General features: G+C 64.1%; 109 protein-coding genes and 3 pseudogenes (1 of these 112 running past the window's edge). 57 read left to right on the forward strand and 55 right to left on the reverse strand.

From position 1 onward, the window contains the following. On the reverse strand, positions 1–142 hold a 142-nt coding region (locus tag A5636_RS27685; protein WP_216638802.1), incomplete at its 3' end, for a hypothetical protein. Between A5636_RS27685 and A5636_RS01330 the strand changes: the two genes are divergently transcribed. Then, a complete protein-coding gene (locus tag A5636_RS01330) occupies positions 88–963 on the forward strand; it encodes an NHL repeat-containing protein (protein WP_081287531.1) in 876 nt (291 codons plus the stop codon). The two genes, A5636_RS27685 and A5636_RS01330, sit on opposite strands and share 55 nt — an antisense overlap. Here A5636_RS01330 and A5636_RS26370 read toward each other — a convergent pair. Further along, entirely contained in the window at positions 936–1,136 is a 201-nt protein-coding gene (locus A5636_RS26370; protein WP_172827130.1) for a hypothetical protein, read from the reverse strand. The genes A5636_RS01330 and A5636_RS26370 overlap by 28 nt on opposite strands. A 322-nt stretch (positions 1,137–1,458) precedes the next feature. Here A5636_RS26370 and A5636_RS01340 point away from each other — a divergent pair, with 322 nt between their 5' ends. Next, positions 1,459–2,838 (forward strand): FAD-binding oxidoreductase, encoded by a 1,380-nt coding sequence (locus A5636_RS01340; protein ID WP_065156909.1) that lies wholly within the window; start codon positions 1,459–1,461, stop codon positions 2,836–2,838. Between the two features lie 45 nt (positions 2,839–2,883). Here the strand turns inward: A5636_RS01340 and A5636_RS01345 are convergent, their stop codons facing one another. Next, a complete protein-coding gene (locus A5636_RS01345) occupies positions 2,884–4,407 on the reverse strand; it encodes a serine/threonine-protein kinase (RefSeq protein ID WP_065156910.1) in 1,524 nt (507 codons plus the stop codon). Positions 4,408–4,604: 197 nt separating this feature from the next. Here A5636_RS01345 and A5636_RS01350 point away from each other — a divergent pair, with 197 nt between their 5' ends. Further along, positions 4,605–5,168 carry a TetR/AcrR family transcriptional regulator gene (locus tag A5636_RS01350; RefSeq protein WP_065156911.1) on the forward strand — a complete coding sequence of 188 codons (564 nt, stop codon included), beginning with the start codon at positions 4,605–4,607 and terminating at the stop codon, positions 5,166–5,168. Positions 5,169–5,193: 25 nt separating this feature from the next. Next, positions 5,194–6,351 (forward strand): acyl-CoA dehydrogenase, encoded by a 1,158-nt coding sequence (locus tag A5636_RS01355; protein ID WP_065156912.1) that lies wholly within the window; start codon positions 5,194–5,196, stop codon positions 6,349–6,351. Here the strand turns inward: A5636_RS01355 and A5636_RS01360 are convergent. After that, complete coding sequence (locus A5636_RS01360; protein WP_065156913.1) at positions 6,348–7,046, reverse strand: mycothiol-dependent nitroreductase Rv2466c family protein; 699 nt, start codon at positions 7,044–7,046, stop codon at positions 6,348–6,350. The genes A5636_RS01355 and A5636_RS01360 overlap by 4 nt on opposite strands. 40 nt (positions 7,047–7,086) lie before the next feature. Next, positions 7,087–7,503 (reverse strand): protease inhibitor I42 family protein, encoded by a 417-nt coding sequence (locus A5636_RS01365; protein ID WP_065156914.1) that lies wholly within the window; start codon positions 7,501–7,503, stop codon positions 7,087–7,089. Positions 7,504–7,675: 172 nt separating this feature from the next. On the opposite strand from A5636_RS01365, the gene A5636_RS01370 reads away from it, so the two are divergent. From A5636_RS01370 to A5636_RS01385, 4 genes are read left to right on the forward strand one after another with little or no spacing between them, the layout of a single operon-like run. After that, a complete protein-coding gene (locus A5636_RS01370) occupies positions 7,676–8,812 on the forward strand; it encodes a DUF5685 family protein (RefSeq protein ID WP_065156915.1) in 1,137 nt (378 codons plus the stop codon). A gap of 34 nt (positions 8,813–8,846) precedes the next feature. Further along, positions 8,847–10,439 carry a Na+/H+ antiporter gene (locus A5636_RS01375; protein WP_065156916.1) on the forward strand — a complete coding sequence of 531 codons (1,593 nt, stop codon included), beginning with the start codon at positions 8,847–8,849 and terminating at the stop codon, positions 10,437–10,439. 52 nt (positions 10,440–10,491) lie between these two features. After that, a complete protein-coding gene (locus A5636_RS01380; protein ID WP_065156917.1) occupies positions 10,492–11,118 on the forward strand; it encodes a TetR/AcrR family transcriptional regulator in 627 nt (208 codons plus the stop codon). Continuing rightward, the gene (locus tag A5636_RS01385) at positions 11,115–12,632 is read left to right on the forward strand and encodes an FAD-dependent monooxygenase (protein ID WP_065156918.1); all 1,518 of its coding nucleotides are present in this window, start codon (positions 11,115–11,117) and stop codon (positions 12,630–12,632) included. Before A5636_RS01380 ends, A5636_RS01385 begins: the two co-directional genes overlap by 4 nt. On the opposite strand, the gene A5636_RS01390 is transcribed toward A5636_RS01385, so the two are convergent. After that, entirely contained in the window at positions 12,629–13,879 is a 1,251-nt protein-coding gene (locus A5636_RS01390) for a cytochrome P450 (RefSeq protein ID WP_065156919.1), read from the reverse strand. The two genes, A5636_RS01385 and A5636_RS01390, sit on opposite strands and share 4 nt — an antisense overlap. Beyond that, complete coding sequence (locus tag A5636_RS01395; protein ID WP_065156920.1) at positions 13,876–14,424, reverse strand: TetR/AcrR family transcriptional regulator C-terminal domain-containing protein; 549 nt, start codon at positions 14,422–14,424, stop codon at positions 13,876–13,878. Before A5636_RS01395 ends, A5636_RS01390 begins: the two co-directional genes overlap by 4 nt. Positions 14,425–14,555: 131 nt before the next feature. Here A5636_RS01395 and A5636_RS01400 point away from each other — a divergent pair, with 131 nt between their 5' ends. After that, positions 14,556–15,413, forward strand: a complete 858-nt coding sequence (locus A5636_RS01400; RefSeq protein WP_065156921.1) for a sulfurtransferase — start codon at positions 14,556–14,558, stop codon at positions 15,411–15,413. Positions 15,414–15,464: 51 nt separating this feature from the next. On the opposite strand, the gene A5636_RS01410 is transcribed toward A5636_RS01400, so the two are convergent. Continuing rightward, positions 15,465–16,451, reverse strand: a complete 987-nt coding sequence (locus tag A5636_RS01410) for a phosphorylase family protein (RefSeq protein ID WP_081287552.1) — start codon at positions 16,449–16,451, stop codon at positions 15,465–15,467. Between the two features lie 264 nt (positions 16,452–16,715). Here A5636_RS01410 and A5636_RS01415 point away from each other — a divergent pair, with 264 nt between their 5' ends. Further along, positions 16,716–18,047 carry a M23 family metallopeptidase gene (locus tag A5636_RS01415; protein ID WP_065156922.1) on the forward strand — a complete coding sequence of 444 codons (1,332 nt, stop codon included), beginning with the start codon at positions 16,716–16,718 and terminating at the stop codon, positions 18,045–18,047. Positions 18,048–18,064: 17 nt separating this feature from the next. Beyond that, positions 18,065–19,054: an alpha/beta fold hydrolase gene (locus tag A5636_RS01420; protein ID WP_065156923.1), complete on the forward strand. Its 990-nt coding sequence runs from the start codon at positions 18,065–18,067 to the stop codon at positions 19,052–19,054. An 8-nt stretch (positions 19,055–19,062) separates the two neighbouring features. Here A5636_RS01420 and A5636_RS01425 read toward each other — a convergent pair whose 3' ends face one another. Together A5636_RS01425 and A5636_RS01430 are read right to left on the reverse strand one after the other, a co-directional pair. Further along, positions 19,063–20,250, reverse strand: coding sequence for a cytochrome P450 (locus tag A5636_RS01425; RefSeq protein ID WP_065156924.1), 1,188 nt, complete (start codon positions 20,248–20,250; stop codon positions 19,063–19,065). Continuing rightward, the gene (locus A5636_RS01430; protein WP_065156925.1) at positions 20,247–21,242 is read right to left on the reverse strand and encodes an LLM class flavin-dependent oxidoreductase; all 996 of its coding nucleotides are present in this window, start codon (positions 21,240–21,242) and stop codon (positions 20,247–20,249) included. The genes A5636_RS01425 and A5636_RS01430 overlap by 4 nt, the downstream gene beginning before the upstream one ends. Before the next feature lie 141 nt (positions 21,243–21,383). On the opposite strand from A5636_RS01430, the gene A5636_RS01435 reads away from it, so the two are divergent. The 3 genes and pseudogenes from A5636_RS01435 to A5636_RS25160 form a co-directional block, all read left to right on the forward strand. Next, positions 21,384–22,229, forward strand: coding sequence for an SDR family oxidoreductase (locus A5636_RS01435; protein ID WP_065156926.1), 846 nt, complete (start codon positions 21,384–21,386; stop codon positions 22,227–22,229). Between the two features lie 121 nt (positions 22,230–22,350). After that, positions 22,351–23,553, forward strand: coding sequence for a MalY/PatB family protein (locus tag A5636_RS01440; RefSeq protein ID WP_065156927.1), 1,203 nt, complete (start codon positions 22,351–22,353; stop codon positions 23,551–23,553). Between the two features lie 34 nt (positions 23,554–23,587). Continuing rightward, positions 23,588–24,013 (forward strand): annotated as a pseudogene (locus A5636_RS25160) (DUF417 family protein); the annotation flags it as partial. On the opposite strand, the gene A5636_RS01445 reads toward A5636_RS25160, so the two are convergent. Further along, positions 23,950–24,534, reverse strand: coding sequence for a PadR family transcriptional regulator (locus tag A5636_RS01445; protein ID WP_065157153.1), 585 nt, complete (start codon positions 24,532–24,534; stop codon positions 23,950–23,952). The pseudogene A5636_RS25160 and the gene A5636_RS01445 sit on opposite strands and share 64 nt — an antisense overlap. A gap of 90 nt (positions 24,535–24,624) precedes the next feature. Between A5636_RS01445 and A5636_RS01450 the strand changes: the two genes are divergently transcribed. After that, positions 24,625–25,467, forward strand: coding sequence for a hypothetical protein (locus A5636_RS01450; RefSeq protein ID WP_253900446.1), 843 nt, complete (start codon positions 24,625–24,627; stop codon positions 25,465–25,467). 51 nt (positions 25,468–25,518) lie between these two features. Here A5636_RS01450 and A5636_RS01455 read toward each other — a convergent pair whose 3' ends face one another. Beyond that, positions 25,519–26,253, reverse strand: a complete 735-nt coding sequence (locus tag A5636_RS01455; protein WP_065156928.1) for a 3'(2'),5'-bisphosphate nucleotidase CysQ — start codon at positions 26,251–26,253, stop codon at positions 25,519–25,521. 22 nt (positions 26,254–26,275) lie between these two features. Continuing rightward, on the reverse strand, positions 26,276–27,454 hold the full coding sequence (locus A5636_RS01460; protein ID WP_065156929.1) for an acyl-CoA dehydrogenase family protein: 1,179 nt from the start codon (positions 27,452–27,454) through the stop codon (positions 26,276–26,278). A 134-nt stretch (positions 27,455–27,588) separates the two neighbouring features. Here A5636_RS01460 and A5636_RS01465 point away from each other — a divergent pair, with 134 nt between their 5' ends. Beyond that, positions 27,589–28,833, forward strand: coding sequence for a serine/threonine-protein kinase (locus A5636_RS01465; RefSeq protein WP_081287533.1), 1,245 nt, complete (start codon positions 27,589–27,591; stop codon positions 28,831–28,833). On the opposite strand, the gene A5636_RS01470 is transcribed toward A5636_RS01465, so the two are convergent. Together A5636_RS01470 and A5636_RS01475 are read right to left on the reverse strand one after the other, a co-directional pair. Then, positions 28,834–29,613 (reverse strand): SDR family NAD(P)-dependent oxidoreductase, encoded by a 780-nt coding sequence (locus tag A5636_RS01470; RefSeq protein ID WP_437339784.1) that lies wholly within the window; start codon positions 29,611–29,613, stop codon positions 28,834–28,836. 2 nt (positions 29,614–29,615) lie between these two features. Next, positions 29,616–30,050: an SRPBCC family protein gene (locus A5636_RS01475; protein ID WP_065156930.1), complete on the reverse strand. Its 435-nt coding sequence runs from the start codon at positions 30,048–30,050 to the stop codon at positions 29,616–29,618. 123 nt (positions 30,051–30,173) lie between these two features. Between A5636_RS01475 and A5636_RS01480 the strand changes: the two genes are divergently transcribed. Beyond that, entirely contained in the window at positions 30,174–30,947 is a 774-nt protein-coding gene (locus A5636_RS01480; RefSeq protein WP_065156931.1) for an SDR family oxidoreductase, read from the forward strand. A gap of 10 nt (positions 30,948–30,957) precedes the next feature. Here the strand turns inward: A5636_RS01480 and A5636_RS01485 are convergent, their stop codons facing one another. Continuing rightward, positions 30,958–32,019, reverse strand: a complete 1,062-nt coding sequence (locus A5636_RS01485; protein ID WP_065156932.1) for a hypothetical protein — start codon at positions 32,017–32,019, stop codon at positions 30,958–30,960. Further along, a pseudogene (locus A5636_RS01490) lies at positions 32,009–33,126 on the reverse strand (sulfotransferase family protein). Before A5636_RS01490 ends, A5636_RS01485 begins: the two are co-directional and overlap by 11 nt. A gap of 90 nt (positions 33,127–33,216) precedes the next feature. Between A5636_RS01490 and A5636_RS01495 the strand changes: the two are divergent. Continuing rightward, entirely contained in the window at positions 33,217–33,609 is a 393-nt protein-coding gene (locus A5636_RS01495; RefSeq protein ID WP_065157157.1) for a DoxX family protein, read from the forward strand. Between the two features lie 14 nt (positions 33,610–33,623). Here the strand turns inward: A5636_RS01495 and A5636_RS01500 are convergent, their stop codons facing one another. After that, positions 33,624–34,013 carry a bleomycin resistance protein gene (locus A5636_RS01500; protein WP_065157158.1) on the reverse strand — a complete coding sequence of 130 codons (390 nt, stop codon included), beginning with the start codon at positions 34,011–34,013 and terminating at the stop codon, positions 33,624–33,626. 198 nt (positions 34,014–34,211) lie between these two features. Here A5636_RS01500 and A5636_RS01505 point away from each other — a divergent pair, with 198 nt between their 5' ends. After that, entirely contained in the window at positions 34,212–36,146 is a 1,935-nt protein-coding gene (locus A5636_RS01505; protein WP_065156933.1) for a methyltransferase domain-containing protein, read from the forward strand. Continuing rightward, the gene (locus A5636_RS01510; RefSeq protein ID WP_065156934.1) at positions 36,146–36,958 is read left to right on the forward strand and encodes a glutamate racemase; all 813 of its coding nucleotides are present in this window, start codon (positions 36,146–36,148) and stop codon (positions 36,956–36,958) included. The genes A5636_RS01505 and A5636_RS01510 overlap by 1 nt, the downstream gene beginning before the upstream one ends. 19 nt (positions 36,959–36,977) lie before the next feature. On the opposite strand, the gene A5636_RS25930 is transcribed toward A5636_RS01510, so the two are convergent. Continuing rightward, the gene (locus tag A5636_RS25930) at positions 36,978–37,118 is read right to left on the reverse strand and encodes a hypothetical protein (protein ID WP_155763492.1); all 141 of its coding nucleotides are present in this window, start codon (positions 37,116–37,118) and stop codon (positions 36,978–36,980) included. 15 nt (positions 37,119–37,133) lie between these two features. Here A5636_RS25930 and A5636_RS01515 point away from each other — a divergent pair, with 15 nt between their 5' ends. Continuing rightward, positions 37,134–38,006, forward strand: coding sequence for an alpha/beta fold hydrolase (locus A5636_RS01515; protein ID WP_065156935.1), 873 nt, complete (start codon positions 37,134–37,136; stop codon positions 38,004–38,006). Between the two features lie 49 nt (positions 38,007–38,055). Here the strand turns inward: A5636_RS01515 and A5636_RS01520 are convergent, their stop codons facing one another. Further along, positions 38,056–38,859, reverse strand: coding sequence for a mycofactocin-coupled SDR family oxidoreductase (locus A5636_RS01520; RefSeq protein ID WP_081287554.1), 804 nt, complete (start codon positions 38,857–38,859; stop codon positions 38,056–38,058). Then, complete coding sequence (locus tag A5636_RS01525; protein WP_065156937.1) at positions 38,856–40,463, reverse strand: flavin-containing monooxygenase; 1,608 nt, start codon at positions 40,461–40,463, stop codon at positions 38,856–38,858. The genes A5636_RS01520 and A5636_RS01525 overlap by 4 nt, the downstream gene beginning before the upstream one ends. Positions 40,464–40,612: 149 nt before the next feature. Between A5636_RS01525 and A5636_RS01530 the strand changes: the two genes are divergently transcribed. From A5636_RS01530 to A5636_RS01555, 6 genes and pseudogenes are all read left to right on the forward strand, one after another. Continuing rightward, positions 40,613–41,797, forward strand: coding sequence for an acyl-CoA dehydrogenase family protein (locus A5636_RS01530; RefSeq protein ID WP_065156938.1), 1,185 nt, complete (start codon positions 40,613–40,615; stop codon positions 41,795–41,797). 9 nt (positions 41,798–41,806) lie between these two features. Further along, a complete protein-coding gene (gene bphC / locus A5636_RS01535; protein ID WP_065156939.1) occupies positions 41,807–42,715 on the forward strand; it encodes a biphenyl-2,3-diol 1,2-dioxygenase in 909 nt (302 codons plus the stop codon). Between the two features lie 179 nt (positions 42,716–42,894). Continuing rightward, the gene (locus A5636_RS01540; RefSeq protein WP_065156940.1) at positions 42,895–43,698 is read left to right on the forward strand and encodes an IclR family transcriptional regulator; all 804 of its coding nucleotides are present in this window, start codon (positions 42,895–42,897) and stop codon (positions 43,696–43,698) included. Beyond that, positions 43,695–44,619 (forward strand): annotated as a pseudogene (locus A5636_RS01545) (alpha/beta hydrolase). Before A5636_RS01540 ends, A5636_RS01545 begins: the two are co-directional and overlap by 4 nt. Continuing rightward, positions 44,612–44,959: a hypothetical protein gene (locus A5636_RS01550; RefSeq protein ID WP_065156941.1), complete on the forward strand. Its 348-nt coding sequence runs from the start codon at positions 44,612–44,614 to the stop codon at positions 44,957–44,959. The pseudogene A5636_RS01545 and the gene A5636_RS01550 overlap by 8 nt, the downstream one beginning before the upstream one ends. Next, positions 44,952–45,593 carry a Dabb family protein gene (locus tag A5636_RS01555; RefSeq protein WP_065156942.1) on the forward strand — a complete coding sequence of 214 codons (642 nt, stop codon included), beginning with the start codon at positions 44,952–44,954 and terminating at the stop codon, positions 45,591–45,593. The genes A5636_RS01550 and A5636_RS01555 overlap by 8 nt, the downstream gene beginning before the upstream one ends. Before the next feature lie 306 nt (positions 45,594–45,899). Here A5636_RS01555 and A5636_RS01560 read toward each other — a convergent pair whose 3' ends face one another. Both A5636_RS01560 and A5636_RS01565 read right to left on the reverse strand, forming a co-directional pair. Next, the gene (locus tag A5636_RS01560) at positions 45,900–46,292 is read right to left on the reverse strand and encodes a nuclear transport factor 2 family protein (RefSeq protein ID WP_065156943.1); all 393 of its coding nucleotides are present in this window, start codon (positions 46,290–46,292) and stop codon (positions 45,900–45,902) included. 118 nt (positions 46,293–46,410) lie between these two features. Beyond that, on the reverse strand, positions 46,411–46,695 hold the full coding sequence (locus tag A5636_RS01565; RefSeq protein ID WP_065156944.1) for a hypothetical protein: 285 nt from the start codon (positions 46,693–46,695) through the stop codon (positions 46,411–46,413). Positions 46,696–46,987: 292 nt separating this feature from the next. Here A5636_RS01565 and A5636_RS01570 point away from each other — a divergent pair, with 292 nt between their 5' ends. After that, a complete protein-coding gene (locus A5636_RS01570) occupies positions 46,988–48,109 on the forward strand; it encodes a helix-turn-helix transcriptional regulator (protein ID WP_065156945.1) in 1,122 nt (373 codons plus the stop codon). 210 nt (positions 48,110–48,319) lie between these two features. On the opposite strand, the gene A5636_RS01575 is transcribed toward A5636_RS01570, so the two are convergent. Together A5636_RS01575 and A5636_RS01580 are read right to left on the reverse strand one after the other, a co-directional pair. Continuing rightward, on the reverse strand, positions 48,320–49,207 hold the full coding sequence (locus tag A5636_RS01575) for an SDR family NAD(P)-dependent oxidoreductase (protein WP_065156946.1): 888 nt from the start codon (positions 49,205–49,207) through the stop codon (positions 48,320–48,322). Beyond that, positions 49,204–51,087 (reverse strand): flavin-containing monooxygenase, encoded by a 1,884-nt coding sequence (locus A5636_RS01580; RefSeq protein ID WP_065156947.1) that lies wholly within the window; start codon positions 51,085–51,087, stop codon positions 49,204–49,206. The genes A5636_RS01575 and A5636_RS01580 overlap by 4 nt, the downstream gene beginning before the upstream one ends. A gap of 87 nt (positions 51,088–51,174) precedes the next feature. Here A5636_RS01580 and A5636_RS01585 point away from each other — a divergent pair, with 87 nt between their 5' ends. The 8 genes from A5636_RS01585 (at position 51,175) to A5636_RS01620 (ending at position 59,078) form a co-directional block, all read left to right on the forward strand. Further along, a complete protein-coding gene (locus A5636_RS01585; RefSeq protein ID WP_155763493.1) occupies positions 51,175–52,704 on the forward strand; it encodes an acyl-CoA synthetase in 1,530 nt (509 codons plus the stop codon). A 24-nt stretch (positions 52,705–52,728) separates the two neighbouring features. Then, a complete protein-coding gene (locus A5636_RS01590; protein ID WP_065156949.1) occupies positions 52,729–53,508 on the forward strand; it encodes a crotonase/enoyl-CoA hydratase family protein in 780 nt (259 codons plus the stop codon). After that, complete coding sequence (locus tag A5636_RS01595) at positions 53,490–54,638, forward strand: acyl-CoA dehydrogenase family protein (protein ID WP_437339785.1); 1,149 nt, start codon at positions 53,490–53,492, stop codon at positions 54,636–54,638. The genes A5636_RS01590 and A5636_RS01595 overlap by 19 nt, the downstream gene beginning before the upstream one ends. Before the next feature lie 23 nt (positions 54,639–54,661). Continuing rightward, positions 54,662–55,648, forward strand: coding sequence for an acyl-CoA dehydrogenase family protein (locus A5636_RS01600; RefSeq protein WP_065157159.1), 987 nt, complete (start codon positions 54,662–54,664; stop codon positions 55,646–55,648). Between the two features lie 65 nt (positions 55,649–55,713). Next, on the forward strand, positions 55,714–56,187 hold the full coding sequence (locus A5636_RS01605; RefSeq protein WP_065156950.1) for a nuclear transport factor 2 family protein: 474 nt from the start codon (positions 55,714–55,716) through the stop codon (positions 56,185–56,187). Continuing rightward, positions 56,184–57,005 carry an SDR family NAD(P)-dependent oxidoreductase gene (locus A5636_RS01610; protein WP_065156951.1) on the forward strand — a complete coding sequence of 274 codons (822 nt, stop codon included), beginning with the start codon at positions 56,184–56,186 and terminating at the stop codon, positions 57,003–57,005. Before A5636_RS01605 ends, A5636_RS01610 begins: the two co-directional genes overlap by 4 nt. Next, positions 57,002–57,916: an alpha/beta hydrolase gene (locus tag A5636_RS01615; protein ID WP_065156952.1), complete on the forward strand. Its 915-nt coding sequence runs from the start codon at positions 57,002–57,004 to the stop codon at positions 57,914–57,916. Before A5636_RS01610 ends, A5636_RS01615 begins: the two co-directional genes overlap by 4 nt. Positions 57,917–58,004: 88 nt before the next feature. Then, the gene (locus A5636_RS01620; protein WP_065156953.1) at positions 58,005–59,078 is read left to right on the forward strand and encodes a hypothetical protein; all 1,074 of its coding nucleotides are present in this window, start codon (positions 58,005–58,007) and stop codon (positions 59,076–59,078) included. A 19-nt stretch (positions 59,079–59,097) separates the two neighbouring features. Here the strand turns inward: A5636_RS01620 and A5636_RS01625 are convergent, their stop codons facing one another. Genes A5636_RS01625 through A5636_RS01635 form a run of 3 tightly spaced genes read right to left on the reverse strand, consistent with a single transcriptional unit; the run spans position 59,098 to position 61,299 of the window. Then, positions 59,098–59,907 carry an SDR family NAD(P)-dependent oxidoreductase gene (locus A5636_RS01625; RefSeq protein WP_065156954.1) on the reverse strand — a complete coding sequence of 270 codons (810 nt, stop codon included), beginning with the start codon at positions 59,905–59,907 and terminating at the stop codon, positions 59,098–59,100. Then, positions 59,891–60,169, reverse strand: coding sequence for a ferredoxin (locus tag A5636_RS01630; protein WP_065156955.1), 279 nt, complete (start codon positions 60,167–60,169; stop codon positions 59,891–59,893). The genes A5636_RS01625 and A5636_RS01630 overlap by 17 nt, the downstream gene beginning before the upstream one ends. Continuing rightward, positions 60,166–61,299 (reverse strand): Rieske 2Fe-2S domain-containing protein, encoded by a 1,134-nt coding sequence (locus A5636_RS01635; RefSeq protein WP_065156956.1) that lies wholly within the window; start codon positions 61,297–61,299, stop codon positions 60,166–60,168. The genes A5636_RS01630 and A5636_RS01635 overlap by 4 nt, the downstream gene beginning before the upstream one ends. A gap of 103 nt (positions 61,300–61,402) precedes the next feature. Between A5636_RS01635 and A5636_RS01640 the strand changes: the two genes are divergently transcribed. Next, a complete protein-coding gene (locus tag A5636_RS01640) occupies positions 61,403–63,100 on the forward strand; it encodes a 3-ketosteroid-delta-1-dehydrogenase (RefSeq protein ID WP_065156957.1) in 1,698 nt (565 codons plus the stop codon). On the opposite strand, the gene A5636_RS01645 is transcribed toward A5636_RS01640, so the two are convergent. Then, complete coding sequence (locus tag A5636_RS01645) at positions 63,097–63,708, reverse strand: PadR family transcriptional regulator (RefSeq protein ID WP_081287556.1); 612 nt, start codon at positions 63,706–63,708, stop codon at positions 63,097–63,099. The two genes, A5636_RS01640 and A5636_RS01645, sit on opposite strands and share 4 nt — an antisense overlap. A 149-nt stretch (positions 63,709–63,857) precedes the next feature. Here A5636_RS01645 and A5636_RS01650 point away from each other — a divergent pair, with 149 nt between their 5' ends. After that, positions 63,858–64,457: a PaaI family thioesterase gene (locus A5636_RS01650; RefSeq protein WP_065156959.1), complete on the forward strand. Its 600-nt coding sequence runs from the start codon at positions 63,858–63,860 to the stop codon at positions 64,455–64,457. Between the two features lie 155 nt (positions 64,458–64,612). On the opposite strand, the gene A5636_RS01655 is transcribed toward A5636_RS01650, so the two are convergent. Beyond that, positions 64,613–65,377, reverse strand: a complete 765-nt coding sequence (locus tag A5636_RS01655) for an SDR family oxidoreductase (protein ID WP_172827138.1) — start codon at positions 65,375–65,377, stop codon at positions 64,613–64,615. Between the two features lie 168 nt (positions 65,378–65,545). Here A5636_RS01655 and A5636_RS01660 point away from each other — a divergent pair, with 168 nt between their 5' ends. Beyond that, a complete protein-coding gene (locus A5636_RS01660) occupies positions 65,546–65,857 on the forward strand; it encodes a hypothetical protein (RefSeq protein WP_065156961.1) in 312 nt (103 codons plus the stop codon). Between the two features lie 2 nt (positions 65,858–65,859). Here the strand turns inward: A5636_RS01660 and A5636_RS01665 are convergent, their stop codons facing one another. Continuing rightward, positions 65,860–66,639 (reverse strand): MBL fold metallo-hydrolase, encoded by a 780-nt coding sequence (locus tag A5636_RS01665; RefSeq protein ID WP_065156962.1) that lies wholly within the window; start codon positions 66,637–66,639, stop codon positions 65,860–65,862. Positions 66,640–66,757: 118 nt separating this feature from the next. Here A5636_RS01665 and A5636_RS01670 point away from each other — a divergent pair, with 118 nt between their 5' ends. Continuing rightward, positions 66,758–67,726 (forward strand): aldo/keto reductase, encoded by a 969-nt coding sequence (locus A5636_RS01670; protein WP_065157161.1) that lies wholly within the window; start codon positions 66,758–66,760, stop codon positions 67,724–67,726. On the opposite strand, the gene A5636_RS01675 is transcribed toward A5636_RS01670, so the two are convergent. Then, complete coding sequence (locus tag A5636_RS01675) at positions 67,727–67,942, reverse strand: hypothetical protein (protein WP_065156963.1); 216 nt, start codon at positions 67,940–67,942, stop codon at positions 67,727–67,729. A gap of 50 nt (positions 67,943–67,992) precedes the next feature. Next, positions 67,993–69,927, reverse strand: a complete 1,935-nt coding sequence (gene htpG / locus A5636_RS01680) for a molecular chaperone HtpG (RefSeq protein WP_065156964.1) — start codon at positions 69,925–69,927, stop codon at positions 67,993–67,995. Positions 69,928–70,020: 93 nt separating this feature from the next. Between htpG and A5636_RS01685 the strand changes: the two genes are divergently transcribed. Then, positions 70,021–70,374 carry a hypothetical protein gene (locus A5636_RS01685; protein ID WP_155763494.1) on the forward strand — a complete coding sequence of 118 codons (354 nt, stop codon included), beginning with the start codon at positions 70,021–70,023 and terminating at the stop codon, positions 70,372–70,374. Between the two features lie 257 nt (positions 70,375–70,631). Further along, positions 70,632–72,905 (forward strand): SpoIIE family protein phosphatase, encoded by a 2,274-nt coding sequence (locus A5636_RS01690; RefSeq protein WP_253900448.1) that lies wholly within the window; start codon positions 70,632–70,634, stop codon positions 72,903–72,905. 6 nt (positions 72,906–72,911) lie between these two features. Here the strand turns inward: A5636_RS01690 and A5636_RS01695 are convergent, their stop codons facing one another. From A5636_RS01695 to A5636_RS01725, 8 genes are all read right to left on the reverse strand, one after another. Beyond that, positions 72,912–73,364 (reverse strand): anti-sigma factor antagonist, encoded by a 453-nt coding sequence (locus tag A5636_RS01695; protein ID WP_065156966.1) that lies wholly within the window; start codon positions 73,362–73,364, stop codon positions 72,912–72,914. Positions 73,365–73,473: 109 nt separating this feature from the next. Next, entirely contained in the window at positions 73,474–73,950 is a 477-nt protein-coding gene (locus tag A5636_RS01700) for an ATP-binding protein (protein ID WP_081287534.1), read from the reverse strand. Positions 73,951–74,077: 127 nt separating this feature from the next. Continuing rightward, positions 74,078–74,701: a class I SAM-dependent methyltransferase gene (locus A5636_RS01705; protein WP_065156967.1), complete on the reverse strand. Its 624-nt coding sequence runs from the start codon at positions 74,699–74,701 to the stop codon at positions 74,078–74,080. Further along, positions 74,698–75,630 (reverse strand): SAM-dependent methyltransferase, encoded by a 933-nt coding sequence (locus A5636_RS01710; protein WP_065156968.1) that lies wholly within the window; start codon positions 75,628–75,630, stop codon positions 74,698–74,700. Before A5636_RS01710 ends, A5636_RS01705 begins: the two co-directional genes overlap by 4 nt. A gap of 96 nt (positions 75,631–75,726) precedes the next feature. Then, a complete protein-coding gene (locus tag A5636_RS26745) occupies positions 75,727–75,990 on the reverse strand; it encodes a hypothetical protein (protein WP_081287535.1) in 264 nt (87 codons plus the stop codon). A gap of 81 nt (positions 75,991–76,071) precedes the next feature. Further along, positions 76,072–76,947: a hypothetical protein gene (locus A5636_RS01715; protein ID WP_253900449.1), complete on the reverse strand. Its 876-nt coding sequence runs from the start codon at positions 76,945–76,947 to the stop codon at positions 76,072–76,074. 5 nt (positions 76,948–76,952) lie between these two features. Beyond that, positions 76,953–77,564 (reverse strand): RES family NAD+ phosphorylase, encoded by a 612-nt coding sequence (locus A5636_RS01720; RefSeq protein ID WP_172827131.1) that lies wholly within the window; start codon positions 77,562–77,564, stop codon positions 76,953–76,955. Continuing rightward, positions 77,557–78,069, reverse strand: coding sequence for a type II secretion system F family protein (locus A5636_RS01725; protein ID WP_065156969.1), 513 nt, complete (start codon positions 78,067–78,069; stop codon positions 77,557–77,559). The genes A5636_RS01720 and A5636_RS01725 overlap by 8 nt, the downstream gene beginning before the upstream one ends. Before the next feature lie 264 nt (positions 78,070–78,333). Between A5636_RS01725 and A5636_RS01730 the strand changes: the two genes are divergently transcribed. Further along, a complete protein-coding gene (locus A5636_RS01730; protein WP_081287537.1) occupies positions 78,334–79,035 on the forward strand; it encodes a sensor domain-containing protein in 702 nt (233 codons plus the stop codon). A 37-nt stretch (positions 79,036–79,072) separates the two neighbouring features. Here A5636_RS01730 and A5636_RS01735 read toward each other — a convergent pair whose 3' ends face one another. From A5636_RS01735 to A5636_RS01745, 3 genes are all read right to left on the reverse strand, one after another. Continuing rightward, positions 79,073–80,389 carry a phosphatase PAP2 family protein gene (locus A5636_RS01735; protein WP_081287538.1) on the reverse strand — a complete coding sequence of 439 codons (1,317 nt, stop codon included), beginning with the start codon at positions 80,387–80,389 and terminating at the stop codon, positions 79,073–79,075. Between the two features lie 84 nt (positions 80,390–80,473). After that, positions 80,474–82,276 carry a hypothetical protein gene (locus A5636_RS01740; RefSeq protein ID WP_065156970.1) on the reverse strand — a complete coding sequence of 601 codons (1,803 nt, stop codon included), beginning with the start codon at positions 82,274–82,276 and terminating at the stop codon, positions 80,474–80,476. A 1-nt stretch (position 82,277) separates the two neighbouring features. Continuing rightward, positions 82,278–83,249, reverse strand: coding sequence for a helix-turn-helix domain-containing protein (locus A5636_RS01745; protein WP_065156971.1), 972 nt, complete (start codon positions 83,247–83,249; stop codon positions 82,278–82,280). Between the two features lie 51 nt (positions 83,250–83,300). Here A5636_RS01745 and A5636_RS01750 point away from each other — a divergent pair, with 51 nt between their 5' ends. Both A5636_RS01750 and A5636_RS01755 read left to right on the forward strand, forming a co-directional pair. Next, entirely contained in the window at positions 83,301–84,230 is a 930-nt protein-coding gene (locus A5636_RS01750; protein WP_065156972.1) for a DUF389 domain-containing protein, read from the forward strand. A 36-nt stretch (positions 84,231–84,266) separates the two neighbouring features. Continuing rightward, positions 84,267–84,941, forward strand: coding sequence for a helix-turn-helix domain-containing protein (locus tag A5636_RS01755; RefSeq protein ID WP_065156973.1), 675 nt, complete (start codon positions 84,267–84,269; stop codon positions 84,939–84,941). On the opposite strand, the gene A5636_RS01760 is transcribed toward A5636_RS01755, so the two are convergent. Both A5636_RS01760 and A5636_RS01765 read right to left on the reverse strand, forming a co-directional pair. Continuing rightward, positions 84,920–85,315, reverse strand: a complete 396-nt coding sequence (locus A5636_RS01760) for a VOC family protein (protein ID WP_065156974.1) — start codon at positions 85,313–85,315, stop codon at positions 84,920–84,922. The genes A5636_RS01755 and A5636_RS01760 overlap by 22 nt on opposite strands. A 54-nt stretch (positions 85,316–85,369) precedes the next feature. Continuing rightward, the gene (locus tag A5636_RS01765) at positions 85,370–85,894 is read right to left on the reverse strand and encodes a hypothetical protein (protein ID WP_065156975.1); all 525 of its coding nucleotides are present in this window, start codon (positions 85,892–85,894) and stop codon (positions 85,370–85,372) included. A gap of 297 nt (positions 85,895–86,191) precedes the next feature. Between A5636_RS01765 and A5636_RS25935 the strand changes: the two genes are divergently transcribed. Together A5636_RS25935 and A5636_RS01770 are read left to right on the forward strand one after the other, a co-directional pair. Further along, entirely contained in the window at positions 86,192–86,488 is a 297-nt protein-coding gene (locus A5636_RS25935; RefSeq protein ID WP_155763495.1) for a hypothetical protein, read from the forward strand. Positions 86,489–86,787: 299 nt separating this feature from the next. Next, a complete protein-coding gene (locus tag A5636_RS01770; RefSeq protein WP_065156976.1) occupies positions 86,788–88,377 on the forward strand; it encodes a serine/threonine-protein kinase in 1,590 nt (529 codons plus the stop codon). A gap of 1 nt (position 88,378) precedes the next feature. Here the strand turns inward: A5636_RS01770 and A5636_RS01775 are convergent, their stop codons facing one another. Next, a complete protein-coding gene (locus A5636_RS01775; RefSeq protein WP_065156977.1) occupies positions 88,379–89,269 on the reverse strand; it encodes a TPM domain-containing protein in 891 nt (296 codons plus the stop codon). A 62-nt stretch (positions 89,270–89,331) separates the two neighbouring features. Here A5636_RS01775 and A5636_RS01780 point away from each other — a divergent pair, with 62 nt between their 5' ends. The 3 genes from A5636_RS01780 to A5636_RS01790 all read left to right on the forward strand — a co-directional run bounded on the left by A5636_RS01780 (position 89,332) and on the right by A5636_RS01790 (position 93,069). After that, positions 89,332–89,820 (forward strand): glutathione peroxidase, encoded by a 489-nt coding sequence (locus A5636_RS01780; RefSeq protein WP_065156978.1) that lies wholly within the window; start codon positions 89,332–89,334, stop codon positions 89,818–89,820. 68 nt (positions 89,821–89,888) lie between these two features. Beyond that, positions 89,889–91,841 (forward strand): aconitate hydratase, encoded by a 1,953-nt coding sequence (locus tag A5636_RS01785; protein ID WP_065156979.1) that lies wholly within the window; start codon positions 89,889–89,891, stop codon positions 91,839–91,841. Between the two features lie 166 nt (positions 91,842–92,007). Continuing rightward, positions 92,008–93,069, forward strand: a complete 1,062-nt coding sequence (locus tag A5636_RS01790) for an HNH endonuclease (RefSeq protein WP_065156980.1) — start codon at positions 92,008–92,010, stop codon at positions 93,067–93,069. A 52-nt stretch (positions 93,070–93,121) separates the two neighbouring features. Here the strand turns inward: A5636_RS01790 and A5636_RS01795 are convergent, their stop codons facing one another. Then, entirely contained in the window at positions 93,122–96,223 is a 3,102-nt protein-coding gene (locus A5636_RS01795) for a DUF3427 domain-containing protein (protein WP_065157168.1), read from the reverse strand. Between the two features lie 338 nt (positions 96,224–96,561). Between A5636_RS01795 and A5636_RS01800 the strand changes: the two genes are divergently transcribed. The 4 genes from A5636_RS01800 to asnB all read left to right on the forward strand — a co-directional run bounded on the left by A5636_RS01800 (position 96,562) and on the right by asnB (position 103,149). Beyond that, on the forward strand, positions 96,562–96,774 hold the full coding sequence (locus A5636_RS01800; RefSeq protein ID WP_065156981.1) for an excalibur calcium-binding domain-containing protein: 213 nt from the start codon (positions 96,562–96,564) through the stop codon (positions 96,772–96,774). A 562-nt stretch (positions 96,775–97,336) separates the two neighbouring features. After that, positions 97,337–99,952 (forward strand): serine/threonine-protein kinase PknD, encoded by a 2,616-nt coding sequence (locus tag A5636_RS25170; protein WP_172827132.1) that lies wholly within the window; start codon positions 97,337–97,339, stop codon positions 99,950–99,952. A 144-nt stretch (positions 99,953–100,096) separates the two neighbouring features. Then, entirely contained in the window at positions 100,097–100,612 is a 516-nt protein-coding gene (locus A5636_RS01810; protein ID WP_065156982.1) for a GreA/GreB family elongation factor, read from the forward strand. Between the two features lie 620 nt (positions 100,613–101,232). Then, positions 101,233–103,149: an asparagine synthase (glutamine-hydrolyzing) gene (gene asnB / locus A5636_RS01820; RefSeq protein ID WP_065156984.1), complete on the forward strand. Its 1,917-nt coding sequence runs from the start codon at positions 101,233–101,235 to the stop codon at positions 103,147–103,149. Positions 103,150–103,192: 43 nt separating this feature from the next. Here asnB and A5636_RS01825 read toward each other — a convergent pair whose 3' ends face one another. Further along, entirely contained in the window at positions 103,193–103,966 is a 774-nt protein-coding gene (locus A5636_RS01825) for an RsiV family protein (RefSeq protein WP_065156985.1), read from the reverse strand. Between the two features lie 336 nt (positions 103,967–104,302). On the opposite strand from A5636_RS01825, the gene A5636_RS01830 reads away from it, so the two are divergent. Further along, positions 104,303–105,487, forward strand: coding sequence for a carboxylate--amine ligase (locus tag A5636_RS01830; RefSeq protein ID WP_065157170.1), 1,185 nt, complete (start codon positions 104,303–104,305; stop codon positions 105,485–105,487). Here the strand turns inward: A5636_RS01830 and A5636_RS01835 are convergent. From A5636_RS01835 to A5636_RS01860, 6 genes are all read right to left on the reverse strand, one after another. Continuing rightward, positions 105,476–106,390, reverse strand: coding sequence for an alpha/beta fold hydrolase (locus A5636_RS01835; protein WP_253900451.1), 915 nt, complete (start codon positions 106,388–106,390; stop codon positions 105,476–105,478). The two genes, A5636_RS01830 and A5636_RS01835, sit on opposite strands and share 12 nt — an antisense overlap. A gap of 407 nt (positions 106,391–106,797) precedes the next feature. After that, positions 106,798–107,970: a CaiB/BaiF CoA transferase family protein gene (locus A5636_RS01840; RefSeq protein WP_065156987.1), complete on the reverse strand. Its 1,173-nt coding sequence runs from the start codon at positions 107,968–107,970 to the stop codon at positions 106,798–106,800. A gap of 52 nt (positions 107,971–108,022) precedes the next feature. Then, positions 108,023–109,546: an aldehyde dehydrogenase family protein gene (locus A5636_RS01845; protein ID WP_065156988.1), complete on the reverse strand. Its 1,524-nt coding sequence runs from the start codon at positions 109,544–109,546 to the stop codon at positions 108,023–108,025. Positions 109,547–109,577: 31 nt separating this feature from the next. After that, positions 109,578–110,783 carry an amidohydrolase family protein gene (locus A5636_RS01850; RefSeq protein ID WP_081287557.1) on the reverse strand — a complete coding sequence of 402 codons (1,206 nt, stop codon included), beginning with the start codon at positions 110,781–110,783 and terminating at the stop codon, positions 109,578–109,580. Between the two features lie 234 nt (positions 110,784–111,017). Then, positions 111,018–112,238 carry a cytochrome P450 gene (locus A5636_RS01855; protein WP_065156990.1) on the reverse strand — a complete coding sequence of 407 codons (1,221 nt, stop codon included), beginning with the start codon at positions 112,236–112,238 and terminating at the stop codon, positions 111,018–111,020. A gap of 51 nt (positions 112,239–112,289) precedes the next feature. Beyond that, complete coding sequence (locus A5636_RS01860; RefSeq protein WP_172827133.1) at positions 112,290–113,516, reverse strand: cytochrome P450; 1,227 nt, start codon at positions 113,514–113,516, stop codon at positions 112,290–112,292. A gap of 249 nt (positions 113,517–113,765) precedes the next feature. On the opposite strand from A5636_RS01860, the gene A5636_RS01865 reads away from it, so the two are divergent. Continuing rightward, a complete protein-coding gene (locus tag A5636_RS01865) occupies positions 113,766–114,470 on the forward strand; it encodes a TetR/AcrR family transcriptional regulator (RefSeq protein WP_253900452.1) in 705 nt (234 codons plus the stop codon). Positions 114,471–114,670: 200 nt separating this feature from the next. Further along, positions 114,671–115,343, forward strand: partial view of a CaiB/BaiF CoA transferase family protein gene (locus A5636_RS01870; protein ID WP_065156991.1) — the 5' portion only. 1,676 nt of this gene lie beyond the right edge of the window; 673 of the gene's 2,349 nt are visible here — the first part of the coding sequence; the start codon lies at positions 114,671–114,673; its stop codon lies beyond the right edge, outside the window.

Raw genomic sequence — 115,343 nt, forward strand, 5'->3', positions numbered from 1 at the left:
TGGTGTCGGTGGGCAACATCAGGACGCGATTGTTGCCGCCGTCGGACACGTACACCGTTCCGGTGCTCTTGACCACCAGACCGGTCGGTGCGCTCACGCCGGTGGTGGGGCCGCAAAGCTGTCGCCATCTCGGCGGCCGCACTGCTCGCTGTGGTGGTCACTGTGGTCGCTCTGGTCGTCGTCAACGAGCCCGGTCCGAAGGGCGGGGAAACCGAGCAGGTGACGCTGCCCTTCACCGGTCTGCATGATCCGCAGGGTCTGTCAGTGGACAGTGGCGGCACGGTGTACGTCGCTGACACTCCGAAGAACCGGATTCTGGCCTTGTTCGCAGGCGCGAATGAGCCGGTTGTGCTGCCCTTCGAGGGACTCAACTATCCGACCGGCGTGACGGCCGACAACACCGGCACCGTCTACGTCAACGACGCCGGCAACAAGCGGGTGCTGGTACTGCGCTCTGGCAAGCAGAAACAAGAAGTACTCGCGTTCTCCGGCCTGAGCAATCCGACCGGTCTGTCGGTGGACGGCAGTCGCACCGTCTACGTCACCGACACCGCGAACAATCGCGTAGTAGCGCTGGCCGCAGGTTCGAATGCACAAACCGAGGTGCCGTTCACCGGCCTGAGCGCACCGACCGGTCTGGTGGTCAATAGCACCGGAACGGTGTACGTGTCCGACGGCGGCAACAATCGCGTCCTGATGTTGCCCACCGACACCAAGAAACAGGTGGTGTTGCCCTTTACCGGTTTGAAGCAGCCCGGTGGCGTCACCCTGGACAGCGAGGGCGCCGTGTATGTCACCGACACCGGTAACAGCCGAACGCTGAAACTCCCGTCCGGCTCCTCGACCCAAGAGGAGCTGCACTTCACCGGTCTGGACAACCCGTGGGGGTTGGCGGTGGACAACGTGGGGACGGTCTATGTCGGTGGGCACAACAATCAGATCGTGGCGCTGCGGCGGAAGTAGCCGAGCCAGTAACGAGCCAGTAACGAGGCTAGGTACGCCGCACCCGGCTGATCACGATGTTGTCCGCCGAGCACAGCCGACAGGTCAACGGTCGGATCTTCAATCGCATCTTCGATATGCGTAACGCCCTGTTGCAGAACGGGTATCGGCAGCCGCACGAGAGCGTTATCCACCAGTCCGCGGTATGGTCTGCCTCGTCGCAGAACTTTCGGCAGATGCACGGAATCTCGCAGTCGAAATCCAGTGCCGACAAAACCTCGGCCCCCGGCAGAAGTAAGCACTCCCTGACCATCACGAAGGGAAGGGTAAAGCTGTAGTTGAGACTTTTGGGTGAGGCGCGCTAGCGATGCGGCGAAATCGACCGTGCCGACTTCCGGAACGCTCGGCAACACCGTCAACCACCCGCCGCTCCCGGCGTAACGTCACAAGATTGCGCGGACAGCGCCACGCCCGGGAAGGCGTGTACCGCGCACCACCGGAGAGGGGCAGTCCTTCATGAGCGGCATGACGGTTCGGTTCGCACAGATCGTCGGCGCCGACCACCTGCAGACCGGTGCAGCGATCGCAGAAGACTACTGGCACGACGAGGAACTGACGCAGCCACCGCAGGCACCGGCCTATCTCGCCAAGCCCGCCACCGCTGAGGAGGTTGCCGGCCTGCTGACAGCGGCGTCGCAGCACAAAGTTGCAGTTACCGCCCGCGGCTCCGGCTGCGGCCTGTCCGGTGCGGCGCGCCCTGTGGCCGGTGGCCTGTTGATCTCGTTCGAGCGGATGAACTCCGTACTGGAAATCGACACCGTTAACCAGGTCGCCGTCGTCCAACCCGGAGTGACGCTTACCGAACTCGCGGCGGCGACAGAAGAATTCGGATTGCGGTACATGGTGTATCCCGGCGAACTGTCCGCAAGTGTCGGCGGCAACGTCGGGACCAACGCCGGGGGGATGCGCGCGGTCAAGTATGGGGTTGCCCGCCACAATGTGCTCGGCCTGCAGGCGGTGCTGCCAACCGGCGAAATCATCCGGACCGGCGGCAAGATCGCCAAGGTGTCAACGGCTTACGACCTGACCCAGCTGATCGTCGGCTCGGAGGGCACCCTGGCGTTGGCCACCGAGGTCGTCGTCAAGTTGCATCCGCGGGTCGAGCACAGCGCCACCGTGCTCGCCCCCTTCGCCGACTTCGACCAGGTCATGGCGGCGGTGCCGGCCATCCTCGCGGACGGCCTGGCGCCCTACATTCTCGAGTACATCGACAACGTCACCATGGCCGGCCTGGTGCACACCCAGCACCTCGAATTAGGCATACCGGACCAGATCCGCGATAGCTGTACCGCGTATCTTGTTGTGGGCCTTGAGGGTAGGACATCCGGCAGGCTGGACGAGGACGTCGAGCGGACCGGTGGGCTGCTTGCCGAACTCGGCGCGGTGGACGCCTATGTTCTCGACGGTGGCGCGGCCCGCAAATTGGTCCAGGCCCGTGAGAAGGCGTTCTGGACGGCCAAGGCGATCGGCGCGGACGACATCATCGATACTGTGGTGCCGCGGTCGGCGATGCCGAACTTCCTGACCGCCGCGCGTGATTTTGCGACGGCGGCCGGTGGCGCGGCGGCCGGGTGCGGCCATGCCGGCGACGGCAACGTGCACCTGGCCGTCTTCCTGAAGGATCCCGTGAAACGTAAGCGGTTGATGGACGAGATCTTCTCGCTCGCAATGGAATTGGGTGGTGCCATTTCTGGTGAGCATGGGCTGGGTCGGGCTAAGACGCCGTACTATCTCAAGCTCGAAGATCCGGCCAAGCTGGCGCTGATGCGCCGCATCAAGCAGAGCTTCGATCCGGCCGGCATTCTCAACCCCGGTGTGGTTTTCGCCGCAGACTGAGTTCGCTCGGCGGCTGGGTTACCGTACGCTGCTCGGCCGACCCCGCTATTTGGCGACCGCGTACTGCAGCACCGGTTCTGCCGAGTCGACATGGCCGCCGCTGCGGATGGTGAGCCGTTGCGGACGCACCTCGTAGCGGACGCCGTTCGCGGGGTTGGTCACATCGAATCCGTCCCCGGATCGCACCGCATTGGCGAGTTCGATGTTGGCTCCGTCACGAATGCGCTCGCCGCGGTAATAGAAACTGTTCGGGCCGGATTGGCAGATCACCGCCAACGACTGCGCCGTTCGCAGAACCGCCGCCGGCGGGTGACCGGGGTCGCATCGGGCCGGATGCCCGATGAAGCCCAAGCCGTCGGCGCCGTCCACGGGCTGCGACAGTGCCGGCGTTTTCGGTGTAGGCGACGACGGCGACGGGGCCGCGGCGTCGTCAGTGGACCGGTTGCCCAGGATCAAGACTCCCGCCAGAATGGCCGCGACCACCAGCATCACCGCCGCGATTGCGCCGAGGAGCATCGGCACGCGTCCTAAACCGCGGGCGCGTCGCTCGTCCGGCTGCGCGCTGGGCTGGAAAGGCGATGGCAGATAGGGGCTGTAACCGGTGTCGTTCGGGTTCTCGTAGCTCACCGGGAAAGCCCTGGTGCGTGACGGTGGGGGCGGCGCCGCCGTACCCCCGGCCGGCGCCGATGCCCGAGCCGGCCCCGATGCCCGAGCGGGTGCCGGCGCCAGACCCGACCCAGCCGCCGCGCGGACCGCCATAGCCAGTTCCCCCGCGGTGGCGAACCGGGTGGCCGGTTGCTTGGCCATGCCTTCGGCGACGATCCGGTCGAAGGCGCGATCGATTCCCCGGCGCATGATGCTCGGGCGCGGCGGCACCGAGAACATGTGCGAACTGATCAGTTGCTGGATCTCGGGCTGTTCGAAGGGCGGCTGCCCGGTAAGGCACTCGTAGAGCACGCACGTCAGCGAGTACACGTCGGTCTGCGGGCCCACCCAGCCGTCACTGAACCGTTCCGGTGCCATGTAGGCGCAGGAGCCGACCAGCCATCCGCTCGCCGTCACGTTGGAGGCACCGGCGGTGCGGGCAATGCCGAAGTCGGTCAGATACGCGAAATGCTCGGCGGTGAGCAGGATGTTCTCCGGTTTGACGTCACGATGCACCAGCCCGTCGGCGTGCGCGGCATCCAGCGCAGCGGCGACTTGAGCGATTATCGCGGCCGTCTGCGCGGGATCCAGCGCACCCCGGGTCGCAATCAGATCCTTCAGGGTGCCGCCCTCGACCAGCCGCATGTCGATGAACAGCACACCGTCGATCTGCCCGAAGTCATGCACCGGTATGACATGGGGTTCCTGCAGGCGCGCGGCCAGTTGGCATTCGCGCCGAAAGCGTTCCTGGAAGACGGGGTCTGCGGCCAGCTCGGCACGCAGCAATTTGAGCGCAACCATCCGGTCCTTGGTCGTGTCGAGAGCCCGGTACACCTCGCCCATTCCGCCAGCACCGATCAGAGAGCGCAGTTCGTAGGGTCCGAAGCGGGTACCGAGTCGCAGGCCGCGATGCGGCGATGTCATGCGTAATCCTTCCTGACCAAAGGGCGCCACCAGGGTTCCCCTCCGGCCGTTCACGTAATCCGCCCGGGTACCGACGACATCCGCCCGGGGTACCAACATCCGTCCGGGTACCGACGACATCCGCCCGGGGTACCAACATCCGCCCGGGTACCGACGACCTCCGCCCGGGTACCGCCCACGAAGTAGGCTGCGGTGCCATGACGATTCGTCGACCGTCCAGCAATAGCCGTCTGTCGGTGGACGATTGGCTGCAGGCGGGCTACGCGATCGTGGCCGAGGAGGGCCTCACTGCGCTCAAGCTCGATCGACTGTGCGCCCGCCTCGGCGTCACAAAGGGCAGCTTTTACTGGCATTTCGCCGACATGCCCGCTTATCGGCAAGCGCTGATCGAATCCTGGGCACAGTTGCGAGACGAAGACCGCAGCGAGATCGAGCGCATGCGCGACCTCGAACCGCGGGAACGACTGTCACGAATGATGGCCGCACTGGTCCGACCGCGACACTGGTCGCTAGAGCGCGCCATCCGCGAGTGGGCCCGTTCCGACGACTCCGTGGCCGCCGCGGTCCGCACAGCCGATCGCCGACTTCTCAAGGCCGTTCGACAAGCATTCTCCGACTTCGGGTTTGACGCCGCAGAGGCCGACTTGCGTGCCAACGCAACCTTCGCCGCCGGCGTCGGACTCCTGCACCTGTCCGGTCCCACACCCAACAAGCAAGCGCTGCAACGGGAGAGATTCCTCGACTTCCTGCTGCGCCCTTGACCATACTAAAAGGTATGTTGGGCGAATGACCCCTCCCACGGTGGGCATCACCGAGTCCTTCATCGATCGGCTCCGGCAGCGGGCCCCCGAAGCCGAGGAGCTACGGCGCCTGCCGACCGACACTGTCACCGAGCTTCGCGAGTCGGGCCTTTTCGACCTGTTGAGGCCCGCGCGCTACGACGGCCGGCAGGCCGAATTCAAGGCGATCCTGGATCCCGTCCGGCGCCTGGCGCACGGTTGTGCCTCGACCGCATGGACCGCGGGTTTCTTCACCCTGCACAACTGGATGCTGGCCCTGTTCGACAAACAAGCCCAAGACGAGGGGTTCGCGGGCAAACCGTTCCTGGCGTCGTCGCCACTGGCTCCCACCGGGCGCGGCACACCCGCGCCCGGCGGCATTCGATTGAGCGGGCGCTGGTCATGGGCCACCGGGGTGATGGAAGGCGACTGGACCATCGTCGGCGCGCTCTGCGGTCCCGACGACGGGGTCTACCCCGCGCTCGCGCTGCTGCCAGCCGCCGATTTCGACATTGTCGATGTCTGGCAGACCGACGGCATGCGGGCCACCGGTTCCAATGACGTCGTCGTCACCGACGTATTCGTGCCGGCCCACCGGCTGGTCAAGGTCACCGACATCTATGCCGGCACCACACCAGGAGCGGAACTGCATGACGTAGACCTGTACCGGTGGCCGTTGGTGCCCGCGCTGTCGTTTCTGGCCGCGATGCCGGCGTTGGGGACGGCCGAACTGGTGGTGGAGCTATTCACCGCGCGCCTTTCCCAGCGGGTCATCGCCTACGAGGGCAGCCGCCAGAAAGACAAGCCGATGGCTCAGGCACGGCTGGGCGAAGCGCGCGTCCGGCTGCGCGCCCTGCCGGCGTTGCTCGCCGACAACATCGAGCGGATCGAAACGATCATCGCGGCCGGAGACCGGGTGCCGCGTGCGGTGCGCGCCGACGCCCGCTTGGCCGCAGCGCACATCGTCAAGGAGTCGCGCACCGTCATCGGCAATCTCCTCGAGGCGTCCGGCGCCAGTGCGCACTTCCTGGACAATCCGCTGCAACGGGCCAAACGAGACATCGACGTGATGAGCGGGCACGTCATCTTCGACTACGACACAAGCCGAGAACTGGCGGGTGCCTTGACAATTGGGTTGAAGGTGTCCCCGTTCGCGATGGTTTAGCGGCCCGCCAACCGATCGACGTCAACTACTTCGCCGCGGTTGATGCTCACCCAGTCCCTGCCGTCGAGGTAGGGCCGCAGGCTGCGTCCGATCAACTCGGCGTCGGCTGCCGACTTGGGCCGCTGCAGTTCGTAGACGTGCGGCAACTCGGCCATGCCGGTCACGACATTCCACAATTTGAGTGCGTCCGGGCCCGTCGGCGGATCGACCAATACCGGTCCGAACAGGCACTGCCGGTGCAGAAAAAGCGTCGGCACCCCGAAGCCACCGGCATCGACCACTCGCTGGTGCTCGATGCGCACTTCGTCGTGGGTGGTCGAATCCGCAAGTGCCGCATCGACAATGGCGGGATCGACGTCGATTTCGGCAAGCAACCGGCGCGCCACTTCGGGATCGTGCGGCTTGCCGCCGCGAGCATGCAACTCGTGGCCGATCACCGCATACCAGCGGTCGAGCAGAGTCATGTCCGTCCGGCGCAGCAAGGCACCGATCCGCATCAGGGACCATCCGTAGGACCATTCGCGTTCCCAGGGGTGCTTCTTACCCTCGGCCCGGTTGATCTCCTCCAGGCTGAAGAAGCGCCAGTTGATGGTCAGGCCGGTCTGCTCGCGAACCGCGCGGATCCATACCGAGGTCTGATACGCAAACGGGCACATCGGATCGAAGTGGAAATCGACCACAGTGTCGTCGCCCATTGCCGCTCTCCTTCTCGCCGCTAATCGGTTGCGCGAGTAGCTATTGCACTGTCACGTTGGCGGTGAAGACGCATGTCGGCGCGGCGTCGCCCACGATGCTGCCGTAGCTCGCGACGATGGTCGTTTTCCCGGGACTCAACGTGCTGAACGTCCACACCTCGGTGCCGGGGGCACCCACCCGGTCGGTGCTGCCATGGACATACTCGTGGCTGGCCTGCTTCAAGATGGCTGCGTCGCCGATCTTCGGATCCGGCGTCCAGCGGTACGGGGTGCTGTGGTTGGCCCCCAACGACACCTTCAGGGTGTCCCCGACCGCCATCGTGACATCGCGGGTAATGGCGCTCTGGTTCAGCACGTCGTCGATGGAGACATCAATGGGTGTGGTCGCCTTTTTCCCGTTCGAACACCCTACGAGCAGGATGAACGCGGCCACCGCCGCCAGCAGCTTCACCGCCATCACAGCACAATAGCCCTTGGGCCTCGGGTGCCGCGACCGTCAACCGGACTATGCCGGCTGTTACCGTGAGCCCCATTGCAACACAACAGGTTTCATCATTTATCCGTCCGCCGCGCCACACCCGAAATGGGATTCGTACACACGCCAGCAAACCGTCGGGTAGCTTCTATGCGTGTTTGGCATCATTCGACCCTGTCGTCATCGCCTCGGCGGCGAACTCACCGCGGCCTGGCGAGCGCAGTTGTGCGGCCTGTGCCTGGCGCTGCGCGACGACTACGGACAAGCGGCCCGGATCGCCACCAACTACGACGGCTTGATCGTCTCAGTTCTGGTCGAAGCACAATCGAACAGCCAGCCGACACGACGCACCGCGGGTCCGTGCCCGCTGCGCGGCATGAAGCGCGCGGATGTGGCTACCGGCGAATGCGTCCGACTGGCCGCGGTGGTGTCCTTGGCCCTCGCCGCGGCCAAGGTCCGTGACCACGCGGACGACCGCGACGGCCTGGTCGGCGCGGCCCCGGTCCGCCCGGCGGCGCGCCGCCTCGCCGAACACTGGGTTCGCCGCGGCACCGACACCGGCCACTCACTGGGCTTCGACGCCGGCGTGCTGGTCGCCGCGATGGACCGTCAGACTGCGCTGGAAACCTCGACCGGACCCGGCAGCTCACTGCTCGCGGTGACCGAACCCACCGAGACCGCCGTCGCCGCCGCGTTCGCGCACACTGCCGTGCTGGCCGGTCGGCCCGCCAACGCGGCGCCATTGCGCGAGATCGGGCAGTTGTTCGGACGGGTGGCCCACCTGTTGGACGCGGTCGAGGACTATCACCACGACGTGGCACACGGGAAATGGAACCCGCTGGCGGCCACCGAGACGCCCACCGCCGAGGTGCGCGCGCTGTGTGACGACGCGGTGCTGGGTATCGAACTAGCCCTGGCCGAGGTGGACTTCACCGACGGACGCCTGGCCCGGCGACTGTTGATCAAGGAGATGCGACGCGCGGTATCCCGCACGTTCGCCGGCACCGTCCCGCGAGCCAACTACCCCGGTTCCAGAGGAACGCCGCACGGCCAGCAGGACGGCATCAACTTCGGCGATCAGGGCTTCGGCAATTTCCCCGGGACGCCCGGCGAGCTTCCCCCCAGCATGGAGCCTAAGAAGAGGGAACGTTGTTGGAATACCTGCACCGACACCTGCTGCGAATGGGAGTGTGAGTGCTGCTGTGACTCCTGCTGCTGTGAGGGCGACGGCTGTTGCTGTGAGGGCGACGCCTGCTGCTGTGACTGCGGAGACTGCTGCGACTGCTCGTAGCGACACCGCCTGACCCATAGGCAAAGATGGTCAGGTGTTTGCCCTCATCGTTATCGTCGCGCTGGTCACCACGGTGGTCGTGGGCACCATCCTGGGCCAGAAGTACCGCGTCGGCCCCCCGGTGTTGCTCATCTTCCTCGGCGCGTTGCTGGGTCTGATCCCGCGATTCGGCAATATCCATATTCAAGGCGAACTGGTGTTGCTGCTGTTCCTTCCCGCAATCCTCTACTGGGAGAGTCTCAACACCAGCTTCCGGGAGATCAAAGCCAATATCCGGGTGATCGTGATGACCAGCGTCGGCCTGGTGATCGCCACCGCAGTGGCGGTGTCCTGGACAGCACGCGCGCTGGGGATGGAATCGCATGCGGCCTCGGTCCTGGGTGCGGTGCTCTCCCCCACCGACGCCGCTGCCGTCGCCGGTCTGGCGAAGAGGTTGCCGCGCCGCGCGCTCACCGTGCTGCGTGGGGAAAGCCTCATCAACGACGGCACCGCACTGGTGCTGTTCGGGGTGACCGTGTCCGTTGCCGTGGGCGGCAATGCCGTCGGCCCCCTCGCGCTGACCGGCCGGTTCGTCTACTCCTACCTCGGCGGAATCACCGCCGGGTTGATCGTCGGCGGTCTGGTCACACTGTTGAGGCGCCGGATCGACGCGCCCCTCGAGGAGGGCGCAGTCAGCGTGCTGACGCCGTTCGCGGCATTCCTGCTCGCCGAAGAATTCCACAGCAGCGGGGTCGTGGCGGTGCTGGTGTCGGCGCTGGTGATCACCTACGTCAGTCCCCGGGTGATCCGCGCCCGCTCCCGCCTGCAGACTTTCGCGTTCTGGGACATCACCACCTTCCTGCTCAACGGCTCGTTGTGGGTGTTCATCGGCGTCCAGATCCCCGGCGACATCCGCGGGATCGCCGGCATCGACGGTGGCTTCAGGCACGCCTGCTATCTGGCCCTTGCGGTCACCGGGGTGGTCATCCTCACCCGGTTCGCCTGGGTGGAAGTCACCACCGTCCTGGGCCGTGTCATCGACAAGACCTTGCGGCACCCGACACATCATGTGGACTTCCGTCAGCGCTGCGTCACCAGTTGGGCCGGCTTCCGGGGTGCGGTCTCGCTGGCTGCCGCTCTGGCCGTACCGCTGGTGACTCACACCGGCGCGCCATTTCCGGACCGCAGCCTGATCATCTTCGTCGTCTCGGTGGTGATCCTGCTGACCGTCCTGGTGCAGGGCAGCACGCTGAATGCCGTCGTGCGGTGGGCGCGATTGCCCGAGGACGTGGCACGGGCCGAAGAAGTGCAGCTGGCCCGTACGCGTGGTGCCGAAGCCGCGCTGGCGGCACTACCCGAGGTCGCCGCCGAACTGGGCGCCGGCCCAAAGATACTGGCTCGCCTGCAGAAGGAGTACGAAGAGCACGCGCTGCTTGTCGAAGCCACCGCCGATGACTCCGGGAACAACCACCTGGCCGAGAAAAGCGACTTGCTTCGTGAAGTTCGGCTACGCGTCCTAGACCGCCAACGCCAAGCCATCACCGAACTTCGGGATCAGCGCCACATCGACGACATTGTGCTGCGCGAGTTGCAGGCCGACCTGGATCTGGAAGAGGTGCGCTTGCTGGGACCCGCCGACTTGGAATAACTGCCTTTCAGGCAATTTTGCCCGATGTGCAATATTCTGCTAGCGTCGCGGTATGGCGGGTCCAGGTCTGCGCGAACGCAAGAAAGCCGACACCAGGCGGGCGCTCAGTGACGCCGCATTGCGCCTGGCGTTCGACCGCGGTTTGGATAACGTCACCCGCGAGGACATCGCCAACTTAGCCGGGGTGTCCCTGCGTACGTTCACCAATTACTTCAGCGGCAAGTACGAGGCGCTGGCCTATCGGCAGACCGAGCGGATGCGGCGCAGCGTCGCCGAGTTGCGGAGGCGACCACCCGAAGAACCACTGTGGACCGCGATCACCCATGCGGTGCTTACACCTCTCGAAGAAGATTTCGCGGACGCCGGCAGTGACGAGAATCGGGTGCCGAGCCGCCGCGAACTCGTCGAGGTTCGAAAGTTGTTGCTGAGCGCTCAGATTCGCAATGCGGTGACCCAGGAGGTGTTCGACGGGTGGCTCGAGGCGATCGCCGAACGCACCGGCACCGATCCCCGGCACGACATGTACCCGCGGTTGGTGGTAGCGGTGGTCCGCGCGGTAGGTGACGCGGCCGCGGATGCCTACGTCGCCGCCGATCCACCGGTCGCGATCACCACACTGATCCGCGAGGGTCTGGCCGCCGTCGCCGCCGGTCTGCCGGAACCAGCCGGACGGCCATGACTGACGAAAGCGCCGTCGTCGTCATCTCCGGGGCCGGACCCAACGGGCTGATGCTGGCCTGCGAGCTCGCGCTCACCGGTATCCGGCCTGTCGTGGTCGATAGACTGCCCGGGCCAAGCCTGGAACCGAAGGCGAACGGCTTGGTCGGACAGGTCATTCGGATGCTTGATCAGCGGGGGCTGTATCAGACGTTCAGCGGCGAGGAAGGCCCGCCACAACCAACGCCCGGTTGGATGTTCGCGGCAATGCCGCTGAGCTTCCTGGGCCTCACCGACAATCCGATGTACGCACTGCGCATCTCTCAACCGCGACTGGTGCGACTGCTCGAGAAGCGGGCACGCGACCTCGGCGTCGATCTGCGCTGGGGGCATGAACTCGCCGGGCTGCGCCCGGAGCCGGAATGCATTGCGCTCAGCGTCTCCTCACCCGAGCGCGACTACCGCATCGTTGCCAATTACCTGGTCGGCGCCGACGGCGGACGTAGTCTCGTCCGCAAGACGACGGGGATTGGCTTCCCCGGCAGCACGTCGCCCACCGTGGCCCGAATAGCACATGTGCACATCCCCGAACACCTCCGGGATGGCTACGGTGGCCTCGAGATTCCCGGTTTCGGCCGGCTTGGTTTCGGCCACACGCGGGTGGATCGCGGCGGACTGATCTACGCCGAATTCGAACCGGGCAGGCCGATGTTCGGCACTTTCGAAGTGGGGCCCCCGGTCGAGGACACAGCGATGACCGTCACCGAGCTACGACAGAGCGCCCGCCGACTGCTGGGCGTCGACCTCCCGCTTGAGGAACCCAAAGGCGCAGGGCCGCACGCCCTTCGGCGAATCAATGGGTGGAACACCCGCCAGGCGGAGCGTTACCGCGACGGTCGGGTCCTGCTGCTGGGTGACGCCGCCCACGTGCATAGCGCGATTGGTGGTCCCGGCCTGAACCTGGGCCTGCAGGACGCGATGAACCTCGGTTGGAAGCTGGCGGCCGAGATCCATGGGTGGGCGCCGCCAGGTCTGCTCGACACCTATCAGTCCGAGCGCTACCCGGTCGGCAAACGGGTCATGATGCATTCGTTGGCCCAGACCGCCCTCATGTCGCCGGGACCGGAAGTGGGCGCGCTGCGCGAACTGCTGGGCGAGTTGTTCACCATGCCAATGGTGTTGCAGCACATGGCCGAGTTGCTGGCCGGGTCCGATGTGGGCTATGACGTCGGCGATGATCATCCTCTGTCGGGGCGGCTGGTGCCCGACCTGACGATCGGCGATGGCCGGCGGGTCGCCGAGTTACTCCACGAGGGCCATCCGGTATTGCTGGATCTCGGTGGCTGCGGCGCCGCGGATGCGGCCCGGGGTTGGGCGCACCGCGTAGACCTCGTACGCACCAGCATGGCCGCAGCGCCCGCGGTTGCGATGCTGATCCGGCCCGATGGTTATGTCGCCTGGGCGACAGACACATTCGACAGCTCTGCCGAGCAGCGTCTGCATGCGGCCTTGACACGCTGGTTCGGTGGCGCCTAGCCCGTGCTGCACGGCAGTCGTTTGATCCCATGGAAAAACGACGACCGCAAGCGGTCCGGCGGACCGGTGACGGTAAGTCCCGGCACGCTCGGATACAGCTCTTCCAGCAGCACCCGTAGCTCCAGGCGGGCCAGCTGGGCACCCAGGCAGAAATGCACTCCGCCACCGCCGAACGCGGCATGCCCCGAATCGGTTCGGGTGACGTCGAATTCGTCGGGACGTTTGAATACCTCCTCGTCACGGTTGGCCGAGAGGTAGTGCATCAACACCCAGTCACCGGCGGGTATGTGCTGCCCGCGTATCTCGACGTCGCGGGTGACGGTACGCCGGAAGTGCATCACCGGGGTCGCCCAGCGCAGCAACTCTTCGACGGCGGTCGGCACCGATGCGGGTTCGCGTGCCAGCAGGGACCGCTGTTCCGGATGCTCCGACAGGGCCAAGATGCCGTGGCTCAGCGTATTCCGGGTGGTTTCGTTGCCGGCGATCGCCAACAGCAGAAAGAACTCGTTGAGCTGGTCGCGGTTGAGCTGTTCTCCATCTACTTCGGCAGCCAGCAGAGCTGACAGAATGTCGTCGGTGAGTCCGTGCGTGCGTCGGTGTTCGACGAGTTGGTTGCAGTAGGCGAACATCTCGGCGGCGGCCTGACCAAGCGCTTCGGGTGTCGGCGCATAGTCGGGGTCCTCGATGCCCAGGGTTCCGATGGCATTGCTCCAGCGGAACACCTCCATCCGGTCTTCGGCGGGAACACCGAGCACGTCGGCAATGACTTGCAGGGACATCTCCGCGGAAATGTCCGGGACTGCGTCGAATTCGCCCTTGTCTTTGATGTCGGCAACGATCCTGCGAGCCACCTGCCGCATGTGCGGTTCCAGGCGCAGCACATTGCGAGCCGTGAAGCCCTGATTGATCAGCTTGCGGTAGTGCACGTGTCGTGGCGGGTCTATCCCTGGCAGCATCGCCGAGGTGGGGCCGGCTTCGACCTCCACCAGGGTGTTGCCCCTGCTGCTGGTGAAGGTGTCGGTGTCGCGGCTGACCATTCTGACGTCGGCGTGCTTGGTCAGCAGCCAGGCCCGCGGTAGGCCGGACATCTGCACGGGGTGCACCGGGGCATGCGCGCGCAGCCTATTCAGCGCATCGAACGGAGCACCGACGACGAATGTGTCGGGGTCCAGCACGGCGGCGGCGTCCCGATCGGCGGGAGTGTCCTGGTTCTCGACCTTCAACGAGCCCAACCGGGGCACGGTCATGACTCCCCCTCCGATGCCCTGATACCGGCAATGATCACATCCAGGCCCGCGCGAAACCGCTTGCTGGAGTCGGGTTTACCCCGCGACTCCGCCAAGCTCACCGAGCCCAGCAGGTAGGTGTATAGGACCGTATGTGCCGCGGCGGCAACCGATTTGGTGAGTCCGGCCTCGGTGAGCAACGCGCGGCTGAGCCGATCGAGACGTTTCGCCCGCTCCCCACCACCGCCAGACTGCAAGATTGCGGCCACCCCCGGCACGCTGAGGATAACGTCGCGAGCCGAACTATAGAGCTCGGTGAGGCGAACGTCCCACGGGCCGGCATCGGGGACCGGTATATCAGTCAGCACCGATTCGGCCAGCAGATCGAGCGCGGCTTGCTTCCCCGGAACGTGGTAATAAACCGAGGGTGCGGCGGCACCCAGCTCAGCCGCCAGCTCCCGCATCGTGACTTGCTGCACGCCCACCCGACGCGCCAGGTTACGCAACGCGGACACCACTTGGGTGCGGTCGAGTTCGCCGTATGCCCTCCGAACGGAAGTCGTCATTCGAGCCGCGTTCGAATCAATTCGAGCATTGTTAGAATCTAGCGCGGTACCGCCTCGATCGCAAAGCTTCCTCGTCCCGATTCCCCGCGGCTACGCGCCAAGGACAATGCCGTCCCAGCTACGGTGAAGCAATGAATGCACGCGAGCAGGTTCTGATCCAACCCACCGAACTCGCCGCTCGGATCCAAGCGGGTGAACCGGTGGCCATCCTCGACGTGCGCTGGCGAATCGACGTTCCGGACGGACGTCCCGCCTACCTGGACGGTCACATACCGGGCGCGGTGTACGTCTCGCTCGACGACGAACTGAGCGATCACACGGTTACCGGTCGCGGACGTCACCCGCTACCGTCGGGCCGAGACCTTCAAGAAGCGTTGCGTCGTTGGGGAGTTCGGCAAGGCGTGCCGGTGGTGGTGTATGACGATTGGAATCGCGCCGGGTCCGGGCGGGCGTGGTGGGTACTGACTGCGGCGGGCTTGACCGAGGTGCGCATTCTGGACGGCGGCTGGGACGCGTGGCGGTCCTCGGGGGGCGAGGTGGAAACGGGGGCGGTGTCACCTCAGCCTGGGAATGTGACTGTGCTGCATGACAATCTCTATTCCGGAAGCCGTCCCACGTTGACGGCTTCGCAAGCCGACGCCGGCAACATGCCGCTCCTTGATGTGCGCGCACCGGAGCGCTACCGCGGCGATTCCGAGACTGTCGACCCCGTCGGCGGGCACATCCCCGGCGCGAAGAATCTGCCGTTCGTGAAGATGCTGGCCGCCGACGGGACGTTCCTCGACGAGGAAACCCTGGCGAGTCTGCTCTCCGAGCGCGCCATTCATCCGGCCGTGCCCGTCGGGGCTTACTGCGGATCCGGGGTGACGGCCACGGTGGTCATCGCAGCTCTGGCCGCCGCCGGCCATGAGGCCGCTCTCTTTCCCGGCTCGTGGTCGGAGTGGAGTTCGGATCCGCAACGACCCGTTGCTCGGGGCGGCGAATCGTGAGTAGCCCGTCCCCGATGCTGTGGACCTTTGCCCGGTTGTAGCGACAACCCCTCAGGCACCGGCCCAGTTCGCCAGGAACGCCTCGACCACCCTGGCGGCGTTCTCCGCTGCGATCTGCTTGTAGAAGAAGAACTGAAACGGAAAGCCCGGCAGGCCCAGCGGATCACCGGGACCGTCCGACATGCCGCGGATCCCCAGAAACGGAACCCCGTGGGTCCGTGCGACCGCCAGTGCCGCGCCGGTCTCCTGATCCACCGCGTCGAAGGCCGGGTTCTGCGCCGTCTGAATGTTCAGATTGCTCAGCAGCCCTTTTGCCAGAAACGGTCCGATCGCTTGGAAGAAGTTGCCGGTGTACAACAGCGACCGACCGGGTGCGCTGCATGGTTGGCACCCAAAGACGTCGCCGCTGTTGGGCACACACGGAAACGCCTGGCCGTTGTTGGAGTCGTGACTGTAACCGTCGCCACCCACCAGCACTTGAGGCTGGCGCTTGAGATCCATCAGGTTGACCACGGGCACATGGCGGCACAGGCATATCGGGTTGCCGAGATTGTTGACGCCACTGAGGTTTACGACCAATGTTTGCGCTGCGGCCAGCATGCCGGAATCGACCGGCGCAAAGTTTGCTCCGTTGTCCAGAGTCCACCGGGCAGGCACGGCCACATCACCGATGCTGGTGCGGCCCGCGCCACCGGCAACTCCCGAAAACACCACTGCACCAATGGCAATGCCGGATGCACACGTGAAGCGGCGCAACGCGGCCTCGGTGACTCGGGCGGAGTTCACCAGTCCGATACCGGTCATTGCGACGATGACCTTCTTACCGGCGATCGAACCGCGGTAGTAATACTGTCGGTCGTATACCTCAACAGGATTCGCGTCGAGCATGGTGTGGGCCAGTACCGCGTCCGCTTCCGCCGGAAACGCGGTGAGCACCAGTGTCCGCTGTTCACATGCAGCCACCATCACCTCCGCGACCTCTCCGGGATCCGCCTCGGCCAAACCCCCGCCCAGCCAGGACGCGACCACCAGGACCATCGCGACACGGAACCGTTTGAGCACGATCCCCCTATCCCGCCGAGTGCTTCGTCGCTCATGGGTGCCAGAACTCGCTGTTTTCCTTGTCGCTGATCTCGGCGCAACGGCCGAAGTCGGCTGAACTTTGCCTGCGCACGATTTTCACGCCAGACGGCGGGTAGTTGGATATTCGTTATCGTTATTTTTGCTTAGCGATTGCATGTCGTGATGCGATCGCGGTCCGCGAGACTATGCTCAGCCGATCTGACCAGGGAGGCACTGTAGATGGGGAAGCGGCACCGGCAATGCGGGGTGTTCCGTTGGAAAAGTCTGGTGTTCCTTGGGGTTCTGCTCACCGCCGCCGCTTGCACATCGACGCCTGGACAACCTCCCGGCACCACCAGCCAGCCACCCAGCACCGACCCGATGGCGGGCATCAACGTACCCGACGCGTTCACCCCACTGACGGTGAGCCCAATCAGCCGGCCGACATTTCCGTTCCCGGGCTCGGACGACAAATATCACCTGGCATTCGACATGCAGGTGACCAACTCAACCGCCACGCCCGCCACGCTGACCGGAGTTGACGTCGTCGATGCGCGGGACCCCAACAAGGTGTTGGCATCGTTCACAGGCAATCAAATGGTCGACCCCGCATGCAATTACGGCAACTGCAATCGGCTGCGGCTGGTCCCTGCCGCGCCGGCTACCGACGTCAACATACCGCCGCAGTCGGCCCGGTCACTACTCATCGACTTCCGGCTTGACAACTTGTCGGACTTTCCCAAAGCGGTGATGCTGCGACTGCACGGCACCGGTGTCACCAACCCGGGCGCATCCACCCAGCCGAGCCCGATCGACACATTGGGAGCGCCGTTCAATATCTCGGCCGGTATGCCGCGGATCATCGGTTCCCCGTTACGCGGCAACAACTGGGTCGCCTTCAACGGCTGCTGTGATCCGGGCTGGGCACACCGCGACGCCATCCTGCCGGTGAACATGAAACTCAACAACAGTCAGCGTTTCGCCATCGACTGGATGCGGATGAATGACCAGGGCAATTTCTACGCCGGCGACCGGACCAAGAACGAAAGCTTCGTCAGTTACGGGACTCCCGTGTACGCAGTCGCCGACGGCACCGTGGTGTCGACACTGGACAATGTCGAAGCCAACGTCCCCGGCATCCTGCCCGCATCCGAGCCCGCGCTGGCGGCCAAGCTGACCGTGGAAAATATCGACGGCAATCACATCATCATGGATATCGGTGACGGCGTGTACGCCATGTACGCGCATTTCATCCAGGGCTCACTGCTCGTCAAGCCCGGGGACAAGGTGAAGAAGGGTCAGCAGATCGCGAAGTTGGGCAACACCGGCAACTCCAACGCCCCACACCTGCACTTCCAGCTGATGAGCGGTCCTTCGTTGCTCGAGGCCGACGGACTGCCCTACGTGATGGAAGGTTTCAGCTACCAAGGACAGGTCAGTGCGGCACAAGTGTGGAGCGCCGACAACTACCTGAGCGGATCATTCTTCGGACCGGAAGTCTTGGCCGCCGCCCAACTCAAGGGAAACCAGTTGCCGTTGCTGCTTTCCATCGTGACCTTCCCGCTCTCCTAGCCCAGAAAGGCCGGTACATGGACGTTTTCGTGGAGTGGAACAGCGCTGGGACCGAATTGCAATGGCGATCCACTACTGACGCCAACGACAGGCAGGAAGTCACGGTCTTCCTCCGGCGGTTCGGCACACCCGGAGCACCGCCGCTGGTGTGCGTACACGGTTTTCCGACATCCAGCATCGACTACTACGCGTTGGCTCGTGAACTGAAGTCCGAATTCGAGATCTTCGCCCTGGACTTTCCCGGTTACGGCGTATCCGACAAACCACCCCAGCCCTACATCTATTCGCTGTACGACGACGCACGTCTGCTCGTGCATGCCATCACCAACGTGTGGAAGCTGACTGACTACCGGATGATCACCCACGACCGCGGTAGCAGCGTGGGCATGATCGCGCTGGGATTGCTAGCCGAAAAATCAGCGCTGCCACTCGATGTCATCATCACCAACGCCAACATCTACCTGCCGCTGTCCAATCTCACCGCATTTCAGACTGCGTTGCTCGACAACGCGACGGGCCGAGACGCGGCCGCAGAGACAACACCGGAGATGTTGGCCGCCGGTCTCGGGTTCACCACGTTCATGCCGCGCCGCACTCTGGAAGATCCCGATATCGCCGCCCTGGCTAAGTGCTTTGCCTACAACGACGGCATTCGAGTGCTGCCCGACACCATCCAATATCTGCATGAGCGCGCCGCCGACGAAAAGCGTTGGCTTGAGTCGATGTCGAAGCTCCCGGTCAACGTCTCGCTGGTGTGGGGGCTGCACGACACCGTTGCGCCGTTGCGGGTGGCCAACCACGTCTGGCACTCGTACCTGCGGAAGATGCCGGCCCGAAGCCGCTATTGGGTGCTGCCGACCGCCGACCACTATCTGCAATGCGACGCACCCGCCGAACTGGCGCAGATCATACGGCTCACGGTGCAAGCCGAAAGCATTGCACTGCAACTGCAAACACTCGGGAACCGGCCCGACGGCGCGGTGCTGATAGACCAGCTGCAAGGCTAGCCCCGTCGCTACCCGGTGATCACCGGAAGCTTCGCCCAGCCCCGCACGCTGCTGGTGTGCGCCTTGCTGGCATTGGCATAGTCGACTTCCCAGTCCGGCCAGCGCTTGATGACCTCTTCCAACACCACCCGCGCCTGCATGCGCGCCAACGCCGAGCCCAGGCAGAAGTGCAAGCCATGCCCGAAGCTCAGATGGCCGCCACCGCGATGGATGTCGAAACGGTCGGCGTCGACGAACCTGCGTTCGTCGCGGTTGGCGGATCCGTTGAGCAACAACATGATCGAACCCTCGGGAATCAGCGTCCCATAGGACTCCACGTCGTGCGCCACATACCGGGCCTGCACCGGCGAGGGCGCCTCGTAACGCAGTACTTCCTCGATCGCCATCGGAATCAGGGACGGATTCGCCACGATCTCACGCCGCTGGTCGGGATGCTCGGCCAGCAGTTGACCGATGAATCCGATGAGACGGGTGGTCGTCTCGTTGCCGGCGCCGGCGATCATGCTGGTGTACATCAGCACTTCGGTCCGCTCCAAGCGGCGGGTGACCCCGTTCTCCTGGACCTCGGCGTTGAGCAGTTGCGTCATCAGATCGTCGGATGGATGGTCTATGCGCCAATCGATGTACTCGGAGAACACCTCATAGCTCTTCTCGAACAGGTCCTCGTCGACCGTCCGAAAGGCCCCCTCACGCAGGTTGATCGCTCGGCCTCCGCGATCACGGATGCTCGCCTGGCTCTCCTCCGGGATACCCAGCAGGTAGCCGATGGTGCGCATCGGGATCGTCGAACCGAGGTTCTCGATGAAATCGAACCGGCCGGAGCCGACCAGCGGATCAAGCGCGCGTACGCAGAAATCCCGGGTGAGCGGTTCGATCGCCTCCATCCGCCGCGGCGTGAAAACCCTCGACAACAAGCGCCGATGCAGGTCATGCAGCGGTGGATCCTCGAACAGAATTACCCCGGGCGGCACCCGGACCCCGCTCATGATGATGTCCATGGTGGTGCCGCGCCCGGAACGGTATGTCTCCCAGTTCGTCAGCTCGGGCGCGACATCCTCGTATCGGCTCAGTGCATAGAAGTTGTATTTCGCGTTGTAGTAGAGCGGGGTTTCGTCGCGCATCCGCTTCCACGTCGGATACGGATCATCGTCGATGTCGAAATCGAAAGGGTCGTAATAGACTTCGGTGGATGTCATGCGGTCTCCGCGGCTACCGGACGGGCGGCTTCGGGCAAGACGACCTCGGCCACCCGTTTGAGATATGGCCATGCCACGTCGGGCGGCAGCCCGCCGCACAGCGGCGACAGCGTCAACATCTTTCCGGCGCGGATTCGCGAAATCGCTTGCTCTACCGTGATGATCACGTGTGATTTTCCGGTTTCGCGCAGCTCGTCGATGGTGGACACATGGGAGAAGCCCGCCGACGTCTCATTACCGGGATTCCAGGCGGCATAGGTTCGCGCGTCGTGCAGCAGGTGTTCACCGAGTTCCGACCAGGCCTGGTCCACGTCGTCGGCGACGAAAGTGACCGAGGGCGTGTTGCGGTCAGGAAAGAAAGCCGGACCCGGTTCGTGGCCGTGTTTGCGACATGCGGCCTCGTAGGCTTCGCGCATGCCGTCGATATTGGCGTTCGCCAGCATGCCCAACCCGTACCGGCCGGCCCGACGAGCCGCGGCCAGGCTGCCGCCGCCCCACATCATCCCGGGACCGCCCGGCGTAAGGGGTTGCGGCGTCACCATGATTCGCCGCCCGTCTTTCACCACGGTCTCCCCGGCGAGCAACTGGCGCAGCAGACCCAGCTTCTCATCCGCCAGCTGACCCCGGGCTTCCAGTCCCAACCCGAACATCTCGTATTCCTCGGGCCGGTACCCCAGCGCCATGATGTAGGAGGCCCGCCCCCGGCTGACGATGTCTAGGACGGCGACGTCCTCGGCCAGTCTGACCGCGTCATAGAACGGAAGAATCAGGATCAGCGTCAACGCCAGTCGCTCGGTGCGGGCCGCCACCGCAGACGCCAGCAACAACGGTGACGGCAGGTAACCGTCCTCGGATCCATGGTGCTCGCAGAACACCGCGGCCAGGCAGCCCCGATCTTCGGCCCACGCGCACATCTCTGGCACCGCGGCATACAGCTCGGCCGGGTCGGCCCCGAATGCCGGGGCCCGCATGTCGAAGCGCACCGTGAACACAGCTACTCCTAGCCGACCTAATATTTGTCTCACGTACGCTACGTGGGACCCGTGATGGCGGTCAACCATCGGGTTTGAAACTTACATCTGGTCCGGATACTGTAACGTCGGTGCACGAACCACCAGGGAAAAGGGGATGAGATGACGACGGCGTCAGACTTATTGGGCTACGAGGGAAAACGTGTTCTGGTGGTCGGCGGCGCGACCGGTATGGGCGCTGCCGCGGCTCAGCTCGCAAAGTCCCTCGGGGCACACGTCACCGTGATGGACTTCGCGCCGGTGGACTTCGAGGCCGATCGCGTCATCTCGCTGGATCTCAGCGACCAGGATTCGATCGACCGGGCGGTCGACGAACTCGACGGCCAGGTCGACAAATTGTTCTCCGCCGCCGGTGTTGCGGATGGCCCAAAGCTGATGCAGGTCAACTTCATCGGGCATCGGCACCTGATCGAACGGTTGTTCGCGAAGGACCTGCTGCAGCGGGGCGCGGCGATTTGTTTCATCTCGTCGGTGGCCGGCATGGGGTGGGAAAACGATCTGGAACTGGTGCAGGACTTCCTGGCCACCCCTGACTACAAGGCCGCGCACGACTGGTGCCAGGAGCGCGAGCCACAAGGCATCATCCACTACGGATTCAGCAAGAAGGCGATCAACGGTTACGTCGCCTGGCAGGGTTACCACTTCCAGAAGAAGGGTGTGCGGATCAACGCGGTATGCCCCGGCCCCACCGACACTCCGCTGGCCCGTGCCAACGCCGACCTGTGGCTGACCTTCGCCCAGGACTACCGCGACGACACCGGCAGCGCGACCCTGACGCCCGAAGACATCGGCAAAGCGATGATCATGCTGAACAGCGACGCCTCGGCGTCCGTCAACGGCATCACGCTGAATGTCGACCAGGGTCATGCCATGGCGTCGATCACCGGGTCTTTCGCCCCGGGCAAGCCGATCATGGATCTGATCACCGGCCGAGTCCAGCTGGCCTGAGGGACGGTCACCCCTCAACGTCGTCCCGTATGTCGTTGCCGCACAACCCGGTCCGTTGAGTTTGGTGGACTTGCCGCTGACCATCCCCCGACACGCATTCGTCACGTCTTAATCTGCATCAGTGGCTTACAACCCACTGGAGGAGTTGCAGCTCGACGAGCTGCGCCGCCGCACCAGCATGAAGTGGCGTGCGTACCCCGCGGACGTGCTGCCGTTGTGGGTCGCCGAGATGGATGTCAACCTCGCACCGAGCGTCGCCGAAGCGATTCACCGAGCGATCGATGCCGGCGACACCGGATACCCGCACGGCAAAGGGTATGCCACGGCAGTCAGCGAATTCGCGGCGCAGCGTTGGCAGTGGGACGGCTTGTCAGTGGGCCGTACCCGGGTTGTTCCCGACGTCATGCTGGGCATTGTCGAGACGTTGCGCTTGGTCACCGACCGGGGCGACACCGTCATCGTCAATTCGCCGGTGTACGCACCGTTTTACGCGTTCGTGGCGCATGACGGGCGGGTGGTGGTGGAAGCACCGCTGGGTGCCGACGGACGCATCGACATAGAAGTACTGACGACAGTGTTCGTGCGCGCGCGGAAGTCCGCCGGCGTAGCCGGCAAGGTCGCCTACCTGCTGTGCAACCCGCACAACCCCACCGGAGCGGTGCACACCGCCGAGGAATTGGGCGCGGTTGCCGAGCTCGCTCGGCGGTTCGGCGTGCGGGTGGTCTCCGACGAGATTCACGCTCCCCTGGTGCTGGCGGGGGCACGATTCACGCCTTATCTGAGCGTGCCGGGCGCCGAGAATGCGTTCGCTCTGACGTCGGCGTCGAAGGCCTGGAATCTGGCGGGAATCAAAGCGGCGCTCGCCATCGCCGGTCCAGAGGCGGCTGCGGATCTTCACCGGATGCCCGAAGAAGTGGGCCATGGTGCCAGCCACTTGGGCCTCATCGCACACACCGCAGCGTTCAGCGCAGGTGGCGACTGGCTCGACGCGCTGCTGCAGGGTTTGGCCGGCAACCGCGCACTGTTGGGCGAGCTGGTCACCGAGCACCTGCCCGGCGTGCGGCTACTGCGTCCGCAGGGCACGTACCTGGCCTGGCTGGATTGCCGCGCCCTCGGCGTTGACGAAGAACACAGCGACGGGCTGAAGGTGGTGGCCGACCTGGCCGGGCCGGCCCGCTGGTTCCGCGACCATGCCCGCGTCGCGCTCAGTTCCGGCCACGTGTTTGGCAGCGGCGGCACCGGACACGTCCGCCTGAATTTCGCTACGTCGCAAGCGATCCTGACCGAAGCCGTCTCCCGGATGGGCCGCGCGTTGAACCGATGAGCCGGCCACTCCGTGACAAGTAGCTGTGTCCCCTATTGCTGACAAATTCACGGGCCTGGGTCAGCTGGTGGCCCGCTACGGATTGGTACTCGTGCTGGCCTGGATCGGGTTCGGCAAGTACGTGAAGATGGAATCCAGGGTCCTGATCGAAAACAGTCCGTTGCTGAGCTGGATTTACGACTTCGCCAGTGCTACGACCGTCGCGCGAATGCTGGGAACGACGGAAATCGTTGCGGCGCTGCTGATTGCGATTGTTCCCTGGTCGCCCAAGTTGTCCGCGGTCGGCAGTGCCCTGGCCGTCGTACTGTTCCTGGGAACAGTGAGTTTCCTGTTCACCACGCCGGGTTTGTTCGCCACTCACGCCGCGGGACTCCCCGTCTTGACCGCACAACCAGGTCAGTTCCTGCTCAAAGACGTGGTGCTGCTTGGCGTCGCGATCTGGACGCTCGGTGATGCATTGCGACGCCGCTCGCTCAGCCCGTCGAGTACCCAGGTGGCCCACTCGATCTCATGCTGTGTCCAGCGCAGCCCCTGTTCCAGCGCGGCTCGGGCGAAGAACGCGTCGTCGTCGACGGACCAGTCGTAGGAGTCAAGCATTTCCGCATAGCGGGCGTGCTCTTCTTCAGCCACAGCCAGCAGTGACTTCAGGTACTCCCGCGCCTGGGCGGGCTCGAGTTGGCCAAGAAGGAAAACCCGCAGGATGGCAGCGTTGCGGATCGGCGGGTCCTCCTGCGGCGAGGTCATCCACCGACGCAACTCGGCACGCCCGGCATCGGTGATCGCATATTCCTTGCGCCCCCGCGGGCCGACGTCCGAAACCTCGATCAGGCCCGCAGTCGCCAGCTTGTTGAGCTCCCCGTACAGCTGGCTCTGGGTCGCGGGCCACATGTTGTCCATCGACTCTTTGAACCGTTTCAGCAGGTCATATCCGCTTCCGGGTTCTTGGGACAACAGCCCCAGGGCGGCATGTCGTAGGCTCACCGCCCGATCATAACCTTCCACGATTGACATGTCATTAGTCTCATGTCACTATCGACCTGTCTAAATTGGAATGTGATGATCGGAGCCGTGATGACGCAACCAGTTCCCGGTGATGCCCGGCCGTCCGCTGACCAGGTCAAGGATTCGCGTCGCAGCCTTGGAGGCCTCCTCGACGGGTTCCTGAAGTCGCCGTTCTCCGGCATCGCGCCGTGGGCATTGCTGTCGATCCTGTCCGCCCCGGGCCGCTTCGAGCTTGCGGTGGCGTCCGCGTTGGCCTTCTCGATACTGGTGTTGATCGTCGGACTTCTGCGTGGGATCAAAGTCCACCTGCTGGAGACGTTCGGCGCGGTGTTCTTCGGGGCGATGGCCGTCGTCGGCCTGTTCGCCAGCGAGAACGTAATACGCTTCCTCGAACTGTGGGCCGGGGAGCTGACCAATATCTCGCTTGCCGCGTTCGCCTGGTTCACACTGCTGATCCGTCGGCCGTTCACCATGGCCTACGCGAAAGAAAGCACCCCGCAAGAGCATTGGAACAGTCCGCTGTTCATCCGCATCAACAACGTGATTTCTGCAGTGTGGGCGAGCGCTTTCACCTTCGCAGCGGCCGTGGGCTTCTTCGGCGACCTGGTGCTGCGGGACGCCGGCAACTTCTGGACCGGCTGGATATTGCAGCTGGCGGCGATTTTCTTCGCGGTCGCCTTCACCGAGTTCTATCCCGACTACGCATCGGCAATGTTCGACCTGGACAACGGAGAGCCGGCTCAGGTGCCCTCAATCCTGCAGACGATCGACTGGTTGCCCACCTTCGTCATCGTCACTGGCATCGCGGGGATGGTCACTGACTCCCTGGGTTTGTGGCTCGGTATCGGGTTGATCGTCGCCGGGAGCGTGGCATCGGGCATCCTCGCCAAGCTCGCCGCCGCCAGGCAGTAGCCGGGGCCCGCTCGCGGGCGCGGACCGCGCAAACACCCCGGGCCTGACGAGTCAGGACTGGCAAGTAACGGCAAGCACGGCGTCGGCGAACTCCGGTCGGCACACCACCAGGTCAGGCAGCTTAGGGTCGGGCTGGTTGTAGGCCAAGGGGGATCCGTCGATGCGGGAAGTGTGCAGACCGGCGGCCCGCGCGACCGCTACCGGCGCGGCCGAGTCCCACTCGAACTGACCTCCGGCGTGGACGTACACATCGGAGCGACCCTGCACGATCGACGCGACTTTGGCTCCGGCCGAACCCATTTCGACCAGAATGCCGTCCAGCGCGTCCCGCACGGCCAGCGCGATAGCCGGGGGGCGAGTGCGCGACACCACGATCCGTGGTTTGTCGGGCGTGGCCGGCGGCGACTGCACCGCGGGTGTCGCCAGGGTGATGCCCTGTGCCGGCAGGGCGACCGCACCGGCGACGAGTTCGCCCGCCTGCCACAGGGCGACGTGCACCGCCCAGTCGTCGCGCCCGGATTCAGAGAACTCCCGCGTGCCGTCGAGCGGATCGACGATCCACACCCGTTCGGACCGTAGCCGCACCGGATCATCAGCGCCCTCCTCCGACAGCACCGCGTCTTCACGTCGCTCGGCGCCCAGCGCTTCCATCAGAAAGTCATGAGACCGCTTGTCCCCCGCGGCTTTCCGCTCACCCGGGTCGGCATCGGCGAACTCCAGACGGACATCGAGCAGCAGCCGGCCCGCGTCGGTGGCCAGTCGCGCGGCCAGCTCATGGTCAGTCATGGGAATAGTTAAACAAATCGACTCATAGCCCGAACTGGTCGTCGATGATGCCCAACCAGATCTGCGCGCAGTCCATAGCCACTTTTTCGCTGATGAAGGCGTGCTGGGTGCCGGTGTACAGGTCGCGGAAGGCGCGTTCGAGGCGGCTGCCCTCACGGATCGAGCTGGTGCCGGCTACCAGGTGGGCCCACTCCGCGCACTCGCGAGCGGTGTCGGTGGCAAAGACGGCAGCCGCGCGCATGTCCGCGCGCAGGGTCGGGTTGAGATCCTCCCCCGCGGCCACCGCGGCTTCGGCGGTGCTGAATGCGTCCAGCACCAGCAACCGTGCGGCACGCCACGCCGCAACGTGGTGTGCCAGGCCTTTCTGGAAGGTTGGGCGGCTGGCCAGCGACGCCATGTCGCTCATCCGGAACTTTGTCGCGGCTAGTTCGGCGACGTCGTCGAGCATGCTTTTGGCAACGCCGAGCGCCCACGAGGCGTGACCGGCTGCGGTCACCGGCATCAGTCCCATCCGCGTGGCCGGAGACGTCCCGCGACGGGGCTCTCGGGTGAACAACCCGAACGTCCGGGCAGCGGGTACGAACACGTTCTCCGCGCTGTAGTCGTACGAGCCGGTACCTTTGAGCCCCTGCACGTGCCAGCCGTCGTTGAATTGGATCTGGTCGCGCGGAATTACGGCCACCTGCATGTCCGGAATACCCTCGCTGATCCAACGCATCTCGCCGTTGTCCATCGGAAAGAATCCCGCCGCGACGTACTCGGAGTGGCCGACCCCCGAACCGAAGTTCCACGACCCACTCAGTTGGTAGCCACCCTCGACGACGGTCCCCTGCCCGTTCGGAAAGAATTGCCCACCCATGGTGACGTGGTTGTCGTTAGCGGTGAACACCTCGGCAAAACCGTCGTCAGTGAGGTAGGTGGCGGCCGCAAACCGCGACGGCAGATTGGCGATGCCCACCCACCCGAAAGAGCCATCCTGCCAAGCCATTTCGATCCAAGCTTCGATCATCTCGGCCAGCGATGGCTCGATGCCACCCGCCTCGGTGGGGCTCAACGCCGTCATCAAACCGCTGGCCCACATCTCGTCGACGATCGCGTGGGTCAACGTGCGGTTCTGCTCGGATTGGGCCGCCTCGGCGCGCACCAGATCGCGCATACCGCGGGCCAGTGAAACGACCTGTTCGCTCTTCACCGACGTCATGTGATTCCTATCGCAGCTCACCCGCCATTGGGCCTGGACATCGAACCGAACAGTACGCCGCAGGTTTCGCCCACTGGACATTCGGCTACCCGACCCGGAGCCCTGTGCTTGACCGCGCCTGACTTGAACCTGCCATGAAAACTGATCCTGGAAACACCGCAAGCCGCCTCGCTGACGCGGCGCTGTCGGAGTCGACGCTCCTCGGCGGGCGATACGAACTCGGTCCGGTGCTGGGTCGCGGCGGGATGGCCGAGGTGCGCGAGGGGTGGGACGGGAAGCTGCGCCGCAAGGTAGCGATCAAACTGCTCAGCCCACTAGACGAAACACGGCCGGAGAATCGGCTGCGGTTCGAGACGGAAGCGCGCGCCGCCGCGGCACTGAGCAGCCAGCACATTGTGGTTGTCCATGATGTGGGAGAGCACCACGGGGTGCCCTACATCGTGATGGAGCGGTTGCCGGGCGAGTCCCTGGCCGACCACATCGCTCGGGGCCCGTTACCTCAAGCGTTCGTCCAGTCGGTCCTTGAAGACGTACTCGAGGCTCTTGCCGTCGCCCATCACGCCGGCATCGTGCACCGCGATGTCAAACCGGGCAACGTGCTCTTCACCGCGACAGGCGAAGCCAAGCTCGCGGATTTCGGCATCGCCAAGACCAGCGGCGGCGTGCAGACCATGACCGGCGAAATCGTGGGCAGCATGGCCTATCTGAGCGCGGACCGGCTGACAGGCAAACCCGCCACACCCGCCGATGACCTGTATGCCCTGGGCGTGGTCGGCTACGAGGCCCTGACCGGACGCCGGCCGTTCCCGCAAACCCAACTCGGCCCGTTGGCGCAGGCGATCATGCACGAATCGCCGGTGCCGATCGCCGCCCTGCGGCCGGATGTGTGGCCACATCTTGCCGCGGTGATCGAGCAGGCGATGGCCCGCGGGCCGGCGCAGCGATTCCATCACGCTGTGCAGATGCGCGCCGCGCTCGGCAGTCCCGGCCCGGCATCTCCGCCGGCTCCGAACCCCACGCGGGCGATGACGGCGCCGTTGCCGGCCAAGGGCACCCGCGCTTTCGTAGCGCCGCCACTCGATGCGACTTTCGTGGGGCCGCCACTTGACGCGCCGACCTCGCGGCGTGGGTTGTGGGCGGCGGCGCTGATCGCCACTTTCCTGGTGGCTGTCCTGCTGATCGTCTTCATCCAGCCGTTCTCGACTCCCCCGCCGTCGCCGGCCGGCACCACTGCGCCCTTGGCGCCCACACCACCACCGCCCACCACAACCGTGGCACCCGCGACCACGGTCGCCAGCATCCCGGAGCCAGCACCACCGCCGCGCGGCGGGCCCCCGGGTAAGCACGGCAAGAAACCCAAAGGCGGAAAAGGCGATTGATCAGTCGGGCAGGCCGAACAGCTTGACGACGCCGTGATCGCGTCCGGCTGTGTAGCCGCCGTCAACCGCGATCGCCTGACCGGTGACGAATGACGCGTCCGGAGAAACCAGGAACGCCGCCATCGCCGCGATCTCCTCCGGGCGCCCGAGTCGCTGCAAGGCGTGCTCCTTGGTGATCGAGTCCAGCGGGCCGTCCATGCCCGGCAGCGCGAACACGGACTTGAGCATCGGTGTTTCGATGAAACCCGGGCAGATGGTGTTCGCCCGTATCCCGCTGGGACCGTAGTCGAGCGCAATGTTCTTGGTCAGCAACACAACTCCGCCTTTGGCGGCGTTGTACGAACTGCCGCCCGCGGTGCCTTCCAGCCCTTCGACACTGGCCAGCGTGACAATGGAGCCGCGTTCGCCGTCGACCCGAGGCTGCTCGATCATCTTTGCCAGCGCGGCTTTTGCGACCAGGAAGGTGGCGGTCAGGTTGATTCCGATGACTCGGTCCCACTCGGCTTGCGGGAGCAGGTGTACCGGGCCGCCGCCCGCGACCCCGGCGGAATGAACGACCCCGTCCACACGCTCCGGCACCGCACGGAACACCGCGCTCACAGCGGCCTCGTCGGTGACGTCGGCTGTGACGAAGTGGAATCGAGGGCCGAGGTCGGGCGGTGCGGCCAGGTCGGCGCCGATCACCGTGCCGCCATCGTCCAGCAGGCGCTCAACGGTGGCCAGGCCGATGCCCGAAGCCGCGCCGGTCACCACGAACGTGCGCCCCTTGGCGCGGGTCACGCTCAGCTCTCCAGCGCCTTGGCGCAGGCCGCCAGGATCGCCATAAAATTCCACCGCAGCAATGGACGGCTGACCCGCTCCATCGCCTTGCCGCCGGAGTACCGGGGATGGGTGTAGTTGGTCACCCAGTCCACGTGGGTTCCATTTCCGGACGGGGTGAAGGTCAGCGTGCCTCCGTCATGTTTGAAGGCGGGAACGGAGCGGACAATCAAATACGAGTATTTGTGTGGCCGGTCGTAGGCGGTGATGTTCTCGCGGAACCACATGCCGGTCCCGAGCACGACGCGGACGGCCCCTTTCCCCGGGGGCGGCGAGTCCTTGGCCCAGCCGGATTTGATGACCAGCGGCGCCCCGGTCAGACTCGCCGGATCCGCTAGCCAGTCGAAGACCTTTTCCACTGGCGCCGCGATGGTTCGCTCGATGTGAATCTCGACCATGAGATCTCCTCCTGCGGTGCGCGTACCTGTGCATGTTAGACCGCGCCGGAATTGCCGCAACGAACGCGGAATACGTCGGCCACCGATGGACGGGTCGTTGTCCGGCGTACAGTTGCGGGGACCATGAAAACTGTCGCTATCACGGGTGCAACAGCGGGAATTGGTCGCGCCACGGCCCTTCGTTTCGATCGCGCCGGTTACCGCGTGGCCGCCTATGGTCGCAACCAACAGGCTCTCGACGAGCTGCGCGCGCAGTTGCGGCCGGAGGCCGTTGTCGACTCCCTCGAGGTGCAGGACGCCGATGGCTGGGCTACCCGGCTCGCCGAGTTGGCCGAGCACACCGAAGGCCAGCTCGACGTGCTGATCAACAACGCCGGCATTCTCAGTTCAGGCCGGTTCGCAGACATTTCTTTGCAGGATCAGCGCCGCATCATCGACGTCAACGTCGGCGGTGCACTCAACGGTTGCCATTCGGCCTACCCGTACCTTCGCGCGACGCCTAACGCACAAGTCATCAACGTGTGTTCGGCGTCGGCAATGTACGGACAGGCGGAGCTGGCGACCTATTCGGCATCCAAGTTCGCGATCCGCGGACTCACCGAGGCACTCGAAATAGAGTGGGCCGCAGACGATATCAGAGTGTGTGCGGTGTGGCCGCTGTTCGTCGATACGGGCATGGTGGACGGCGTGGATACCGGTAGCACGCGCACGATGGGTGTCTCACTGTCCGCCGACGACGTGGCCGAGGCGATCTTGAAAGTCGCACGCGGCCGGCCGCGGTTGCCACACGGCCCGCATTTCGCCGTTGGCGGACAGGGCAAAGCGCTGATGACGATCGCCAACGTCGCCCCACCCTGGGTGCTGCGAGAGATCAACCGCCGGGCCACCGGATCCTGATCACGCACTCCTAGCGCGCGAGCTGGTGCAACGGATTGGACCGCTCCAGCATCCCGAATGTCTCTTCACCGTCCCAGCGGTAGCGCACGCCGGCCTGTTGCAGCGCCGGGAAGTCGGACATCTCCTGCTTGAGCGCCTGCATGGAATACATGTCGTCGTTGTGGTGAATGTCGTGGGTGCAGAAGACCGTTTCACCTTCGATTCCGATCTGTCCCTCAGCCGTTTCCAGGACCAGCGAGACATCCTCGGCTCCCGATTGCAGTCGGGTGAGCCACGGTGCCTGCACTGCCCGCGCCGGGATCAGTGAGCCGTCACCGGTGAAGACGAAACCCTCGTTGTAGGTGGGTTGACCGTCGGGTCGCGGCGGGTAGGCGATGTAGCCGAAGGCGCGTCCGCTGGGAAACACCGCAGACTGCCAGCTGTGTCCCGAAAAGCCGCTCAACTTGCGCACCCCTTGCCGCCGGATACGCAATCCGCTTCCCGTGAAATGCTTTTCGGCACTACCCGCGATATTGATACACCCGGTCGCGGTGAACAATTGTTCGTAGCGTGGACCGCCCATGATCTTGCCGACCGATGTCTTCAGTTGCAGCGCCGCGTCGGTTTGCAACGAACCCTGCACCCAGGGCGGAACCACCATCGTGGCGTCGACACGAAAACCGATGTCTATCAATGGCCCGTCGGCACGGCCCTCGGCCAGGTCGCCCGCCGAAGTCTGCACCGCCGGCCCGTCGTAACTCATCGTCCAACTCTTGAATGGCTCGACGCACCGGAATCCCAGACCTCCCGCGCCCAGCACCGTCGGTAAACCGGTGTCGTCCTGCGCCGGCCAGGACGGCCCATTGGCCCGCAGCCGATACACCCGGCCATCTGGGAGCGCGACGTTGACCTGGATGTCATGGGCATCCCAGTTTGCCGCGACCGCCTCGATCCCGACACGCGGCAGGCCGATCTCCCCCCGGTCGTCGAGAACCCAGAAACTGACCGAATCCCGCATCTCGGGGTCGTCGGGTCGTTGGCGGAACACCAATTCACGGGTGGGGTCGATACCGCCGGTGAGGTCAACGGCCATGTGGCTCCTTCGTCCAGTTGCGTGCGGCGGCAACGTATTCGGCGAACAGCGGGCGAACCTGTTCGATGTCGATGCCGAATGCCTGCGGGTCTGCGTGCGAGGCGGGTTCGCGTTCGGCGGCCGCTTCCGTCCACCAACTGCGCATCCGTGCCGCGAACTGCGCACCGACCGGCAACCCGAGCCACTCGTACAGACCGGTGACCTCACCGATCGGATCACGCTGCATGGCGATGAAATCTATGTCGTAGCAACGATCTTCGGCGCGCCGCGGCGGAATTGCAGGGCGCGCCGCATCCCTTCCGACCAGTGTTCGACGTTCAGCCGGCCAATGTATTTGCGGTCGACGTCGTCGGAGAACGAGCCGATGATGTCGGCATACAGGTCTGCGACCGACAGGATCACGTCAGTGGGGTCTCGATGCGTCATCACGAACCGGGCGTCGGGGAACACCGCGTCGAGTGCATCGAGCCACAATACGTGCGAGGGACATTTCAGTCGCCAGGTGCGGTGCGGTTCGCCGAATTGCAGTAGCTTCATCACCCGCCGCTGGTAACGGTAGGTCGATGTCAGATCCGCGGATTCCAGCAACCAGGTTGAGTACGTGGGGATTTCGGCGAATGACTGAAACAGGTGCGACTTGAAGTCCAGTGCCATCAGCTCGTGGCATTCCATCGGGCCATGCGTCGCGGCAGGCACGTGATAGCGCGTGCCCACCATCTCGCCCTTGTCGGCAGGAATCCAGGGATCGGTACCCCGCACCGTCGACGGCGGCGGGCACGGTTGAGAGGACTCCCACCGACGCAGATACCGGGCGTCGGGATCCTGGGCAAGCAGCATCGACAGCGCCGTCGAACCGGTCCGCGGGAGCCCGAGCCCGATCAACGGCGCAGTGATGGGCACGTCGTCGATTTCTGAGTGCCGGCGGTACCAGTCTTCAACCTGCAGTCGCTGCGCGAGATATCCGACGATGCGCCCCTGCAGGAACGCCTCGCCGCGCTCGTTCAGCCGCGCCTCGTTCTGCAGCGCGGACAGCAGCATCTGCAAGCCTTCGCGGAACGAATCCTCGCCGAAATCCGTCAGGCCGGTCTGTGCGCTTGCCTGATCCATCACCTGATCGATGGTTGGCACATGCCGACGATAGAGTCCCCGGAGCCGCCCGGTAAGACCAAACAGAGATTCAGCGGCAACAATGTCCCTATGACCACCGAATCTCTAGTTCAGCGCGACTCCACGCGGACCTCTGCCTACCGCATCGGAGTGGGCCTGCTCGGCATCGGCACCCTGCACTTCCTGGCACCCAAGCCCTTCGACGGCATCATCCCAGCCGAGCTGCCGTTCAGCGCGCGGTTCTACACCTACGCTTCGGGAGTCGCTGAGCTGGTCATCGGAGCGTTGCTGCTGCCGCGACGCACTCGGCGAGCCGCTGCCGCAGCGGCCGTCGCGCTGTTCATCGGGGTGTATCCCGGGAACATCAACATGGTTCGGCTGTGGTGGGACAAGCAGTGGTACATGAAGGCGATTGCGCTGGCGCGGCTGCCAATGCAGATCCCGATGATCGCCACCGCGATCAAGATCTACCGCAACAGCTGAACTAATTGCTTGGCTCAGCCCGGCCCCCCGGAGGGCGTTGTCGCCGGGCGAAGCGGCGAGCCGACGCGGTGCAGCGTGCCGTCGGGGTCGACATAGGCGAATTCGCGTAGTCCGTACGGCGTGTCCTGCGGCGCGTGGAAGCGGCCGCCGAGGCCGTCCAGCGCTTTCCACTCGGCGTAGAGCGCGTCGGCGTCGCTGACGTAGAGGTACACGCTGGACGCGGTGCGCAGCGGGTCGTGCTCGGCCCATTCCGTCAGGTGCATCTGGACGAGGCCGCGGTCGACGAAGCCGTATCGTTCCGGGCCTTCGTAACCGCGGACGTCGAAGCCGAGGCGACGGTACCGCTCGAGGGCGGCGTCGAGGTCGAGCACCGGCACGATCGGGGCCACCGAGCTGAAGTCGATTCCGCGCACGGATGCAGTCTGTCACGCCGGTGCCGCGCCCCCTGCCCCAAACCCACTGGTTCCAAGAATCCGTCAAGGATCCTCCAAGCGGTTGGCGCGAGCGTGTGCATTGGTAACAACGGGGCAAAAGCGACGAATCAAAAGCATCACGGTGGCTAACCCAGCAGGGGCCGGCTTGGTCGTCGAAGAGGGACAGACATGACCGACACCGCGCACGACGAGGCGATCATCGCCCGCAACGGGCTCACCGGGCTAACACCACTGCTCGACGCACTGGCCGCGGTCGCGATGCGCGGTGAGACCCCGGACCCCGAATTACTCGCGCGCGTTGCCGCGGCACAGCCGTTGTTGGCTGCTTTGGCGCTGGAACCCAACGACGGAGAACCCTATTCGCGGTCGGTACTGCGGGTAGACGATCAAGTCGAAATCATGCTGGCCCGCTGGCGGCCGGGCCACAGCTGCGCGCCGCACGACCACGGCGGCTCCGGCGGATTCGTCATCGCGGTGGAGGGCGACTTCCACGAACGTCGATTCGACTGGAGTGCAACGGAACTGGTAGTCGCGGAGTCACACACGCGACGGCAAGGCACCGCGATCGCGATCACGCCCGAGGACATCCACGACATGGCCGCCGAGTCGAACGGCCTCACGTTGCACCTGTACAGTCCCCCGCCCGGCAGCATGCGGGTATTCGATCTGCAGTGCGGCCAGGCGCTCGAACTCGTCGGCGACTTCGGTGCCTGGATTCCGCACGGGGAGCACCCGCGCGTACCCTTCAGCGCGATCGCACCCAAACCCGCACAGAAACCCGTCATCTGGATCGCACACACCACTCACTACCGCGGTGGTTCGGCCGAATTCGCGGTCGCGGCACAGACAATGGGACTGGAACTGGCTGCCGCGCACCCCGATGCGGAAGTAATCGTCTCCGGTCTGCACCGCAAGGCCGATTTCGAGGCTGAACTCGCGCGCCTCACCCGCTCCGGGCGGGTGATCGACCAACTCCACCTGATCAGCCATGCCGGCATGTATGGACCGATGTTCGGTTCCACCGACTGGCCCGAACAGTTCTCGCCGCACGAATGGCGAGCTATGGCGATCCCCTTCGCCACGGGGGGCCAGGCTTATTTCCACGCGTGCCGGACGGCCCGATGGTTCACACCGTTCTTCGCCGATGTGTTCGGCGTCGCCGCTTTCGGCAACCAGAACTACACCACCGTGTCCACTCGTAAGGACCGGTTTGCGTGGGCGGGCCGTCATCCGACGGCTCGCCCGAAGCTTTACCTGATTGCCACACCGGGCAAGAAGTCACACGGTTGGGCCGGCAGCGTGCGCAAGTATCTCGGCTGCACCGCCGATCCGATGGTGCAAAGCCTTCCCGCGGCGACCCACCCGGAACGGTCCTACGACCGCGTGGCCGAACTCTATGACCGCGCCTACGCCGACATCCGGGTCCGTGAAGCCGAATGGCGATGGATAGCGAGTCGCTTGGCCGGTTTGCACGCCGAGCTCGGCCGCAGACTTCGTGTGCTCGAAATCGGTTGTGGCAACGGAGCTTTGCTGCGAGCGCTGGACGACCAAGGTGCCATCGACTTCGCCGTCGGAATGGACAGTTCCAACGGCATGCTCGCCCGAGCACGCGAACGCAACCGCGACCGCCCGCGGCTGCGATTCGGCAAGGTCAACGGGCCCGCATTGGATGTTCCCGACGACCACGTCGACGTGGTGATCTCCTTCCTGTCGTTCCGCTACCTGGACTGGGACCCCGTCATGGCCGAAATTCGTCGCGTTCTCGCCCCCGGCGGCCAGCTGTGGGTGGTCGACATGGTGGAGCGACCGGTGCGGTTGCGCGACCTACCCGTTCTGGCGCGTTCGGCTGTCGCGCACCTACGGACGCGACGCACCCGCCCTCAATTCGCCCACGACCTCGCCGCATTGACAGAGCATCCAGCCTGGCGAGACATGCTGCAAAACAACCCTATTCGTGCCGAACACGAATACCGCTGGTATTTCGGCAGCCGCTTCCCGGGTGCCGAGCTCGAGACGTTGACGACAACCACGTCCGCGCGGGTAGTGGCCTTCGACTCCGGGCCCTTGACCAAGGGGCAGACCGCCCCGCTCTCCTACCCGTGATGGCCGCGCCAGACGCCCGGCTGGGCATCGTCGACTGGGGCATCGGAGGGGTGGGCTTGGTCAACGCCCTGGATCGGCTGGCGCCCGGGTTACCGCTGCTCTATTGGTCGGACGCGGGGGTCACACCCTACGGCCGGATGAGCGCCGACGAGTTGACCGACCGCCTGCTGACCGTGGTCACCGATCTCGCCGAGCGCGGTGCCACCGAGGTCGTGCTGGCCTGCAACGCGGCCAGCACCGTGGTGGGACGGTTGGAGTCGGCTCCGGTTCCTGTCGAGGGCATCATCACCCACGGGTTAGCCTCCGTCCCAGAAGAACTCGCGTCCGTCGGAGTCGCCGGCGGACTGCGCACCATCGAGGCCGGCCATTACCGGCGCGGGTTGGCCCGACCTGGACGGACGGTGCTGAGTCGAGTTGCGCAGCCGTTGTCTGCGCACATCGAGGCCGGCCGCGCAGGTTCTGCGCAGTTCCTCCAGGACCTCGGCGATATCGTCGCGCCGCTACGCCAAGTCGACGCCCTGGTGTTGGCCTGCACGCACTACCCTGCCGCGCGGAGGTGGTTCGCCGAGGCGTTGCCGAACGCGCTGCTGATCGACCCGGCAGAACACCTGGCAGCCGCAATCGCTTACCGGCATCCGCAAGCACAGTCGGCGACGCAGCCGGCCGCGCGCGTATTCCTCACCACGGGAAGTCCAGCAAGGATGCGGCGCGGCGCCGCCCGCGCCTGGGGGACGGTACTGACGGCTGCGGCGATACGGCGAGTCGGGTCGCGTGCCGGTAACCGGGCGGGCCACCTCCGGCACGCCGGCTGAGACACGTTGAGTGTGCGTTTCAGGACTTGTCGCCGAGCGTGACAGTGGCTTCACGTTCGACGCCGAACGTGACCGTGGCTTCGCGCTCGCGGTAAGGCTGGCCGTCGTCGTGGTCAGCTATCGGGTCGGGAAGCTGACCCACTTTGCCTGCGCGTGGCATGGCAGGGTTACGTACGTGGCCAACACTTCTGAAACAGACCTCGAAACAGATCTACGCGAGATCGCCGTCGAAGCCGGGACGTTGCGTTACTACGATGCCGGTGACGCGCAATCCCCTACGCTCTTGTTCCTGCACGGGTCCGGACCCGGCGTAACCGGCTGGCGCAACTTCCGCGGGATCCTTCCCACGTTCGCCGAGCACTTCCGTTGTCTGATCCTGGAATTCCCGGGTTTCGGCGTCACTGACGATTTCGGTGGCCACCCGATGGTCACCGCGCAAGGCGCGGTGAGGCCCTTCCTGGATGCACTCGGAGTGGATCGGGCGCACATTGTCGGCAACTCTATGGGCGGCGGTGTCGGCCTGAATTTCGCCATCCGGCACCCGGACCGCATCGGTCGCCTGGTGACGATCGGCGGAATCGGCACCAACACTTTCAGTCCTGGTCCCAGCGAGGGCATCCGACTGCTGCAGGAGTTCACCGAGGACCCCACCCGGCAACGCCTCGTCGACTGGCTGAAGTCGATGGTTTACGACCAGTCCCGAGTCACCGAGGAACTCATCGAGGAACGCTGGCGGCTGGCGACCGATCCGGAGACGTTGGCGGCGGCACGCCGAATGTACGGCAAGGCCGCGTATTCGGCGATGATGGCCGCGATGGCTGCCGCCGACCGGCCGATGCCGTGGGCGGTAATGCACAAGGTTATGGCCCCCACACTGCTGACCTGGGGACGCGATGACAGGGTGAGCCCGCTCGACATGGCGATCATCCCGATGCGCACCATCCCGAACGCCGAACTGCACGTGTTCCCCAATTGCGGGCACTGGGCGATGATCGAGGCCAAAGACGCCTTCGAGAGCACCGTCCTGGCGTTTTTGACCCGCGACTAGACCGCGCCCGCGAGACGCTTCGCGACGGTCGGTTGATAATCCCGGGCTCTCAAGTCGTCTTCTGCGTCAGACCGGCGTCGACGACGAGTTGGGTACCGGTGATGTAGCGGGCCTGTTCGGAGGCGAGGAACACCACAGCATTGGCGATGTCGACCGGCTCGACCCACGGCACTGGCAGCAGGTTGCGTGCCCGCAGCACTTCGGCCGCGTCCTCGGCAGTCGGGTTGTCCAGATCGGGCCGCAAGCGGCGGAATGTCTTGTCGTTGAGCACCATTGGCGTCGCCACGGCCCCTGGATGCACCGTGTTGACCCGAATGCCGCGGGGTCCCAGCTCATTGGCCAGCGATCGGGCCAACCCCACCAACGCATGCTTGCTCGCCGTGTAGTGGGCCGCGTTCGCCGTGCCGCGTAGCCCGCTGGTTGAGCTGATGATGACCACCGACCCGCCGTCCGTACCGATCTGCGGCACCCCCGCCCGCACGGTGTGCCACACCCCGGTGAGGTTGATATCCATGGTGCGTTGCCAATCCCGTGGGTCGAGTTCCCAGGTGGGCGCGCCTGGTGTGTGAATTCCAGCATTCGCAATGATGACGTCCAGGCGGCCGAGTTGTTCGACGCCGGCAGCGACGGCGGTAGTGACCGCATCCAGATCCGCGACGTCTGCCACTCCGGTCACGCAGCGCTGGCCGCGCTGTCCGATTTCGGTTGCCAGCGAAGTCAGTTCGTCAGCTGCCTCAGGAAAGTCGACGGCGATCACGTCGGCGCCTTCGTCGGCAAATCGCTGGCAGTGCACCCGCCCGGTGCCGCGGGCAGCGCCGGTGACCAGCACGACCTTGTCGCGCAGGCCTGTCAGCATGACTTCTGGATCAGGTCGAATCCCTTGTATTCCGCGTCGGCGACCTCGGCGCAGATCCCGTTGTAGGTGGCGAAGCCGCCGACGAACAACATGAAACCCCTTGGCTTTCCCGGGACGTTGGCGCCCATGTACCACGAATTGGCCTTCGTGAACAGGGTCGCTTCGGCGAGACGGGCGCATTCGGCACCCCACGCGTCCACACTGTCGGTACGGGCCTCGATCGCCGCATATTGATGGTCGTCGAGATACTTGATGGTCCTCGCCACCCAATTCACCTGCGCCTCAGCGTGTAACACCATGTTGGCGAGCACGGCGGGCGCTCCGGGACCCGATATCACGAACAAGTTGGGAAATTCGTCGATGCCCAGGCCCAGATAGGTGCGTGGGCCGTGGGCCCAATGATCCCGCAGGGCGACACCGTTGCGGCCGGCAATGTCGATCTTGGCCAGCGCTCCGGTCAAAGCATCGAAACCCGTTGCCAGTACGATCATGTCGAGGTCGTAGTGCGCATCGGTGGTGTTTATTCCGGTGCGGTCGACGGATTGGATCGGAGTAGTCCGCACGCTCACCAACGTCACATTGGGTTTGTTGAATGTCTGAAAGTAGTTGCTGTCGGTGCAGATTCGCTTGGTGCCGATCGGATGGTCATTCGGGATCAACAGGTCGGCGACTGCCGGATCGTCGATCACCGCGCGAATTTTCTCTTCGTAGAACTTGCGGGCCTCCTCGTTGGCGGCCGGATCGATCATCTGATCGGGAAAGGTCTTGGAGTACAGCACCCCACCTAGCTGCCAGCGCTTTTCGAAGGCGGCACGCCGCTCTTCGGGACTGAATTCCATTGCCGGCCTGGCTGCGGTGATGTGTGGCGACCCGCCCCCGCTGCGCCAGGACAGTCGACGTCGCTCGGCATAGCCGACCTTGATTTCGTCCAGTTCCTCGGGCGAGAGTGGTTTGTTGCCGGCGGGCACGCTGAAGTTCGGGGTGCGTTGGAACACGTAGAGCTGGGAGGCTTGCTCTGCGATGATCGGAATCGATTGGATGCCTGAGGATCCGGTGCCGATAACGGCGACGCGTTTACCGGTGAAATCGACCGGTTCGTGCGGCCATCGAGCCGTGTGCAGAATCTCGCCCTCGAACATGTCCAGACCGCTGAAGTCGGGTATCAACGCGTCCGACAACGGGCCGGTGGCCATCAGCACGAAGCGCGCCGTCAATCTCTGACCGGTGTCGGCGGTGATTGTCCAGCGCAGGGCCGCCTCGTCGAAAACCGCTGAGGTTACGCGCGTATTGAACGAGATATCGCGGCGCAGGTCCAGTTCGTCGGCGACCCAGTTCAGGTACCGCAGGATTTCGGCCTGGGTCGCGTATTTCTCCGTCCAATCCCAGCGCTGTTGCAATTCCTCGGAAAACGAATAGCAGTAGTCAACGCTTTCCACGTCGCAGCGGGCGCCGGGATAACGGTTGTAGTACCAGGTGCCACCAAGTTCCGGCGCTGCCTCGATCACACGCACGGAGAGCCCTTGGCCACGCAGCTTGTGCAGGGCATACAGACCGGCGAACCCGGCGCCGACCACCACTACGTCCAGACTCTTCACAACCACCCACGGTAGGACCTCGAGGGCGGCGAACCCAACCCCCTCCCGTTGACCGGACCGGGGGGGCGTTTCGTCCGCTCACCGGGATCGCCGACGAGGAGGCACGCCGAGTGGAGTAAACACATTGACAGGCCCACACACGTTAGGACGACAACATGAGCGAGCGGGTACTCGATCGAGTCGTGGCCATGGCGGATCAGCTGCGCGAGCAGGCCGCCGAAGCGGAGCGCATCGGACGACTCACCGACGAGACGGTCAAGATGATGAAGGCGGCCGGTTTGATCCGGTTGCTGCAGACCAAGCAATACCAGGGCTTTGAGGTGCATCCCCGGGAGTTCGCGGAGACGACGATGGCGACGGCCGCCCTGGATCCGGCCGCCGGCTGGATCGTCGGCGTGGTCGGGGTGCATCCTTACCAGCTGGCATATGCGGACCCGAAGGTCGCCGCCGAGATCTGGGCTGAGGACGTCGACACGTGGATGGCGTCCCCCTATGCGCCGCAGGGTGTCGCGCGGCCGGTGGACGGCGGCTACGTCTTCAACGGGCGCTGGCAGTTCAGCTCGGGCACCGATCATTGCGACTGGATCATCCTGGGCGCCATGCGGGCCGACACCGAGGGCGTCCCGCTGATGCCGCCGCAGATGCTGCACATGATCTTGCCGCGCAAGGACTACGAAATCGTCGACGACTCCTGGAATGTGGTGGGACTACGGGGAACCGGCTCCAAGGACGTCATCGTCAAAGACGCGTTCGTCCCGACCTACCGAACGATGGACGCGACCAAGGTGATGGACGGCACGGCGCAGCGCGAGGCCGGCATGACCAAGCCGCTCTACCTGATGCCGTGGTCGACGATGTTCCCGCTGGGCATCTCCGCGGCAACCATCGGCATAGCCGAGGGCGCGTTGGCCGCGCACCTGGATTACCAGCGGGAGCGCGTCGGCGCCACCGGCACGGCGATCAAAGACGACCCGTACGTTATGTATGCCATCGGTGAGGCCGCGGCCGACATCAACGCGGCACGTCAGGAGCTGCTGGCCAACGCCGACCGTATCTATGACATGGTCGCCGCCGGCAAGGAAGTGTCGTTCGCGGACCGGGCGGCCGGGCGGCGCACCCAGATCCGCGCGGTGTGGCGGGCGGTGTCGGCGGTCGACGAGATCTTCGCCCGTTCGGGGGGCAATGCCTCCCGAATGGACAAGCCGTTGCAGCGTTATTGGCGCGATGTGCACGTCGGCCAGATGCATGCCATCCACGTTCCGGGCTCCACCTACCATGCGTCGGCTTTGAGCTCGTTCGGTGCGGAGCCGCCAATGGGGCCGTTGCGGGCCCTGATCTAGGAGACGGCTATGGGTGATTTGAAAAGCCTTGGCTACATCACCGTTTCGACGAGCGACATCGAACGGTGGCGGCACTTCGCGTTCGGGGTGCTGGGTTTCGCGCAGGGCAAGGGAACCGACAGTTCGGCGCTGTATCTGCGGATGGACGAACGCGCGGCCCGCATCATCGTCGTTCCGGGCGAGACCGACCGGGTGATGACGGTCGGCTGGGAAGTGCGCGACCGTGCCGCGCTGCAGCGCGTCAAGGCCAGCCTGGACGGTGCCGGCGTGACCTTCAAAGAACTCTCCCAGCAGGACGCCGACGACCGCCGCGTCGAAGAGGTGATCACTTTCCAGGACCCGGCCGGCATCACCCTCGAGGTGTTCCACGGTGCGGTGCTCGATCACAGCCCGGTGATCACTCCCTTCGGAGCGAAGTTCGTAACCGGTGATCAGGGCCTGGGCCATGTCGTCGTGCCCGCCATGGATCCTGCCGGAGCGTTCGACTTCTACACCGAGGTGCTGGGTTTTCGTTCCCGCGGCGCGTTCCGGGTGCCGGCCCCGCCGGAGTTCGGCCCCATCCGGGTTCGGTTCCTCGGCATCAACGCTAGGCACCACAGCCTGGCTATCTGCCCGGCCATGCATCAACGCGACCCTGGGCTGGTACACGTCATGGTGGAGGTGGACAGCCTAGACGCGGTCGGACAGGCGCTGGATCGGGTCAACGCCGAAGGAATTCAGTTGTCCTCCACACTGGGCCGGCACACGAACGACAAGATGGTCTCGTTCTACGTCCGCACCCCGGGCGACTGGGACATCGAGTTCGGTACCGACGGGATGCGGGTCGACGAAAACCATTACACCGCAGAGGAAATCACTGCGGACAGCTACTGGGGCCATCAGTGGGTCGGAGAAATGCCAGCGGCCATGCGGCCCTGAGGCGCGCCCTCGGCGGTAGGTGGCAACTCACCTCCGCGAACAGACGCAGGATCGCACCGCAACGCGGACTTTTGCGCGATTCTGCGTCTGCTCGCGCGGGATCGGTGACAGCACGCCCGTCGGTGTGATATTCCTAATAGGAATATTGCAGCCAGATAGGCTGAGTTCTTGGAGGACCGATGCCAGCGACCGCGTCCGCGCTACCCGAAGCGACCACCCCCAGTGCCGTCATCGACCGGATCTCGCTGGTCCTCGATGCTTTCGAAGGGCCTGGACGGCTGACGTTGGCGCAGATCGTGCGCCGCACCGGCCTGCCGCGGTCATCGGCGCACCGGATGCTGGAACGCCTGGTACAGCTGCGCTGGCTGCGGCGCAACGGACGTGACTATGAGCTCGGCATGCGTCTGGTCGAACTGGGATCGCTGGCGGTACATCAGGACCGCCTGGTGCGCGCAGCTAAGCCCTTATTGGGTGATTTGCACCGGGCCACAGGGCTTGTCATCCATCTCGCAGTGCTGGACGGATCAGACGTTGTCTATCTCGACAAGATCGGCGATCGACTGGTCGCCCCGATTCCGACCAGGGTGGGCGGCCGTGAACCGGCGCACTGCGCGGCGGTCGGCAAGGCCATGCTCGCCTACCGGGACGACCGGGAGCCGATAGACCTGACCACTCGCAAGACCAAGTACTCCATCGCCTCTGCGGCACAGCTGAGAGCCGAACTGGCCAGGATCCGCGACCACGGTTTTGCGTTCGACCGGGAGGAATCGCTTCTTGGATTCGGTTGCGTCGCAGCACCGATCGGTGGACCCGGAGATGCTGTGGCCGCGGTATCGGTGTGTGGTCCAATGAGCCGCATGATGTTCGATCAACGACTGGTCGCGCCGGTGCGCATGACCGCGATGAATATTTGGCGCAACGTTGAGGACGGCCGGGTTGCGCCGACACTGCAGCCGACGAGGCCGCTGCTTCGATACGCGTGAAGCTCGATCCACAGATCGCGCCGTTGATCGAAGAGCTGGACGCCGGCTTCCCGCTCGTGCACACGATGACCGGTGCGCAAGCCAGGGCGGTGATCCGCGACCGGTTCGTGCCGGCCTTCGCGCCCGAGCCTGTCGCCGAGGTTCGTGAGGCGGTCGTCCCCGGAACGGGAGGCGACATCCCGGTGCGCATCTACTGCCCTGACGGTGACGATCTGCCGGTGTTGGTGTACGCACACGGCGGCGGTTTCGTATTCTGCGACCTGGACAGTCACGACGGCCTGTGCCGCAGTCTCGCCAATAGCGTTCCTGCCGTTGTCGTTTCGGTCGGGTACCGGCTGGCGCCGGAGCATCGCTGGCCCGCCGCGGCCGACGATGTCTACGCGGTGATCGAGTCGGCGGCGGCCGGCGCGTTCGGCGGCGATTGCAGCCGCATTGCCGTCGGGCGGTGACAGCGCCGGTGGGAATCTGGCCGCCGTGACCGCATTGATGGCCCGCGACCGCAACGGGCCGGTGCTCTCGGCGCAACTGCTCATCTACCCGGTGATCGCCGCTGACTTCACCACCGGTTCCTATAGCTTGTTCGGCCGCGGCTACTACAACCCAAAGCCCGCTATGCAGTGGTATTGGGACCAGTATGTGCCTCGCCTGAAGGATCGCACACATCCCTACGCATCACCGTTGCATGCCGATTTGCGTGCCTTACCGCCCGCTGTTCTGGTGGTCGCCGGGCATGACCCGTTGCGCGACGAAGCGCTCGCATACGCCGCGGCCCTCGATGCGGCCGCGGTACCCGTGACGCTGCTTCGATTCGACGGCGGTATACATGGCTTTATGAGCATGCCTCTACTGGACATCGCTCGGGAAGCGCGTGACCGAGCGAGTGCGGCGCTTGGCTCGGCGCTGGGGCCGCTCGATGCCTGACGGCGAAGTCTTCGTGATCGACCGGGTGGTGACCCGACCCGGCCATGCTCGGCGGTTCGTGGACTCCTATCTCGCCGAGTACGCCCCAGGCGCGCGGGAACGCGGCATGACGCTGCGCGACGTTCTGGTGAGCCCGCCCATCTGGTTCGACGACGCGGTCAACACGATCACGATCACTTGGACGCTGCCCAGCGTGCAGGCGTGGTGGGAGATGACGTGGCAGGGCCGTCCGGATCCGGGTTTGGCCGAATGGTGGTCGCGGATCAGCGAATTGGTGGTGGAACGGTCGCGGTCGTTCGCCGCGGCGGCAGATGACGTGGATGATCTGTGCGATGTATAGCGTCATCAGGTTGCTCGACGTGCACGAATCAGAACGCGATCGAATACTTCGCGATCTGCGTGCGGTTGCGGCGGGCTCACCGTATTCGATCGTGCAACCGACGATGCCGGGTTCGCGCTACGGCGGTGACATTCTCGCTCATCTGCGTTTCGGTTCGAAAGGCGAATGGCGTTCGCTCGCTTTAGATTTCGACGCGGTAATCGAGGACTCCGCGGTGACGCGGGTCGACGGCGCCAACTACGCGGGTAGCCCGCTGCGCACGGACATCACCAGCGGCACGGTGTATCGCACGCTGCTCTTGCGGGTGTCCCCCGGCGCTGCCACCGAGACGATCGCCCGCTTCGAGGACGAACTCCGGTCGATGGCGGACTACGTAAACACAATCACCGCTTGGCAGTTGAGTCGCGTCGATGAGTCCGTCGGGACCTCGCCGTGGACGCATGTTTTCGAGCAGGGGTTCACCGACGTCGATGGTCTGGTGGGCCAATACATGATGCATCCGATCCACTGGGCGGTGGTGGATCGTTGGTTTGACCCCGAATGTCCCGAGGTAATTGTGCGGGATCGGGTGTGTCACAGCTTCTGCGTGCTGCCCGACACCGCAAACTGGGACAATCTTCCTGCGGCCGAGTAAGCGAAATCTGTTGCCTTGTGGGAACTTCTTGTTCGGTGGCGCTCAGTACTATTCGGGGGTATACCGTCGAGCACGCGTTAAGAAATCGTCGAGGTCTTCGAAGCGCTCGAGGCCGAGTTGGATCGGTTGTGTGAGTTGTCTTTTGACGCGTTCACCACCCCTGAGCGGTTGCGTGCTCTGGAACGTTTGGAGCGGGTGAGCCGCCGGTTGCTTACACCCCAGCATGCCGTCATCAATGAGGTTGCCGCACAAGCCAGCAACGAAGAGCTGGGCGGCACCCTAAGCTCAGCGTTTCGAGGCGAGTTACTAAGCCGTCGCGACCTGCTTCTTGCCGAAGATGCGCTCCAGCGCAGCCGTGTCGCCGTATGCCTGTACCCGGACGGTCTGACCGTCGCGCACGGTGAACACGGTCGCAGCGTCCGTGGTTTCCCCGGCCACGGTGGTCTGGCCGAGCATGACCACTAAGTCGCCGTCGGCGAGGATGTGATCGTTAGTGACGGAAGTTTGCTTCTCACCCATCTTGGCCAGCAGCTCTGCTATTTCCTGCTTGCCGTGGTAGGTGCCGCTGATGGCGCTGTCGCCCGGCTGGATCCACTCGACTTTGTCATCGAACAGGCTCATCACTGTGTCGCCGTCACCAGCGTTGAAGGCTTCGTAACCCTTCTTGATGAGCTTGATGTTCTGTTCTTGCTCTGACATTTTCAGTTCCTTTCGTGATTACCTGATGTCTCGGCCGTGACGGGCACGCCCGGTCTAGCGCCCCGGCGGAATTGCGGTGGGGAGCGCCCCTGGACCATCGCCTTTCACTAGCCCCCCATCAGAGGTGCTCCATCATGCGAGACATCCGTCCACCCTCGAAATAGCTGGCCTCACGGCGCGTATAAATAGGCCGCGGCTCGGGCAGCCGGAGGTGGATATGGCCGATTGCTGTAATCAAGGCTGCGTCCGACCAGTGGCGACGAGTCGTTGCCGGCGATACCGATGCGGCTACTGCGGAGTTGAACAGGACTTCCTGTTCGCTGATGAGAACCGGTGTCGAGGCGTCTCGCGCGGAGTCGACGGTCGTCTGCTGCGTATCGAGGCAGTCGATCCGCATGCTCACCGCGGCCGAAGCTGGCTCGACATCGGGCGCCGGAGGATCGGGTAGTGAGTGCAATGTGGGTAGCAAGTGAAACATGGCGAATGCCTTTCGATGATTGCGGGCTACTACCCGAGTGACAGCTATCGAACACCTGTAAGACAATCACCATGACGTGGGCAACTCGTCATCTATATGGATGACATTTCTATCTGGATGAGATCCGACTATTCTTTGCTGGAGGCCTCCGCATGAGGGTTGACAGCGAGGAAGGTTTGCCGATGCGGGCACCAACCGGTGAATCGGAGCCCGGGCCATGGTCACGCTCGAGAAATATTCGCACCTAGTATCTGGCATCTACGCCGCGGCGGTGACTCCAGATCACTGGGAAGCGGCCTTAGGCGAGATTCGCCGCACGTTGGATGGAATAGCCGGCGGGCTGTTCACGGCCGATAGTACGGTCTGGTCCCTACTTGATTCGACCCTTCCCGCGGACGTCGCCAAGATCTACGCCGAGTACTACCACCGTTTAGACCACGTGCTCGCCGCCGTCGGGCGGGGACCGCCGGGTGCGGTGCGGACGGGGACGGAGTTGATGCCGCTTGTCTGGAAGACGGAATTCCACGAAAAGTGGTTGCGTCCCCTCGAAATCGATGACGGGTTGTTCGTCCGGCTAACGGGCGGGGCAAGACCTACGTGTTTCCTCGTGGGGGCACCGAGACGGACCGAGTCGTTCGACACAACTGACCGTGTCAGGTTGATGAGGGGCCTGCTTCCACACCTGCAACAGGCCCTGCGCACACAGAATAAGCTCGCCACCCTTGCCCACAGCACCGATGAGCTGGCGGGAGCACTGGAGGTTGTTCGGCACGGAGTGGTCATCGTCGTCGGAGGCGAACACCTGATTAAGAACCTGAATTCGGCTGCCGAACGAATTTTCCGCTCCGGAGATGGCCTCTGCGTGCGGTCAGGACGCATCGCCCCGACGAGCGCGCACACCGAACGAGAGCTGCATCGCGCCATCGACGATGCCCTAGGCGGCGGATGCTCCACCATTCGGGCGGGCAAGTCGCTCATCTCTGTTCGGCCCTCGGGTAGGCGGCCGTATGTCGTTCATGTGCTGCCCTCCCACCGCCGTAATGCTGACGCGCCACTCAGGCAGCCAATGGCCTTGATTCTCATCATCGATCCTGAGGACGAGCCTGAACCCGCCGCAGCGCTTTTGCGGCGGCTTTACCGCCTCACCGATGCCGAGGCCGACGTTGCCTTGCGCGTGACGCACGGCGCGGACATGAAGGAGATTTCAGAGGAGTTGTCGGTCTCATTGACGACGGTTCGCACCCATCTGCAACATGTCTTCGACAAGACGGACACCCACCGCCAAGTTGAGCTTGTCCGACTTCTACTCAAGTACGGCCCTAATTACACCGCGCCGTAATGAGGCGCCCACGTAATGGCCGCTGGCTCCGGGCTCGCCAGTCATGGCGTCGGCGCCAGTCAGCACGTCGTCCATCCACATCGTTCCTCAGCAGTGGCATTTAGCCACGTACTTCAATGGTTCGCGGCCAACCCCGCATCAACACCTCAAATAATCCCGAAATACTGTTGCGCCAAAGAGGACGACGACGAACCCGAATGACGCAGTGAGTTACCAACCAGCGGGCCTGATGTTGGGGTTCGCCGCCTCCGGCGGCCCCAACGACGGGAGCACCGAGATACCGTCCAAGCTGTGCACCGGCAGACCCTGCGACCAGGGGTAGTGCAGGCTGAACGCCACCAGGCCAGTGCATTCGGCGGCGGGCCGATGGCACATTGCCAATACGGTCTCGGCCAGATATTCCACCGGCTCGGTCGGGAACGACTCCGGAATGAGTTGCGCCGCACCGGCAGTGTGGACAGCTGTCGACGGAGCGACGCAATTGGCGGCGATGTTCGCATCAAGCAGTTCGGCGGCCACACCCTGAGTGAGACGGTGCAGCGCGGCTTTACACGACGCGTAGATGACGTCACCGGCGGTCTTGTTGTAATCACGGTAGGGCCGCACCGGAGGCACCCCGGTGACCGATCCGATGTTGACGATCCAGCCCGCCCCCTGGCTGCGCATCTGGGGTACAACGGCTTTGGTCAGCATGAACGGGACGCGCAGATAGTGTTCAACGGTCCTGTCGAACGTCTCCAACGACATGTCCTCGACCAACGCGTAATCGGCGAATCCCGCGTTGTTGACCAGGATGTCGATGCGGCCGGCGCGGTCGAGTACTCGGTCGATGAGACTGTCGCGCTGAGCCTGATCCTCTAGGTCCGCCGCCACCCCGATCGCCCGGCCACCCGCCGCTTCGATCAACGCGATCGTCTCGTCTATCGTGCCGGGCAGGATAGCTCCCACACCCGCCCGCACCGAGGACGACGGCTCAAACGACCGCGCTGTCACCACCACCGTGGCTCCTTCGGCGGCGAGTCGCTGCGCGATGGCCCGGCCGATGCCCCGGCTGCTACCGGTCACCAAAGCCGTTCTGCCGAACAGCAACCCCGTCATCGGAGTTCGAAATGCGCTTCGATCGGGGCACGGTGTTCATGCCAGAGGTCGACCAGGCGGTACGGAGTGGCCACCACTACCCGACCCGATTTGGAGCGGTAGTACGTGTGTGCGTTGGGGGTGTGACACCACACCGTGCCGGCCATCGCTTGGTCGATTCCGGCGACGTACTCGTCATAGGCCGCTCTAGTCACTTCCATGGACGTGGCACCGCGCAGCGCCATGAGCTGCAAACACTCAATGACGTAGTGGGCCATCACTTCCATCGAGAAGTTGGCTCCGGCACCGTGCCCGGGACTGTAGTTGGGTGCCGAATTGATGAACAGATTCGGGAATCCCGGGACGGTACCGCCGCGGTAGGCCGCGGGACTGTCGCCCCACTCGGCGGCAAGGGCAATGCCGCCGCGGCCGCGGATGTCAATGGTGGACAGGAAGTCGAGGTGATAACCCGTCGCGTAGATGATGACATCGAGGTCGATCTGCCTACCGTCCTGAGTGACAATGCCTTTCGCATTGACCTCGCGCGGCTCACTGGCCTCCACGTGCACATGGTCGCGAGTCAACGCCGCATAGTAACCGCCCGGGTCGCGGATGATCCGCTTACCGTAGGGCGCAAAATCGGGCGTAACCTTCCTCGCCAATTCTGTTCCCGCCCCGAACGTTCGATCGATGTAGTCCCTACACATCTGCAACAGCACATCATTGGCGGGCGAGATCGACAGATGGGTTGCCGCCCATTCCGGGTCGCGCAGAATGACCGGATAGTTGTTGTCTGCCGTACCCCAGAATGACTTGAGCCGGTTCCAGTTCGCGTAGTACGGCAGGTGCCGGCCGAGGTATCGACGGTGGCCTGGAACGTCGTCGGTCAGCCGTTTGCGTGGCGCGACCCAGTGCGGTTGCCGCTGAAACACGGTCAGGTGTTCGACCTCGTCGACGCAGGCATCTACGATCTGCACCGCCGTGCAACCGGCCCCGATGACCGCGACCCGGCGGCCGGTCAGGTCCAAGGAAGGGTCCCACTGGGCTGAGTGAATGCTTGTGCCCGCGAAAGCTTCCCGCCCCGGCAGCTTCGGCCAGCGCGGCCGGTTGAGATAACCGGCAGCGGTGATGACCACGCGCGCGAAGCTGACCTCACGGTTGCCGGCTCGGTCCACCGCGTGGATCTGCCACTGCGCGCGATTGTCGTCCCACCACAGCGCTTCGACTTCGGTGCCGAACCGGGTGTGGGAACGAAGCCCGTGCTTGTCGGCCAGCTTGACCAGATAAGACTGGTACTCGGCACCCTGCGGGTAGTAACTCGTCCATTCCGGGTTCACTTCCCGTGACAGCGAGTAGTACGCCGACGGGGTGTCCACGCCGATGCCAGGATAGGTCGTCGTCAGCCAGGTGCCGCCAACGTCGTCGTTTCGCTCGTAGATCCGGTAGGCAACCCCGGCGTCGGCGGCGGCCAGCGCGGTGATGATGCCGGCGAGGCCCGCCCCGATGATGGCTACCGTCGTCGTCTCCGGAATCGGCACCGAACGCGGCAATGTCGGCTGAGAGAGTTGGAAACCGCCCTGTTCGAGCAATAGTGGAACGAACTCGTCGTCGATCTGCGACCCCAGTGCCAGCGGTAGCAGCCGCCGGAACAGTTCCGGGTCGTCCGAGCGGGCCGGCCGGTCCCCGTCCAGCGCCGCGACCACCGCATCGACCAGGGCCTCGGCCGTGGCCGGATCGGTCACGCCGGCACGTTCCGGCGGATCCGGAACGTGGAAGATCTTCGGCCCAAAGCGGTCCACCACCGACGGATCACCGGTGAGCTGCGCCAACACGGCAACCAGAACACCCGGGTCCGCAAGACGCAGGTTCTCCCGCAGGTCCTCGGGATCGGGCGTGGCCATGCCATCAGTATCGAAGGTGTCGGACACCCAAGCGACAGTCCTTTCCTCTCAGCGGGACACGCACGTATGCGAGAGGCCTATGTTCGAATGATGCAAGCCGCACGCAGTCAGTCGCTCGGGGACATTCCCCGCCGCTCCGCCCACCGGCAACCGGACAAGACGGCGATCATCGACGGTGACGTGGTCCTGACCTTCGCCCAGTTCGAGCACCTGGTGGACCGAGCCGCGGCCGCGTTGCACGACAACGGATTTGCGGCCGGCGACCGCATTGCGCTGTTGGCGCGCAATTGCTGGCAGTACGTGGTGCTGGCGTTCGCCACAGCGCGGGCCGGGGTGGTGCTGGTTCCCGTCAACTTCATGCTGACCGCCGAGGAGATCGGCTTCATCCTCGGTCACAGCAGGGCAACCGGATTCATCATCCAGGAAGAGTTCCTTGCGACTGCCGAGCAAGCAATGCGGTCGGCCGGTGCAATCACGACCAAAGCAACGCTGGCCGATTTCGCCGAGTGGTTGAACACCGAAACGGTCGCACCCCAACGGCATATCGACGACGATCAGGTCATCCGGCTGATGTACACCAGCGGTACCGAGTCTCGTCCCAAAGGCGTGATGCACAGCAGTCGCAGCCTGATGTGGAACTACATCAGCACAATCATCGCCGGCGACAAGTCCGCCGAGGACGTTGAGATCCACTCCCTGCCGCTTTACCACTGCGCTCAGCTGGACAACTTCCTCATCCCCGACATCTACCTCGGCGCCACCAGCATCATCCTGCCGCGTCCGGACCCGGCGGACGTACTGCGCACCATAGAGCGGTACGCGGTCACCAGTTACTTTGCGCCACCTACTGTTTGGATCAGCCTGCTGCGCTCTCCGCTGTTCGACGAGGTTGACCTGTCCAGTCTGCGCAAAGGCTATTACGGCGCCTCGGCGATGCCGACCGAGATCCTGGGCGAGATGCGTCGCCGGCTACCGGACTTGAAGCTATGGAATTTCTACGGCCAAACCGAGATGGCGCCGCTGGCTGCTGCGCTCGGCCCCGACGAGCAGGACGCCCACGCCGGCGCCGCCGGACGGCCCGTCATCAACGTGGAGAGCACCATCCTCGACGACGATGACGCCCCCGTCGCCCCGGGAACCGTCGGGGAAATCGCACATCGCAGCCCGCACTTGATGCTCGGTTACCTCGACGACGAGGACAAGACCGCGCAGGCATTCCGCAATGGTTGGTTCCACTCCGGCGATCTCGGCTACTACGACGAGCATGGTCTGCTGCACGTCGTGGACCGAAAGAAGGACATGATCAAAACCGGCGGTGAGAACGTAGCCAGCCGGGAGGTCGAGGAGGTGCTGTACCGACACCGTGGCGTGCAAGAAGTCGCGGTGTTCGGCCTGCCGGACCCAGTCTGGGTGGAAGCCGTGGTGGCCGCGGTAGTGCTGCGCGATGGCGCCACTCTTGACGAAGACGACGTCATCGCGCACTGTCGGGCGCATCTGGCCGGGTTCAAGACGCCTAAGCAGGTGTTTCTCGTCGAATCGCTGCCCAAAAACCCGAGCGGCAAGCTGCTCAAGCGGGCACTGCGGGAGCGGTTTACCCGCGCGTCGACGGCTCCGTAAACCCGGGTCCCTACAGTTGCCAGCATGAGTACCGCTTTGGACATCAGCACCGACGGACCCATCCGAACCTGGACGATCAGCCTCCCGAAGGTGGGCAACGCGATTACCGGCAAGGACGTGATCGCCGACTTCGAGGCGGCCGTCGATGACGCCAACGCCGACACCGAAGTGCGCGCGGTGATCCTCACCGGCGAGGGCAAGATCTTCTCGGCAGGCGGCAACGTCAAGGAAATGGCCGACCAGGCGGGCATGTTCGCATTGAGCGCTCTCGACCAGCGACACGCCTACATTGACGGAATTCAGCGGATTCCGCGGGCGTTGTCGCGGCTCGAAGTTCCGCTGATCGGCGCCATCAACGGCGCCGCCATCGGTGCGGGCTGCGACCTGGCGCTGATGTGCGACATCCGAATCGCTTCCGAGCGGGCGTCTTTCGCGGAGAGCTTCGTGCAGCTCGGCCTCATCCCCGGCGACGGCGGCAGCTGGTTCCTGCAGCGCGTGATCGGTTACCAACGCGCCGCCGAGATGACGTTCACCGGCGACCGCATCGACGCCGCCACCGCGTTGGAGTGGGGCCTGGTCAGCAGCGTCGTCGCACCCGACGACCTGTTGCCGCAGGCGAGGGAGCTGGCCGAACGCATCGCCAAGAACCCACCGCACGCGCTGCGGATGGCCAAGCGACTGCTTCAGGAGTCTCGCACCGGGTCCCTCGAGTCGACGCTGGGCATGGCCGCCGCGATGCAGCCGCTCGCACACCGCGACCCCGAGCACGAACAACGCATCGCCAAGTGGCGGTCGCCCCAGTGAACCGGCTGGTGCCGTCCGCCGGAACCGACGAAGAGGCGACCGCCGAACTGCGTGCCGACGTTCGTGCGTTCATCGCCGAGCAGCTGGCGGCCGACGCGTTCAATCCTGCCGTCGACGCGTGGTTGTCGCGGTGGGACGAGGAATTCACCGCAGCCCTCGCCGCGCGGGGTTGGCTGGGCATGACGGTGCCAGTCGAGTACGGCGGGCACGGACGCTCGTTTCAGGAGCGGTTCGTGGTCACCGAGGAGTTGCTGGCCGCCGGCGCTCCGGTCGCTGCACACTGGATCGCCGACCGCCAGATCGTGCCGTCGCTGCTGAAGTACGGCACCGAGACGCAGAAGCAGCGCTTTCTGCCGCGGATCGTGCGCGGCGAGTGTTTCTTCGGCATCGGAATGAGCGAGCCGGACAGCGGTTCCGACCTGGCCAGCGTGCGTACCCGGGCCGAGCGCGTCGACGGCGGCTGGTCGCTGTCCGGGACCAAAGTCTGGACCTCGGGGGCCCATCTCGCGGAAGCCTTCATCGTGTTGGCCCGGACGGCGCCGGTGGACCCGCAGCATCGGCATGCCGGACTCAGCCAGTTCATCGTCGATCTGCGCGAGCCCGGCATCCAGATCCGTCCCATCATTTCCATGAACGGCGCGCACCACTTCAACGAGGTCATCCTCGACGGCGTCATGGTGCCCGACGACATGGTGTTCGGCGAGATCGGCAACGGCTGGCAGCAGGTTACGTCGGAACTCAGCTTCGAACGCAGCGGACCGGAACGTTTCCTGTCCACCTTTGTGCTGCTGGCTGCCTGCGCCGACCGGATGGCGGCCAACTCGATCCCCCGCGATGCTGATCTGGGCCGGCTGGTGGCCCGGATTGCCGGCCTGCATCGCATGTCCACCGCGGTGGCCGGTGCGCTCGGACGGCATGAGCCGGCCGACCTGTCCGCGGCAGTAGTCAAGGTGCTCGGCACCACTACTGAGGGGGATATCGCCGAATTCGCCGACCTGCAGGACCCGCCCGATTCGGTGTTCGCGGAGCTGGCACGGGCTGCCGTGGATCAACGGCCGGGCTTTACCCTGCGCGGCGGCACCAACGAGGTGCTGCACGGAGTGATCGCGCGCGGATTGGGTCTGCGGTGAACGTCGACCCGGCCCTCGTTGACATGATGGGTGCAGTTTTCGATGAATACCGTGAGCAGCATCCGCCCGGGGCGGGGGTCTCGCGCGATCCGGCGTTTTGGCAACGCCTCGACGAACTCGGCCTGGTGCGGCTGACCGGTGCCGAACAGCACGGTGGAAGCGGCGCCAGCTGGTATGAAGCGGCCGAACTGCTGGCCGCGGCCGCTGGGCACGGTGTTCGAATTCCGTTGGCCGAGCACGATTTACTGTCATGCTGGCTGTTGGAGTCGGTGGGATTGCCGTCAGACGGCGCGGTTCGGACGGTGGCCATGCTCGACAAGCAGGGCAGGGCAGCGGCGGTGCCGTGGGCCGCGTCTGCCGACCGGGTGGTGGTCGTATGGCGGCCTGCTGGTGGCTACCAGATCGCCGACCTCGCGATCGAGCAGCTGGTCACCACCCCCGGCGTGAACCTGATCGGTGAACCCCGTGACACGGTGGTCGCCGACCTTGCCGGCCTGAGCGGGGTAGCGGTGACCTTGGCCCTGGTCACCGAGTTGCGGCTGAAGGCGGCACTGGTCCGGTCCATTCAGATCTGCGCCGCGCTCGACCAGATCCTGCGACTGTGTGTGGAGCACGCGACCGCGCGGGTCCAATTCGGGCGGCCGCTGTCGAAATTTCAGGCGGTGCAACACATGATCTCCGATATAGCGTCCGAGGCCGCACTCGCCCGGGCCGCGACGGAGGCCGCGCTCACCGCAGCCGTCAGCAGCGGATGGTCGGCGTTCAACCTGAATTTTCTGGTGGCCGCGGCGCGTTCGTGCGCGGGCCACGCCAGTTCGGTGGTGGTGCGCAATGCCCACCAGGTGCACGGCGCGATCGGCACCACTCGCGAGCACCGATTGCACGAGTTCACCCGGGCAGCGCTGGCCTGGCGTTCGGAGTTCGGTTCGATGCGCTACTGGGACGAGCAGGTCACCGACGCGGCGCTGCACGCCAGCGCCGGCGGCCTCTGGGACCTGATCACCGGGTAGAGATGGTGTTCCACTGACCGGGCCGCTCGGGTGCCATCGATGCCGGACCGGGGTTGACTCACTGCATGAGTGACGACATCGCGCTGCCGGAATTGCAAGAGTTCATCGCCGGCTTCTGGTACCACTACGACGAAGCACGCTACGAGGAACTGGCCTCACGCTATGCCGATGATATTCGTTATGTGAGCAGAAGCGACAGTGGCGCAAGTCCTTTCGAGGAGTTGATGTCGCCCGAGCTGCGCGGCCGCGAGGCGGTGATGCAGTGGCTGACCGAGCACCGCGAGCAAAGCCCTTACCCGTTGCGCCACCACACCACCAACCTGCACCGCATCGGCTCCGAAGGGGACGTCACCCGGGCCCGGTTCTACCTGTTGGTCAACCAGATCGCGAACTACGTTCCGTTCGCGGTGTCCAGCGGCGTCGCGGAAGTCAGTGTGCGCCGCGGTGCGCGCGGTTTAGAGTTCACCGAGATGGACGTCATCCTCGATACCACCAACTCGGTGCTGCTGTCCGAACGGCACGCCAGCGCGGGGTCGTGAACGCCCGCGAAACGTTCTCCGGCGGCGTCGCCGTCATTACCGGCGCGGGCGCCGGAATCGGTGCCGGACTTGCTCGGTACGCGAATACCTTGGGCATGACAGTGGTGCTGTCCGACGTCGACGCCGATGCCATCACCGAACTGCGCGACGAACTGGCCAACGCCGTTGCAGTTGTCTGCGACGTGCGCGACCCAGATGCCGTACAGGAGTTGGCTGATCGCACCTTCCGCGACGTCGGCCCAGTGCGGTTGCTGGTGAACAACGCCGGCGTCGAACAATTCGGTTATCTGTGGGACACCCCGGTGGCCAACTGGCAGCGTGTGGTCGACATCAACATCAGCGGCGTATTCCACGGTGTCCGCGCGTTTCTGCCGAAAATGATGGCGAGCGACGAGCAGGCGTGGGTGTGGAACCTGGCGTCGGTCGGCGCAGTGACGGCGATCCCGCTGCAGACGCCCTACATCATGAGCAAGCACGCCGTACTCGCGATGACCGAGTGCCTGCGCCTTGACGTCGAGGCCGCGGGGCACGGTCACCACATCCGCGTGCAGGCGGTGCTGCCCGGTGCGGTGGTGTCGAACATCTTCGAATCGGCGGGCGGGGTCGACGGATCAGGCGACTTCGACGCTGCCGAGGCGCAACGGGCCGCCATGCTCGACATCAAGGCCGCGGCCATAGACCCACTGTCCGCCGCTGAGACGCTGTTCGATCAGGCAGCAGATGGCCGCTTCTATCTGGTCACCCAGGAGTCGGTGCTGTCCGCCATGCAGCGGCGTGCGGAAGTCCTTGCCAGGCAACGTCCTCCGTCGCTGAAATGACGCTAGACCCAGATGCCGCCGCGCGGATCGCCGCGTTCGGTCAGGTCCCACCGATGCGGGTGAGGGGCCTTGAGGCGGTGCGAGCTGCGATCGAGTCTGCTCCCCTGCCCGACGACATGCCGGAAATGGCCGCCGTCACCGATTCGGTGCTCCCCGAGCACCTCGCAGTTCGGATCTACCGGCCCACCAATGCATCTGGACAGCCGGTGCTGGTGTACTTCCACGGCGGCGGCCTGGTAATGGGTAGCAACCACTCGTTTGAGCCGTTGGCCCGGGCGCTGGCGTCGGCGTCGGGTGCGACCGTCGTTGCCGTCGACTACCGACTGGCCCCCGAGTCGCCGCCGCCCGCCCAGTTCGAGGATGCCTACGCCGCGACTCAGTGGGTCTCGTCGCATGCCGGTGACCTGGGTGTCGACGCGGCCCGATTGGCGGTGGTCGGCGACAGCGCGGGTGGGTCGCTGGCGGCCGGGGTGGCGTTGGCGGCGCGCGACCGGGACGGCCCGTCGATATGCGCCCAGGTGTTGCTGTACCCGGGATTGGATCGCGACATGACCGCGCCGTCAATCACTTTGCTCGCCGATGCGCCGATCCTCAGCCGTGACGACATCGAATACCTCAACGGCCTCGCTGACGTCGGCTCGGACCCCTACCTCGTTCCCGCGTATGCGACAGACTTGTCCGGCCTGCCGCCGGCCATCGTGGTGACCGCGGGCTGCGACCCGATCCGGGACTGGGGCGAAAGGTATGCCTCGCGGCTTCGGGACGCCGGCGTGCAGACCACGTGCACGCGCTATCCAGGCATGTACCACGGATTTCTGATGCGTTCTGAAGCGACGGCACGCGGCCGACTGGCCGTCGCCGAGATCGGCGGGTTGCTGCGCGCCAGGTTTGACCATCCCCTCTGCTCGTAACGTCCCGTTCACTGGACAATCCGCGTCCGCGACGCGTCGATACTGCGCAGAATCACAGGAGATTCGCGCCGGCAGAAGGAGACAACTCATGCTCACCCAGGAGCGGCGGATGGAGCTGTCCGATGTGTTGCGGCCGGCCGCACCGCCGCGCGAGGTCGACAATGTCTACACCGACGATCAGCGTGAGCGGTTGCTCGATGTGGTGCGCACCGAGGGCCCGTGGCGGTTGATCATCTCGCAGCACTTCGCCTCGGCCGACGAGCTGATCGCGACCATGAGCGGATTGTTTCCGGAGGGATACACGCCGTCGCTGGATCTGTTTCTGACGCCGACGTTTCGGGGGTACCTGGCCAACTACGGAGCGGTGCTTCACCCGCAACTGCACGACTGTTTCTACAACGCGCGGTTCCTCGAGATGGCCAAGAGCTACTGGCGCGCCCAATACGCCAAGCCGCAACTGATGCTGTTCAACATCAACGGGCCGTGCGCCAATCGCGACCCGGGGCACCTGGACTCACCGAGTTTCCGTGGGGTGCGGCACGAGAATGCTCCTACGTGGCTCACCAGCGTGATGGGGAAATCAGGTCTGTTCACCGACTACCTCATCAAGACCGCTCAGGTCATCACCTGGTTCTCGCACGACGGCGGAAGCGGGTTCACCTATTGGCCGGACGGTCCGCTGCAGGCACCGAAGCGGGTGCTGCCGCCGATCTACAACCGCGGCGTGGTGGTGCAGAACGAAATGATGGTGCACCGCGGCGAGGCGAATGGGCCGGTGGAACAACAGATTCCAGCCGGATTGGCGTTCGACACGGTATTCGACGGGGATCCCTCCGATCGTGACCAGTGGCTGCTCAAGAACGGCGACGACGTGATCGCCCGCCACCGCACCGACGAACTGCGGTTCCTGGTGCACTGGTCCGCCGAAGTGTTCGCCGACTTCGACGAGTTGAAGAAGAACATGGAAGGCTCCGACGATCTGACGGTGGAGAAGGCGATCGACATCTTGGTCGACGACGCCAACGCGCGCGGTATCAAGCTGGACATACCCAGCGACCCGTTGCACGACGCACAGTTCATCGGTGCGCTCAACGCGGCATTCGATCTCGGTGGGCCGTCGATATACCCCGACGAGGCGCCGATCAGTGCCTTCCAGTTGTAGCGTCCCCGCTCGCGCGGCCCTACCGGATCACCACGCCCGACGGTTCCCGCGGGGTACCCAGGTGGTGGTGCGACGGTGGGCGGCGGCCGCCCTCGTCGGTGATGCCGTATCGCTTTGCCAGCTCCGCGCCAATGAAAGTCCGCCCGTTCAGCTCGGCCAGGTCAGCGTCGCGGTACACCTTGTCGATCAAATAGCCGGTGAATTGCGGTGTTTCGGCGTGCTCGGCGGTCTTGGCCAGCGCCTCCTCATTGCCGGCGAAAGCCGCACGCAACCGTTCGGTGAGCAGAATACCCATCCAGATCGACACCGTCGCAACGCCTGTGCCGCGCAGATCCACCCCCATGTCAGCGGCCATCTTGTCTACTCCGGCTTTCTGCGCGCCGTAGGCCGGTCCGTGCATGTAGCACACCGATCCCGGTGACGAGGTGAACGCGATCAAGCCACGACCCCGCTGGACCAGTAGTGGCGCGGCATGCCAGGAGGCCACATAGGACGAGCGCAGACCGACATTCAACACCTCGGCCAAGTCGAGTGGCTTCTGCCAGAACGGCTTCGGGTTGACCAGTTCGTCAGAGATCACGGCGGCGTTGTTCACCAGCAAGTCCAGCCCACCTTCGGAACGCACGCGCTGGAAGAACGCAGCGACCGCGTCGTCGTCGCTGTGGTCGAGCCGGACCGCAATCCCGCCCGGCGGGGCGTCGGCGATGGTCCGTCCGGTCGCGTAGACACGCCAGCCCCGCGCGCTCAGCGCCGCAGCTATACCCCGGCCCGCACCGCGGCTGGCACCGGTGACCACCGCTACCGGCGCCGGGTCACTGCTTGTCGACAATTGCCAATTCCCCAGTTGCGACAGCGGTTTCGATCGATGCCCGGAGCGCCGAGCACGCCAGGAACGGCTGGCGGTGGTGCCCGGCAATACGGTCGGCGTCCTGCCGTTCGGTGCACAGCGCGGACGCCTCGGCGTTCCACTGCACGCTCGTCTGATTCCAGCTGCTCTTGCGGGCCAGCACCGCGGCCCCGCAAGTCCGGCACGCCACCGGTGCCATCGGCATGTCGTCGAGGCGGTTATCGGCACGTGCCACCACAGTCATGACACCGAGCCCGCCTTCGCGGCCATGTTCGCCTCGATCTGTCTCATCCACGCCTCGTAGGGCCTGGTGGTGTCCAGCTCGAACTCGAAGCGGTCCACCATGTCTGGCTGCACGTCGGCCACGTCGACATAGAACTGCTGATACCAGCGTCGCAGTTGGTAGACCGGACCGTCCTCCTCGACCAGCAGCGGGTTGTCGATGCGCGCCTTGTGCCGCCAGATCTCGACGTCCTGCTCGAAACCCATCTTCACGTAATCGCCGAGGCTGATCGCGGTCTGCATGGCCGCCTCACCCGGTAGCGTCTCGGACTTCTTGACGATGATGCCGTATTGCAGCACAAACGAATTCGCGTCGATCGGATAGTGGCAGTTGATCAGGACGGTCTGCTGGTCACCGTCCTCGTAGTGGTAGGTGAGATCGTCGATCATGAAAGAGGGCCCGAAGTAGGACGCCACCGAGGTGGTGCCCAACATCTTCGAACCCTCACCGCCCATGTCCGGCCGACCCTCGCCGTTCATGTACTGCGTCGCCACCTGCCCTTCGAAAATGTTCTTGAAATAGGTGGGCAGCGAGCCATGAATGTAGAAGAAGTGCGCCATGTCCACGACGTTGTCGATGATCTCGCGGCAGTTGCTACCGACGACGGTGGTGTACCAGTGCCAGTCGGTCCACTCGTCGCTGCTCGCCCCTTCGATGCGCGGAATGCCGACTTCCGGCGGCGGCGGGTTGCGCTCGGGGTCATTCCACACGAACAGCATGCCGTCCTGCTCCATGGTCGTCCACGTCGCCGTACGAGCTAGCCGCGGCGCGCGCCGCGCGTAGGGCACCTGCTTGCACCGTCCGTCACCACCCCACCGCCAGTCGTGGAACGGGCAGGCGATCTCGTTGCCCTTGACCTGCCCCTGCGAGAGGTCACCACCCATGTGGCGGCAATAACTGTCCAGCACATTGACCTTGCCATCGCCGCTGCGGAAGACCACGAGTCGCTGGCCGAATGCGTTGACCGCGTGCGGTTTACCGTCGCTGAAATCTCGGACCAGGCCCAGGCAGTGCCAGCCGCGAGCGAACCGCGCAGGCGCGCCTTGGGCTTCGATGAGCCGAATCTCGTCGGCTTCGGGCTGCGACGTCATAACCCCCATTGAACGCCTCTCGGTCTGGCTTTGGGGCGGCGATGTTCCACTGATCAGGAAGACTCTTCCGCGGCCGCGTCCCACCGGCCTAGCGTGGCGCACTGTGACTGCACCCAGCGCGACGATCCCCGCGGGGCTTGCCGTTGCCGACACATGCGTGGACCTGCTGGTGGTCGGCTCCGGCACCGGGATGGCTGCGGCCCTGGCCGCCCACGAGCTGGGACTGTCGGTGTTGATCGTGGAGAAGTCGTCCTTAGTCGGCGGGTCGACCGCTCGCTCGGGCGGCGCCCTATGGTTGCCCGCCGGGCCCGTGCTGCAGGAAGCCGGGGCCGACGACTCGACAACGAAGGCCACCACCTATTTGGACGCGGTGGTCGCCGGGTCCGCACCCGCGCGGCGGTCGGCCGCCTTCATCGAACAGGTACCCGCCCTGGTCGAAATGTTGCGCCGCACTACACCGTTACGGCTGTTCTGGGCCCGCGATTACGCCGACTACCACCCAGAACAACCCGGCGGGAGCGCTTTGGGCCGCACCTGCGAGTGCCACCCCTTGGACACCGCCATCCTGGGTGCCTACCGCACCCGATTGCGCCCGGGCGTGCTCGAAACGGGATTCGCCATACCAACGACGGGTGCCGACTACCGGTGGATGAATCTCGTCACCCGCGTACCGCGCAAGGGCATACCGACCTTCGGCAAACGGATCGCCCAGGGCATGGGCGGGCGGCTGATCGGCCGGCGTTACGCGGCGGGCGGCCAAGGTCTGGCCGCCGGCTTGTTCGCCGGGGTGCTGCGGGCGGGCATCCCGGTATGGACCGACACCGCGTTGTCGCATCTGCTCGGTGATGGTGACCGGGTGACCGGCGCGGTGTTGAACCATGGTGGGCGCGAAGTGACCGTGTCTGCCCGGCGCGGCGTGGTGCTGGCCGCTGGCGGGTTCGACCACAGCATGGACATGCGGTGGAAGTTCCAGTCGGAGTCACTGGGCGCAAACTTGAGCCTCGGCGCCGACACCAACACGGGCGACGGGATCCGGGTGGCCCAGGAGATGGGTGCCGGCATCGCCCTGATGGACCAGGCTTGGTGGTTCCCGGCGATCGCGCCGCTGCCCGGCAAGGCACCTGCGGTGCTACTGGCCGAACGGTCGTTGCCCGGTTGTCTGATCGTGAATCAGCATGGGCGCCGATTCACCAATGAGGCATCGGATTACATGTCGTTCGGTCAGCGGCTGCTCGCCCTGGAACGCTCGGGCAATCCCGTCGACACCATGTGGATCGTCTTCGATCAGCAATACCGGAACAGTTATGTTTTTGGCGCCGAACTCTTTCCGCGGATGCGGGTGCCACAAGCCTGGTACGACGCGGGAATCGCCGCACGAGCCGACACGTTAGCCGAGTTGGCGGCGCGGATCAGCGTCCCGGGGCCCGAGTTCGCTGAGACGATGGGGCGTTTCAACGAAAATGCGGCTGCTGGAAAGGATCTGGAGTTCGCCCGGGGGGACAGCGCCTATGATCGCTACTACGGCGACCCGACTGTCCGGCCCAACCCCAACCTTCGCCCGCTGAGCAACGGCCCCTTCTATGCGGTCAAGCTGGTGCTCAGCGACCTAGGCACTTGCGGCGGGCTCATAGCGGACGACCGGGCGCGGGTGTTGCGCGAGGACGGCACCGCGATCGCCGGGCTTTACGCCATCGGGAATACCGCCGCTAACGCATTCGGCACCGCGTATCCAGGTGCGGGCGCCACGATCGCGCAGGGATTGGTCTACGGCTACATAGCGGCTCGCGACGCGGTGGGCTAGTCGGCCGCGCGTTTGGCTTGAACCTGCTTCTCCACCTCACGCCAATAGCCCGGCGCGGGACGCGGTTTGCCGAACCCGCCCTTGGCGGCGGTCTCGATGATCGCCCCGGCCTCGTCGATGTCCTTCATCAACTCCAGCGCGAATTCGCGTTCGGCAGCGTAGTACTTCGCCGCCCAGCGCAACGCCATCACCGAATACGCCCACGCGGGTTGCACCTCGGCGCCCTCGGCGTCTTCGACCGCCTTGCGATACCTGGCTTCGGCATAGGCGACGTGTTCGGCCAGCAGTTCTTTGAGCCGCGTGGGGTTACTGAGGTGGCCGAACGTAACCCGCAGCAACATGCTGTGCTTGAGTACGGGCGGGTCTAACGGCGCGTTGTTGGTCCAGTCAGTGATGGCGGCCATGCCGGCCGGGGTGATTTTGTAGAGGCGGCGGCTGCGGGTGCCTTCGTCGCGCTCGACGCGCGAGGTCACCAGGTCCAGGCTCTCCAACTTTTTCAGCTCGGTGTAGATCTGGCTGTAGGACGGGCTCCAGTAGTAGAGATCGACGCTCCAGTCGATCCATTTCTTCAGGTCGTAGCCCGAGATCTCTTCCTCGTAGGACATCATGCCCAGCAACGCCCAGCTGGTTGCGGCCAGCGACGACTTGACCTTGTCGCTGGGTTCGCTCACCCCGCCAGGTTAACAACCCGGACCGCCGAATCGCTCGGGCACGGACCGCTGACCGGGAAAATCTGCGCTGCTCTATCGTGACGGGCATGGTGGATTCGTTTGCGTCATTGACTGATTCGTTGCCCGTCTACGAGTCACTGGCCGCATCGGTGCGCCGCTTGATCGATGCGACGATCCGTACCGAGGTGGATCACGACGCGATCGCCGCCGCCACAGCCAAAATCGACAGTGTGACCGCCGAACTCAGTGCCGAACTCATGCCCGGCACATTCGGCGAACGTGAAGTCGACGACGGGCAGGGCATCGCATCCGGCAATGTCGTTATCGGCGTTCGCAATCCGTCGGCACCGCCCTTGGTCGTCCACCACGAGAGTGACGGATCGGTGTGGACGGAGTTCAATCTGGGTGCCGCGTTCGAGGGACCCGTTGGGCACGTGCACGGAGGGGTGTCGGCGTTGATCCTCGACCACGTGCTCGGCGCGACCGCGCACCGGCCGGGCAAGCCCGCCTACACCGGAACATTGACGTTGCGCTACCACAAACCCACCCCGTTGCGGCAGCCACTGCGCGCTGACGCCTGGGTGGACCGGATCGAAGGTGTCAAGACCTTTGCGGTAGGACAGATCAGCGGCGCCGGCGGCGTCATGGTGTCCGCCGAAGGCATATTCATCCACCCGCGTCGTTAGCGCACCCGGATTCGAGTGTGCTTCTTAGCATTTCGCTGTCTAGTGAGGGTGAAATTTCGGGCCGCCGGACCGCCCTGAACACACACGCAAATCCAGTGCGCACACCGTAAGCCTGGTCGTTGCGCAATGCGCGGCCCATCCGGTGCCGCGGGCGATCAGGCCCGCTGACCCAGGACCGCTCCAGCGGCCGCCGGCGCGCCCCTGGCGATCACCACCGGCATCGACGTCGACGCGTTGGTGCGCAGGATCGTGTGCACCACCTCGACCAGATCCTCCACCGGCATCAGCTTGCCCGGCATGCAACCGCGCGACACCCACAGCGGGTAGGCCTGCATGGCGAGTTCGCGATCCCACCCCTCGTTCATGCCGGTCTGGGCGTCACCCTCACCACCGGCGCACTCGCCGACGATGAGATTGGTGAAACCGATCTCGGGATGTTCGGCGCGCCAAGCCTCGACAAGCCGCTCCAGCGCCGCTTTGCTCACGCCGTACGCACCGAGCCCCGGCCATGGCGGACCGAACGTGCCCGCGTCGGAGGACAGATACACCACTTTGCCACCGGATGCCGACAGGTGCGGCACGGCCGCCGCTGTCGCCAGCGAAGCCCCAATGACATTGGTGTCAAACACTCTTCGCCATATATCGGCATCGGTATCGATCAACCGGACCAACGGGCTGATGGCCGGCGCGTAGACGACGTTGTCGATTCCGCCGAGCGCCTCGACCGCCGCGCTGATGCCGGCCTGCGCCGATGCCTGGTCGGTCACGTCGCATTCGATCGCGGCTGCGGCGGATCCCGCCTCGTGAGCCGCGGCTTCGATGCGGTCCCGCCGCCGGGCAAGCAGAGCGACCTCATCGCCACGTTGCGCCAAGCCGACACCAATACAGCGCCCCAACCCGCTCGAGGCTCCGATCACCACAGTTTTCGCCATATGGACCTCCGTAGCGAGCATGTCATACCGCCCGGACCCGATGAGAACGGGGTTACCGGTTTGGCAGCATGGCGTTGCCGAAACGTCGCGTGGTCGCGGTCACGTTTTGGCACCCCTTCCGGCAGGGTAAAACTGCTGCTCACGCAAGGAGTAGAAGTGACCAATCCCGAGATCGACCCAGTTGACCACCATCGGACCACCCGGCAGCACGCCGGCGAAACGATGAAGAACGGCACGAATGCGCCGGGCATTGTCGCGATCGCAATCGCTGTAGCCGTCATGGTCATCGGGTTGGCGGCATTGGCCAATGGCAGCGTGCTGGCCGGAACCGGGTGCCTGGTGTCCGGCGTGTTGATCGGTGCCGCCGGGCTGACCTGGTTGCGGCGGGCTCACCGCCAGGTTCGCGCGGCGGAACTGCACTGGCACAGCGCACATTCCGACGCGCCTGCCCCGCCGCCCAGCAGCTGAACTCAGGCCATTGCGCGGGCAGCGTCCAGCATTGTCGAATCGTGTGCGCAAACGATGACCAGATCGGCTTGCCGCCGTTGGTAGAGCTCGGCGAGCCGCGCCTGATTTTGGTGGAGCTGCTTGCGGTTGAACGAGAACAATTCTTCTTGGGCCCGCAGCAGGAACGGCACCCTGGAACCATCCAGCGTCCCGTGATGGTAGAAGGCATCTCCGCAGTGCAGGATCCAATGGTTACCGGCATCGACGGCGACTGCAGCGTGGCCCCGGGTGTGACCGGGCATCGGCACCAGAACCACACCGTCGCCCACCTCGTCCAGCGACTTGGCTGATGCGAAACCCCGCCATGCTTCGCCTGCGGGGCTGTGCTCGACCAACTTTGGCGCGTGAGCCCACTGCACGCTGCGGTAGCGCACACGCTCACGGATCGAAGGAGCGTGCACGGCACCGCGCGCCTCCGCCGTCGTCACGTGGATGAACGCCTCTGGGAAATCAGCGATTCCGCCGATGTGGTCGAAATCGAAGTGTGTCACCACGATGTGACGGACGTCGGAACGACGGAAGCCGAGTTCTTCGATCTGGTGGGCTGCGGTTTCGGTTATCTGAAACGCCGGACGCATGGCATGGCGGAACGGGCCGACTCGGGCGGGGTCGGCGCAGTCCAGTGAACCAAACCCGGTGTCCACCAACAGCAGACCCTGGTCGGTTTCCACGAGCAGCACGTGACACACCAGCGGGGTGCCCGGCGGAGCCATGCTGCCGCAGTTGAGGTGGTGAACTTTCATCGTTCCCCTTCGTTCATCCGAGCGCCGTCCCAGGAAGCAACAAGTAAATGCGCGCTTGATCGTCAACGTCAAGAAGCGGACCCACGGCCTAGCCGGTCCCCCGGTATACGGTGGGTTCATGAAATACGTGGAGGTAGAGGGCGTCGGGCAGGTAAGTCGCATCGGTCTTGGCACTTGGCAATTCGGTTCCCGGGAATGGGGTTACGGGGACAGTTACGCGTCCGGGGCGGCCCGCGACATCGTGCAGCGCTCCCGCGCGCTCGGTGTCACCCTGTTCGACACCGCCGAGGTCTACGGGCTGGGCAAGAGCGAACGGATTCTTGGCGAGGCACTGGGCGACGAACGCGCCGATGTGGCGGTGGCCAGCAAGATCTTTCCGGTCGCGCCGTTTCCTGCGGTGATCAAGCAGCGCGAACGTGCCAGCGCGCGCCGGCTGCAACTGGACCGCATCCCGCTCTATCAGATCCACCAGTCCAACCCGCTGGTCCCCGACTCGGTCATCATGCCCGGTATGCGTGACCTGCTCGACGAGGGCAAGATCGGCGCAGCCGGGGTGTCGAACTATTCCTTGTCGCGGTGGCAGCGGGCCGACGAAGCGCTCGGACGCCCCGTGATCAGCAACCAGGTGCAGTTCTCGCTGGCCCAGCCACGCGTGCTGGACCACATGGTGCCCTGGGCGCAGCGCGAAAACCGCATCGTGATCGCCTACAGTCCGCTCGCCCAGGGACTGCTGGGCGGCAAATACAGCGTGGACAACCGCCCCGGCGGGGTGCGCGCCGCCAATCCCCTGTTCGGCACCGAGAACCTGCGCCGCATCGAGCCGCTCCTGCAGACGCTGCGCGATGTCGCAGCCGAAGTCGGCGCCAAACCGGCACAGGTCGCGTTGGCCTGGTTGATCAGCCTGCCCGGTGTGGTGGCCATTCCCGGGGCCTCCAGCGTCGAGCAACTGGAGTTCAACGTGGCCGCCGCCGATATCGAGTTGAGCACCGAATCCCGCGACGCGCTCACCGCCGCGGCGCGCGCGTTCAAGCCGATCTCAACCGGCCGGTTCATCACCGACCTGGTCAAGGAGAAGCTGGGACGTTAGTCAGTGGGCGACGCGACGCCGACTCAGCGGGGCGGTGAAGCCTCCGGTGTCGTCGAAGCCCGCCCACTGACCGTCGTCGTCCACTTCCATCCGCCAGCCATGCTGGTAGCGACCGACGATCGACTCAGCAAACCACCGGTGCGCGGCTTCCGCAGAGTCGAAGTCGCGGGTCGCGACCACCTGACCATGCGGATCGATGGCCCGAAACACAGTCATGCGATGCGAATAACCACTTCGGGCGGTATTCAACCGCGGCACCGGTTTGGTTAAAGAGTGCGAGCCAACCGATCAGCCAACAGTTCGGCAAACCGCGCCGGATCCTCCAGCGCCCCGCCCTCGGCGAGAAGTGCCGTGCCGTACAGCAATTCGGCCGTCTCGGCGACGGTGGCATCCTCCGGCCGGTCCGCATGGGCCTGCCGCAGCCCGGTCACCAGCGGATGATTCGGGTTGAGTTCCAGGGTTCGTTTGCCCACCGGGACGTCCTGTCCGGATGCCTGGTACAGCCGGGCGAGTGCCGGCGTGATACCGAAGGCGTCGGTGATGAGGCAGGCCGGCGAGTCGGTGAGCCGGGTCGACAGCCGCACCTCCTTGACGTGCTCGTCTAACGTGTCCTTGAGCCAGTTCAGCACGTCGGCGAATTCCTTCGCCTGTTCTTCCCGCTCGGCTGTCGACGACTCTTCGTCGGAGTCCAGGTCGACTTCACCCTTTGCCACCGACTGCAGCGGCTTACCGTCGAACTCGTTGACGACGCCCACCCAGATCTCGTCCACCGGGTCGGTCAGCAGCAGCACTTCGTAGCCTTTGGCCTTGAATGCCTCCAGATGCGGGGACTTCAGCAGTTGCTGACGGGACTCACCGGTGGCGTAGAAAATCTGGGTCTGACCGTCCTTCATCCGTTCGACGTACTCGGCCAGCGTGGTCGGTTCCTCATCGCTGTGCGTCGAGGCGAACGACGAAACGGCCAGCAGCGTCTCCTGGTTGTCGAAGTCCGACAACAGACCTTCCTTGAGTACCTTGCCGAACTGCGTCCAGAAGGTGCGGTAGTCCTCGGGCCGCTGCGACTGGATGTCCTTGATGGTGGACAACACCTTCTTGGTCAACCGGCGACGGATCGCATTGATCTGCCGGTCCTTCTGCAGGATCTCGCGAGAAACATTGAGCGACAAGTCTTGTGCGTCGACGACACCCTTGACGAAACGCAGGTAGATCGGCATGAGGTCTTCGCAGTCGCCCATGATGAACACCCGCTTGACGTACAGCTGCACCCCGATCTTGGCGTCCTGGTTGAACAGGTCGAACGGGGCCTGGGAGGGGATGAAGAGCAGTGCCTGGTACTCGAAGGTGCCTTCGGCCTTCATCGCGATGACTTCCAGCGGGTCGTCCCACGCGTGTGCGATGTGCTTGTAGAACTCCTTGTACTCCTCTTCGGAGACTTCTTCCTTGGGACGTGCCCACAGGGCCTTCATCGAGTTCAGCGTCTCGGTCTCGATGGTGACGGTCTCTTCGCCGCCTTCTTCTTCGGCCGGCGTGCGCCTTTCGACGTCCATGCGTATCGGCCAGGCGATGAAGTCCGAGTACTGCTTGACCAGACTCTTGATCTTCCAGTCCGAGGTGTAGTCGTGCAGCTCGTCCTCGGCGTCCTCGGGCTTCAGGTGCAGGGTTACCGAGGTGCCCTGAGGTGCACCCTCGACAGCCTCGATGGTGTAGGTGCCCTCGCCGCTGGATTCCCACTTGGTGGCTTCGCTCTCGCCGGCCTTGCGGGTCAGCAGTTCGACCTTGTCGGCAACCATGAACGAGGAGTAGAAGCCGATGCCGAACTGGCCGATCAACTTCTCGGAAGCATTCCCATCCTTGGCGTCTCTGGCTTCCCGGAGTTGCTGACGCAGCTCGGCGGTGCCCGACTTGGCAAGGGTGCCGATCAGGTCCACCACCTCGGCGCGCGTCATGCCGATGCCGTTGTCGCGGACGGTCAAGGTGCGCGCTGGCTTGTCTACATCGATCTCGATGTGCAGGTCGGAGGTGTCGACATCGAGATCCTTGTTGCGGAGCGCTTCCAGTCGCACCTTGTCCAGCGCATCGGAGGCGTTGGAGATCAGCTCCCGCAGGAACGAGTCCTTGTTGGAGTAGACCGAATGCACCATCAAATCCAGCAGTTGCCGGGCCTCTGCCTGGAATTCCAACTGCTCGACCTGCGCGTTCATGACGGTTCCTTCCTAGCTCTGCCGACTATCGCACCCGAATTTAGCGAGATGTGAATCGTCGGTGAACCGGGGGGCGTCGCTAGCCTGGCCTTCATGGCTTCTGGAATGTCTGGGTCGGCGTTCGTCCGGACGGTGAATGCGCTGGCCGTCTCGCTCATCAACGCGCCGGTGATCGGTGGCGTGGTACGCCGTGGGCTCATCGTCATCCGCTACCAGGGCCGTCGCTCTGGCAATACCTTCGAAATTCCGGTCGGAGATCGCCGCCGCCCGGGCGGGTCGGTTGTCATCAACGTAGCCGCACCGGAGGGCAAGTCATGGTGGCGGAATTTCCTCGGTTCCGGCGGGCCAATCACCCTGCTGGATTTCGACGGTGCCGACCGCACCGGTCACGCCGTCGCCCACCGCGATGAGCGTGGCCGGGTATCGGTCAGCGTGAATTTCGATTGAGGTGCACACACGCGGTGATCTGCAGCGTCGACAACTACCTGATTAATCGCCGTCGACGTTAATAGTTGCGGCGCGCATCGTGCGGGCCGGCGCGAGTATGCGTAGATTGGCTATCGGGTTGAGCGTACAGCCCGAAGTCGACATGGTGTGGAGTCAGTCCGGAATCGGGCAAGATCCGAAATCGGGCAAGAGAAGTCACTCTGCGCCGACGATCGTGAGACCCCGGTAGGGGTCGGGAAAATATTGGTGCATTGCGTGTGAGTCGGATCCCGACATCAGCACCGGAGGGTCAGCCTGTCCCTGACCTGGTTCCGGTAGGCACTCCCATCGACCTGGACAACTGCGCGCGTGAGCCCATCCATATCCCCGGCAGCATTCAACCCCGCGGTGTGCTCGCGGTGGTGCGCGAGCCCGGCTTCGAAGTCCAACAGGTCAGCGCCAACGTCGAGAAACTCCTGGGCCGTCCGGTCGACACCGTCCTGGGTCGGCACCTCTCCGCGCTGCTCGGTCCGGACCAGGCAGCGCGAGTTGAACAGACAGCGTCCGCCTTCGGCAATCTCGCCCAGCGCAACCCGGTCGAGTGCGTGATCGAGGTGGCCGGTGAGCCCCGGCCGTTCGACGTCATCTTGCACCGTGACCCCGGCGGGGTCTTACTGGTCGAAATCGAGATCGCCTACGGCGAGCGGCCTTTCTCGTTTCCGAATACCTATCAGGCCGTCCGCAGCTCGGTGGAGGACCTGAATCGGGCCGCCACCCTCGCCGAGTTGTACGAGATGGCCGCACGCGCCGTGCGCGAGCTCACCGGCTTCGACCGGGTCATGGTGTACCGCTACGACGCCCATTACAACGGCGAAGTCGTTGCCGAGGCCAAACGCGAGGACCTCAACTCTTTCCTCGGCCTGCACTACCCGGCCAGCGACATCCCGGCCCAGGCCCGGGCCCTGTACGAGAAGAACTGGATACGGCTGATCTCGGACGTCGACTACGCGCCGGTCCCGATCGTGCCGACGATCAACCCGTCAAGCGGTGCGCCCCTGGACCTCACCTTCGCCACCCTGCGCAGCGTCTCCCCCATTCACCTCGAGTACCTGGGGAATATGGGCGTGCACGCGTCGATGTCGATCTCGTTGCTGCGGCACGGGCGGCTATGGGGGCTCATCGCCTGCCACCATTACGCCGGCCCACACCTGCCGCCGTTCGGGACCCGGGCTGCGGCCGAGTTCCTCGGGTCGACCCTGTCGCTGCGGCTGGTCGACAGGTTCGAGGGCGACCTGCTGCAGAAGCGATTGGGGGCGCAGGCCTTGCTGGCCAAGCTCACCGCTGCCACGGCCGACGACACCGAAGCATTGTCGACAACCCTGCTCGGGGCACCCGACCTGCTCGACCTGGTGCCCGCCGACGGCGTCGTCGTCGACATCCAGGGCGATCGCGGGGTACGCGGATCGGTTCCGTCACCGGACATCGTGTCCGCCGTTGCCGCCTGGGCCCGTGGCGCGGGCGACGAAATCGCGAGCAGCGAATGCCTGTCCGACGAATTACCCGAACTCGACCTCGATTCGCAGTTGGCCGCGGGCGCTCTCGTCCTCAACCTGCCCGACGGACAGTCCGCCATCTGGTTCCGGCGCGAGGTGCTGCGCTCGGTGGACTGGGGTGGCGACCCACACAACAAAGCGATTGCGACCAACGAAGGCGACGAGATACGGCTCAGTCCGCGCAAGTCGTTCGATCGCTGGCGCGAAACCGTTCACCGGCGCAGCGAGCCATGGACGTTGACCGAGCGCGAGTCCGCCGAGGCGCTGCGACGCTACCTGGTGGAGGCAATGTACCGCCGCACGCGGGGCGCGCTGCGGGTGGCCGAGACGCTGCAGCGCAGCCTGTTGCCCGAGTCGATTCCCACCCTCGAGAGTTGGCAGTTGTCGGCGCATTACGAGCCGGCGGCGGGCGATAACGTCGGCGGCGACTGGTACGACGCTTTTGAGCTGCGCGACGGGCGGCTGATTGTGCTGGTCGGCGACATCGCCGGCCACGGCGTCACCGCAGCCGGCACCATGGCACAGCTGCGCAACGCCCTGCGTGCGCAGTTGTTCGCCGGCGCCGCACCGGCTCAGGCGCTGCAGCAACTCAACGACTTCTGCCTGCACATGATGCCGGGCGCCTTCGCGACCGTCATCGCCGCGCGAGTGGACCTCGATTCGGGCCAGGTTGAGGCGGCATGCGCCGGCCACTTGATCCCGTTCCTGACTGATTCCGTGGGCGACGCCGCCCCAGCGCCGATTCAGCTCTCCCCGCCGGTCGGCGTTCGAGGCGTGACTTATGCGCCCAGCGCATTCATCGTCGAGCCGGGACAGGGATTGGTCGTGTACTCCGACGGCCTGGTGGAACGACGCGGTGAGTCGATCGACGACGGTTTGAACCGGTTGGCCCAGACGCTGAGTCGCACCGGCAACGCGCAGGCGTCCTGGATCTCGACTGCCTTGGCGACTCACAACACCCAGGACGACATCACCATCGTCACCCTGCGGCGCCCCTAGCGCGGCTCAGCAGGCTTGGACTTGGTGCGTCAACTCCACGCTCTGCAAACTCTGCGGAGCAGTGGCATGCACGGTCAGGGCATCGCCGAGCCCGCACGCGGAGACGATGCGGCCGACGTTCGGGTTGAGACTGACCAGGCACAACTCGACGCCGCGTCCGCGGCACCGGTGGGCTTCCTCGGCCAGGGCCTCATACGACGAGCAGGACATGAAGTCCACGCTGTTGACGTCCACGATGAACAGCTGAGGCGCGGCCGCGAACGAGGAGGCCTCCGCGAGGAGCAGCCGCCAGGTTTCGTCGTTGCAGGCGTCGATCTCGCCCCCGAGATAGACGATCACCGCCGATTCGAATCCCTGCACAGCGGCGCGCATCGTGCTGTTCTCGGCACCCAGTTCAGAGACCAGACGCGGGCTCAAACGCAGCGGCGTGGCAAAGACTTCGGTGACGGCACGGCTCATGCTGCGCTCCTCAACCACTCGTGGTGACCGGTCTCTGACGGCTCACTTATGAACCTGCCGAGGTTTAACCGCATTTGCCGGTACTGAAACGCCGGACCGTACCCGGCGATCAACTTGCTTGGCTGAAGACGTAGCTGTTGGGCGGGCAGCCGTAAAAGCGCAGGCACACGGTGGTGCCCTCGGCGCTTCCGTCGATCGTGCAGTCGTCGGCCAAGGCCCGCATCAAGACGATGCCGCGACCCCGCGCATTGGACGGTGACGTGTCGGGCTCGCGCCAATGGCCATGGTCGATGACGCACACTTTGAGCTCGGCCGTGACGGGGTAATAGGAAATTTTGAGGGTGAGATCACCTACGTCGTCGTGCACCCGGTAGGCGTGGTCGGCGCAGTTCGACATCGCTTCGTCGGCGGCGAGCAGAATATCGGCGAGGCGCTCCTCGTCCATTTCCAGATGCTGGTCCAGCCAGTGGCCGAACTTGCGCCGAATCATGGCCACGGTGTGCGGATCGGCGGTCCCGCTATGCGAGTCACCTACCACGTCGGCATCACCAATGCCGACCGGATCGCTTGACGTGGAACCACTCACGGATTCTGGGCTACCCGAATGCGCCCGCGGATACACCTGGTGTGACCGGTCACGCAGCAGAAGGGTTTCGGCGCCGGCATGCGACCTGGCCAGTCGCCCGCTTAATCGCGACGATTCCGCCCGCCGATTAGCCCTTCGTGCCGGCGGTGAGCAGATCGGAGATGATCTGCGTCCATAAGGGCCGCGGTATCCGATGCTGGTCGTTCACAGTGAAACCGGCGCCTTCAAACAGATCCCGCATCTCCGCCGGCGACGGGTTATGTTGCGGCTTCCAGCGACTCGGCACCTGGATCCGCTGCCGGGCACTAAGGGTCGCCACGGCAACGAGGCCCCCGGGCGCAAGCACGCGATGGAACTCGCGCAGGGCCGCCGGCTGGTCGAAGAAATGAAACGCCGACGTCGTCACCACCGCGTCCAGCGACCCGGCCGGGAACGGCAGTTGCTCGGCCGGGCTCCGCAACCACTGCACCTTGGGGGACTTGGCGCGGGCTTGGGCCAGCATGCCGTCGGACATGTCGACGCCATAGATCTCATCGGGATGCAGTTCCTGCTCGATCCGGCTACTGAGCACGCCGGTGCCACAGGCGATGTCGGCAATCCTGCGCGAGTTGTGCGCACGAAGCTGGGAAATCACCTCGTCGTGCGGCGGTCGATACACCCACTGCTGCAGAAACGGCAGGTCGTAAGCCGGAGACAGCACACTCCACAGTGACGTGACCGCGCCGTTGAGCACGCGGCGCGGCGCGGTCACTTGTGCAGTACCGAGGTGTAGTAGATCGTGTCGGCCATCGTGACCGAGTCGTGCGACTGCGGAACGGGTTCCAGACCGTGTTCGGCCAGCAACTGTGTCATCTGGACGCCCGTGGACTGCCAGCCCAATCGCTGCAGGTACTCGGCGACATCCTTGCGCTCGCCCTCGAAACCCAGGCTCTCCCAGTCCAGCTCGAACCCGTGTTCCCGCCACTTTGCCGTTGCGCGGCGCATCATTTCGCGCGCCTGCTCGGTGTCCCGTTCCGGACGGTCCGGAATCGCCTCGACGCCCAAGTGGCTGCCGTCGGCGCTGAGCGCAGTGATGCTGTCCATCAACTGATCCTGGGCCTCCGGCGGCAGGTACCCGAGCAGGCCCTCGGCGATCCAGGCGGTCGGCTTGGTGGTGTCCAGACCTGCTTCGACCAGCGCCGCGGGCCAATCCTGGCGCAGGTCGATGGCGACCGTGCGCAGTTGGGCTGTCGGCTCGGCACCGAGGCCTTCCAGCGTGGCGGTCTTGAATGCGATGACTTCGGGCTGGTCGATCTCGAACACCGTCATGTCGGTGGGCCAGCTCAACCGGTAGGCGCGAGCGTCCAGGCCCGAGGCCAGGATGACGGCCTGCCGAACCCCGGCCTGTATCGCGTCGTGGAAGAACGAGTCGAAGAAGCGGGTGCGCGCGGCCATCGCCGCAGGCATGTGCTCGAGTTTCCAGCTCGACTCGTCGTCGTCGACATCAGCGGCCGCGAGGTCGCCGGTGACCCAGCGAGTGAAGAAGTCGACACCGACGGCACGAACCAGCGGTTCGGCGAACTGGTCGGTGATTACCGGATTCTCAGCGTTGGTGGCGATGGCGCGGGCGGCGGCCACCATGGTGGCGGTGGCGCCGACGCTGGTCGCCAAGTCCCAAGTGTCGTTTTCGGTGCGTGGCACAGCTGTTCTCCAATGTCGAGTGGATACTTAGCCAGTTTAACGCTTAGCTAGGTTAAGAAATGCGGTGGTGTGAAGCGACTCACACCCGCCCCGATGTCAGTGCCGGCCGGGCCCGCCGGGCCCACCGGGACCACCCGGCCCTCCGGGACCGCCGGGCCCACCCGGTCCGCCGGGACCACCCGGCCCGCCAGGGCCGTTAGCGGCCGGAAGCACCCATATGCATTCGTTCAGCTCGACGCTCCACGCCCAGCCGGGCGCGCAGTCGTCGGCGCGACTGACAGGCGGTGCGGCCAGCGACGTCAACACCGAAGCTGCGAGAACGAACGCGCCGATCGCGCAACGCCGAAGAAAGCGGCTCATTGCCCCTCCTGCTGTATGTGGCGGTCACGTCGATTGTGCGCTCTGCGAAGCCGGCGCGGGCCGATTCGGCGCCATTAATGCTCAGCGGAACCGCAGCCCCCGCCTGCGCACCCACAACACCGCCGCAGCTGTTCCCGCGAACCACACCAGCGCGGCTATCCCCAGATGGACGAAGCTCTTGGTGTCGCGGCCGAATACCGGTCCGATTGCCTCGGGCACTTGCGTCCAGAAGACCCGATGCTCAAGGCTGCCCATCGGGTCGGCCACGTAATAGACCGCATACGGCACCGCGACGGCCAGCAGCCAGCCAAGGCTGCGGTGCACATCGTGACGTTGCCGCCACCGCCGGGTCAGCGGCTCGGCGGCCACCGGGTGCAGCACCGAAAGGACGTTGCCCACCCCGAGCCACGACACAAGCGGCACCGCGACGTTGGGAATCGTCATCGCCAACTGCGGCACGCCTTCCAGGGACACTGTCAATGCGGCCGCTACCGCCAGGGTGGGCAAGCCGACGATCACCACCAACGCGAGGTTCTTGATGACCAGCACCCGCCACAGCGGCACCCCGTCGGCCAAGCCCTGAGCTACCCGATAGTGGTCGCCGCCAAGCAAATTCGTGGTCGTGACATCGGCGAGGATGAACGACGAGAAATAGGTACTGACCAGAATCACCCAGTCGAGCTGATGGTGATGGAAGTGCGGGGTGGGATGGTCGGCGCGGGAAGCCAAGGGCTGCACCATCAGCCAACCGGCGGCCAGCACCAGGTTCGCCAGCACGCCGGACAACCAGGTGCGCGGCGGGTGGAATGCCCATCGGACCTCGGCGCACACCGCCAGCGGCAGCGGCTCCCGGAAGTCCTTGGCGGCCCGTTTCGCCGCGGTGGGGCGGGGGGCCGATGCCCGCGCCAGGACACGCAGCGCCGTATGCGCCGGCGCGCGCCTCGGCGTCTCGGACACGTTCCTCAGATCTCCCAGTTGATGGTGAAGTCATGCCGAAGCACCAAGTCGATGAGAATATCGGTGCGATCCGCCAGCCGCCACGATTCCGCGCTGAAAGCATCGTGCGCGAAGAACGCGTAGTTGGTGGAGGTTTCGGGCGTAGTTCGAGACCTGTACACGATCGCGTCAAGCTCCGGCCACCATCCCCGGGCGGTATCAGCCAGGCGATGACAGGTCTGCCAGACCCGGTTCTTCTGGCCGGTGCTGATCTGATCGTCGACATCGAGGGCATCGAGGTTCCGTTGCGTTCTGAGGTCGAAAATCCGCAACGGCCGCGTTGCGACCAGGCGGATCAGGTATTGCGACGCGTGGTCGGCGGGAATGGTGCGGCCGGTGTCGCGGTAGCGCTCCCGGAAGGCGCCTTCGCATGCGGTGGCCGCGTAGCGGGTACGAAATCCACCCGACTCCGGGTCGAAGCGGTAGCGGGCTTGTGGAAAGCCTTGCCATTCCCAGTCAGTGGGCTGGGCAGCCTCGACGCGCCATAGTTCGGTGCCTTTCGGAACGGTTCGGCTGGCCAGTCCGACCGGACGCTTGGCCGGGAGCGGCGTTCGATAGCCGGCTGCGAGACTAGGCACCGACGGCGGTGAGCAACTGCCACGCGGTGTCGGCGGTTTTCTTGCGGCGCAACGCTTCCGAGATGGACGCGCCGTCGAGCTCATCGCGCTTGATGCGCATGATGCGGTCCGCGACGACCGGGTCGGAGGTGAATCGTGCCAGCAACTCAAGGATCTCCGGGAGGTCTGGCCGCAGCCGGCCCTCGTGGAACTGCCAGGCGGGGAACCACGTGTTGTTGCCGACGGTGAGGCCTAGAACTTTGCCGCGACGACGAAGTTCGTGAACCGCCTGGGGGGTCTCGTACCCCAGCCGGGACTGGACCTCACGGGTAGGGATGGCACCGGTCCGGAAATCGCTCATCATGCCGTCGCGACGTTCGTTGTTCAGCTTGCGGGCGGCGACACGCTCAAGCTCTGCCAGCGGGACGGTCGGTACGTCCAGCAGCGCATCGAGGAGCTTGGCGAAACCGGGATCGCGCCGCACGCGTTCCTCGACCTGAGTGACGAGCGCACTGACGGGAGACATGCCTCCATCCTATCTCCCGGCCTGTGAATTGAAACAATCGAAACAAGAATTGAAACAAGACTTGAAATAAGAATTGCAACCAGGCTTGAAACAACGGGGTAGCGGTGCACCGGAGAAGCCGTGGCCACCGCCGTCTGGCCGGCCATGCCTCACGATGACGCTGTGACGCTGCGAAGGCGTTTGTATCTGAGAGTTGCCGCGCGAATTCCGGCACGGCTGGTGGATGCTGGAGTTTGATCCGGCAGCAGCGAAGGAGTTTCGACCGTGCCCAATGGCCCATCTTCGGCGCGGCGGTGGGCACTCGCGCTGGGGTGCTGTCTGGTGCTTGCGGCCTGCGATACCGTCGTCGACGGCACCCCGCGGGCCGCGCCGCGAGGCGCCGCCCCCACCGGGCCGATCTTCCCGTCGCAACTCGAGGACCTGCTTACGGCGTCGGGATCGTTCGCGGTGGTGGCTAACAGTCCGTTGACCGAAACGGACATGCAATCCGCGATGTTCATCGGCGCCGACCCGGACAAGTGTCACGGCGCCGTGGCGTTCGGCCGCTTTCCGCTGTTTCCCAAGAACTACACCGGCCGCGAAGCGCGCACCCAGCAGGACCATCAGGTGGAGCAGCACCAACTGTTGGAGGTCTCGGCCACCTATCCCAGCGACTTCAGCGCCGCGGAATTCCTCGAGTCGGTACGCAAGACGGTCTCCGAGTGCCAGGGCCCAGTGACGGCATGGGGTGACGACGGACGGCGAGCCACCGTGAACGCGACGCCGTTGGTCAGTGGCCCTGCGGAATTCGCGCAATGGGCGACGAACCTCGCCGGGCAGAAGTGGGTGTGCGAATTCGCGGTGATCGCAAAGGCCAACGTGGTGTCCGAGATCGTCACCTGCTCGCCGGATCGTTCCATCGATATCGCCACGCTGGTCACCAAGCGGCTCAAGAAGATCGACGAGCTACTCAAATCCAGGTCGTAGTGATTCCAGGTCGTAGTGAATCCAGGTCGTAGTGCGGCTAGGCCGCCGCGACGCTGTCGCGAACGGCCAGCGGTGCGGTGGACCGCGCCATGAAGGTGGCGTAAAACGCCGTACTGAACACCACCATGGTCCCGATCATCAGCGGACCGAAAAGCAACGGATGGTGCGCCATGGTCGCCGCGAGATAGCGGCAGCACACCAGCAGAACCACCAGGAACGACGACCCGAACGCCACCAGCCCCAGCCGCGACCAGACCCGGCCGACTACCGGCTCGCGCAAGGCCGACTCCACCGTCATGCACAACGTCGCGCCCGCCAGCAGGTCGACGCCGTAGTGGTAGCCGAAACCAAGTGTCGCCGAGAGGGTGCATATCAGCCAGAACGTGCCGCCGACGCGCAGCCAGCGTGGCCCACCTCGGGAGTGCAGGAAGACCGCAAGGGCCCACGCCGTGTGCATCGACGGCATGCAGTTGCGCGGTGTGGAGGCGTCGAAGGCGACGGGCCGTGGTGACCAGTCGATCGGCGGCAGAGCGTGTGGCCAGAAGTCGCCGACTTGGAACCCGTCACCAGCGCTGCCGAACGCGAACGCGGGGCCGACCAGCGGGAACAGGATGTAGATCACCGGCCCGATCAGGCCCAGCACCAGGAAGGTCGGCACCAGAAAGTGCCGCGGCCAACCGTTGGTGCGGACGTTGCGCAACTGGTAGACGGCCACGACCAGGGCTGCCACCGGCAATTCGATGTAGACCCAGTGCAACACGCCGGCGAGCGCGGGGCCGCCCGCCTGGACCAGGCGACCCAGCAGCCACGAAGGTTGCGCCAGCGCGTGGTCGGCCAACAGCGCGTACTCGTCCAGCACCGCCGGCCGGTAAAGCGCGGTGATGCGCAACCAGGCGTCACCGACCTTGGTTGCGATGACCAGCAGCACACCGAACGCCACACCACGGGCTGCGATGGTGTGTTCGTCGCGCACCCACCTGCGCCAAGCCAGGGCCAGCGTCAAGCCGGTCAGCACGATCAGTGGCCCGTTACCGAAGGTCAGGAAGCCGCCGAGCAACACCCTGCCCGCCGCGAAGAGAACGTCAAGTGCCACGGCCACGGCCAGGGCGAGGACGCGGCTCCGATTGGACAAGCCCACCATCGCCATGCCAAGACCCACCCACGGAACCGTGGTGGATTTCGGGGTCGCGACGTAATCACTGAGCAGGCTGTGCAGCGGTCCTTGGAACCCGGAATTGCTTGCGACGACCTGCAGGGTGATCAGCAATACGGCGATCGCGGCGATGGCCAGCACCGCCCAGGTGCCGGCCAGTTGGGCGACCCGGTGCACCCGCCGCGTTTCACCAATGAACACCCGCTGAATCTTAGGTGTCGGATCGGCGTCAGCGGAATTAATTGACGCAGGAGCTTAGCCGCGGTGTGGCGACCAGCGTCGCTGTCAAGGTTCGGCGGGTGCGGCAACGACGCCCCGGACGTTGACATCACGCCAGATCGCGACCTCGTCGACATATTGCGGTGGCCGGCCGAAGAGGTCGGTGAAGAACGCGAGCATGGCCGGCCATTCCTGCATCGGCCCTACGACGACGTGCCGCACGTCGGCGTCCCGCAGATTCGCGGTGACCTGCGCACGGATCTCCCCTCGCGCCAGGACCGGGATCTTGTCATCCTGGATCGCCAGCATCAATTGGGCCAGTCGGGTCGGCGGCGGAGCGGTGAGCGTGCTTCCGTCTGGCTGCGGCATGTAGGCGTAGGCCTCCGGCATCCGGATTCCGTAGTCGGCTTCAGCCGCCCACAGCATCGGCCCGGCCTGGCCGCCGGCATCGAGGAAATACGGTGCCACCAGGACGGTCTCGTCAGACCTTATTTGCTGGGCTGCCCAGTTGCGGAAGAACAGCGGGGTGTAGAAGTCTCGTCGGTCCAGCGGAGCGGGCAGGATCAGCACCAGTGCGGCAGCGATTGCGAGCAGCCACTGCGCCTTAGGCCGCGGGGCCAGGCTCGCGGCACGCTTGACGGTAATCGCGATGATGACTGCGACGGCCAACCATACGAACAGCGTAAAGCGGCCGGGCAGAAGATGTTTCAGCAGCGGCAAGTTCGCGAAGAGCGACCACGGGAGCGGGATGTGCAGCGCGTGCTTGGCGGCGTGAAGTTCTGGTCCGAGGGAGAGTAGCGCGATGAGCGCGCCCGTGATGGCGGCGATGCGGACTCTTAAATCGTCCCACTGGCGCTTTACCGCCAGGGCGAGCAAGACGAGCAGAGGCAGACCCAGATAGGCGGTCGCCTCGTGGTAGAGGCCACTGAACTTTTCCGAAACTTGGGTGGCCATGTGTGGGGCGATGAGCTGGTAGGGAGTGGGCAGGACGAGGTTCAGCAGATCGGTCGAGAACGTGTCGGGATTCTGCACCTGGCCGTCGATCCGTTGCGGTCCGAAAAATTGGACGGCGAGCGGATAGGCCGTGAGTGCCAGGAATGTCATTGTGGCGACGGCGAGCGCCGGGATCAGTCGGGTCGCGCCGTCGCGGCGGACCAGGGCCATTACGCAGACGAGGACGGCGGCCGCCAGGACGCTGGCCGCGAGCATCTCTTCGGTGATGTAAAGCTGTGCGGCGCTGAGGATTCCGAGCGCTATACCGGCTTGCCAGGGCGGTCGCCGTCGGGTGACCAGGAGTTCGTCGAGGACGAGCAAAAATAGCGGCGGCACCCAGGCCGTGGTGAGATTCAGGTGCAGGGCGGCGTGCGAGGCAACGTACGGCGAAAACGCGTACACCGCGCCGCCGACCAGCGGGCCCAGGCCGTCGCCGGTGTAGCGACGAATCGCGAGCCAGGCGGTGAATCCGCTTAACGCGATGCCCAGCACCATCAGAACGTTGAATCCAAAAACCGGACCGCCAAGCTCCGCCGGGAACCAACCGAGCAACCCGAGCAAGGTCATCGGGGTGTTCCACATCAGGTTCACGCCGTCGGGCGCGCCGATCTGGCGGGTGAAGAACGGGTCGAGGCCGTTGGCTATCGCGTGCGGGGTCCACCCCAGGTACCAGATCGTTTGCTGCTGGTCACAGCAGTTGCCGGCCCAGCCTGCGGTTGGATCGGTCCAGGCGCGGAACGTGAGGAGGAAAGCACCGAGCAGGTAGAGGAGGGAGGCCACCAATACCCCGCGGCCGCTGCTAGACCACCGCTGAAGCATGGTGCTCGACTCTTCGGGATGCAGCGAGGCAGGCAGGCGCGGGGGTGCGGGCTGCACGTTAGCGACCGAAGTCGCGGCGCCGCCGCGAGATCCGTGCCCGCGCTTCCGTCGGTGGGCAATGTTCCAGATTCAGCGGCGGATTCAGATGCGTTACCACCTCTTCCTCCAGGCGACGCAGTGCGTCGCGGTCATCGAAAGGCGCAATCACCACCCGAAGATGGTCGGCGATCCATTCAGAAATCAGCGCGTTGCTTGCGGGGTCGAGTTTTCCGCCCGCGATCGGCACCAGGGATAAGCGCGTCGACAGCAGACTGGAGATGGTGAGCCGGAACGTCGATGACCGAGCATTGCCCTTGATGTGCTGGGTGCCGATCCTGCTTCCAAGGGTTGCGGCTGATTTCGTTCCCGACGGCCACTTGGTGGCACCCGCTTGACCCGCATAGAGCAGGCGAGGCAACTCCATGCCGACCTCCTCACCCAACACAGCGCGCGCCTCGTCATCGCCCCACCACGAGTACATGCCGGGATGCGCAGCCTGTGCGGGATCAACAGGGAATCGCCTTGGTTCCGTCGCCGTATCTTCACGCGTGAGTGCGCGGACAAGCGTTAATGCCTCTGCCGACAACATGATTGGTGTCCCCGCCGGAGGGCCCGCATTGCCGGCGGCAGGCCGCCAAGAAGCTGATTTCGAGCGTGGCTCCTCGATGGTCACAATTGAAGCCGGGCGAACCCGCTCCGAGGCGTTTCTCTCCTGCTCGACAGATTTCAGGCTCTTCGCGGTGACGTAGCCGCGACCGGCGATCAGGCACTTCTGCAGTCGTCCCTGTGCAATCCAGTCGGTCAGCGTCGATCGGTGGACGCCGAGTCGAGCCGCGGCCTCGTCGTAGCTCACGTAGCCGTCGTCGATGACGGCGTCAACCGTGCGGCTGAGCACCCGCCATTCGTCAACAGACATCAACAGCGATTGCCCTTCCGATCCGAATGGCGCAATGCGCAAGTGGGAGCCCTCAATACTGACGGTCGGGGTCATTTCGCGATCATTTCACCTGGCAAACTGCTCGGTGCCACTAATGTGCGGTGAATGCTCCATCTGCGGGTGATCGCACCGACCGAATCGAGCGATTCGGTGCTCGACATCCTTCGCCGAGAGGCGGGCGTAACCCACATCGTCGTGCACCGCGACGCCGCCCTCGAGCCGGGAGGTGACGAGATCACCGCCGACGTCGCGCGAGAAAGCGCCAACGACGTCATCGATGAGCTCAAGGGGCTCGGACTGAAGCGCTGCGGAGCGATCACCCTCGATGTGGTCGACACAGTGGTGTCCACCGCGGCGCACCGCGCCGAGAAAGAGGCCCGCGGCGATCCCGCCGACGCGATCATCTGGGATGAACTGGCCGAGCGGACTCGGGAAGAGTCCACGCTGAACGCCACTTACCTGACGTTCCTGACGCTGGCGTGCCTCATCGCGGCAGTCGGCGTCGTGACGGACTCCCCTGTCACCGTTGTCGGCGCCATGGTGGTGGGCCCAGAATTTGGGCCGCTCGCTGCGCTGGCCGTAGCGATTGTGCGTCGGCGCGGATACCTCGCACGCCGTGCGGCGCTGGCGCTGGTGGTCGGTTTCCCGCTGGCCATGGGGGTCACCGCGATCGGTGTGCTCGCGGGTGAGTCTGTCGGTTGGATCAGGCTGGCTACCCTCCGGCAGCTAGAGCAGGTCGACTTCATCTTCCAGGTCGGACCACTGTCGTTCGTGGTCGCATTGTTGGCCGGTGCGGCCGGCATGCTCTCCCTGGTTTCCGCGAAATCCGCTGCGCTAGTAGGAGTTTTCATCTCGGTGACGACCGTTCCGGCCGCTGGGTTCGCCGTGGTCGCCGCCACCGTGGGCGACTGGCAAGTCGCCAAGCAGTCTGCGACACAACTCGGGGTCAACCTTTCGGGGATCGTGCTGGCTGGGGTGCTGGTGCTTTGGGTCCATTTACGGACCAGCTCGCGACATCGGAGCAACCACCGCTGAATTGGTTGATTGCGGCCGGCAACTAGGCTGGATGGGGTGAGTTACCGCGAGGTGCCCGTCCCCGGCGCCCTGCGCGAACTGGCGGAGTGCGGATGGATCAGTGACCAACCCCGTCGGGTGCGGGTGTTGCCCGACGGCTGCATGGACCTGATCCAGCTGGACGACCGGGTGCTGGTCGCGGGGCCGGACACCGCTGCGTTCGTCAGCGATCAAGACTGCGAAGTAGCAAAAGGTATTCGATTTCGGCCGGGGGTGTTGCCGCGGCTGCTCGGGGTGCCGGCAGTTGAGGTCCGGGACAATCGGGTGGATCTCGAGTTGTTGCGGCCCAACGTCAGTGGTGGCTCATTGTCATCGCTCGCTCTACGCCTCGTGCAGGATTCTGCAGCCACCCACGAGACGGCGCCCTGGCGAATTTCCGTCCTACGTCACGTCAGCTCCCGGTTGGCCGTTGGTGCCGCGGTGCAATCGGTGGCCGACGAGCTCGGTTGTTCAGCAAGAAATCTCCAACGGCAATGCGTTGCCGTGTATGGCTATGGGCCGGCAACGCTGCGCCGAATCCTGCGGTTCCGCAGGGCAATTCGGTTACTCGATGCCGGTGTGTCGATCGCCGAAACAGCAGCCGCGGCTGGATATGCCGACCAGTCGCATCTGTCTCGGCAGGTACGCGAACTCGCCGGCGTGCCCGTTTCTCAGCGCGCCAACGGAGCGTAGAGATCGACCGAGTTGCCGTCCGGGTCGGTGACCGTGGCATAACGTTGGCCCCACGGAGCGTCGAAGGGCTTCATAGTTCCCGGGTGACCGTTGTCAGTGAGTCGGGCAAATAGGGCGTCGACACCGGCCGCTGTTTCAAGCCCGCAGGCCAGCGTCACTCGGCCAACCGACGATGGTGGTGTCCAGCCGGGGTGGACGCTCGCGATGGTTTCTTCCGTATCGAAGAGCAGACGGTTACCGCCGGGCAGGTCGACCTCGACGTGCGCGTTGTCGGTTTCGGGGACCGTCAGGCCGAGGAGCCGATAGAAGCGCAGCGAGCGCTGGAGGTCCTTCGGGACGATCTCGACGGCGACGGAGATGATTTGGTCGTCCATTGATCAGACGTTAGGCATCCCGTTCCGTGGCGTCTTGAACAAATCGGACATCGCCTACAGCCCGGAGACCGCCTGCACCAGATCCGTCGCAGACGGGCTCGACAGCACCCAACCGCTGGGCTGGTTGACGAACATCAGATTCTTCGTGACCGGCGCTGGCAGTTTGGGGCCGGAGATGGCGACGTCAGCGGTGGCCGTCGTGGGACCGTTTGCCTCAATGTTGGACACCACGAAGGACAACGGCAGCTCCCCGTTGCGGTACGCCTTGCGCAGTTCGTGGTCCATGATGTGGCCCTCGCCCGAACCGATGCCGCCTTCGACCAGACCATCTTTGGTGTGGTACGACACGCCGGGATCGGACAGGTTGGTGAGGATGTTCATCACCTGGTCGGTGGTCGGCACGTTTTGCGCCGGGGCCGGTGACGGTGTCGGCGGGTCCAGTGGCAGCGGCGCGCCGACAGCGGCAAGTTCAACCCGGGGCAAGCCGGTGCCCGGGACGCCCGAGACGCTGCCTGCCAGGCCGGCGGCGGCACCGCCGATAACGGCAAGCGCTGCCAGGCTTGTGGCAATTGATTTCATGGATTCACTGCTCCTGTAGTACGCATGGATGTGGCGCGTTATCGTCCCACATCAAACGGCCACGATCGTCGCGGCGCGCTGAAGCTGTTGTCTGCGATTGAATCTGTTGTCTGCTATTGAATCTCTCGAAATTGCAGCGGTGTCGAGAGCGATGACCGTCGCCAGATCTCACCAAAACTATTCTGCAGCAATGCATCTCGGTACCTGGCCCAATGGCCGCAAATGGTTACGCCGCTCAACAGGCGAGAACCCTGTTTACTTGCCATAATTAGCCGTCAACAACGAAAGGAGCGGTAGATGCTCAAAAGAGTGTTGCTGTCTGCGCCGTCACGGCCCGGCATTGAGCGCCGTCCGAGTCGGTTGATCTGGGTGGGCGCGGTACTCACCGGAGCGGCAGTGTGTTTCGGCGGCGGTGCGGTCCCCACGCTTACCGAAGGTGCGACTGTCCTCACCGCTACGCCGGAAGATCCGTGCCTGCTGAACCACACCTGCGGAGAGGAAACGCCCGGGGCGGTAGAGGAACTCGAAGCGTATTGCAACAACATGAGGGAGCAAGGCGTCTTCTGGATACCGGAATGCGCCCGGTTCAATTAGAGGGTGCGTGCCCCTCGCCCGTTGCGGACCTCCTGATGGCCGACCAACTCGGCTGAGTCCGATGGTCCGATGACACTGCAGTTTTCGCGGGACGAGTCTGGCGTCTCAGTCATTGCCAGGGCCGGTCACGAGCCGTTACTTGTGAGTTCGCGGTAGCAATTCTCGCTGGCCACACCAGTCGCAGCGGTCATCTCATTTCACAACAGTCACGAAAAGCCCAGCGCAGCGATAGAAATCGACTCGGCAAACGCCTGCAGTGTGTCATACCCCCGCCGCATACTGGCTAGGGAGGAATTGGCATGACATCACTCGTCGGTGAGACGTTTGGCAAATACGAGGTAAACCGCCTGCTCGGCAAAGGCGGCATGGGTGAGGTGTACGAGGCGTTCGACACCGACAAAGGCAGAGCAGTGGCACTGAAGGTGCTACCGGAAGAGTACGCGGACGACGACACCTTCCGTGAGCGGTTCCTCCGCGAGTCGCGTGCCGCAGCGATTCTCCAAGAGCCACATGTGATTCCGATCCACGACTGGGGCGAAATCGACCACACGCTCTACATCGACATGCGGCTGGTCAACGGCCAGACATTGCACGAGATACTGCAACGGCAGGTGCTGACACCGGAACGTGCGATCGACATCATCCGCCAGGTGGCCGCGGCACTGGACGCCGCGCACGCCAAAGGGCTGATTCACCGCGACGTCAAACCGCACAACATCATCGTCACCCCAGACGACTTCGCTTATTTAGTGGACTTCGGAATTGCCGAGGCGCGAGGCGAGACACATCTGACCATGACGGGTTACCAGGTCGGCAGCTTCGCGTATATGGCACCAGAGCGCCTCAGCGGGAATCAGGACGCGACGTCGGCGGTGGACATCTACGCGTTGGCGTGCGTGCTCTATGAAGCATTGACCGGTCGGCCGCCGTTTGGCGGGAGTCACCAGCAAGTCATTGCCGCACATCTGTCGTCGTCGCCCCCACGGCCCAGTATGGCGCGATCAGCAATTCCCGCCGCACTCGACGACGTCATCGCCCGTGGCATGGCCAAGCACCCCGACGACCGCTACGGAAGCGCAGGGGCGCTGGCCCGTGCCGCCAAGCGGGCGCTGGCTGCCGGCGAATCCGCTTCGGCCACCGAAGAGACGGTTTTCGCACCGCACAATCCGCCGCCGCCTGGCGGGCACCGCCCGTATAACGGGCAATACCAGCCTCCCCCAACGGTTCCCGCTCCGCCCTATCAGGACAATTCGCGCAAGTACCTAGTACCGACACTTGTCGCGATCGCGGCGGCACTGGTAGTCGTCGTCATCGTGCTTTTGGTCGGCGTGGTCGCGAAGCCCAATCCGCGCGATGCGTCGCCGGCGGTTGCCTATCCCACGTCGGGGCGACCGACGTACCAGCCAACTTACGAGACCGCCGCCGAGCCCACGCACCAAGCCACCACCACGGCACCTCCTTCATCTCCTTCATCGCGCACGGTGGCGGCTCCGACGACCGCATCGTCGGCGCAGGACGCCGCCCAACAATTGCAGCAGTACGTCAACCTCGACCACTACGTCGTCGCAACAGAGGCGGCGGGCCGCTGGGTTCCGCAACTCAGTTCCAAGCGTCCCGGAACGGTCGAAGGGGGCGTCGTTTGGGATAACTCGATGGCGCTGCAGGAGCATCTGCGGCTGCGCAACCAGTACAACGCCAAGTTGTTGTGGTCGGGCGACTGGTCGACGTTCTCGGAGTCGAACTACTGGGTGACGATCGCGGGTACCACCTTCGCCGACGCGAAGGGCGCGTTGTCGTGGTGCAGGAGCAACGGATTCGACCGGGATCACTGCATCGCGAAGTTGATCAGCAAGACACATCCGGTTGCGGGAAGTACGGCCTACAACTGAGTCACTTCTTGCGGTGAGCAGCAAGCACGTCTTCGTTGGCAAGCGTTTGCGCCTGCGCGGCCAGTGTCGACGCCGAGTTGGCATTTCTGATTGCCTCGGTCGGGTTACTCATTTCCTTGGCGTGCGCAGTCTTTAGATGCTGTTGCGCTTCTTTCAACCGGGTCCGCGCCTCGGCGCCGATGTTCTTGCGGTGCCTGGCGGTGTAGTCCGAGATTTGGCGCAACCTGGCGTCCGCCCTGGATAACGCCTCGCCTACCGAAAGATCCTGGCCGGCAACGTTTACCTGCGCATCGCTGGCACCTGGATCGGCGGGTCGTCGGCGGCGGGCACGCAGGAGCAGGATGACGATGACCAAGAGCAACACGACCGCGACGGCGACAATCACGATCGGCAGCCAGTTCCGGCTGGACGAGCTTGTCGACTTGCTCAACCCGTCAGCCGCAGCGAGCGCGGCAGCAGTCCAGTCTTTGGCGTTGACGGCCGGTTCAATCTGATTGCGCTGCAGACTGTTCAACTCGTCTGCGGTGAGACCCCGGGGCACGGTGAACGTATACGACTTGGTGCTGGTGTTCGACTTGGAGTTGGTGGCCACGCCGAGCAGGGCATCCTGGTCGCCCATCCCGCTGGCGCTGCGGGTCCGTTCGGCCCAGTTTTCGGGTTTGAAGCGGGAGAAGTTGTCGACGTAGACCACCCACAGTTGGATGTGACGGTCACGGTAAAGCTGGTCAATCGCCGAGCTGACGGCCGCGCGCCCGGGATCGGTCAGCACGCCGGCGCTGTCGGTGATGTGGTCGGTGAGCTTGGACGGTGGCTGCGCGCCGACTGGGGTCGCCAGCAGCAACTGCGCTGCCAGAATAGTCAGAACCACACCGAACAGGCGAACAATCCGCATACGGCAATCTACCCCCGATGCACCGGTCCGTGACGGCCCCACACAGTGTTAGCGTCGTCGGCGTGACCCTCAAAGACATTCCCCTGACCACCCTGGACGGCAGGCCAGCCACGCTGGCCGAATTATCCGATGGCGCAACGCTTGTCGTGAACGTTGCATCGAAGTGCGGACTCACGCCGCAGTACGCCGCATTGGAGAAGCTCGCGAAAGACTTCGGTGACCGGGGCCTGACGGTGGTCGGTGTCCCGTGCAATCAGTTCATGGGCCAAGAACCCGGCACGGCCGAGGAGATCCAGACCTTCTGCTCCACGACCTACGGGGTGACCTTTCCGCTCTTGGAGAAGACTGACGTCAACGGCGATGACCGCCACCCGCTCTATACCGAGCTGACCAAGGCCGTCGACTCCGACGGCAAGGCCGGTGACATCCAGTGGAACTTCGAGAAATTCCTGGTCTCGCCCGACGGCGAGGTGGTCAATCGGTTCCGGCCGCGAACCGAACCCGACGCACCGGAAGTTATCGAGGCCATCGAGGCGCTCCTGCCTAGCTAAAACAGGCCGTACCGGGTATCCCTCCCCCAGCGCGTGGTCGAGAACGCGCTGCCAGGAGGGAGCCAGGTATGTCCATGAACGTCACCCACAAGCTGATCGATTCGCACTTGGAATCCGGCGAGATGAAACCGGGTGAGGAGATCGCAATCCATATCGATCAGACGTTGACCCAGGATGCGACCGGCACGCTGGTGATGCAGGAGCTCGAGGCACTCGGGCTTGACCAGGCGCAAACCGAGGTCAGCGTGCAGTACGTCGACCACAATCTGCTGCAGGGTGACGAGAAGAACGCCGAGGATCACGAATACCTGCGCACCGCGGCGCAACGCTTCGGTCTGTGGTTCTCCAAGCCGGGCAACGGCGTCTCCCACCCGACGCACATGCAGCGATTCGGCATCCCGGGGAAAACCATGGTGGGATCCGACTCGCACACCCCGGCCGCCGGGTCGCTGGGCATGCTCGCGATCGGTGTCGGCGGGCTCGAGGTAGCACTGGCCATCAGCGGGCGGCCGCTGCACATCCGGATGCCGGAGGTGTGGGGCGTCCGGCTGGAAGGTGAACTGCCGGAGTGGTGCTCGGCCAAAGACGTGATTCTGGAGATGCTGCGTCGCCACGACGTCAAGGGCGGAGTCAACCGGATCATCGAGTACTACGGCCCCGGGTTGGACAGCCTGACGGCGATGGACCGGCACGTGATCGCGAACATGGGAGCTGAACTCGGCGCGACGACGACGGTGTTCCCCAGCGACGACGCGGTTCGCGAATTCCTGCGCGCGGAAGGTCGAGAGGACGACTGGGTCGAATTGCTGGCCGACGAAGGGGCCGGGTACGACGTCGAGGACACGATCGACCTGTCCGAGATCGAGCCGCTGATCGCCAAGCCGTCCTCGCCGGGCAACGTGGTGCCGGTGCGGGAAGTGGCCGGCGAAGAAATCGCCCAGGCGGTGATCGGTTCCAGCGCCAACCCCGGGCTGCGTGACTTCGCTATCGCGGCGGCGATGGTGGCGGGCCGGCAGACCGCACCACAGGTCAGTTTCGACATCAACCCGACGTCGCGGGAGATCCTGGCCGACCTGACGAAGATGGGCGCGACGGTGGAGTTGGTGATGGGCGGTGCGCGCATCCACCAGGCGGGGTGCATGGGTTGCATCGGCATGGGTCAGGCTCCGGCGGTGGGGCGCAACTCGCTGCGGACGATGCCGCGCAACTTCCCCGGCCGATCCGGCACCAAGGAAGACGCGGTGTGGCTGTGCTCGCCGGAAACCGCCGCGGCTTCGGCGTTGACGGGGGTGATTACCGATCCGCGGGACTGGGCTGCTGAAGTCGAGATGGAATATCCGAAACTTGATCTGCCTGAGAATAATTCGGTGAATACGGCGATGCTGGTGGCCCCTCTTGACCCGTCGGAAGCCGTAAAGGTGGAGCCGGTGAAGGGCCCGAATATCTCCAGCCTGCCGGAACTTTCGCCGTTGCCCGACGAGGTGGAGGCGCCCGTGCTGCTCAAGCTCGGCGACAACATCTCCACCGACGAGATCTCCCCCGCCGGTGTGCAGGCATTGCCATATCGGTCCAACATCCCGAAGCTGGCGGACTTCAGCTTCACCCGGGTCGACGACTCCTATCCGGATCGGGCGAAGGAGGCCGAGGAAAGCGGGCACATCATTGTCGCCGGTGAGAACTACGGTCAGGGCTCGTCGCGCGAGCACGCCGCGATCGCACCGCGCTACCTCGGACTGCGGGTGGTCATCGCAAAGTCGTTCGCTCGCATTCACTGGCAAAACCTGGCCAACTACGGGATTTTGGCGCTCGAGTTCGAAGATGCGGATGACTACGACTCGGTCGATCAGGACGACAAGCTCCGGATCAAGGGGTTGCACGGGCTGGAGGACACGGAGTCCTTTGACGTCGAGAACGTAAATAAAGACTCATCTTTTACTGTGCGGCATCGGCTTTCGCCACGGCAGGTGAAAGACGTGCTGGCGGGTGGGTTGATTCCGCGGATTGCGGAGGAAGAGGCTTAAGGTGCAGTCGCTCGAGGACTCAGCGGCATCCCTATGAAAGCTGCGTGAAGCAGACCGGGAGGCAGTCGCAAAGACAGAAGTTGAATTCTTTCTGATACGAATTTGGCTCGGCATACTATGTTCGTGCGTGCAGACCGCTGGCTCAATCCGACATCCTCTTTTGGCTATGGACAGTGACCCGCTAGTGCTCGGCCAGCGTGTGGTCGCGATCCTTGAAACCGGCCTGCGCACGGCAACTTACAAACTGGCGACATTGATGGCGCTGATCGAACACTGCATCGAGAATCTCCCTGACCGATCAGGTGACACTTTGCAGGTACCTCTGACCGAGCTGGCTCATCGGGTGTTGGCAATCTACTGGCAGCAGGCACGACCGTTCGACGGACAAGAGCTGCGGCAATCTACGCAACAACGGGCACGAATACTTGCCGCTACCGCTAACCTGCGTGCCGCAGCCGGTCGCGGTATCAGTTCAGTCGATGCGGCGCGACAACGCGCCCCAGCGGTATACGGTCGCGCTATCGACGAAGTGGTGTCGTGCCTTGCTCAACAACCGCTGCATCGGCTACAGAAACTACCGGGCTCGTCTACGAGTGACCCATTTCTATACGATGACTCGTTTTTGCACGATCAAGTATCCCGGTCGACGCTGCGCGCGCACGGCGATGCCATCGAACTCAAGCCCGGTGTGGCGCACGGTCTCGCAAGACTCGCCGGGTTGTTGAAACCGGCCCTGGAAATCATGTGGGTCAACGACGTTCGTCGCATGAACAAATTCCTGGATGCGGCGGTTCCTGATGTCGCCGGACACCTGTTCGGCCGAGCGCGCGCCGCTCTGGCCCCCGTTCGCCAGCCGTTCAAGGAAGTCTTTGGACCGCATTGCTTCTACTGCGGAAATCATCTGCCGGCGAACAACCCGATTGATCATGTGCTTCCATGGTCACTCGTCGGTATCGATGGTCTCTCAAACTTGGTGCTTGCCTGTGCGCGCTGCAACGGAGATAAGAGCGGCGCTCTACCGGCGTTAGCTATCGTTGATCGAGTCCTCGGACGCGATCTCGACTCACTCGAACAGATTGCCTCTGACTTGCAATGGCCAACCCAACACGATCGCGTCGTAGCTGCTGCGAGAGGCATCTACCGCGGGCAACCGGCTGGCATCCCGACCTGGTCGGGCTACAAGCGGTCCGCACGGCTCGACATTAGTTTTCCACCCGGTTGGATCTAGTGGGTGCACACGCGGCCGCGTCACACCCACAGCGTCCCCTGAGTGCACGCTGCTACGCCACGGCTACGGTAGAAGCTTGATAAATCTCGGTCGGCATTGGTCGAAGCAAACGCCAAGTTATTGCCATTGGCCTGTCACCTTCGTGTGAAACATATTGAGCTGGACCGAGAAAAACGTACGGTGCAGCGCCGAAAGCACTCGTCTTTGATTGCCGCACGAAAAGCAGTATGTGAGAACCACGTTCGTAGTGATGAACGTACCGCTGGCCGGTCGGTGAGGCCGACGACGTGGTCGATTGCGATTCCCAGTGAAATAGCTCCGGGCTGATTGCGAAGTCACGGTACATCGTGGTTGGCGAATAGTCGCGATCGGATTTCTTCAGTGTGATTAGGAACGCGTCTGCACGAACTGATTCGCACCACGCCACCCCTTCCCGCATGGTGCTCGGGGTACGCCGCAACGTGGCAAACCCCAGCGCAGCGAGGATTTCTTCGCGTGAGTAACTCGCGTGGAGTTCAAGCGGTACCTCACCTAGCGCGGGAACCAGGCCTGCTAACGCATACGTGCTTCGGCGAGCGCCGTCGAATGCTATGTCAATAACCTGATGCAGCTCGTCTACAACCATCTCGCTCCGGATCGCTTCGAGTCCTGCTGCAGCACTCGGGAATCCGCCACCGGCAGGATTCAACGAGTAGAACAGCATGTCTGCTAGTCGCTTTTCCGCGACGCCGTCCGTCATCAGAGTGCCATTAAGGAGCGCATGGTATGCCGCCCAACGTCGACGGTCGTCGACATGGGCTACGGCGCGCACTCGTTTCACTAGTGCTGCCTCGTGAGGACCAACTTCGGGGCCGAGCTTCCCTGCATCGCGACACAAGCTGGTCCACGACCGATCAGTTTTCAGCACATCTTCTAGTGCTCGTCCGGAACCATGGAGATACGAAGCAAGCTGGTGGCCTGGATGTGCGCGTACCTCGGCCGTAAGCACCGCGCGCTTCGGAGCGACCTGTTGTCGGATGTTCTCCAGCACGAGTTCACGCGCGACCGAGTCGAGCACGATTTGACTGCCGGAGGGCAAGAAGGGAAATCCCTCCTCGACTTGACGCTGCAACCTCTTACCAGTGACGCCAGACAGTGCCCTAAACCGCTGGTCGAAACGAAACTCCCGGCGCTGATGCCCAACAAAGTCCAACGCCGTTAGCACCGTCTTGCCCTGTACTAGCCGCAATCCGCGGCCTAGCTGTTGCAAGAAGACCGTGGCACTCTCGGTCGGGCGTAGAAATAAGACCGTGTCAACTTCTGGAATGTCGAGGCCTTCGTTAAACAGATCAACCGCAAACAGGACGTTAATAGCGCGGTCGCGCAGGGCTTTCAGTGCATCTCGGCGATCCGATGCAGAAGTCTCAGCCGACACAGCTAGAGCGGGAACCTTCGCATCGACGAACCGCTGTGCCATGTAGCGAGCGTGTTCGACGCTCACGCAGAAACCCAAGGCACGCATAGCAGCGATGTCGGCAACCTTGTCGCTTAGCTCTTTCAGCACAACGCGAACGCGCGCATCATCCGCGGTATAGACATCGCTAAGGGCAGACAGGTCGTAACCTCCGCGACGCCACTGAATATCTTTGAGGTCCGTACCGTCATAGACACCGAAGTAGTGGAACGGGCACAGCAGATTCTGCTCAAGGGCTTCCCATAGACGTAGTTCAGCAGCTACGCGACCATCGAATAAGTCACGAACGTCGACACCGTCAGACCGTTCAGGGGTAGCCGTAAGTCCCAGCAGCTCAATGGGATTAACGTGGTCGAGTAACCGCCGGTAGGAGGCCGCTTCCGCATGATGAAATTCGTCGACGACCACGACGTCGAAATGGTCTCGTTCGATGCCTGAAAGTCGCGCCTGTGACAGTGATTGGATGCTGGCGAACACGTGACGCCATGAGGACGGCTCCTGCCCGTCAACGAGCAGCTCGCCAAATGTCGCGTCAGTCAGCACTTCTCGATACATGCGCTGTGACTGAGCGAGGATCTCTTTGCGGTGTGCGACGAAGAGAAGTGTAAGGTCTCGACCATGGGTCTCGCGGGTGAGCCGCCGAAAGTCCAGGGCCGCGATGACCGTTTTCCCGGTACCCGTCGCTGCCACGATGAGATTGCGATGTCGGTCGTGAACAGTGCGTTCGGCGTCAAGCTCTTCGAGGATCTCTGCTTGGAATGGTTTGGCATGCACCTCCAAGCCAGATAGCATCACGTCGAGAGGGGCACGCTTGCGGGATCCAGAAGCCATCTCAAGCGCATTGCGCAGGCGGTCGCCATCTTCGGCGGGCTTATAGATTTCGAATTCTCTATTCTCCCAGTAGGAATCGAACGTGGCACGGAACTTTTCCAGGAGATGCGGCGTCGACATTGCCGACAGGCGAACGTTCCATTCCAATCCGTCGACGAGGGCGGCGTGCGACAAGTTACTTGATCCAACATAAGCAGTATGGAAGCCGCTGTTACGCCTCAACAGCCAAGCTTTGGCATGCAGGCGTGTTCGGTCGGTTTCATAGTTGACGCGAACCTCGGCGCCAAATTCGTTTACCAAAGCATCAAGAGCGCGTGCGTCCGTAGCCCCGAGGTAAGTCGTTGTGATCACACGCAGCGGGATGTTGCGCTGGCGCAGTTCGTTCAACTGTTCTTCGAGCAGGCGCAAACCTTGCCATTTGACGAACGCGCATAGCAAGTCGACGTTGTCGGCACTGGCGAGCTCGGCGCGAAGCTCCGCGGCAAGCGTGGGTTCATTGCGCGCATTCGTCATCAACGCTGTGTCGGAGAAGGGGATGGCGGGTCGCGGGAGACGGGCGGTGTTGAGTCTGGTTACGCTCGCTATCTCGTCGAGACGGGCAATCTTTCCTGGCTCACGCAAGTGAAGAGTCTCGGTTATTGCCGATGCATCCGGCAAGATTTCAAGGATCCGACGGGCAAGGTCCGCCCGCGCATCCGCTGTCCCAGCTATGCGCATTGAGCGTTCGATAATCGGTGAGAGGTGACGGGCGATCGTGAGCGATTGCTCGGCTTCGTCGACGTTTGCATAGGCTCCGCGTAAGCCGTCTTGTTCAGATAGATGCTGATAGAGGCGTGCCGTCAACAACGACTCGTAGACGCCGTCATGCATTTCTCGGTCAGCGGCGGACATCGCCCGCTTCCCTCCTTCGTTCATATCGATGCCTCGAAGTGATCGCGGCGGGGCAGCGATTGGTAGATATGGATCTGCACTGGAGACTAGTGATATTTGTTCAGCGCCCTACCAACTAGCGCCAACCGGCCGTGCTCGTCACAGCTGCTCGTCACGCACCCCTTCGGAGTTAGCGAATTTTACGGGGCCACCGTGTAGTTGCGGGCCGATTTCGCGCATGTGGAATCCCGGGTATGAGATTCGAGCATTTTGGCACGCACGTACCGGTATGTCTCGTACTCTCGCTTCGTCAGCAGCAACGAAGGGGGAGGATCGGCATGACGATCCGCAATTACATTCTGGCGGCCGCAGCGGCCGTCGCCATCCTGGGCGTAGGCGCGTCCGTGGCACCTGCCGCTCAGGCAGACCCGCCGTACGCCAACTGCAAAGCGGCAGCCAAGGACGGCCGGTACAACATTCCGCGTGGCGATTCTGCGTACGGGTCGTGGTTGGATCGAGACAACGACGGGATCGCCTGCGAAAAAAGGTAAGCCTGGAACCAGCCCGCCACTGCATAAGGGTGGCGGGCTGGTCGCGGATCGGCCGAAACAACTGACGGGCCCTAGCGAAGCACTGCCAGGCTCATGCGAACACAAAATCCGCGCAAAGCCCAGTTCACCTACCAAAACTACAGCCGCGGCGCTCGAACTCTCGACCAACTCTTAGGGAGCCCGGCGTTGCCAGTCTTTTCCAACATCTCAAGGCCGTCAATGGTCTGCTACACCGGTTTTCGGGGGTATATGTGCGAGGGGTAGCGCATCTCGCCGCTCGTTGAGCACGATTCGAAAACCGTTGGTGCATCACAATCTGGTTCGGGTTGGAGTTGACGATCGAGCATTTCAGGCGCTCCTGCGAGTCCGGGTAGTGCTGATACACCTCGGCCGAAGCGCTTCTTCGAGTGGGCCGGTTCGAACGGTCGTATAGGCGCCGGCCAGCTCGGGCATGCGTTGCATACTCGCAGCTCATCGACACCGGCCGTCCCAAAGCCCTCGATCACCGCAAGTCAGAGCTGTAGCATCCCAGGCACCGTTTGTGCGCTCGGAGGGAGGTTTGGTGGGGGCGGAGGCTGCGGGCGAGGACTTCGGGCGCTACCGGCTACTCGAGACGATCCGCTGGGGTGGCAACGGCACGGTCTATCGGGCCTACGACACAACGATGCGGCGCGAGGTAGCCATTCGGGTGCTTCCTGCAGCAGCGACCGGGGATTCGGAGCAGCACAAGAAGATTCGGGATGAGGTCGCCGTCGCGGCCCGGCTGAGCAATCCGAACATCATCCCGATCTACGAGATCGGCGACATCGACGGACGGCTCTACCTGGCGATGCCAGTCCTTGACGGCATTGATGCCCAGAGCTTGCTCGGCCGGGACGGGCCGATGACTCCACGATTGGCCGTGCGCGTGATCGAGCAGACTGCGGCGGCCTTGGAAGCCGCCCACAACGCCGGGCTGGTGCACTGCGATGTGAGACCGTCGAACCTGTTCGTCATAGGCGGCGAAGTTGTGTACCTGCTCGATCTCGGGGTCGCCGCTCACACCTCGTCAGCTACAAACGCCGGGAGTTTGCCCTACCGCGCGCCGGAGCGTTTCGGTCCCGGTCCCGCAGAACCCAGCAGCGACATCTACGCCCTGGCCTGTGTGCTCTATGAATGCCTGACCGGACAGCAGGCCGTTACAGGCGACAGCATCGAACAGTTCGCAACCGCGCACTTAAACCGCGAGCCGCCCAAGCCCACCGACATCGACCCGGCAATCCCGACCGGATTCGACACCGTAATTGCGCGTGGCATGGCCAAAAAGCCCGAAGACCGCCTTCAATCCGCCCGCGAATTGGCTTTCGCAGCAAGGGATGCGCTCGCATCCCCTGTCGTCGCGGCGCCAACGCCCGTCGTTGAACAAGAGTTCGGCCGCTACCGTCTTTTCGAATTGCTCGGCCAGGGCAGCATGGGTTCGGTTTATCGCGCCCACGACACCGAGCTGAACCGCGACGTGGCCGTCAAAGTGCTGCGGCCTGAAATGGCTACCGAGCCAGGCTATAAGGAGCGGTTTCGCCGCGAAGCCTATGCGGCGGGCCGGCTGGCCAACCCGAACATCATCCCGATTTATGACGCCGGGGAGATCGACGGGCGCCTGTACCTGGTGATGCCGATCATCGACGGCATCGACTTGCACACGGTGCTCAGTCGCGATGGACACATGAGCCCGCTCAAGGCGGTCCGGGTTGTCGAGCAGGCCGCCGCGGCTCTGGATGCTGCTCACAAATCGGGGCTGGTGCATCGTGACGTGAAGCCGTCGAACCTACTGATGGTCGGCGATGACTTTGTGTACTTGATCGACTTCGGACTGGTGCAGGAAGCGGTCGGAACTCGCTTGACCCGTACCAATCTGAACCCTGGGACTCCGGCGTATATGGCCCCGGAGCGTTTCAAGCTCGAGACCATCGCCGATGCCCGCGGCGACGTGTACTCACTGGCCTGTGTGCTCTACGAATGTCTGACCGGACAGGTGCCTTTTGTCGGCGGCGGCGTGGAGGGATTAGCCGCCGCTCATCTGTTCAACGAGGCGCCGAAACCCAGCAGCATCGACCCTGCGATACCCGTCGGTTTCAACGATGTCATCGCGCGCGGGATGGCCAAGGACCTCAATGAGCGATACCAAACGGCGAATGAACTGGCTGTAGCTGCCCGAGCGGCACTCGACACCGTCTCAGGCGGGGCTGCGACACAACCCGCTGTTTCTGGGCCAGCCGCCACGTCGCGAGACACCGAGATCACTTCTCCCCCTTCGCTATTACCATCGCGGCGTCATCGTCGCCGTGCCTTCGCCATCGCGGCGGCTGTGATCGTCGTCGTTGCCGTCGGCACATTCTTCGGCCTCACGAAGTTCCCGATCGATTCGAAGGCGCGGGCTCAGATCGTCTTGCCTTTCACCGGTCTCGACGGACCCGCAGGCATTTCGGTCAATGCGAAGGGCGATGTCTACATCGCTGACAGTGGCAACAACCGGGTGCTCGAGCTGGCCGCTGGATCGACTACCCAGACCCCGGTGCCGTTCGCGGGCCTGGATCACCCCGACGACATAACAGTCGACAACGCGGGCAACGTGGTAGTCACCGAACCAAGGCGGCACCGGGTGCTGGAGCTGACGGCCGGATCGACCAACCCGAATGTCCTGCCGTTCACCGACCTCGGAGAGCCCACGGGCGTGACGGTCAGTTCGCGCGACCCGCGCGCCGATCGCGCCGTCGTCGTCACCGACGCCACGCACAATCGGGTGCTGGCACTGCGCGCGCAATCCACCGTGCAGACTGAGTTGCCGTTCGAGAGTTTGGCGGGACCCTCGGCCGTTTCGGTCGGTCGCGACGGTGCCGTCTTCGTCATCGATCGGGACAACGAGCGGGTGCTGAAACTGCCCCGGACGGCCACGGTTGATACCGTCCTGCCCTATGTGATCGGTCGTCCGGACTGGGTGGCGGTCGGGACCGACGGCAACGTGTACGTGACCGACAGCCGCGGCAACCGCGTCCTGAAGCTGGTCAAGGAGTCAAGCACGGCAATCACGTTGCCGTTCAACGGACTTAAAAATCCGCAAGGTGTCACCACCGACGCCACCGGCAATGTCTACGTCGCGGACGCCGGCAATAACCGAGTGCTGAAGCTGCCCCCGAGCTGACGCTCTCAGCATAAGAACACCACTGCGCCTGCGCCGGTTTGTCGGGCACCGACAGCGGACGGCGGGTCGCTTGTCCGAAACCGGCAAGCGGTCGAGTCACATTCGCAGCCACCCTGGAGGGTGACGACGAAGGGATCTCACCGAATGACTCATAACGAGCCAGTTTGGATGACACGAAAGGCCTATATCGGCCTGCACATGCAGCTTGCAACCCTGCGGGCAGGAGTCGGCGGCGAAGTATCCAAAAGTGCAAACGGCCGTGACGACGTCGTGGCTGAGCATCACGCATGGCAAGTGCGCATCAACCGGCTTCACGACCTGATAGCCAACGCGATGGTCGGTGAGGATCCGCCAGATGACGGGCTTGCCGAACCCGGCATGGTGCTGACGGTCCGCTACGACGACACCGGTGAGACGGAACCGTTTCTGCTGGGCGTGCGTGGAGTCGAAGATGCCGACATCGAGGTGTATTCACCGCAGTCGCCACTCGGCAGCGCGATCGTCGGAGCTCGCCCAGGCGAGCAGCGACGGTATTGCAACCCCAACGGTGTCAAGCGGTACGTCACGTTGCTCAGTGCGGCGCCTTATGGGACATATGTGTTGACAAGCAAACCCGACCAACCGGTTTCAGCCCGAAGGCCCAAGTCCGCCGCGGCGTGAGCACGGGTCTTCCCAGGTATCGACCAAACGGGCAGAGGAGGAGATAGACATGTCAACAATCACTGAAAACCTGGACATGACAAGCACTTTCCCGCCGATCCGGGCCGGCCGCGCGAGCAGTAATAGCACCGAGGACATACTCGCGCGTCTTCTCGCACTCCAGCGGTGGGAATCCGAAGGAGGGGCAGTGCATTCGGCTGCCGAGATCATAGCCGGGGAGCACTCGGGGTGGCGGTGAGCAGGAACCTGACCGTTGGCTCTCGCCCGATGTATGGGTGAGTGCCGAGGACACCAGTGGACAGCCGTCGCCGCATCCGAGGCGAGCACGGAGGCGGCGATAGGCTCATCGGCAAGGATCAGCCGAAACGGTAGCCGGGCCAAAAGCCCAGCTCAGGCACCTAGTTGGGCGGGCGAGGCGCGAACCCGCGACCAATGTCATGAGCTCATTTCAGCGACGCCTTGACCTGCACAGATGGTTTTGCAGTTCGCCGGAAGTCGCATGCCGTGCTCGGTTCGCAGGCGTTAGTCTCATTACGCGGCTTTGCCAGTTCGGGGGCGTGTTCGCGCCGACGCCACCGCGGCGGTGCGGGAAGACCATAGGAGTTTCGGAGGGCACAAAGATGTGCGGAATCTTCGCTGCGATGACCCGCCGTGGCCTTTCACCTGAACGGCGCGATGCCGCACTGAAACTTTTGGAGCACCGTGGGCCGGATGGCTCCGGCAGTTGGACATCGCGCGACGGCCGATGGACGCTGGGGCACACGCGGTTGTCAATCATTGGTCTGGACAACGGGAGTCAGCCAATGACAAGCCCGGAGGGCACGGTGCATCTAGTCGTCAACGGCGAGTTCTACGGCTACCGCGAAATCCGCGAGCGCCTTCGCGCAGACGGGTATCGCTTCTCCACCGCCAGCGACAGCGAGATCGCGCTGCACCTGTATGCGGAGCGGGGCATCCAGGCCGCGGCGGAACTGCGCGGGGAATTCGCAGTGATCATTGCCGACGAACGCCAACGCGCGATGTATGCGATCCGCGACCGGTTCGGCGTCAAACCCCTGTACTACGCGGCAATCGGTGGCGATGTTTTCTTTGCGTCGGAGATCAAAGCGCTGTTGGCGTTGGGTGTGCCGGCCACATGGGACCTCGAGGGCGCTACCGGAGGGTTCGGCAGATCTCACGAGAAAACTGAGTTCGCCGGCATCAGTACGGTTCCCCCGGGTTGCTATGCGATCGCCCGGGATGGCGGCGTTCGCATCTACCCGTACTGGGATTGGGAGATCCCGACTGCTGATCAGATGCGCACGGACAAGCGAAGCGAGGCCGAGGTCGTCGACGAATTTCGCCAGGCGTTACAGGATGCCGTGCGCGAAAGGCTGGTCGCCGACGTCGAGGTCGCGTCGTATCTCAGTGGTGGCATCGATTCCTGTGCCGTCCTGGGACTCGCGCAGCAGGAGATGAACCGGCCCATTCGCGCGTTCACTCTCACCTTCGAGAACCCGCTCTACGACGAGGCAAGCGTCGCTGAAGCGCAGGCGAAACTCGTCGGCGCGACATATCACCCGATACCGATCACTGGACGTGAGATTGCCGACTCGTTTGCGGACGCGGTCTGGCACGCCGAAACGCAGATGTTCAACGGCCACGGCGTGGCCAAGTATCTACTCAGCCGCGCTGTCAGGGCCGCAGGCATCAAAGTGGTGTTCACCGGCGAAGGCGCTGACGAGATGCTGGGCGGGTATCCGTACTACAGAGTCGATGCACTGAACAACGACGCGACATTGAACGCCGACGAGAGATCGGCTCTGCTCGATGAAATGCTTGGAGCCAACGCTGCGACTCGCGCGCTGATGATGCCGGATCAAGTCAGCAGTCCTGAGATGCAGGCGGTCGAGCGCAGGCTCGGTTGGCTTCCGGCAACACTGAATGTCTCCGCCGCGCAGACCAATAGCGTGTCCCCACTGCTTCGTGACGACCTTCCGGATTCGGTTCGGGGCTACCAGCCGCTGGTGTCCGCGCTGGATCGCTTGCCGATCGCGCAACGAGTCTCCGGACGCGACCACTTGAATCAGATGCTCTACATCAATGCCAAGACGGTGCTGCCCAATTTCATCCTGAACTATCTCGCCGACCGTATGGAGATGGCTCATTCCATCGAAGGGCGGGTGCCGTTCCTGGACCACCGTGTCGCCGAGGCCGCGGCTCGTGTGCCGGTAACCATGAAAGTCAAGGGAATTCGTGAAAAACACGTCCTTCGCGAAGCGGCGAAAGACGTGTTGATACCGGAAGTATATGACCGCCAGAAGCATCCATTCACGACGCCGCCGACACGCGACCCGCGCGACCCGATGCTGGCTTTCTACCGGGATACGTTTGCCTCACAAGCCGCCAAGGACCAGCCGATCTACGACATGAACAAGGTCTCCACAGCGCTCGATCAACTGCTCGAGTGCCCGGACGATCAGCGCATAGCTGTCGAGGGCTGCCTGCAACGTGTGGCGAGCGTAGTAGTGATGCAGGAACTGTTTTCGATGACGTGAGGCATGCGGGACTCGCGAACGTCGAAGATCGCCCCCGAGGGCCTCAGGCAAGCATCGGGTCGATCGCCGACCGAGGCACCAGGACCTGCGTGCCCCCGGCTGAGTCGGGCAGCAGCGTGCCCTGATCGAAAAAGAAGATCACCCCGTCATTGACCACCGCGAAATTCTGGTAGTTGGCGGGGTCGTACAGGGCGGTTTGTGCGATCGGCACCGCCGGTGCTGGCGGGGCGGCGGCCGGGGCCGGCTGTCCCGGTTGCGCGGGCGGTGCGGCCGGCGGCGGGGCCTGCTGCTTTGTCAATTCCGCCTGGACGATCGGCGCTACGGTCTTCAGCGGATCGTCGACCCGCCACAACGGCGCATGTTCCTTGTCGTCCGACTTGGCCGTATAGACGATTTCCTTGCGATAGGTCTGGTCCCAGTTGAATGCCTTGAAGGTCGTCTGCGGTTGCGCGCCGCCGACGTTTCGGTACACGTTGAACACCACGGCCTGGGTGCCGCGCGGTGGAATCGCCGAGCTGTATTCCGTCGGCTTGATCTTCAGCTCATAGGGCTTGTCGTGCGGGGCGCCCGACTTCGCCGTGTTCAGGAACGCCTCGCGCGTCTGGGAGATGAACTCGGCGACCGGCTTCTGGTCGGGGTAGTCCAGCGGCATGCTTATGTCAACGCTGTACGCGGGGTCGGATAGCTGGATCTCACACATGCTGCCCGTGCTACTGCCCTTGAGGTCCGCGCAGTAATCCTTCGGCGCCGCCGACGCCGCAGGAGAACCGAAGATGGCCGCAGCCGCAACAAGTACGGTGACGCTGAACAGGCGCATGAGTAAATCCCTCCGAGCAAACGCGGCAGCCTGCCGCGGACGCGAGTTTGGCTTGCAGTTTCCTGCTGTGGGGCGCGCGGAGCCCCGCTGCATACCGTAGTCCGAACTCAAGGCGTCGTCATAAACCGCGGGGTCGCTGACCTCGCAACGTCGCAGCCGCCCACGCCGGCCCCGGCGCGAGTAGCGTCGAATTGGACGGTTCCGCATCGGCGCCATGGGTGTGATGCGGAACACAGCAAAGACCTGAGCGACCGGTGTGAGCGCTGGAGCCTAAAGCTCCCCTTCGACCATGGTTACGGCCCACAGCGGCGGCGGGTTTGCGCGATGGGAGGTTCGGTGTCCGAATTAGGTCGAAAGACCGTGCTGATCACCTTCGGGCGGTCATATCTGTCACTTCACCTCGCCCGCCTGATGAGTGCCGCGGGGCACGACGTGCTGATCACGGACTCGGTGCGGTATCCCTTGAGCAAATTCTCGTCGGCCGTACGGAAGACGTTTCGTGCCCCGCGACCGAGGTACGAGCCGGTCGAGTGGACGCAAGCCCTCGCGCGCATCGTCCGCGAAGAGGGTGTCGACATGGTCGTGACGGTCCACGAAGGGACCGAGATCCTGGCAAACACGATCAAGCGATACCCCGACCTGTTCCCGGACCGCGACAAGTTGTTCCTCTCCAGCTTCGACCTGGAGGCGCGGCTGGAGAACAAGTACGAATTCCAGGCCGCACTCAAAGCGCTGGGCATACCCACCCTCGACTTCGCGCTCGTCCGCAGTCAGCAGGAGCTCGAAGCGCTGGACTTCGACCAACCCTTCGCCCTCAAACGCGTCTACTCGCGGGGGTCGCAGGACGTGCACAAGGTGCACCCGGGTGAGCTGCCGCGTGGACTTAGTTTCGACGCGGGCAACCCGTGGATTGCGCAGCAGTGGGCCGATGGGACGAACTATTGCTCGTATTCGGTCTGCCACGACGGCGAAGTGAAAGCCCACGCGCAATACCCGGTGCGTTACGCGATCGACGGCACATCATGTCTGATGTTCGAATCCGTCGAACACGACGAGATCGCTGAATGGACTCGCGAATGCGTCAAGGCGTTCAATTTCACCGGCCAGATGGGACTGGACTTCGTCGAAGTGCCCGGCCAAGGGCTCTTCACGGTCGAATGCAATCCGCGGGCAACCAGTGGCGTGTTGTTGTTCGATCCAGAGACGAGGGTTGACAGAGCGTTTTTCGGGGTGAATGACGAGGTCATTGTGCCGCAGCCAGGTGTGCGGAAGATGCTGGGCCCGGGGATGATGATGTACGGATGGCGCAAATCGGCGCTGCAAGGCAACACTTTTCGAGGTTTTCTGCGCGACTATCGGTGTACTGACGACGCCGTCTTCACCCGCCGCGACCTGAAGCCGACGTTGGCGCTGCCACTGGTCGCGGCAACCATTTTCGCCGAGGCCGCTCGGTATCGGGTCAATATTCCCGACGCGTTCATGCACGACCATGACTGGGACGGCACCGACCTACCTTCGTGAATCTCGCTGCGCGCGGCAGAAATCGGTGATTCGGGCGACGCTGTCGCCCGGTGCGGTGAAGATGCCACCGTGACCTGCGCCGTCGATCCGTGCAAACTGGGCGCCGGGGATCAGCCGAGCTGTCGTTTCACACAACGCGGGCGGAAAGAACAGGTCGTGTTCGAATGCCAGGACGAGCGTGGGCACGTCGATGGCAGCTAGATGCTCCCGGGTTGGCTCCCCCGACGTGATCCACTGTTGGGACGCCGTCAGCTGCCCCTTGAACCCCTCCTGGCCTGCCCAACCGGATTCATAGCCGGCCGACAGCGCCTGCTGCCAGCCGCGCACCGTCGCCGGATCTTGCAGCATCGGAAGGTGCAGAGTCGTCAGCAGCTGCTCGAAAACCAATACCTCACGCGGCAATTCGCCGTAGCGCTCGATCAGGCCGAGTTCCATCTCCCCCACCATCGCGCCCACCGGCGAGGGCTGCAGGCCCGCGAAGAGGACCAGCGCGCGCACGAGGTCCGGTCGAGTACGCAGAAGCGTCTGTGAGACGTAACAGCCCATCGAGTAACCGATGACGATGGCCTGTTCGACCTCGAAATGGTCGAGGATGGCGGCGGCGTCGACGGCGAGGTCGGACACCGAGTACGGCGCGGGCGGCGCCGAGGACGGCGCCATTCCGCGCGCGTTGTACGCGATGACCTGGAATCCGGCGTCGACGAGGGTTTCAGGCAGTCCGCAAATGGTCCAAGTGATGCTCGGCATGCCGAGGCCGCCGATCAGTAGAACGGTCGGGCCTTCGCCGGAGCGTTGCACGGAGAGCTCAACGCCCGGTTCTGAGATGACGTATTCGAACCCGTCATCGGGCGGTGCGCCCGTTGCATCGGTCATCAGTTCAACTGTAATAACGGCGCCGCGCATGCTCGCCGCCGTGCGATGCCGCGGCCGGAACTCGCTTCGACACGACCATCCCAGGACTCGTGAAGTCCCCTGTGAAGGCCCTCGTGGCGGCTTACACCGCCGTCCGTGCCTACCACAAGTGCTCCGTGGCGGAGCCCGCCAAGCACTACAACGGCCTATCGATCGTTGCCAACGGTCACCTCGACGACCCTCGCGACGCAAACACGATCATCGAGTCCCCAACGCCGACGTTGTTGCCCTCGCCAGGCCCGCACTGGCCAAGCGGGACTGGCCGCGGCGCGTGCGAACAGGCCAATCGTTATCCTCCGACGTGCCGGCCGACCTTTTCGGACCTCTCGCAACGATCAAGGATTGGGAAGTCGCCGACAGTCAGGCATAGCCGGGCAAGTGGGGCGCGTGCCAATGTTTCAGATTGCGCCAACCGACCGTAGGCGCTCGATCCCGGCTGCGTCGTAACCTGCCAGGCCGGTGAGCAATTCCTCCGTGTGCTGCCCAACCTGCGGCGCTGTTGGCGGTGCGAACCCTTCGTCGGGTTTGGCCTTGATGCACGTTCCCATCAATCGCTGCGACGTTCCATCCGGCTGAGGCTGCTCGTAGACCAGGCGACGCGCCTTCGCATGGCCGTCGTCGAACAGGTCTGCGCCCAAAAATGCTGGCGCCCCGGCGATGTCGGTCGCAATGAAGAAATCGGTCCATTCCGTGCGGGTACGGCTCTTGAAGATCGTTGTCAGCTCATTGCGCAGCCGAGCCTCTGCCTCGAGATCCTTCCCCGGCTGCTGACGCCCCGCTTCGTAGAGATCCATCCTGTCGAGTGACTCGCAGAATCTCAGCCAGAACTTGTCCTCCAGGGCGTTGAAGACCACGTAATTGCCGTCGCCCGTCTCGTAGTACTGGTAGCGAAGCGAGGCGCGGATTCCCTCACCGTAGGTCGGTCGACCGTTCGCTAAAGCCGTGAGGTGCTGGAAGTTCCAGTTGATCGCCGCATCGACCTGCGCGACTTCGATGTACTGCGGCTCGCCGTCACGCCCGGCGGCGTGCAGCGCGGCCAGTAAGCCCATCGCCGCGTACAGCGGTCCGGCCAGCACACCGGTCGTCCCGGTGGCCGCGCCCGAGAGTCGTGGCGTCCCATCCGCTTCGATGATCGGCGGACTTAACCCGGCGAAGCAGTCGAAAGACAGCCCATGCGTGGGTAATCGGGTGTAGGGCCCGTAACTGCCCATGCCGTTGAGCACGCAATAAACCACTGTGGGGTTGACCGCGACGATGTCGTCGTAGCTGAAGCCCAGCCGGTGTGCGGTTCCGTGACGCAGTCCGTCGATCACCACCGCCGATGTCGCGGCCAGGCGCCGAAAGGCATCTTGTCCCTCAGCCGTTTTCAGGTTTATTGCCACACTCTTCTTGCCGCGGTTCCAGTGCGAATCCTGCAACTCGCCACCGGAAACCACCGAACCGCGGAAACCACCCCCGCCGGGCGGCTCCACCTTGATCACCTCCGCACCGAGGTCAGCCAGATGCCCGCCCAGGGCATCCGCAGAAAACAGCGACACCTCGAGGACCCGGACGTCCCTGAGTAGTTGCATGCCAACACCTTTCCAGGACCTTTCCAGGATCTTTCCGACCCGAGTCCCCTCGCTACATCATGGTGATTGATTTCAGCTCGGTGTATTCCTCGAAGCCCCAGCGTCCCTGCTCTCGCCCGAGCCCACTTTGTTTGAAGCCGCCGAAGGGCCCGCCACCGTTGAACATTCCGCGCGCCGGCAGAGACCAGCCGGGCCCCTGCCCGCCGCCGGGATTGGCACCGAGGTCGGCGCCCTGCGCGACGGTCTGCACCATGATGGTGCCTGTCTTGACCTGCCTCGCTACGTTGAATCCCCTTGCGGCATTGCGCGTCATCACCAGACCCGCCAGCCCGTAAACGGAGTCGTTCGCGATGCGGATGGCCTCGTCTTCGGAGCGATAGGTCATCACCGCCAGCACCGGCCCGAACACCTCTTCCTGGCACAGGCGCATTTCGCTGCGGCAGCCGACGAATGCCGTCGGTTCGTAGTAGAAGCCGCGCTCGAGATGCTCGGGCCGTTTGCCGCCGACTACCAGTTGCGCGCCGTCCTCTAGACCCGCCTGGACAAAGGATTCGACCCGCTGACGCTGTTGATCTCTGATGAGCGGCCCGACGACAGTCCCAGGATCACGCGGGTCCCCGACTGTGATCATCGGGGCCATGGCTTTGAGGCCCTCGACATATGCGTCGAGCAGGTGCTCGGGCAGCAGCAGGCGCGACGTGACGGTGCATGCCTGTCCGGCATGCATCAGCACTTGCCCGAAACCGATTGCTGCAACATCACTTTCGGTGACATCGTCGAGGACGATGTGCGCACTCTTGCCGCCGAGCTCCAGCTGTGCGCGCTTCATCGTGGCCGCCGACAGTTCGCGGATGCGCCGACCGGTCGCCGTCGACCCGGTGAACCCGATCATGTCCACACCACGGTGGGTACACAGCTCCTCACCCACGTCGGCACCGCCCACGACAACGTTGAACACACCGGGCGGAATTCCGGCTTCCTCGCCGACCTTGGCCAGCTCCAGCGCATTCATCGGAGTCCACGGATGCGGCTTGAGCACCACCGTGCAGCCGACGGCCAAGGCCGACAAGCACTTCTGAATGTTGATCGAGAACGGAAAGTTGAAGGGCGTGATCACTCCGACCACCCCGACCGGTTCGCGGACCACCGTCACCCCACCCAGGCCAGTCGGCGAAACCACGGGCCCGCCTGGGGTCTCCACCCACGTCACATCGTGCTCGACGAACTCGCCGTAGTAGTGGGCCGCCTCGATAGCACCCCCAACCTGAATCAGATCGGTGATGAAACCGGTCGAGCCGATCTCGGCGACGATCAGCTCGCGCAGTTCCTCTTTACGCTCGTCAAGGATGTCAGCGAACCGCTTGATGATCTTTGCCCGTTCCCGGACGGACAGCCAGGGCCACGGCCCTTCGTCGAAAGCGCGCCGCGCGGCCTCGATCGCCATGGCCGCCTGCTTCGGCCCACTGTCGATGACTCGCCCGATCAACTCTTCAGTCGCCGGATCGATGACGTCGATAGTGCCGAGCGCGTTGTCGCTCAACCACTTACCGTCGATGAAGCTCTGGTACTCCCGCATCAACCGAATCCGCCAGCCATCGAAGACGTTGCTACGTCAGCGCCGGGTATGGGGCAGGCTCGAAGTCGAAAACCCGGCGAGCATTACCCTGCAGCACTTTGTATTTGTCGAGATCGGACCGCCCGTCGAGTGCCTTGTGTGCTGCCTGAAGGGAATTAGGCCAGAGGCTGTCGGTGTGCGGATAGTCCGTTTCGATCATCACATTGTCGATGCCGATGAAGTCGAGATTCGCCGCCCCGAAGTCGTCTTCGATGAAGCAGCCATACATGTGGTCGCGGAAGAGCTGGCGCGGAGACTCCGGGAAGATTTCGGGGTCGGTGGGTACGGCGTTCAAGCGCATCGTCGCCGGGTCAACCGCCCAGTTGTTGGCCCGCAGGTATTGGTAATCAGCAGCGACGTGTTCAGCACGCTCGATTAGGTATGGAATCCAGCCGATGCCACCCTCGGCCAACACGATCTTGAGATCTGGGTACTTCTGCAGCTTGCCCGAGAACAGCCAGTCAGTGGTTGAGTTCGCCAGATTGAGATTGATGTTGACCGCCTGAACCCCAAAGGGCGCATCAGGTGAGGTGGTCGGACTGACCGAGGAAGACCCGATGTGCGTACACAGCGGCATCTTCGTCTCGTTCACCACCGCGAAGAAATCGTCCCATTCTCCAGAGTGGATGGACGGAAACCCCAGCGGGTGCAGGTTTTCCGAGAAGGCGATGGCTTTAGCGCCCTTGCCGGCGCACCGCAACGTCTCCTCCACTGCCAATCGGGTATCCCACAACGGAATGATGATCATCGGGATGTAGCGACCCGGCGCCGCCGCGCACCACTCATCGATGACGAAATCGTTGTAGGCGCGCACACACTTGAGACCTAGGTCGCGATCACCGAGGTGGGCGAACATCTGACCACAGAACCGGGGGAAGAACGGGAAGTTCAGCCCCGCGATCACATGATCCTCGTCCATGTCAGGGATGCGGGCCACCGGGTCGAAGTACGCGCGCGGCATCTCGTCGTAATTCACTGGCAGCGGCGAGTACTCGGCCGGCCGTTGGTGAGCCGCGACCAAGATGCCCATTACCGATGCGCGCGCTTGCTCGTAGATCCACGTGTCGACACCGTCGACACGCTCGACGTGTGGCACTCGATCACGGTCGGCGGCCGACGCGCGGTCGACCCAGAGGTTGGGTGGCTCGATGATGTGGTCGTCGACGGAGATCATCCATTGAAGATCTAGGTTGTCCACGGGTTCCTCCCTGATTCCACCGAACCGGTTCATTGACCTGACGAGCGAGCAATGGGCGCGGCTTCGCGCACGACGAATCCCGATTACGGTTAAACCGATGCTAGAAGCGGCTCAGGCGCGCTGTCAAGTAGCACTTGATAAGTCGTCGAGCAACGCTTGGGAATTCGTTATTACGTTGGCAGCGAGGTGATATGGGCTTTGATATGGCTTCGATATGGTTAAGCCCGCTACCCCTCACTGGCCGGTGCGGACACCAGGTGTGAAGACGACTGGCAACGTACGGTAGCCCCGCGTGACCGAGTTGCCATGGAAATCGACTTCCGCCCCGGGCGGGATGGCGTAGTCGGGTATGCGCTTCAGGACCTGTTCGACGCCCACCCGAAACTCGAGTCGGGCGAGATTTGAGCCCAGACAGCGATGGACACCTGCTCCGAAACCGAGGTGACGGTTCGCCTGGCGATCGAGAATGCACTTCTCCGGCTCGTCGAACTCACGCGCGTCGTGATTGGCGGCCGCATAGTTCACGACGACCGTCTCACCGGGACAGAACTTGTGGCCGCTGAGCTCGACCTCTTCCGCGACTGAGCGGTGCAGTCCGTGGACCGAGCCGGCGTACCGGATGAATTCCTCGATCGCGGTGGGCATCAACTCGGGTTGCCCTACGAGGCGGTCGCGCTCCGAAGCATGGGTTCCCAGATGGAAGAACGCGAATGACATTGCACTAGAAGTTGTTTCGAGTCCTGCCTGCACGAGCAGAAGCACATTCGCTACCACGTCATCGAAGCTCATTTTCTCGCCGTCGATCTCGGTGGTGAGTAGAACATCTATGAGGTCGTCACGCGGCGGTTCACTCCGACGTTTGTCGATCTCCTCGCGTACGCGGTGGTAGAGATTCGTCATCGCAGCGATTCGGACCTCTTCGCTCTCACCGTTGATCCCGAGGTCGGCTGTCTCGATGAAGAGCGGCACGTCTTCAACGGGCATGCCGAGCAGATGCCGAAAGAACACGATCCCGGGTTGCTGCCATGCCACGTCGGCGAGATCGCCGCGGCCGGATTCGATGAAGTTGTCGATCAGCGCGTCGGTAATCGCGCGCACCTGGGGCTCCAGCTCTTTCATCCGGCCCGGGGAGAATAATGGGTTGAGCACTTTGCGAAGCTGCTGCTGCCGTGGTGGATCCAAGTTGATCACGATGTCGCCGAACGACGTCGGGTTGCTCCCCGCGGGTTTGCTGGAGAAGCTGCGCCAATCACGCAAGATCTCGTAACAGTCGTCGTAGCGGGTGGCGACCCAAGCGCCTCCCGGCGTAGGGCCCAGGAAGGGGACATCCTGGTGACTGAACGGTCCGCTCTCCCGCATCACTGCATAGACTTCGTAGAGGAATTCTTGGTGGTGGAAATCCTCGTGACGAAGATCGAAATTTCGGGCGTGTTCCTCCGGTGATTTGCTCGTCATGTCCAGTCCCCCACCCCCAAACAACGGCGTGCTGACCTCACAACAGCACCTTCACCCGGCCACGCGGGCACTAGGCGTGAAGACGACGGGCAGCGTGCGGTAACCCCGCGTGACGGAATTGCCATGGAAATCGACGTTTGCCTCGGGGGGAACGGCGTAGTCGGGCATCCGCTTCAGGACCTGCTCGACGCCAACTCGAAACTCGAGCCGCGCGAGATTGGAGCCCAGACAGCGATGGACGCCGGCTCCGAAGCCGAGGTGACGGTTCGCCTCTCGGTCGAGGATGCACCTGTCCGGATGGTCGAACTCGCGCGGGTCGCGGTTGGCGGCCGCGTAGTTCACGACGACCGTCTGCCCGGGACAGAATTTATGCCCGTTGAGTTCAGTCTCTTCGGTGACTGAGCGATTCAGTCCGTGGATCGAGCCGGCGAACCGGATGAACTCCTCGATCGCCGTGGGCATCAACTCGGCTTCCCGTACCAGGCGGTCGCGCTCCGCAGCATGGGAGCCTAAGTAGTAGAACGCGAATGACATTGCGCTAGAGGTTGTTTCGAGTCCAGCTTGGACCAGCAGTATCACATTCGCCACAACGTCGTCGAACCTCAATTTTTCGCCGTCGATCTCGGCGGCAAGTAAGACATCGATGAGGTCGTCACGCGGCGATTCACCACGACGCTTGTCGATCTCCTCGCGTACCCGCATGTACAGATTAGTCATCGACGCGTTTCGGACCTCTTCGCTCTCACCATTGACCGCGAGGTCCGTCGTCTCGAGGTAGAACGGCACGTCCTCCACGGGCATGCCGAGTAGGTACCGGAAGAACACAATCCCAGGCTGCCGCCAGGCGACGTCGGCGAGGTCACCCCGGCCCGACTCGACGAAGTTGTCGATCAATCCGTCGGTCACCGCGCGCACCTGGGGCTCCAGCTGCTTCATCCGACCCGGAGAGAAATACGGGTTGAGAACTTTACGAAGCTGCTGCTGCCGCGGTGGATCGATGGTGATAACGATGTCGCCGAACCACATCAACGAACCGTCCATCGTCAAAGGCTTACTGGAAAAACTGGGCCAGTTACGCGCGATCTCGTAGCAGTCGTCGTAGCGGGTGGCGACCCACGCACCCCCCGGCGTGGGGCCTACGAAAGGGGAATCCTGGTGACTGAACGGTCCACTCTCCCGCATCACCGCGTAGACCTCGTACAGATATTCCGGGTCGTTGAAATCCTCGTGACGAAGATCGAGGTTCTGGGCGTGCTCCTCCGGTGATTTGCTCACCATGGGTGGTCCTTTCCGCGCCGCGCCGTCATCCGTCTGCCGCTGCGCCGGCCCTCGAATTTCCCGCACACGCCGAAACTTGGCTTGGCAGCACAGTAAATCGTCGGCTACCCGGAAGCAAGTCGCACTCGATAACTCACCCACCCGCCGCATCGCGCGCTGACAAGCTTGGCGCCGACAACGGCCCGGCCGGCCTTCTGCGTACGCGTCGAGCTTTACTTCAACAGATATGCGCTGGCTAAAGTGTGTGTGATGACGACAGGCGCGCGGCGACGAGTTCGCGACAAGGACGGCAAACAGCGAGCCCTCCTTGAAGCGGCTGCCGAGGTCTTTGCCGAAGCGGGATACGCGGCCGCTGCGACGAAAGAGATCGCACGGCGCGCCGACTGTTCGGAAGCAATGCTGTTCCACTACTTCGGGGACAAGCGAGGCATCTTCGAGCAGGTTGTCTCTCGACAGATTGCGGATCTCGTCACTGAGGCCGAAGAGCAAGTCGTAGCGGCCCTGCCTGCGCGCTTCGAGGACTATATCGAGCAGCTGTTCTTTGCGAGACTACGGATCGATGATCGGGACAGCGGTGTTCCCGGCTGGGATATTTCCGGTCACGCGTTATCAGATCCGGACTTCTCCCTACGGGTACTGGAGCCGAATCACGCACGCCGTACAGCCGTTATCGCTGAGGGCGTTCGCCACTACCAAACCGCGGGGCAGATCAGGGCCGACGTCGACGCCGACCTGTTCGCCGAGTTGCTGGCTAACTTCATCATCTTCACGACGAGCTTAGGCCCGCGCTGGTTTGGTACCGCCGAGTCAGACATCCGCGCGCAGATCGAACTCGGTTCGCAGATCCTCGCTAAAGGCGTCGGTACGCCAACTGCGAAGCCGCCCGCCAAGCATGGCCGGGCGGAAGCGACGGGCCCCAAAGGCGCGGGCCGCCGAGTGAAAAACTCCAACTAACCTAGCCGCGGCCACAGTTATCGAGTCACACTTGACACTTCAGCCGTTCCGTCGCTAGCGTCGTTGCCAGCTAACCGCAGCCATGCGGATGCAGAACCCTGCTCGACCGGCACGAGCGTGAGGACAGGAAGTGGCGTGTGTGCACTCACCGGCGCGAGTAAGTCACTTCCGAAACCATTGATGCCGAAAGCCGCAAGGCGATGAACACGCTGCGCGGGGTTCGGGTTGTCGAGTGGGCGACGGAAATCACCGGTCCGTACTGCACCAAGTTGTTCGCCGACCTCGGAGCAGAGGTCATCAAGATAGAAGCCCCAGACGGAGATCCGTTCCGCCGCAGAAGGTCTGGCGACCGAAGCAACGCCGATGCGCTGTTCAAATTCTTGAACGCCGGCAAACGCTCAGTCGTCGGCACTTTGCTGTCCGATCTGGAGTCGTTGATCATCTCCGCCGACGTGTTCGTCGATTCTCTTGGGCCGACGGCACTCGACCGCGAGGACCTGCTACGGCGTGCACCACACCTGGTAATCGTGGCGTTGTCTCCTTACGGATTGACCGGACCGTACCGGGACCGACCCGCGACGGAGTTCACGATCCAGGCCGAAAGCGGAACTCTCATACTACGAGGTCGCCCGGACCAACCACCCATTCAAGCGGGCGGGCGAGTCTTCGAATGGGTCATGGCAAGTTATGCCGCCGTCGGGGCGCTCGGGGCATTGCGGCGGGCGCAACGCGGCGGACCCGGCGAAATCGTTGACTGCTCGTTGTTGGAAGCGTGCCATCTCAGCGCAAGCGGATTCGCCGAGCTCTACTGCGAGCTGCTCGGCCGCCCCCCTCTCAGCCTGCCGGCCCGACAGGTCGAAATCCCTTCCATCG

The organism is Mycobacterium asiaticum (assembly GCF_001673315.1).
Taxonomy (GTDB): Bacteria; Actinomycetota; Actinomycetes; order Mycobacteriales; family Mycobacteriaceae; genus Mycobacterium; species Mycobacterium asiaticum_B.

Bases quoted from the DNA above. Each gene is read 5' to 3' on its own strand.
- A5636_RS01340 (WP_065156909.1), top strand. From the start codon at position 1,459: ATGAGCGGCATGACGGTTCGGTTCGCACAGATCGTCGGCGCCGACCAC.
- A5636_RS01345 (WP_065156910.1), bottom strand. From the start codon at position 4,407: ATGACATCGCCGCATCGCGGCCTGCGACTCGGTACCCGCTTCGGACCC.
- A5636_RS01350 (WP_065156911.1), top strand. From the start codon at position 4,605: ATGACGATTCGTCGACCGTCCAGCAATAGCCGTCTGTCGGTGGACGAT.
- A5636_RS01355 (WP_065156912.1), top strand. From the start codon at position 5,194: ATGACCCCTCCCACGGTGGGCATCACCGAGTCCTTCATCGATCGGCTC.
- A5636_RS01360 (WP_065156913.1), bottom strand. From the start codon at position 7,046: ATGGGCGACGACACTGTGGTCGATTTCCACTTCGATCCGATGTGCCCG.
- A5636_RS01365 (WP_065156914.1), bottom strand. From the start codon at position 7,503: ATGGCGGTGAAGCTGCTGGCGGCGGTGGCCGCGTTCATCCTGCTCGTA.
- A5636_RS01380 (WP_065156917.1), top strand. From the start codon at position 10,492: ATGGCGGGTCCAGGTCTGCGCGAACGCAAGAAAGCCGACACCAGGCGG.
- A5636_RS01385 (WP_065156918.1), top strand. From the start codon at position 11,115: ATGACTGACGAAAGCGCCGTCGTCGTCATCTCCGGGGCCGGACCCAAC.
- A5636_RS01390 (WP_065156919.1), bottom strand. From the start codon at position 13,879: ATGACCGTGCCCCGGTTGGGCTCGTTGAAGGTCGAGAACCAGGACACT.
- A5636_RS01395 (WP_065156920.1), bottom strand. From the start codon at position 14,424: ATGACGACTTCCGTTCGGAGGGCATACGGCGAACTCGACCGCACCCAA.
- A5636_RS01400 (WP_065156921.1), top strand. From the start codon at position 14,556: ATGAATGCACGCGAGCAGGTTCTGATCCAACCCACCGAACTCGCCGCT.
- A5636_RS01410 (WP_081287552.1), bottom strand. From the start codon at position 16,451: ATGGTCCTGGTGGTCGCGTCCTGGCTGGGCGGGGGTTTGGCCGAGGCG.
- A5636_RS01415 (WP_065156922.1), top strand. From the start codon at position 16,716: ATGGGGAAGCGGCACCGGCAATGCGGGGTGTTCCGTTGGAAAAGTCTG.
- A5636_RS01420 (WP_065156923.1), top strand. From the start codon at position 18,065: ATGGACGTTTTCGTGGAGTGGAACAGCGCTGGGACCGAATTGCAATGG.
- A5636_RS01425 (WP_065156924.1), bottom strand. From the start codon at position 20,250: ATGACATCCACCGAAGTCTATTACGACCCTTTCGATTTCGACATCGAC.
- A5636_RS01435 (WP_065156926.1), top strand. From the start codon at position 21,384: ATGACGACGGCGTCAGACTTATTGGGCTACGAGGGAAAACGTGTTCTG.
- A5636_RS01450 (WP_253900446.1), top strand. From the start codon at position 24,625: ATGACGCAACCAGTTCCCGGTGATGCCCGGCCGTCCGCTGACCAGGTC.
- A5636_RS01455 (WP_065156928.1), bottom strand. From the start codon at position 26,253: ATGACTGACCATGAGCTGGCCGCGCGACTGGCCACCGACGCGGGCCGG.
- A5636_RS01460 (WP_065156929.1), bottom strand. From the start codon at position 27,454: ATGACGTCGGTGAAGAGCGAACAGGTCGTTTCACTGGCCCGCGGTATG.
- A5636_RS01465 (WP_081287533.1), top strand. From the start codon at position 27,589: ATGAAAACTGATCCTGGAAACACCGCAAGCCGCCTCGCTGACGCGGCG.
- A5636_RS01475 (WP_065156930.1), bottom strand. From the start codon at position 30,050: ATGGTCGAGATTCACATCGAGCGAACCATCGCGGCGCCAGTGGAAAAG.
- A5636_RS01480 (WP_065156931.1), top strand. From the start codon at position 30,174: ATGAAAACTGTCGCTATCACGGGTGCAACAGCGGGAATTGGTCGCGCC.
- A5636_RS01485 (WP_065156932.1), bottom strand. From the start codon at position 32,019: ATGGCCGTTGACCTCACCGGCGGTATCGACCCCACCCGTGAATTGGTG.
- A5636_RS01495 (WP_065157157.1), top strand. From the start codon at position 33,217: ATGACCACCGAATCTCTAGTTCAGCGCGACTCCACGCGGACCTCTGCC.
- A5636_RS01505 (WP_065156933.1), top strand. From the start codon at position 34,212: ATGACCGACACCGCGCACGACGAGGCGATCATCGCCCGCAACGGGCTC.
- A5636_RS01510 (WP_065156934.1), top strand. From the start codon at position 36,146: ATGGCCGCGCCAGACGCCCGGCTGGGCATCGTCGACTGGGGCATCGGA.
- A5636_RS25930 (WP_155763492.1), bottom strand. From the start codon at position 37,118: ATGCCACGCGCAGGCAAAGTGGGTCAGCTTCCCGACCCGATAGCTGAC.
- A5636_RS01530 (WP_065156938.1), top strand. From the start codon at position 40,613: ATGAGCGAGCGGGTACTCGATCGAGTCGTGGCCATGGCGGATCAGCTG.
- bphC (WP_065156939.1), top strand. From the start codon at position 41,807: ATGGGTGATTTGAAAAGCCTTGGCTACATCACCGTTTCGACGAGCGAC.
- A5636_RS01540 (WP_065156940.1), top strand. From the start codon at position 42,895: ATGCCAGCGACCGCGTCCGCGCTACCCGAAGCGACCACCCCCAGTGCC.
- A5636_RS01550 (WP_065156941.1), top strand. From the start codon at position 44,612: ATGCCTGACGGCGAAGTCTTCGTGATCGACCGGGTGGTGACCCGACCC.
- A5636_RS01555 (WP_065156942.1), top strand. From the start codon at position 44,952: ATGTATAGCGTCATCAGGTTGCTCGACGTGCACGAATCAGAACGCGAT.
- A5636_RS01560 (WP_065156943.1), bottom strand. From the start codon at position 46,292: ATGTCAGAGCAAGAACAGAACATCAAGCTCATCAAGAAGGGTTACGAA.
- A5636_RS01570 (WP_065156945.1), top strand. From the start codon at position 46,988: ATGGTCACGCTCGAGAAATATTCGCACCTAGTATCTGGCATCTACGCC.
- A5636_RS01575 (WP_065156946.1), bottom strand. From the start codon at position 49,207: ATGACGGGGTTGCTGTTCGGCAGAACGGCTTTGGTGACCGGTAGCAGC.
- A5636_RS01580 (WP_065156947.1), bottom strand. From the start codon at position 51,087: ATGGCCACGCCCGATCCCGAGGACCTGCGGGAGAACCTGCGTCTTGCG.
- A5636_RS01585 (WP_155763493.1), top strand. From the start codon at position 51,175: ATGATGCAAGCCGCACGCAGTCAGTCGCTCGGGGACATTCCCCGCCGC.
- A5636_RS01590 (WP_065156949.1), top strand. From the start codon at position 52,729: ATGAGTACCGCTTTGGACATCAGCACCGACGGACCCATCCGAACCTGG.
- A5636_RS01600 (WP_065157159.1), top strand. From the start codon at position 54,662: ATGATGGGTGCAGTTTTCGATGAATACCGTGAGCAGCATCCGCCCGGG.
- A5636_RS01605 (WP_065156950.1), top strand. From the start codon at position 55,714: ATGAGTGACGACATCGCGCTGCCGGAATTGCAAGAGTTCATCGCCGGC.
- A5636_RS01615 (WP_065156952.1), top strand. From the start codon at position 57,002: ATGACGCTAGACCCAGATGCCGCCGCGCGGATCGCCGCGTTCGGTCAG.
- A5636_RS01620 (WP_065156953.1), top strand. From the start codon at position 58,005: ATGCTCACCCAGGAGCGGCGGATGGAGCTGTCCGATGTGTTGCGGCCG.
- A5636_RS01630 (WP_065156955.1), bottom strand. From the start codon at position 60,169: ATGACTGTGGTGGCACGTGCCGATAACCGCCTCGACGACATGCCGATG.
- A5636_RS01635 (WP_065156956.1), bottom strand. From the start codon at position 61,299: ATGACGTCGCAGCCCGAAGCCGACGAGATTCGGCTCATCGAAGCCCAA.
- A5636_RS01645 (WP_081287556.1), bottom strand. From the start codon at position 63,708: ATGATGTCCTACGAGGAAGAGATCTCGGGCTACGACCTGAAGAAATGG.
- A5636_RS01650 (WP_065156959.1), top strand. From the start codon at position 63,858: ATGGTGGATTCGTTTGCGTCATTGACTGATTCGTTGCCCGTCTACGAG.
- A5636_RS01665 (WP_065156962.1), bottom strand. From the start codon at position 66,639: ATGAAAGTTCACCACCTCAACTGCGGCAGCATGGCTCCGCCGGGCACC.
- A5636_RS01670 (WP_065157161.1), top strand. From the start codon at position 66,758: ATGAAATACGTGGAGGTAGAGGGCGTCGGGCAGGTAAGTCGCATCGGT.
- A5636_RS01675 (WP_065156963.1), bottom strand. From the start codon at position 67,942: ATGACTGTGTTTCGGGCCATCGATCCGCATGGTCAGGTGGTCGCGACC.
- htpG (WP_065156964.1), bottom strand. From the start codon at position 69,927: ATGAACGCGCAGGTCGAGCAGTTGGAATTCCAGGCAGAGGCCCGGCAA.
- A5636_RS01685 (WP_155763494.1), top strand. From the start codon at position 70,021: ATGGCTTCTGGAATGTCTGGGTCGGCGTTCGTCCGGACGGTGAATGCG.
- A5636_RS01695 (WP_065156966.1), bottom strand. From the start codon at position 73,364: ATGAGCCGTGCCGTCACCGAAGTCTTTGCCACGCCGCTGCGTTTGAGC.
- A5636_RS26745 (WP_081287535.1), bottom strand. From the start codon at position 75,990: ATGAGCCGCTTTCTTCGGCGTTGCGCGATCGGCGCGTTCGTTCTCGCA.
- A5636_RS01725 (WP_065156969.1), bottom strand. From the start codon at position 78,069: ATGTCTCCCGTCAGTGCGCTCGTCACTCAGGTCGAGGAACGCGTGCGG.
- A5636_RS01745 (WP_065156971.1), bottom strand. From the start codon at position 83,249: ATGACCCCGACCGTCAGTATTGAGGGCTCCCACTTGCGCATTGCGCCA.
- A5636_RS01750 (WP_065156972.1), top strand. From the start codon at position 83,301: ATGCTCCATCTGCGGGTGATCGCACCGACCGAATCGAGCGATTCGGTG.
- A5636_RS01760 (WP_065156974.1), bottom strand. From the start codon at position 85,315: ATGGACGACCAAATCATCTCCGTCGCCGTCGAGATCGTCCCGAAGGAC.
- A5636_RS01765 (WP_065156975.1), bottom strand. From the start codon at position 85,894: ATGAAATCAATTGCCACAAGCCTGGCAGCGCTTGCCGTTATCGGCGGT.
- A5636_RS25935 (WP_155763495.1), top strand. From the start codon at position 86,192: ATGCTCAAAAGAGTGTTGCTGTCTGCGCCGTCACGGCCCGGCATTGAG.
- A5636_RS01770 (WP_065156976.1), top strand. From the start codon at position 86,788: ATGACATCACTCGTCGGTGAGACGTTTGGCAAATACGAGGTAAACCGC.
- A5636_RS01775 (WP_065156977.1), bottom strand. From the start codon at position 89,269: ATGCGGATTGTTCGCCTGTTCGGTGTGGTTCTGACTATTCTGGCAGCG.
- A5636_RS01785 (WP_065156979.1), top strand. From the start codon at position 89,889: ATGTCCATGAACGTCACCCACAAGCTGATCGATTCGCACTTGGAATCC.
- A5636_RS01790 (WP_065156980.1), top strand. From the start codon at position 92,008: ATGGACAGTGACCCGCTAGTGCTCGGCCAGCGTGTGGTCGCGATCCTT.
- A5636_RS01795 (WP_065157168.1), bottom strand. From the start codon at position 96,223: ATGCATGACGGCGTCTACGAGTCGTTGTTGACGGCACGCCTCTATCAG.
- A5636_RS01800 (WP_065156981.1), top strand. From the start codon at position 96,562: ATGACGATCCGCAATTACATTCTGGCGGCCGCAGCGGCCGTCGCCATC.
- A5636_RS01810 (WP_065156982.1), top strand. From the start codon at position 100,097: ATGACTCATAACGAGCCAGTTTGGATGACACGAAAGGCCTATATCGGC.
- asnB (WP_065156984.1), top strand. From the start codon at position 101,233: ATGTGCGGAATCTTCGCTGCGATGACCCGCCGTGGCCTTTCACCTGAA.
- A5636_RS01825 (WP_065156985.1), bottom strand. From the start codon at position 103,966: ATGCGCCTGTTCAGCGTCACCGTACTTGTTGCGGCTGCGGCCATCTTC.
- A5636_RS01835 (WP_253900451.1), bottom strand. From the start codon at position 106,390: ATGCGCGGCGCCGTTATTACAGTTGAACTGATGACCGATGCAACGGGC.
- A5636_RS01840 (WP_065156987.1), bottom strand. From the start codon at position 107,970: ATGCAACTACTCAGGGACGTCCGGGTCCTCGAGGTGTCGCTGTTTTCT.
- A5636_RS01845 (WP_065156988.1), bottom strand. From the start codon at position 109,546: ATGCGGGAGTACCAGAGCTTCATCGACGGTAAGTGGTTGAGCGACAAC.
- A5636_RS01855 (WP_065156990.1), bottom strand. From the start codon at position 112,238: ATGACGAGCAAATCACCGGAGGAACACGCCCGAAATTTCGATCTTCGT.
- A5636_RS01860 (WP_172827133.1), bottom strand. From the start codon at position 113,516: ATGGTGAGCAAATCACCGGAGGAGCACGCCCAGAACCTCGATCTTCGT.
- A5636_RS01865 (WP_253900452.1), top strand. From the start codon at position 113,766: ATGACGACAGGCGCGCGGCGACGAGTTCGCGACAAGGACGGCAAACAG.